The organism is Clostridium cochlearium, from assembly GCF_900187165.1.
Classification (GTDB): domain Bacteria; phylum Bacillota; class Clostridia; order Clostridiales; family Clostridiaceae; genus Clostridium_G; species Clostridium_G cochlearium.
Genome location: NZ_LT906477.1, coordinates 2,306,861 through 2,422,203, shown reverse-complemented (window position 1 = coordinate 2,422,203; position 115,343 = coordinate 2,306,861). Strand labels below are relative to the sequence as shown.

At 29.7% G+C, this 115,343-nt stretch carries 104 protein-coding genes, 17 tRNA genes, 6 rRNA genes, 2 pseudogenes and 1 other annotated feature (2 of these 130 running past the window's edge); of the genes and pseudogenes, 94 read left to right on the top strand and 35 right to left on the bottom strand.

Features of this window, described 5'->3' with window-relative positions:
* The 12 genes from rpsF to CKV72_RS11935 form a co-directional block, all read left to right on the top strand.
* Positions 1-260: the 3' portion of a 30S ribosomal protein S6 gene (gene rpsF / locus CKV72_RS11990; RefSeq protein ID WP_089864639.1), read on the top strand. Its footprint begins 25 nt before the window's first position; only the last 260 of its 285 coding nucleotides appear in the window; the start codon falls outside the window, past its left edge; its stop codon occupies positions 258-260.
* Between the two features lie 15 nt (positions 261-275).
* Positions 276-713: a single-stranded DNA-binding protein gene (locus CKV72_RS11985; RefSeq protein ID WP_089864637.1), complete on the top strand. Its 438-nt coding sequence runs from the start codon at positions 276-278 to the stop codon at positions 711-713.
* Positions 714-731: 18 nt separating this feature from the next.
* The gene (rpsR, locus tag CKV72_RS11980; protein WP_089864633.1) at positions 732-998 is read left to right on the top strand and encodes a 30S ribosomal protein S18; all 267 of its coding nucleotides are present in this window, start codon (positions 732-734) and stop codon (positions 996-998) included.
* Between the two features lie 187 nt (positions 999-1,185).
* Entirely contained in the window at positions 1,186-1,503 is a 318-nt protein-coding gene (locus tag CKV72_RS11975; RefSeq protein ID WP_089864630.1) for a MazG-like family protein, read from the top strand.
* A 13-nt stretch (positions 1,504-1,516) separates the two neighbouring features.
* Positions 1,517-2,506, top strand: a complete 990-nt coding sequence (locus tag CKV72_RS11970) for a YybS family protein (protein WP_095178336.1) — start codon at positions 1,517-1,519, stop codon at positions 2,504-2,506.
* A gap of 13 nt (positions 2,507-2,519) precedes the next feature.
* A complete protein-coding gene (locus tag CKV72_RS11965) occupies positions 2,520-4,514 on the top strand; it encodes a DHH family phosphoesterase (RefSeq protein ID WP_089864624.1) in 1,995 nt (664 codons plus the stop codon).
* Positions 4,511-4,954 (top strand): 50S ribosomal protein L9, encoded by a 444-nt coding sequence (rplI, locus tag CKV72_RS11960; protein ID WP_089864622.1) that lies wholly within the window; start codon positions 4,511-4,513, stop codon positions 4,952-4,954. The genes CKV72_RS11965 and rplI overlap by 4 nt, the downstream gene beginning before the upstream one ends.
* An 18-nt stretch (positions 4,955-4,972) precedes the next feature.
* Entirely contained in the window at positions 4,973-6,859 is a 1,887-nt protein-coding gene (lonC, locus tag CKV72_RS11955) for a Lon family ATP-dependent protease (RefSeq protein WP_089864619.1), read from the top strand.
* 55 nt (positions 6,860-6,914) lie between these two features.
* Positions 6,915-8,249, top strand: coding sequence for a replicative DNA helicase (locus tag CKV72_RS11950; protein ID WP_089864616.1), 1,335 nt, complete (start codon positions 6,915-6,917; stop codon positions 8,247-8,249).
* A gap of 108 nt (positions 8,250-8,357) precedes the next feature.
* Positions 8,358-9,857, top strand: a complete 1,500-nt coding sequence (locus tag CKV72_RS11945) for a L,D-transpeptidase family protein (protein ID WP_095178335.1) — start codon at positions 8,358-8,360, stop codon at positions 9,855-9,857.
* 173 nt (positions 9,858-10,030) lie between these two features.
* Positions 10,031-10,468, top strand: coding sequence for an ACT domain-containing protein (locus CKV72_RS11940; RefSeq protein ID WP_168943681.1), 438 nt, complete (start codon positions 10,031-10,033; stop codon positions 10,466-10,468).
* 25 nt (positions 10,469-10,493) lie between these two features.
* Positions 10,494-10,709, top strand: a complete 216-nt coding sequence (locus tag CKV72_RS11935; protein ID WP_095178334.1) for a DUF3006 domain-containing protein — start codon at positions 10,494-10,496, stop codon at positions 10,707-10,709.
* Between the two features lie 21 nt (positions 10,710-10,730).
* Here CKV72_RS11935 and pgsA read toward each other — a convergent pair whose 3' ends face one another.
* Positions 10,731-11,261: a CDP-diacylglycerol--glycerol-3-phosphate 3-phosphatidyltransferase gene (gene pgsA, locus CKV72_RS11930; protein ID WP_095178333.1), complete on the bottom strand. Its 531-nt coding sequence runs from the start codon at positions 11,259-11,261 to the stop codon at positions 10,731-10,733.
* Between the two features lie 185 nt (positions 11,262-11,446).
* Between pgsA and CKV72_RS11925 the strand changes: the two genes are divergently transcribed.
* Positions 11,447-12,856, top strand: coding sequence for an NAD(P)/FAD-dependent oxidoreductase (locus tag CKV72_RS11925; RefSeq protein WP_095178332.1), 1,410 nt, complete (start codon positions 11,447-11,449; stop codon positions 12,854-12,856).
* 137 nt (positions 12,857-12,993) lie between these two features.
* Positions 12,994-13,176 (top strand): DUF1858 domain-containing protein, encoded by a 183-nt coding sequence (locus tag CKV72_RS11920; RefSeq protein WP_089864599.1) that lies wholly within the window; start codon positions 12,994-12,996, stop codon positions 13,174-13,176.
* 74 nt (positions 13,177-13,250) lie between these two features.
* Here the strand turns inward: CKV72_RS11920 and CKV72_RS11915 are convergent, their stop codons facing one another.
* Positions 13,251-13,838 carry an ECF transporter S component gene (locus CKV72_RS11915; protein ID WP_089864596.1) on the bottom strand — a complete coding sequence of 196 codons (588 nt, stop codon included), beginning with the start codon at positions 13,836-13,838 and terminating at the stop codon, positions 13,251-13,253.
* Positions 13,839-14,153: 315 nt separating this feature from the next.
* On the opposite strand from CKV72_RS11915, the gene CKV72_RS11910 reads away from it, so the two are divergent.
* On the top strand, positions 14,154-14,906 hold the full coding sequence (locus CKV72_RS11910) for an acyl-[acyl-carrier-protein] thioesterase (protein ID WP_089864594.1): 753 nt from the start codon (positions 14,154-14,156) through the stop codon (positions 14,904-14,906).
* 17 nt (positions 14,907-14,923) lie between these two features.
* Here CKV72_RS11910 and CKV72_RS11905 read toward each other — a convergent pair.
* Positions 14,924-16,146: pseudogene (locus CKV72_RS11905) on the bottom strand (BaiN/RdsA family NAD(P)/FAD-dependent oxidoreductase).
* Positions 16,147-16,275: 129 nt separating this feature from the next.
* On the opposite strand from CKV72_RS11905, the gene CKV72_RS11900 reads away from it, so the two are divergent.
* From CKV72_RS11900 to CKV72_RS11860, 9 genes are all read left to right on the top strand, one after another.
* Positions 16,276-16,659: a CoA-binding protein gene (locus CKV72_RS11900; RefSeq protein ID WP_089864587.1), complete on the top strand. Its 384-nt coding sequence runs from the start codon at positions 16,276-16,278 to the stop codon at positions 16,657-16,659.
* A gap of 5 nt (positions 16,660-16,664) precedes the next feature.
* The gene (locus CKV72_RS11895) at positions 16,665-17,480 is read left to right on the top strand and encodes a pyruvate, water dikinase regulatory protein (RefSeq protein ID WP_089864586.1); all 816 of its coding nucleotides are present in this window, start codon (positions 16,665-16,667) and stop codon (positions 17,478-17,480) included.
* Positions 17,481-17,640: 160 nt separating this feature from the next.
* Positions 17,641-17,715: transfer RNA gene (locus tag CKV72_RS11890), tRNA-Glu, on the top strand.
* A gap of 13 nt (positions 17,716-17,728) precedes the next feature.
* Positions 17,729-17,804: transfer RNA gene (locus CKV72_RS11885), tRNA-Val, on the top strand.
* Between the two features lie 9 nt (positions 17,805-17,813).
* Positions 17,814-17,891 (top strand) — tRNA-Asp (locus CKV72_RS11880).
* A 19-nt stretch (positions 17,892-17,910) separates the two neighbouring features.
* Positions 17,911-17,985, top strand: a tRNA-Glu gene (locus CKV72_RS11875).
* A gap of 13 nt (positions 17,986-17,998) precedes the next feature.
* Positions 17,999-18,074: transfer RNA gene (locus tag CKV72_RS11870), tRNA-Val, on the top strand.
* Positions 18,075-18,081: 7 nt separating this feature from the next.
* Positions 18,082-18,159: transfer RNA gene (locus CKV72_RS11865), tRNA-Asp, on the top strand.
* A 3-nt stretch (positions 18,160-18,162) separates the two neighbouring features.
* A tRNA-Thr gene (locus CKV72_RS11860) sits at positions 18,163-18,238 on the top strand.
* A gap of 90 nt (positions 18,239-18,328) precedes the next feature.
* On the opposite strand, the gene CKV72_RS11855 is transcribed toward CKV72_RS11860, so the two are convergent.
* Both CKV72_RS11855 and CKV72_RS11850 read right to left on the bottom strand, forming a co-directional pair.
* A complete protein-coding gene (locus tag CKV72_RS11855) occupies positions 18,329-19,339 on the bottom strand; it encodes an ATP-binding protein (protein ID WP_095178331.1) in 1,011 nt (336 codons plus the stop codon).
* Positions 19,336-20,310: a DnaD domain protein gene (locus CKV72_RS11850; protein ID WP_089864580.1), complete on the bottom strand. Its 975-nt coding sequence runs from the start codon at positions 20,308-20,310 to the stop codon at positions 19,336-19,338. Before CKV72_RS11850 ends, CKV72_RS11855 begins: the two co-directional genes overlap by 4 nt.
* Positions 20,311-20,525: 215 nt before the next feature.
* On the opposite strand from CKV72_RS11850, the gene CKV72_RS11845 reads away from it, so the two are divergent.
* The 13 genes from CKV72_RS11845 (at position 20,526) to CKV72_RS11785 (ending at position 33,088) form a co-directional block, all read left to right on the top strand.
* The gene (locus CKV72_RS11845) at positions 20,526-22,037 is read left to right on the top strand and encodes a transposase (protein WP_095177509.1); all 1,512 of its coding nucleotides are present in this window, start codon (positions 20,526-20,528) and stop codon (positions 22,035-22,037) included.
* A gap of 368 nt (positions 22,038-22,405) precedes the next feature.
* Positions 22,406-23,479: an NAD(P)H-dependent flavin oxidoreductase gene (locus CKV72_RS11840; protein WP_089864577.1), complete on the top strand. Its 1,074-nt coding sequence runs from the start codon at positions 22,406-22,408 to the stop codon at positions 23,477-23,479.
* Entirely contained in the window at positions 23,472-23,927 is a 456-nt protein-coding gene (locus tag CKV72_RS11835; protein ID WP_089864574.1) for a MarR family winged helix-turn-helix transcriptional regulator, read from the top strand. Before CKV72_RS11840 ends, CKV72_RS11835 begins: the two co-directional genes overlap by 8 nt.
* A gap of 14 nt (positions 23,928-23,941) precedes the next feature.
* On the top strand, positions 23,942-24,946 hold the full coding sequence (locus CKV72_RS11830; RefSeq protein WP_089864571.1) for a beta-ketoacyl-ACP synthase III: 1,005 nt from the start codon (positions 23,942-23,944) through the stop codon (positions 24,944-24,946).
* Between the two features lie 19 nt (positions 24,947-24,965).
* Positions 24,966-25,190 (top strand): acyl carrier protein, encoded by a 225-nt coding sequence (locus CKV72_RS11825; protein ID WP_089864568.1) that lies wholly within the window; start codon positions 24,966-24,968, stop codon positions 25,188-25,190.
* A 10-nt stretch (positions 25,191-25,200) separates the two neighbouring features.
* Positions 25,201-26,142 (top strand): enoyl-[acyl-carrier-protein] reductase FabK, encoded by a 942-nt coding sequence (gene fabK / locus CKV72_RS11820; RefSeq protein ID WP_089864566.1) that lies wholly within the window; start codon positions 25,201-25,203, stop codon positions 26,140-26,142.
* The gene (gene fabD, locus CKV72_RS11815; RefSeq protein WP_095178330.1) at positions 26,135-27,073 is read left to right on the top strand and encodes an ACP S-malonyltransferase; all 939 of its coding nucleotides are present in this window, start codon (positions 26,135-26,137) and stop codon (positions 27,071-27,073) included. Before fabK ends, fabD begins: the two co-directional genes overlap by 8 nt.
* 5 nt (positions 27,074-27,078) lie before the next feature.
* On the top strand, positions 27,079-27,834 hold the full coding sequence (gene fabG, locus CKV72_RS11810) for a 3-oxoacyl-[acyl-carrier-protein] reductase (protein ID WP_089864560.1): 756 nt from the start codon (positions 27,079-27,081) through the stop codon (positions 27,832-27,834).
* 20 nt (positions 27,835-27,854) lie between these two features.
* Positions 27,855-29,099, top strand: a complete 1,245-nt coding sequence (gene fabF, locus CKV72_RS11805) for a beta-ketoacyl-ACP synthase II (protein WP_095178329.1) — start codon at positions 27,855-27,857, stop codon at positions 29,097-29,099.
* Between the two features lie 2 nt (positions 29,100-29,101).
* On the top strand, positions 29,102-29,557 hold the full coding sequence (gene accB, locus CKV72_RS11800) for an acetyl-CoA carboxylase biotin carboxyl carrier protein (protein WP_089864553.1): 456 nt from the start codon (positions 29,102-29,104) through the stop codon (positions 29,555-29,557).
* Positions 29,558-29,572: 15 nt separating this feature from the next.
* Positions 29,573-30,001, top strand: coding sequence for a 3-hydroxyacyl-ACP dehydratase FabZ (gene fabZ, locus CKV72_RS11795; RefSeq protein ID WP_089864549.1), 429 nt, complete (start codon positions 29,573-29,575; stop codon positions 29,999-30,001).
* A gap of 7 nt (positions 30,002-30,008) precedes the next feature.
* Complete coding sequence (locus CKV72_RS11790) at positions 30,009-31,349, top strand: acetyl-CoA carboxylase biotin carboxylase subunit (RefSeq protein WP_089864546.1); 1,341 nt, start codon at positions 30,009-30,011, stop codon at positions 31,347-31,349.
* Between the two features lie 11 nt (positions 31,350-31,360).
* Positions 31,361-33,088, top strand: coding sequence for an acetyl-CoA carboxylase carboxyltransferase subunit alpha (locus CKV72_RS11785; RefSeq protein WP_089864544.1), 1,728 nt, complete (start codon positions 31,361-31,363; stop codon positions 33,086-33,088).
* Between the two features lie 29 nt (positions 33,089-33,117).
* Here the strand turns inward: CKV72_RS11785 and CKV72_RS11780 are convergent, their stop codons facing one another.
* The 6 genes and pseudogenes from CKV72_RS11780 to asnS all read right to left on the bottom strand — a co-directional run bounded on the left by CKV72_RS11780 (position 33,118) and on the right by asnS (position 38,622).
* On the bottom strand, positions 33,118-33,627 hold the full coding sequence (locus CKV72_RS11780) for a ferritin (protein ID WP_089864542.1): 510 nt from the start codon (positions 33,625-33,627) through the stop codon (positions 33,118-33,120).
* A gap of 58 nt (positions 33,628-33,685) precedes the next feature.
* Entirely contained in the window at positions 33,686-34,891 is a 1,206-nt protein-coding gene (locus CKV72_RS11775; RefSeq protein WP_095178328.1) for a S8 family peptidase, read from the bottom strand.
* Between the two features lie 76 nt (positions 34,892-34,967).
* Positions 34,968-35,402: a DMT family transporter gene (locus tag CKV72_RS11770; protein ID WP_089864536.1), complete on the bottom strand. Its 435-nt coding sequence runs from the start codon at positions 35,400-35,402 to the stop codon at positions 34,968-34,970.
* A gap of 95 nt (positions 35,403-35,497) precedes the next feature.
* Positions 35,498-35,988 (bottom strand): annotated as a pseudogene (locus tag CKV72_RS11765) (dUTP diphosphatase).
* Positions 35,989-36,205: 217 nt separating this feature from the next.
* Positions 36,206-37,144 carry an AEC family transporter gene (locus CKV72_RS11760; RefSeq protein WP_089864530.1) on the bottom strand — a complete coding sequence of 313 codons (939 nt, stop codon included), beginning with the start codon at positions 37,142-37,144 and terminating at the stop codon, positions 36,206-36,208.
* Between the two features lie 86 nt (positions 37,145-37,230).
* Positions 37,231-38,622: an asparagine--tRNA ligase gene (gene asnS, locus CKV72_RS11755; protein ID WP_089864527.1), complete on the bottom strand. Its 1,392-nt coding sequence runs from the start codon at positions 38,620-38,622 to the stop codon at positions 37,231-37,233.
* A gap of 47 nt (positions 38,623-38,669) precedes the next feature.
* Positions 38,670-38,911: a binding site (T-box leader), on the bottom strand.
* A 217-nt stretch (positions 38,912-39,128) separates the two neighbouring features.
* Between asnS and CKV72_RS11750 the strand changes: the two genes are divergently transcribed.
* Together CKV72_RS11750 and CKV72_RS11745 are read left to right on the top strand one after the other, a co-directional pair.
* Entirely contained in the window at positions 39,129-39,818 is a 690-nt protein-coding gene (locus CKV72_RS11750) for a cytochrome c biogenesis CcdA family protein (RefSeq protein WP_095178327.1), read from the top strand.
* A gap of 15 nt (positions 39,819-39,833) precedes the next feature.
* Positions 39,834-40,382: a TlpA disulfide reductase family protein gene (locus CKV72_RS11745; RefSeq protein ID WP_095178326.1), complete on the top strand. Its 549-nt coding sequence runs from the start codon at positions 39,834-39,836 to the stop codon at positions 40,380-40,382.
* An 84-nt stretch (positions 40,383-40,466) separates the two neighbouring features.
* Here CKV72_RS11745 and surE read toward each other — a convergent pair whose 3' ends face one another.
* Both surE and CKV72_RS11735 read right to left on the bottom strand, forming a co-directional pair.
* A complete protein-coding gene (gene surE / locus CKV72_RS11740; RefSeq protein WP_095178325.1) occupies positions 40,467-41,222 on the bottom strand; it encodes a 5'/3'-nucleotidase SurE in 756 nt (251 codons plus the stop codon).
* A gap of 14 nt (positions 41,223-41,236) precedes the next feature.
* A complete protein-coding gene (locus CKV72_RS11735; RefSeq protein ID WP_169712374.1) occupies positions 41,237-42,151 on the bottom strand; it encodes a DMT family transporter in 915 nt (304 codons plus the stop codon).
* Between the two features lie 121 nt (positions 42,152-42,272).
* On the opposite strand from CKV72_RS11735, the gene CKV72_RS11730 reads away from it, so the two are divergent.
* The gene (locus CKV72_RS11730; protein ID WP_242955726.1) at positions 42,273-43,463 is read left to right on the top strand and encodes a M20 family metallopeptidase; all 1,191 of its coding nucleotides are present in this window, start codon (positions 42,273-42,275) and stop codon (positions 43,461-43,463) included.
* Here the strand turns inward: CKV72_RS11730 and CKV72_RS11725 are convergent, their stop codons facing one another.
* Positions 43,464-44,345: a LysR family transcriptional regulator gene (locus CKV72_RS11725; RefSeq protein ID WP_095178323.1), complete on the bottom strand. Its 882-nt coding sequence runs from the start codon at positions 44,343-44,345 to the stop codon at positions 43,464-43,466. It lies immediately after the preceding gene.
* Positions 44,346-44,466: 121 nt separating this feature from the next.
* Between CKV72_RS11725 and CKV72_RS11720 the strand changes: the two genes are divergently transcribed.
* Positions 44,467-45,657 (top strand): coenzyme F420-0:L-glutamate ligase, encoded by a 1,191-nt coding sequence (locus CKV72_RS11720; protein WP_095178322.1) that lies wholly within the window; start codon positions 44,467-44,469, stop codon positions 45,655-45,657.
* A 62-nt stretch (positions 45,658-45,719) separates the two neighbouring features.
* Here CKV72_RS11720 and CKV72_RS11715 read toward each other — a convergent pair whose 3' ends face one another.
* From CKV72_RS11715 to CKV72_RS11650, 14 genes are all read right to left on the bottom strand, one after another.
* A complete protein-coding gene (locus CKV72_RS11715; RefSeq protein ID WP_095178321.1) occupies positions 45,720-46,424 on the bottom strand; it encodes a pseudouridine synthase in 705 nt (234 codons plus the stop codon).
* Positions 46,425-46,463: 39 nt separating this feature from the next.
* Positions 46,464-47,024 (bottom strand): hypothetical protein, encoded by a 561-nt coding sequence (locus tag CKV72_RS11710; RefSeq protein WP_095178320.1) that lies wholly within the window; start codon positions 47,022-47,024, stop codon positions 46,464-46,466.
* Position 47,025: 1 nt separating this feature from the next.
* Complete coding sequence (locus CKV72_RS11705; RefSeq protein ID WP_095178319.1) at positions 47,026-47,916, bottom strand: hypothetical protein; 891 nt, start codon at positions 47,914-47,916, stop codon at positions 47,026-47,028.
* Between the two features lie 23 nt (positions 47,917-47,939).
* Positions 47,940-48,851, bottom strand: coding sequence for a sensor histidine kinase (locus CKV72_RS11700; protein ID WP_095178318.1), 912 nt, complete (start codon positions 48,849-48,851; stop codon positions 47,940-47,942).
* Between the two features lie 18 nt (positions 48,852-48,869).
* Complete coding sequence (locus tag CKV72_RS11695) at positions 48,870-49,625, bottom strand: ABC transporter permease (RefSeq protein ID WP_095178317.1); 756 nt, start codon at positions 49,623-49,625, stop codon at positions 48,870-48,872.
* Positions 49,618-50,541, bottom strand: coding sequence for an ATP-binding cassette domain-containing protein (locus CKV72_RS11690; RefSeq protein WP_095178316.1), 924 nt, complete (start codon positions 50,539-50,541; stop codon positions 49,618-49,620). Before CKV72_RS11690 ends, CKV72_RS11695 begins: the two co-directional genes overlap by 8 nt.
* A gap of 81 nt (positions 50,542-50,622) precedes the next feature.
* Positions 50,623-51,333 carry a response regulator transcription factor gene (locus CKV72_RS11685; RefSeq protein WP_095178315.1) on the bottom strand — a complete coding sequence of 237 codons (711 nt, stop codon included), beginning with the start codon at positions 51,331-51,333 and terminating at the stop codon, positions 50,623-50,625.
* Positions 51,334-51,373: 40 nt separating this feature from the next.
* Positions 51,374-51,853, bottom strand: a complete 480-nt coding sequence (rlmH, locus tag CKV72_RS11680) for a 23S rRNA (pseudouridine(1915)-N(3))-methyltransferase RlmH (RefSeq protein WP_095178314.1) — start codon at positions 51,851-51,853, stop codon at positions 51,374-51,376.
* A gap of 70 nt (positions 51,854-51,923) precedes the next feature.
* Complete coding sequence (locus tag CKV72_RS11675) at positions 51,924-52,424, bottom strand: SEC-C metal-binding domain-containing protein (RefSeq protein ID WP_095178313.1); 501 nt, start codon at positions 52,422-52,424, stop codon at positions 51,924-51,926.
* A gap of 30 nt (positions 52,425-52,454) precedes the next feature.
* Positions 52,455-52,634, bottom strand: a complete 180-nt coding sequence (locus CKV72_RS11670) for a CxxH/CxxC protein (RefSeq protein WP_099458607.1) — start codon at positions 52,632-52,634, stop codon at positions 52,455-52,457.
* A complete protein-coding gene (locus CKV72_RS11665) occupies positions 52,618-53,184 on the bottom strand; it encodes a GerMN domain-containing protein (RefSeq protein ID WP_168943667.1) in 567 nt (188 codons plus the stop codon). The genes CKV72_RS11670 and CKV72_RS11665 overlap by 17 nt, the downstream gene beginning before the upstream one ends.
* A 16-nt stretch (positions 53,185-53,200) precedes the next feature.
* Positions 53,201-53,986 carry an MBL fold metallo-hydrolase gene (locus CKV72_RS11660; protein WP_095178312.1) on the bottom strand — a complete coding sequence of 262 codons (786 nt, stop codon included), beginning with the start codon at positions 53,984-53,986 and terminating at the stop codon, positions 53,201-53,203.
* 12 nt (positions 53,987-53,998) lie between these two features.
* Positions 53,999-55,255 carry a UDP-N-acetylglucosamine 1-carboxyvinyltransferase gene (locus tag CKV72_RS11655; RefSeq protein WP_095178311.1) on the bottom strand — a complete coding sequence of 419 codons (1,257 nt, stop codon included), beginning with the start codon at positions 55,253-55,255 and terminating at the stop codon, positions 53,999-54,001.
* Positions 55,256-55,484: 229 nt separating this feature from the next.
* Positions 55,485-55,643 carry a DUF1540 domain-containing protein gene (locus CKV72_RS11650; RefSeq protein WP_089864467.1) on the bottom strand — a complete coding sequence of 53 codons (159 nt, stop codon included), beginning with the start codon at positions 55,641-55,643 and terminating at the stop codon, positions 55,485-55,487.
* A gap of 124 nt (positions 55,644-55,767) precedes the next feature.
* Between CKV72_RS11650 and CKV72_RS11645 the strand changes: the two genes are divergently transcribed.
* Positions 55,768-56,319: a 2'-5' RNA ligase family protein gene (locus CKV72_RS11645; protein ID WP_089864464.1), complete on the top strand. Its 552-nt coding sequence runs from the start codon at positions 55,768-55,770 to the stop codon at positions 56,317-56,319.
* Between the two features lie 40 nt (positions 56,320-56,359).
* On the opposite strand, the gene CKV72_RS11640 is transcribed toward CKV72_RS11645, so the two are convergent.
* The gene (locus tag CKV72_RS11640; protein ID WP_089864461.1) at positions 56,360-58,258 is read right to left on the bottom strand and encodes a type I glutamate--ammonia ligase; all 1,899 of its coding nucleotides are present in this window, start codon (positions 58,256-58,258) and stop codon (positions 56,360-56,362) included.
* A gap of 217 nt (positions 58,259-58,475) precedes the next feature.
* Between CKV72_RS11640 and CKV72_RS11635 the strand changes: the two genes are divergently transcribed.
* Genes CKV72_RS11635 through CKV72_RS11625 form a run of 3 tightly spaced genes read left to right on the top strand, consistent with a single transcriptional unit; the run spans position 58,476 to position 61,336 of the window.
* Complete coding sequence (locus CKV72_RS11635) at positions 58,476-58,844, top strand: DUF3783 domain-containing protein (protein WP_089864458.1); 369 nt, start codon at positions 58,476-58,478, stop codon at positions 58,842-58,844.
* On the top strand, positions 58,844-59,503 hold the full coding sequence (locus CKV72_RS11630; protein ID WP_089864456.1) for an XRE family transcriptional regulator: 660 nt from the start codon (positions 58,844-58,846) through the stop codon (positions 59,501-59,503). The genes CKV72_RS11635 and CKV72_RS11630 overlap by 1 nt, the downstream gene beginning before the upstream one ends.
* A 36-nt stretch (positions 59,504-59,539) precedes the next feature.
* Positions 59,540-61,336 carry a heme NO-binding domain-containing protein gene (locus CKV72_RS11625; protein ID WP_089864453.1) on the top strand — a complete coding sequence of 599 codons (1,797 nt, stop codon included), beginning with the start codon at positions 59,540-59,542 and terminating at the stop codon, positions 61,334-61,336.
* A 45-nt stretch (positions 61,337-61,381) separates the two neighbouring features.
* Here CKV72_RS11625 and CKV72_RS11620 read toward each other — a convergent pair whose 3' ends face one another.
* Entirely contained in the window at positions 61,382-62,422 is a 1,041-nt protein-coding gene (locus CKV72_RS11620; RefSeq protein ID WP_089864450.1) for a YkvI family membrane protein, read from the bottom strand.
* Between the two features lie 124 nt (positions 62,423-62,546).
* Here CKV72_RS11620 and CKV72_RS11615 point away from each other — a divergent pair, with 124 nt between their 5' ends.
* From CKV72_RS11615 to CKV72_RS11605, 3 genes are all read left to right on the top strand, one after another.
* Complete coding sequence (locus CKV72_RS11615; RefSeq protein ID WP_089864447.1) at positions 62,547-63,659, top strand: hypothetical protein; 1,113 nt, start codon at positions 62,547-62,549, stop codon at positions 63,657-63,659.
* Between the two features lie 79 nt (positions 63,660-63,738).
* Entirely contained in the window at positions 63,739-64,668 is a 930-nt protein-coding gene (gene mnmL / locus CKV72_RS11610) for a tRNA modification radical SAM protein MnmL/YtqA (RefSeq protein WP_089864445.1), read from the top strand.
* A gap of 85 nt (positions 64,669-64,753) precedes the next feature.
* Positions 64,754-65,455, top strand: coding sequence for a 2-phosphosulfolactate phosphatase family protein (locus CKV72_RS11605; protein WP_089864442.1), 702 nt, complete (start codon positions 64,754-64,756; stop codon positions 65,453-65,455).
* Between the two features lie 31 nt (positions 65,456-65,486).
* Here the strand turns inward: CKV72_RS11605 and CKV72_RS11600 are convergent, their stop codons facing one another.
* The 5 genes from CKV72_RS11600 to murC all read right to left on the bottom strand — a co-directional run bounded on the left by CKV72_RS11600 (position 65,487) and on the right by murC (position 69,867).
* The gene (locus CKV72_RS11600; RefSeq protein WP_089864439.1) at positions 65,487-65,888 is read right to left on the bottom strand and encodes an SH3 domain-containing protein; all 402 of its coding nucleotides are present in this window, start codon (positions 65,886-65,888) and stop codon (positions 65,487-65,489) included.
* A 105-nt stretch (positions 65,889-65,993) separates the two neighbouring features.
* Positions 65,994-66,647, bottom strand: coding sequence for an HAD family hydrolase (locus CKV72_RS11595; protein ID WP_089864437.1), 654 nt, complete (start codon positions 66,645-66,647; stop codon positions 65,994-65,996).
* Between the two features lie 28 nt (positions 66,648-66,675).
* Complete coding sequence (locus CKV72_RS11590) at positions 66,676-68,022, bottom strand: [Fe-Fe] hydrogenase large subunit C-terminal domain-containing protein (protein ID WP_095178310.1); 1,347 nt, start codon at positions 68,020-68,022, stop codon at positions 66,676-66,678.
* A gap of 98 nt (positions 68,023-68,120) precedes the next feature.
* Positions 68,121-68,426: a hypothetical protein gene (locus CKV72_RS11585; protein WP_089864432.1), complete on the bottom strand. Its 306-nt coding sequence runs from the start codon at positions 68,424-68,426 to the stop codon at positions 68,121-68,123.
* A gap of 70 nt (positions 68,427-68,496) precedes the next feature.
* The gene (murC, locus tag CKV72_RS11580) at positions 68,497-69,867 is read right to left on the bottom strand and encodes a UDP-N-acetylmuramate--L-alanine ligase (protein ID WP_095178309.1); all 1,371 of its coding nucleotides are present in this window, start codon (positions 69,865-69,867) and stop codon (positions 68,497-68,499) included.
* 178 nt (positions 69,868-70,045) lie between these two features.
* Between murC and purR the strand changes: the two genes are divergently transcribed.
* The 46 genes from purR to fusA all read left to right on the top strand — a co-directional run.
* Positions 70,046-70,864, top strand: coding sequence for a pur operon repressor (gene purR / locus CKV72_RS11575; RefSeq protein ID WP_089864426.1), 819 nt, complete (start codon positions 70,046-70,048; stop codon positions 70,862-70,864).
* Positions 70,865-70,950: 86 nt separating this feature from the next.
* Complete coding sequence (gene spoVG / locus CKV72_RS11570; RefSeq protein WP_089864424.1) at positions 70,951-71,241, top strand: septation regulator SpoVG; 291 nt, start codon at positions 70,951-70,953, stop codon at positions 71,239-71,241.
* Between the two features lie 155 nt (positions 71,242-71,396).
* Positions 71,397-72,764: a bifunctional UDP-N-acetylglucosamine diphosphorylase/glucosamine-1-phosphate N-acetyltransferase GlmU gene (gene glmU, locus CKV72_RS11565; protein ID WP_095178308.1), complete on the top strand. Its 1,368-nt coding sequence runs from the start codon at positions 71,397-71,399 to the stop codon at positions 72,762-72,764.
* 24 nt (positions 72,765-72,788) lie between these two features.
* Positions 72,789-73,745, top strand: coding sequence for a ribose-phosphate pyrophosphokinase (locus CKV72_RS11560; RefSeq protein WP_089864419.1), 957 nt, complete (start codon positions 72,789-72,791; stop codon positions 73,743-73,745).
* 146 nt (positions 73,746-73,891) lie between these two features.
* Positions 73,892-74,578: a response regulator transcription factor gene (locus CKV72_RS11555; protein ID WP_089864704.1), complete on the top strand. Its 687-nt coding sequence runs from the start codon at positions 73,892-73,894 to the stop codon at positions 74,576-74,578.
* 3 nt (positions 74,579-74,581) lie between these two features.
* Entirely contained in the window at positions 74,582-75,988 is a 1,407-nt protein-coding gene (locus CKV72_RS11550) for a HAMP domain-containing sensor histidine kinase (protein ID WP_089864416.1), read from the top strand.
* A gap of 86 nt (positions 75,989-76,074) precedes the next feature.
* Positions 76,075-77,250 carry a S1C family serine protease gene (locus tag CKV72_RS11545; RefSeq protein ID WP_089864413.1) on the top strand — a complete coding sequence of 392 codons (1,176 nt, stop codon included), beginning with the start codon at positions 76,075-76,077 and terminating at the stop codon, positions 77,248-77,250.
* 108 nt (positions 77,251-77,358) lie between these two features.
* Positions 77,359-77,922, top strand: coding sequence for an aminoacyl-tRNA hydrolase (pth, locus tag CKV72_RS11540; RefSeq protein WP_089864411.1), 564 nt, complete (start codon positions 77,359-77,361; stop codon positions 77,920-77,922).
* Positions 77,923-77,950: 28 nt separating this feature from the next.
* Complete coding sequence (gene mfd / locus CKV72_RS11535; protein WP_095178307.1) at positions 77,951-81,472, top strand: transcription-repair coupling factor; 3,522 nt, start codon at positions 77,951-77,953, stop codon at positions 81,470-81,472.
* Between the two features lie 62 nt (positions 81,473-81,534).
* On the top strand, positions 81,535-82,566 hold the full coding sequence (locus CKV72_RS11530; protein WP_157726569.1) for a peptidylprolyl isomerase: 1,032 nt from the start codon (positions 81,535-81,537) through the stop codon (positions 82,564-82,566).
* Between the two features lie 117 nt (positions 82,567-82,683).
* A complete protein-coding gene (gene spoVT, locus CKV72_RS11525) occupies positions 82,684-83,235 on the top strand; it encodes a stage V sporulation protein T (RefSeq protein WP_089864402.1) in 552 nt (183 codons plus the stop codon).
* Positions 83,236-83,364: 129 nt separating this feature from the next.
* Positions 83,365-84,918: a putative polysaccharide biosynthesis protein gene (locus CKV72_RS11520; protein WP_089864399.1), complete on the top strand. Its 1,554-nt coding sequence runs from the start codon at positions 83,365-83,367 to the stop codon at positions 84,916-84,918.
* Positions 84,915-86,363 carry a bifunctional methyltransferase/pyrophosphohydrolase YabN gene (gene yabN, locus CKV72_RS11515; protein ID WP_095178305.1) on the top strand — a complete coding sequence of 483 codons (1,449 nt, stop codon included), beginning with the start codon at positions 84,915-84,917 and terminating at the stop codon, positions 86,361-86,363. Before CKV72_RS11520 ends, yabN begins: the two co-directional genes overlap by 4 nt.
* Positions 86,364-86,473: 110 nt before the next feature.
* Positions 86,474-86,749: an HU family DNA-binding protein gene (locus CKV72_RS11510; RefSeq protein WP_089864393.1), complete on the top strand. Its 276-nt coding sequence runs from the start codon at positions 86,474-86,476 to the stop codon at positions 86,747-86,749.
* Between the two features lie 72 nt (positions 86,750-86,821).
* Positions 86,822-87,067: an RNA-binding S4 domain-containing protein gene (locus tag CKV72_RS11505; RefSeq protein ID WP_089864389.1), complete on the top strand. Its 246-nt coding sequence runs from the start codon at positions 86,822-86,824 to the stop codon at positions 87,065-87,067.
* A gap of 110 nt (positions 87,068-87,177) precedes the next feature.
* Positions 87,178-87,468: a sporulation protein YabP gene (gene yabP, locus CKV72_RS11500; RefSeq protein ID WP_089864386.1), complete on the top strand. Its 291-nt coding sequence runs from the start codon at positions 87,178-87,180 to the stop codon at positions 87,466-87,468.
* Between the two features lie 8 nt (positions 87,469-87,476).
* A complete protein-coding gene (yabQ, locus tag CKV72_RS11495; protein WP_089864382.1) occupies positions 87,477-87,899 on the top strand; it encodes a spore cortex biosynthesis protein YabQ in 423 nt (140 codons plus the stop codon).
* A gap of 70 nt (positions 87,900-87,969) precedes the next feature.
* A complete protein-coding gene (locus CKV72_RS11490; protein WP_089864379.1) occupies positions 87,970-88,242 on the top strand; it encodes an FtsB family cell division protein in 273 nt (90 codons plus the stop codon).
* A gap of 56 nt (positions 88,243-88,298) precedes the next feature.
* Complete coding sequence (locus CKV72_RS11485) at positions 88,299-88,709, top strand: S1 domain-containing RNA-binding protein (RefSeq protein ID WP_089864376.1); 411 nt, start codon at positions 88,299-88,301, stop codon at positions 88,707-88,709.
* 160 nt (positions 88,710-88,869) lie between these two features.
* Positions 88,870-88,960: transfer RNA gene (locus CKV72_RS11480), tRNA-Leu, on the top strand.
* 13 nt (positions 88,961-88,973) lie between these two features.
* Positions 88,974-89,049 (top strand) — tRNA-Met (locus CKV72_RS11475).
* 20 nt (positions 89,050-89,069) lie between these two features.
* Positions 89,070-89,146: transfer RNA gene (locus tag CKV72_RS11470), tRNA-Met, on the top strand.
* A gap of 5 nt (positions 89,147-89,151) precedes the next feature.
* Positions 89,152-89,242 (top strand) — tRNA-Leu (locus CKV72_RS11465).
* Positions 89,243-89,255: 13 nt separating this feature from the next.
* Positions 89,256-89,331 (top strand) — tRNA-Met (locus tag CKV72_RS11460).
* A gap of 197 nt (positions 89,332-89,528) precedes the next feature.
* Complete coding sequence (gene spoIIE / locus CKV72_RS11455; protein WP_095178304.1) at positions 89,529-91,913, top strand: stage II sporulation protein E; 2,385 nt, start codon at positions 89,529-89,531, stop codon at positions 91,911-91,913.
* A 94-nt stretch (positions 91,914-92,007) separates the two neighbouring features.
* On the top strand, positions 92,008-93,411 hold the full coding sequence (gene tilS / locus CKV72_RS11450) for a tRNA lysidine(34) synthetase TilS (RefSeq protein ID WP_089864371.1): 1,404 nt from the start codon (positions 92,008-92,010) through the stop codon (positions 93,409-93,411).
* Positions 93,398-93,943 (top strand): hypoxanthine phosphoribosyltransferase, encoded by a 546-nt coding sequence (gene hpt, locus CKV72_RS11445; protein WP_089864368.1) that lies wholly within the window; start codon positions 93,398-93,400, stop codon positions 93,941-93,943. Before tilS ends, hpt begins: the two co-directional genes overlap by 14 nt.
* A 98-nt stretch (positions 93,944-94,041) precedes the next feature.
* Positions 94,042-95,853: an ATP-dependent zinc metalloprotease FtsH gene (gene ftsH, locus CKV72_RS11440; protein WP_089864365.1), complete on the top strand. Its 1,812-nt coding sequence runs from the start codon at positions 94,042-94,044 to the stop codon at positions 95,851-95,853.
* A gap of 234 nt (positions 95,854-96,087) precedes the next feature.
* Complete coding sequence (locus tag CKV72_RS11435) at positions 96,088-96,876, top strand: type III pantothenate kinase (RefSeq protein ID WP_089864362.1); 789 nt, start codon at positions 96,088-96,090, stop codon at positions 96,874-96,876.
* Positions 96,876-97,844 carry a tRNA dihydrouridine synthase DusB gene (gene dusB, locus CKV72_RS11430; RefSeq protein WP_089864359.1) on the top strand — a complete coding sequence of 323 codons (969 nt, stop codon included), beginning with the start codon at positions 96,876-96,878 and terminating at the stop codon, positions 97,842-97,844. Before CKV72_RS11435 ends, dusB begins: the two co-directional genes overlap by 1 nt.
* Positions 97,845-98,070: 226 nt before the next feature.
* Positions 98,071-98,553: a transcription elongation factor GreA gene (gene greA / locus CKV72_RS11425; protein ID WP_089864355.1), complete on the top strand. Its 483-nt coding sequence runs from the start codon at positions 98,071-98,073 to the stop codon at positions 98,551-98,553.
* A gap of 16 nt (positions 98,554-98,569) precedes the next feature.
* A complete protein-coding gene (lysS, locus tag CKV72_RS11420; protein ID WP_089864352.1) occupies positions 98,570-100,078 on the top strand; it encodes a lysine--tRNA ligase in 1,509 nt (502 codons plus the stop codon).
* 166 nt (positions 100,079-100,244) lie between these two features.
* Positions 100,245-100,319: transfer RNA gene (locus CKV72_RS11415), tRNA-Asn, on the top strand.
* 280 nt (positions 100,320-100,599) lie between these two features.
* Positions 100,600-101,991: a glycine--tRNA ligase gene (locus CKV72_RS11410; RefSeq protein WP_089864349.1), complete on the top strand. Its 1,392-nt coding sequence runs from the start codon at positions 100,600-100,602 to the stop codon at positions 101,989-101,991.
* 380 nt (positions 101,992-102,371) lie between these two features.
* The gene (gene murD, locus CKV72_RS11405) at positions 102,372-103,748 is read left to right on the top strand and encodes a UDP-N-acetylmuramoyl-L-alanine--D-glutamate ligase (protein ID WP_089864346.1); all 1,377 of its coding nucleotides are present in this window, start codon (positions 102,372-102,374) and stop codon (positions 103,746-103,748) included.
* Positions 103,749-104,194: 446 nt separating this feature from the next.
* A 16S ribosomal RNA gene (locus CKV72_RS11400) occupies positions 104,195-105,707 on the top strand.
* A 267-nt stretch (positions 105,708-105,974) separates the two neighbouring features.
* Positions 105,975-108,871 (top strand): 23S ribosomal RNA (locus CKV72_RS11395).
* Between the two features lie 137 nt (positions 108,872-109,008).
* Positions 109,009-109,125 (top strand): 5S ribosomal RNA (rrf, locus tag CKV72_RS11390).
* A gap of 6 nt (positions 109,126-109,131) precedes the next feature.
* A tRNA-Ile gene (locus CKV72_RS11385) sits at positions 109,132-109,208 on the top strand.
* Between the two features lie 6 nt (positions 109,209-109,214).
* Positions 109,215-109,290 (top strand) — tRNA-Ala (locus tag CKV72_RS11380).
* 154 nt (positions 109,291-109,444) lie between these two features.
* Positions 109,445-110,957 (top strand): 16S ribosomal RNA (locus CKV72_RS11375).
* Positions 110,958-111,023: 66 nt separating this feature from the next.
* A tRNA-Ile gene (locus CKV72_RS11370) sits at positions 111,024-111,100 on the top strand.
* Positions 111,101-111,306: 206 nt separating this feature from the next.
* Positions 111,307-114,203, top strand: a 23S ribosomal RNA gene (locus tag CKV72_RS11365).
* A gap of 31 nt (positions 114,204-114,234) precedes the next feature.
* A 5S ribosomal RNA gene (gene rrf / locus CKV72_RS11360) occupies positions 114,235-114,351 on the top strand.
* The 16S, 23S and 5S rRNA genes sit together here with 4 tRNA genes alongside, the layout of an rRNA operon.
* Before the next feature lie 10 nt (positions 114,352-114,361).
* A tRNA-Asn gene (locus tag CKV72_RS11355) sits at positions 114,362-114,436 on the top strand.
* 185 nt (positions 114,437-114,621) lie between these two features.
* On the top strand, positions 114,622-115,343 hold the 5' end (the start) of the coding sequence (gene fusA / locus CKV72_RS11350; protein WP_089866492.1) for an elongation factor G. The gene runs 1,363 nt beyond the window's last position; only the first 722 of its 2,085 coding nucleotides appear in the window; it begins with the start codon at positions 114,622-114,624; its stop codon lies off the right edge, out of view.

Sequence of the window (115,343 nt, the reverse complement as noted above, 5' to 3'; positions counted from 1 at the left end):
TATTACATCCATCATTAGATGAAGAAGCTGTTAAAGAAAATGTTGAAAAATTTAAAGGTATCATCGAAAATGGTGGAGGAACTATAGAAAACGTTGATTTATGGGGTAAAAGAAAACTTGCTTATGAAATAGAAAAAGTTACTGAAGGATATTACACACTAGTAAATTTCACAGCAGATACAGATTTACCTAAAGAATTAGATAGAATATTTAGAATAAACGATTCAGTAATAAGACATATAATAGTAAAGGAAAACTAATAGGTGGTGTATTAAATGAATCGTGTAGTCTTAATTGGAAGGCTTACTAAAGATCCTGAGTTGAAGTTTACTCCAGGAACAGGAACTGCTGTAACCACTTTTATTTTAGCTGTAGACAGAAGATTTTCTAAAGATGGAAAAAACGAGGCTGACTTTATTCCTATAGTAGTATGGGGAAAGCAAGCAGAATCAACAGCTAATTATATGAGTAAAGGTAAACTTATTGGAGTTGCTGGAAGAATTCAAACTAGAAGCTATGAGGCTAAAGATGGTACTAGAAGATATGTTACAGAAGTTGTAGCAGATGAAGTTCAATTCCTAGAATGGGGAAATAAGCAGTCATCATCTTCTCAAGGCTTTAATGATTTTGAACCAGATCCGTTAAATTATAATAATGAAGATAATTACAATGATGATATAACTCCTGTGGACGAAGGAGAAGTTCCATTTTAAAAGTAAGGAGGGTAAAGAATGAGTAAAGAAGGAGCAAGAGATAATAACTCTAGAAGAAATTCTGGTAGAGTTAGAAGATCTAAGAAAAAAGTTTGTGTTTTCTGTGCAGATAAAGTTGATACAATCGACTATAAAGATATAAATAAATTAAGAAAATATGTAACTGAAAGAGGAAAAATTCTTCCAAGAAGAATTTCTGGTAACTGTGCAAAACATCAAAGAAAGCTTACTATAGCTATTAAAAAAGCTAGAAATATAGCTTTATTACCATATACAACAGAATAATAAGGTTACATAAAAAAGGAAAAGTTTTCAGGAAACTTTTCCTTTTTTATTTTAATAGAAATTTAATATTTATAATTATTATTGTAAAAAAGATTCACTACCCATATAATTAAAGTATATGTTATTATGATATCCTTATTATAATAATTAATTTTCTTAATAAGGGATTTTAAAAGGGGATGTTGTAATGAAAAAAGAAGGATTAAATATAATGAGAAATATTCAAATTATAGAAAATTTAAAAGCTGAACTAATTTGTATAATAGGTGATTTTTATAAGTTATTAACAAAAGGCAGCAATGTTGCACAGGAGGCTTTATTGGATTGTATATCTGGAGCAATAACTATACTCTATATATTAGCAGATAGATTAGGATATTCTCATACTGCAGTAGATGAAAATATTAAGAAAAAATTAAAAATGGGAATAATAGAAAATGATGAAGTAGAAATTGAAGGTAAAGATTTAAGTAGATTATACACTCATTTAAAAGAAAGACAATAGATGGAGGTATAGAATGAGCAACAAATACAATACTAAGTCAATAGTAGAAGCTGGATTATTAACCGCTATAATATTAATCTTGGTTTTGCTAAATATTTATGTACCAATATTTTTTACGGTGGGGAGATTTATTCTTCCTATACCAGTTGTAATTTTATATATAAGACATGATTTAAAGACAACGATTATATCTTTATTTATAAGTGGCATAATTACGGGAGCTGTATATAATCCTGTATATGGGTTAACTACTATTGTTATGTTTGGTTTAACAGGAATAGCTTTAGGATATTCAATAAAAAATAAAAAAAGTTTTCTATTTACAATAGCTGTTTTATCTTTAGCATTTATACTAGGTACCATATTAGATTTTACTGTATATATAAAGATTATAACCAATACTAGTTTAGCTGAATTTGTAAATCAGTCAATTAATGAAATAGAGGTAGCTTTTAATGAAGTAATAACTATATATAAAAATTTAGGAATATCTGAACAACAATTAAAGCCTATTTTAGATTCTTTAGAAGTATTTAAGTCAGGATTATTTTTAAAGATGATACCAGCTATTACAATAATTTCAGCAGTTATATTTTCATATTTGACTTTCATTATATCAAAACCAATACTAAAAAAATTAGGATACAACAATATTGTAGAAGTTACACCAATTAGTAAAATACAGATAAGTATAAAAATAGCTACTGTAGTTGCTATTTTTTTATTAATAGGAGTAATTTTAGCTAGGCAAAATATAAAATACAGTGAATATATTTTAGTTTCAACTCAACTAATACTACAGTATATATTTTTAATAGAGGGAATATCAGTAGCTATATTTTATCTTAAAAATAGATTTAATATGTCAAAAGGATTAATAATAGTTATAATGATATTTACTATATTTTCAAGTTTGGGAATAATATATTTTGCAATAGGATTTATGGATTTAATAATAGATTTTAGGAAACTAGATCCTAATAGAAAGATGAGAATTAAATAAATGGGAGGTTTTTATGGATAGTAAATATAAAAGGTTAATAACTCCCACCAAAGGATATATGATTATAATTGCTGTGCTAGTAATGGTAGTAATGTATCAAAATATATTACTAGGAGGTTTTTTTCTCATAATCTATATATTACTTTTATTTTATAATATTAAAAGTAGTAAAATAAGAAAAGACCAGTGGAAAGAATTTATAGAGAATTTTTCATATAATTTGGATAGTGCAACTAGGAATACATTACTAAATCTTCCTTTACCTATGCTAATATTAAATAATAATGGAAATATAATTTGGTATAATTATAGCTTTTCTAAAATATTAGATGGTAAAGATGTATTGGAAATGAATATAAAAAATATAATAAAAGAATTTGACATTAATAAAATAAATAATAATGAAAAATATAATTTAGAAAATTTAAAAATATTTAATGGATATTATAATATTTTTATTAATACTCTTGATACAAATTCTACATTAGCGGATGAAAGTCAGAAACTTATCCTTCTTTATTTATCAGATGTAACAGAAATTAATACACAATTAGAATATATAAATAAAACTAAGGAAGTTATAATGCTTATAGAAGTGGATAATTTAGACGATGTTATAAAAAGCACTGAAGAAGATAAAAAACCATTACTCATTGCAGAGATAGAAAGAGCCATAAACAGTTATGCTCAAAATTTAAGTGCAATGTTGAAGAAATATGATTACAATAAATATATATTATGTATTGAAAATCAGTATATAGAAAAAGAAATGGAAAAAAAATTTGAGATATTAGATGTAGTAAAGGACATAAATATAGGTAATAAATTAATGGTAACACTAAGTGTTGGAGTGGGTAGGAATGGAGAAAGTCCACTTGAAAATGGTAAATTTGCTACATCAGCAAAAGAATTAGCACTTGGACGTGGTGGAGATCAAGTAGTTGTAAAAAGTGGGAAAAATTTAGATTTTTATGGAGGAAAGACTAAAGAAATAGAAAAAAGAACAAAAGTAAAGGCAAGAGTAGTTTCTTATGTACTCCTAGATTTAATAAAAGAAAGTAATAAAGTATTTATAATGGGACATATAAATCCGGATATAGACTGTATAGGATCAGCGTTAGGATTATATAGTATAATTAATACTTTAAATAAAGAATGCTATATAATATTAGAAGATATAAATACTAGTATAAAAACTTTAATGGATAAAATAAAAGAAGAACAAATATATAATAACGTTTTTATTAATAGTAATAAATCAATAGAAAAAATAGATGAAAATAGTTTACTTATAATAGTAGATGTTCACAATAAAGGGCATGTTCAAAACATTAAAGTCGTTGAAAAGTCTAAAAAATTAGTTATTATAGATCATCATAGAAAATCTACGGATTATATTGAGGAAACATTATTAAGTTATATAGAGCCCTATGCATCATCTACTTCTGAATTAGTTACAGAGCTTATTCAATATATGGTTGAAAAACCTGTATTAAAGACAATTGAGGCAGAAGCATTGTTAGCAGGTATTTGTGTTGATACTAAGAACTTTTATTTTAAAACAGGTGTTAGAACTTTTGAAGCAGCTTCTTTTTTAAAAGGATTAGGAGCAGATACTATTCATGTTAAAAAATTATTTTCAGATGATTTAAATACTCATTTAAAAAAATATGAAATTATTAAAACAGCAAAAGTAAAAGATAATATAGCCATAGCAGTTTGTCCTGAAGATATACGAGATACATTGCTAGCAGCTCAGGCAGCTGATGAATTAATAAACATAATTGGAATTTATACTTCTTTTGTACTTGTAAAAATAGAAAATGATATTTATATAAGTGCTAGATCCTTAGGAGAGGTTAATGTTCAATTAATACTTGAGTCCTTGGGAGGCGGAGGACATATGACTATGGCTGGAGCAAAATTAAAAGATATGACTATGAAAGAAGCTTTAATAGAGCTTCAAAATTCAATAGATAAATACTTAAGTGAAGGTGATGAAGGATGAAGGTTATATTATTAAAAGATGTAAAAAAATTAGGAAAGAAAGATGATGTAGTTAACGTATCTGATGGATATGCTAGAAATTTTTTATTTCCTAGGAAATTAGCTTCAGAAGCTAATGAATCAAGTTTAAATTTATTAAACAATAAAAAGGAAGCAGAAAGAAAACAAAAGTTAGCAGAAATGGAGGAGGCTCAAAAATTAGCAGATGAACTAAAAAATCAAGAACTTATTTTAAAAGTTAAATCAGGAGATAATGGAAAACTGTTTGGATCTATAACTGGAAAAGATATATCTGATGAACTTAAAAATAAATTTAATTTAGATATTGATAGAAGAAAAATAAATGTAGATACTATAAGACAGTTAGGAATATATGATGTAGAAATTAAATTATACCCAGAAATTTCAACAAAAATTAAAGTTAGGATTGAAGGTATATAAGGAGGAACGATTTTAAAATTGAGACAGAATCAACAGTATGATTTAGAACAAAATGCTATATCTTTAGAAGTACAAATTGATGTTCTATTTGATATGGTAAAAAAAATATTAAATGAAAAAGTAATTAGAAAAAGAACTATAAAATATAAATTAGAAGATTATATTAATAGCAATGATATATATAAAAGGCTATATGCTTTAAATAAAATAGTTACAGATGGAAAAGGAGTAGAAATAGTTCCTAATTATAAAAATGTATTTGATGTATTAGAAGATACGAATAAACATATTTCAGAAATACTTGCAAAAAGATATATACAAAATAATATAGAAAAGCAAGTAGAAAAGAATTTAATAGAAAAACAAAATAAATATATAGATGAAATACGTCTTAATATAATAAAAAAACAAAAGGGAACAGAAAATAGTAGCACGTTAAAAAAGTATAGTAGATTAGAGATGTTAGACAAAAAGAAACTTACTAAAAGTATTCAATCATTATTAAGACCAGAATCATTTTCAGAAATTGTAGGACAGGAAACAGCTATTAAATCATTATTATCAAAGATAGCTTCTCCATATCCACAACATATTATTTTATATGGACCACCAGGAGTAGGAAAAACAACTGCTGCTAGGTTAGCTTTAGAAGAAGGAAAAAGACTTAGTAATACACCTTTTGAAGAAGATGCAAAATTTATAGAAGTTGATGGAACTACTTTAAGGTGGGATCCTAGAGAAATAACAAATCCACTGCTTGGATCTGTTCATGATCCTATATATCAAGGAAGTAAAAGGGATTTAGCGGAGATTGGAATACCTGAACCTAAACCAGGACTTGTTACAGAAGCACATGGTGGGGTCTTATTTATAGATGAAATAGGAGAGTTAGATAATATACTTCAAAATAAACTATTAAAGGTATTAGAAGACAAAAGGGTTGAATTCTCATCATCTTATTATGATCCAGATGATGAGAACACACCTAAATATATTAAATACTTATTTGATAAAGGAGCACCAGCAGATTTTATATTAATAGGTGCAACTACTAGAGAACCATCAGAAATAAACCCTGCTTTAAGATCTAGATGTACAGAAGTATATTTTCAACCATTAACACCAACTGATATAGAAAAAATAATTTTAAATGCTGCAGAAAAAATAAATGTAGAATTGGATGAAAAAGTTCCAGAAACTATAAGTAGATACACAATAGAAGGAAGAAAAGCTATTAATATTTTAGCAGATGCATATGGATATGTGCTTTATAATAAAAGTAGTTCAGCAACAGAAAATAATATAAAAATAGGAATTGATGATTTAAAAGAAGTAATATCTATCAATAGATTAATACCTTATGAGGAATTAGAAAAAGAAAATAAATCTGAAGTTGGACATGTATATGGTTTAGGTGTAAGTGGATATATAGGTTCTACTATAGAAATTGAAGCTGTAGTATTTGAAGCCAAAGAAAAAGGTAAAGGACAAGTAAGATTTAATGATACAGCTGGAAGCATGGCAAAAGATTCAGTGTTTAATGCGGCATCTGTTATTAGAAAAATTACCAAAAAAGATTTAAGAGATTATGATATACATGTCAATGTTATAGGGGGAGGAAGGATAGATGGCCCTTCAGCAGGAGCAGCTATAACAGTTTGTATAATCAGTGCACTATTAGATAAGCCTATACAGCAAAATATAGCTATAACAGGCGAAATATCACTAAGAGGTAAAGTAAAGCCTGTAGGTGGTATTTTTGAAAAAATATATGGTGCAAGAAGAAAAAGAATAAAAACCGTTGTTATACCAAAGGAAAATTTAAAAGAAGCTCCACAAGGATTAGATGACATTGAAATAAAAGCTGTAGATGATATAGAAGAATTATTAAATATAGTATTTTAAGTTGTTTAAATAAAATATATTTGTTTAAACTTAATGCTATAAGGAGAGATGAATAATGGATGCACCATTAAGAAGTATGCCTCAAAATATTGATGCAGAACGATCTGTTTTAGGAGCTATGATAATAGACAAGACTTCCATAGCACAAGCTTTAGAAGTTTTAAATAGAGAAGATTTTTATAAAGAAGCTCATCAAATAATATATGAGGCAATTTTGGATTTATATAGAAAAGATATTGCAGTAGATATGGTCACTATAACTGAAAATCTTCAATCGAAAGAAAAATTAGAATTAGCTGGTGGAGTAACTTATATAAGTGAGGTTGGAACTTCTATTATATCTACTGCTAATCTTCAATCTTATATCAATATAGTTAAAGACAAATCTACATTAAGAAAACTTATAAGAGCATCAACAGAAATAATTAATGATAGCTATAATAGACAAGATGATGTAGTTAGTGTAGTAGATTCAGCAGAAAAGAAAATATTTAATATAGGTATTAATAGAAATGCTAGTGATTTTGAGGCTATGAGTACTGTACTGGAAAGAGGATTTTTAGAGATAGAGAAAATATTTAATAATAAGGGTGGAGTAACAGGTGTACCATCAGGTTTTCCAGAATTAGATAGTAAAACATCAGGTTTTCAAAAAGGAGATATGATATTAATAGCAGCAAGACCTTCTATGGGAAAGACAACTTTTGCATTAAATTTAGCACAATATGCAGCATTAAGAGAAGGTAAAAGTATAGCTATATTTTCTTTAGAGATGTCTAAAGAACAGCTAGCTTATAAACTTTTATGCTCGGAAGCAAATGTCGATATGCTAAAGTTGAGAACAGGTAATTTAGAGGATAAAGATTGGGAAAACATAGCTAAGGCATCAGGTCCTTTATCTTTAGCTAAAATTTACATAGATGATACTCCTGGTATAACTGTAATGGAAATGAGATCAAAATGTAGAAGGTTGAAGATGGAAAAAGGGATAGATATGATAGTAATAGATTATCTTCAACTTATGGCTGGAAGTAAGTCAAGTGAAAGTAGACAACAGGAAGTTTCTGAAATATCAAGATCTATTAAAGCCTTAGCAAAAGAAATGGAGTGTCCTGTTATTGCATTATCACAGTTATCTCGTGCACCAGAACAGAGAACAGATCATAGACCTATGTTATCTGATTTAAGAGAATCAGGTTCTATTGAGCAAGATGCAGACTTAGTTATGTTTTTGTACAGGGATGAGTATTATAATAAAGAAACTGAAGAGAAAAATGTAGCTGAATGTATAATATCTAAGCAAAGAAATGGTCCAACTGGAACAGTTAAATTGGCTTGGTTAGGACAATTTAGTAAATTTGCAAGATTAGATATTATACACCAAGAATAACATAAAGTCAGTGGATTAATCCGCTGACTTTATGTTATAATGTTTTTACAATATAATGGTAAAAACATTATAAATATCATGTACTAAATAAAAATAAGAGGTGGATGGATGATTAAATCAATTAATATTAAAAAAGTACTATGTGTTTCTTTAATGTTATTTATTTTTTTATTTGCTGGCAATTATAAAGCAAGTGCAGAAACTACTGAAGATTTGAGTAACATAAATGGAATAAATAATACAGAAAATGCTTCTGATAAAAAGGAAGAAAAACTTCCATTAGATCAAAATACTTTATTAAATAGCGTTAAAATAGAATCTAATTATAGTTCAATATATAGCAATAGAATTATAAAGTTTCAAGTTAATTCAAATTATAATGGTAGATTAAATTATAGGGCATTACTATACACAAAGGACACAAACTCATGGAAGGATGTAACATCAGGATATACTTTAGATAGAAAAGGAAATGAAGTATTTCAAGTAAACTTATTTAATGTTGATTCAGGTAATTACGAATTGTTTATATTTGCTAAAACTCCTGAATCAGAGGGGAAATATAATGCTAAAATAGGTGAATATGAAGTATCTTATGATGACTATAAGTCAAAGGAATTTATATGTTTACAAAATGGTGAACCTAATTTAGATATATCTTTTGATAATAAAACTAAAATGTATGAGGGAGCTTCTAAAGATATTTCAATTAAAACAAACTCATATCATGGATTAGTACAGTATAAGGTATTAATGTATTCTTCAAACAATGGCAGGTGGACAGATTTAAGTAAAGGATATACAGATGAACTAAAATCAGAAAATATTTATAAAATAAATACTGGAAGTTTAAAAGCAGGAAATTATAAAATAAATGTTAGAGTAAAAAAAGCATGGGATACAGGAAGTAAATCTGATGGCTTAGGAGATTATGATAGTTCAAAAATAATAGAATTTAATGTATTAAAAAAACCTGCACCTCCTACTTCTAAATATCCTCAAGCACCAAAGATAGAGCCTTTATATGTAGGTAATGACAGTGAAATTACTAAAATTAGAGTAAGAAAAGGTCCAAGCCTTAATACTGGAATAGCAGGTCATATATATGGAAGTACTCAAGAAATTAAGGTATTAGGTAAAAGTGGAGATTTCTATAAAGTACAAGCTACTGATTATGATAGCTTAAATACCATTAATGGCTATATAAAATCAGATTATGTTAAGAAGGTTATTCCTAATAATAGATATAGTATATTAGTAAGTATAGCTAATCAAAAAGTATATATATATGAAAATAATAAGCTTATAAAATCTTTTATTTGTTCTACAGGAATGAGTGGTACACCTACTATTAAAGGTAGATTTTTAATAGGTGGAAGGGGACCAAGTTTTGGACAAGAACATGGATACATTTGTTATAATTTTATAAGATTTAATTATAATTATTTATTTCATAGTGTGCTCCATAATTTAGATGGAAGTATTATACAAAGTGAGTATAATAAATTAGGAACACAGGCTTCTCATGGATGTATACGTCTCAAAGATGAAGATATAAAATGGATGTATAATAATATCCCGAGAAATACTTTAGTAGTAATTCAATAAGGTTATAAATGAGGCTCTTAGAATTTTATAGAGCCTCTTTTTTATTTATTTGAAAATATAAAAAACAATTTTAAAAAATATATTTAAAAAATCAAATATATATATTATAATCATATATTAGTATAGCATATAAAAACACATGTACTACAATAATGTACATAGGGAGTGATTTTATGAAAGACAAGTATTTAATGATAAATACTAGTGTATTACCAGATGTGTTTGAAAAAGTTATAGAAGCTAAAGAACTTATGAAATCTGGTAAAATAAAAGAAATTACCGAAGCAGTAAAAGTAGTAGGAATTAGTAGAAGTACATACTATAAATACAAGGATTATGTTTTTAATATATCTGAGCTTTCAACTAATCAAAAGGTTATTATTTCAGTAACTTTAAGTCATAGACCAGGAACTTTATCTAAAATCTTAGATAAGATAGCCTTATATAAAGGAAATATATTAACTATCAATCAGGAAATACCAATACATAATACAGCTAATGTAAATATAACTTTTGATATTTCACAGCTAAATATAGAGTTTAATAGGTTATTAAAGGAGATTTCTGAAATGGATAATGTTATAAAACTTGATTTAATAGCGATGGATTAAAGCTTATAATAAAGGGAGGCGTGTCATGTTAAATGGTGTAATAGACAGGTTTGAAGAGGAATATGTAGTGGTAGAATTAGAAGATGGAGTTATGTTAAATTTACCTAAAGTTGAAGTTCCTAAAGATGCTAAAGAAGGAGATGCACTTATTATAAAATTAGATGTATTTATAGATTATAATAAAACTGAAAAATTAAAGAAAGAAATAGAGGAACTTACAAAGGATTTATGGGAAGAGTAATAAAAGAAGAGCATAGTATTATTATATACTGTGCTCTTTAATATTCTTTTTCTTTTTTATGTATATTAATAAATAATTTAAAAAAGTAACTATGGCTATAGCTACAGATAAATTTAGTAAATATCTACTTAAATCTTTATTAAAAATAAGAAAAAATATAGATATATAAAACATAAAGGTGGATAATTTCCCAAATTTATTAGATGGAATTATGAAATCTTTATTGTATAAAATTCCACCTACTATAATCATAACAAATTCTTTTAAAGATACAATTATTAATATCCAAGTGGGAATTATATTAGAGCTACTTAAGCAGAATAAAACAGTTAATAACATAAGTTTATCAGCTAAAGGATCTAGTACAATTCCCCATTTAGTAATTAGATTATACTTTCGGGCTATATATCCATCTAATATATCAGTAATACCAGCTAATAAAAATATACATATAGAATAGAATAGGTTATTTTTGATATTTGAAAAAAATATAATAACAAATATGGGGATTAAAAACATTCTAAATAAGGTTAATATATTAGGTATGTTCATAAATATCTCTCCTATAAAAAATATATATAATTTAATTATAAAGTATTAAATTAAACAAATTTATAATTAATAATATCATAAGTTATATGTAAAGTAAAAGATTTAACACAAATAAAAGTATATATTTTCCAAAGATATTGACTTAGATGTAATCAATAAATAACATATTAATTGGAGGGGATTAAATGAAAAATAAATATGATATAGTCATAATTGGGGCAGGTCCTGCAGGTATTTTTACAGCATTAGAAATTAGTAAATTAAGACCTAGAAGTAGCATTTTAATAGTAGATAAAGGAAGAAATATAGAGAATAGAAATTGTCCTGCAAGAATTACTGGGAAGTGCGTAAATTGTGATCCATGCGGAATAACTTTTGGGTGGTCTGGAGCAGGAGCTTTTTCAGATGGAAAATTATCTTTAAGTCCAGAAGTTGGAGGTAGAATATTAGAATATTATTCAGAAGAAATCTGTAAAGAATTTATTGATTACTGCGACAATATTTATTTGAAATTTGGAGCTAATAAAACTGTTTATGGGTTAAATAATGAAAAAGTTGATAAAATTAAATATGAATCAAGTAAACATAATATAAGATTAATTGAATGTCCAGTAAGGCATTTAGGTACTGAATCAGCATATAGAGTTTTAAAGGATATGTACCATTATTTAATAGATAAGACTAATACAGAATTTAGTGAATTAACAGAAGTAAAAAATATATTAGTTGAAAAAGGAAAAGTAAAAGGTATTAAAATTAAGAAAAATGATGAAGAAGAAAAAATTATAGAGGCGAATTACGTAATAGCAGCACCAGGTAGAGGAGGAGCGGAATGGCTCTCAGAAGAAGCTAAAAATTTAGGATTAAAAACAACAAACAATGCTGTAGATATAGGAGTAAGGGTGGAAGTACCAAATTCTATAATGGATGATTTAACAAAAGATTTATATGAAGCAAAACTAGTTTATTACTCAGATACTTTTGAAAATAAAGTGAGAACATTTTGTATGAATCCAGGAGGAGTTGTGTCAGAAGAACACTATGATGGAGATATAGCAGTTGTAAATGGACATAGTTACTCAGATAAAAATTTAAGAACAGATAATACTAATTTTGCTGTTTTAGTATCTACTACCTTTACAGAACCATTTAATCAACCTATAGAGTATGGAAAATATATAGCGAAATTAGGTAATATGTTAACTGGTGGAGGAATAATGGTACAAAGGCTAGGAGATCTTTTAAATGGTAGAAGAACTGATTATTCAAGATTAAAAAAATCTACTACTATACCTACATTAAAGGCAGCAGTACCAGGGGACTTAAGTTTTGTATTACCAGATAGACATTTAGTTTCTATTATAGAAGCTTTAGAGGCATTTGATAAAATAGCTCCAGGATTATATAGTAAAAATACATTATTATATGGAGTAGAGGTTAAATTTTATTCTAGTAAATTTCATACAAATAATAAATTTGAAACTTCTATAAAAAATCTTTATACAATAGGCGATGGTGCCGGAATTACTAGAGGATTAATGCAAGCATCAGTGACAGGTATAATTGTTGCAAGAGATATAGATAGAAAATTGTAAAGAATATTTATATTTAATATGCATATATTAAATATAAATATATACTTGAAATATAAATATTTATTAATTATAATTAAATTAATAAATTAGACCAAATTAATAAACATTAAAAACTAATAAGAAAGGTAGGATTATATATGATTACTAAAGATATGACTATTGGTGAAATAATAAAGGCTAAACCAGAAGCAGCAGAAATACTTGCAACATTTGGAATGGGATGTGTATTTTGTCCATCAGCTCAGTCAGAAACAGTAGAACAAGCAGCTATGGTTCATGGATTAGATTTGAATAAACTTATGGAAGCTTTAAATAAATAATTTTAAAACCTGTGAAATTTTAATTTCACAGGTTTTTTAAAATTTGTCTATTTATGAAACTGAATTTTAAACGCTTACCTAATAAAAGTTTTTTTTACAGCCATAACTACTGGAACAGATATTACAATAGCAACACTTGCAGATACAAAACCATTTAACATATATGCAAGTATAGTAGTTTTAGCAGCATTTAGTGATATATGAAGTGCATTAGCAAATTTGTCTATATACAAAATATATATCAAACCCATTACACCTATGGTGTTTGTAAAAGAACCTATGGTACAAGCTAAGGATAGATTAAATATATTAGATTTTGTTTTTACAAATTTATATATTAAATAGGGAGTAACACCTATAAGTATTCTTGGAATTAAAGCTATTATTGGATTCATAAATAGAAAAGAAACAGGACTAGGCAAATTCATTGCTCTAAACATGCTAAATATCCCAAATAAAAGACCAGTTAATCCACCAACTACAGGACCTGCAATTAGAGAACCTATTATTACAGGAATATGCATAATAGTAGTATTTATTGGGGGGATGGGTATAAAACCTAATCCAGTAGATCCAAGTACAATTGTTACAGCAAATAAAATCCCAACTGTGGTTATTTGTTGGGTTTTTAACTTAGATTTGTTTAAAGAATTTTCACTCATATTAATACCTCCGATCTTATTCCTTAAAGGATATAAGTCATTTAATTTAATATTGATTTAGTTTTAAATAAAAAATTCAGTTTCATAAAGAATACCGATTGTTAAAATTTTATCATAAATTACCATAAAAGTAAACATATTTTACATAATAAATAATTAATAGTAAACATTGTATTTACTATATAATCTCTATACCTTAATTAAATTTAATTTATTAAAATTATGATAAATAATTTTAAATATATTTGTAGAATTATATATATGTAGGTTACAATGTAAATAAATTATAAGATAGGGAAGGGGTTTGGAATTTAAATGGAAACTGAGAAAGATTATGAGATACATTATTATGAAGTAGATTATAAAAAGAGAGCATTAATAACTAGTATAATAAATTATTTTGGTGATATTGCAACCAAACAATCAGAGGATATGAGTATAGGTTTTAAATATATGGAAGAAAATAAAATAGCTTGGGTAATACATAAGTGGGATATAAATATAAACAGTTTTCCTAAATATGGTGACATTATAAAAGTAAAAACCAGACCAAAATATTTTCAAAAATTTTATGCATATAGAGATTTTGAAATAAGAGATAGAAATGGGGAAAAAATAATTGAGGCTTTATCCCAATGGTTACTTATAGATACAGATAAAAGAAAATTAAAAAAAATACCTGAAGAACTTTGTAAAGCTTATAAAGTAGAAGAAACAGAATGTAAGGCTGTAAAAATGTCTAAAATAAAGAAACTTAAAAATATAAACAATGAAAAAACATTTAATGTAAGATATAGTGATATAGATACAAATGGACATGTAAATAATTCAAAATATGTATCTTGGATAATAGAGACAGTTCCTTTAGAAATAGTATTAAATTATACTTTAAAGAATTTAAAGATGGATTATAAAAAAGAAACAGTTTATGGTGATAAAGTTAAAGCTTTATGTGAAATAGAAAATAAGGATGATATCATAACATGTAAACATAGTATAATAGATAAAGATGGTAATGAACTAAATTTAGCTGAAACTACTTGGCAAAAAAATAAAGAAGCTGACTAATTTTCAGCTTCTTTATTTTATATGTTTTTACCAACAATATATCCACTACTCCAAGCCCATTGTAAGTTAAAGCCACCACAATCGGCATGTACATCTAAAAGTTCTCCAGTAAAATATAGATTAGGAATTAATTTTGATTCTAATGTGGCATCATTAACATTTAATGTATCAATACCACCACAAGTTACTTGAGAATTACAAAAACCATTAGTATCAGAAACCACAAACTCCCAATGCTTTAAAATGTTTAATAAAGCATTTTTTTCATTCCATTGTAATTCAAAAGCAGGTTTATGTATATCTTCTATACCGCATTCTTTTAAAATTATTGGTATTAGCTTTTTATTTAATATACCTATTAGACAATCATGTATACTTCTATAACTAAACATTCCAATATGATTTTCTAAAAATTCTTCAAAAGATTTTTTTTCTATATGGGGGAACATATCTATAACTATAGACACATGTTCCTTATTATATAAACATCTAGAAGCTAAGCTACTTATTTGTAGTATAGGTGGACCAGATATACCATAGTTAGTAAATAAAATTTCACCAAATTCTTTTCTTAGTAATGAATTATTTGAGTATAATTTACAAGTTCCATTAAATTTAATTCCTGATAAAGCTTTAAGACGATGATGCTTTAATTTTAATTGAACTAATCCAGGAGTAGGAGGAATTATATTATGTCCTAAAGATTTAGCTAAGGAAAATCCAGAACCATCAGAGCCAGTGTTAGGAGCAGATTTACCTCCGCAACTTAAGACTAATTTATTACATTTAAAAATATTGTTATTAATATCTTTTAATATAAATTTATTTTTTTTATAAGATATGTTATTTATTTTTTATCTAAATATATGGGTATATTTCTTTCAGATAAAGCTAATCTAAATACATCTAATACAGAAGAAGCCTGCAAAGACATAGGGTATAGTTTTCCATCATCTAACTCTATAAGTGGGATACCTAAGGAGTATATAAATTCTGTAAAATTGTCATAAGAAAATTCATTTAAAATTTTTGAATAAAAATTTTGGTTAGAACTAAAATATCGAGTATTTTTTATATTTTTATTAGTTATATTACATCTACCATTTCCTGTAGATAATATCTTTTTACCTATTCTATTATTTCCTTCTATTATAGCAACATCTAATCCTCTATCTTTAGCGATTATAGAAGTTATAATACCAGAGGCGCCTCCACCAACGATTAATATATCGTGATACAATATAATCTCTCCTTTTTATTTTATATAAAATAAACTATAACTATTATACATTAAAAGTATACAATATATAATATAAAACAAATTAATCAATAATATAACTAAATAAATTTATACGAGGAGGATTTAATTATGGATGCACAAAAATTATTGGAATATAAAAATTGGTTAGTAGCAGGAGATGTGGAAAATAAGTCGAAATATGCATATAGGATAAAAGAAACATTAAAAAAAGAAGGGTTTAATGTTTTTATGTTAAACCCTTATAGTAAGAGTGAAAACATTTATAAATATATATTTGAAATTAAAGAAAGAATAGATGTTATAGATTTATGTATTAATCCAAAGATAGGTATAGAAATAGTTAAAGAAGCATATAAAAATGGGATTAATAAAATTTTAATACAACCTGGAGCTGAAAGTGAGGAAATATTAGAATTTTGTAATGAAAATGATATTTTAGCAATAAGAGCATGTGTCTTAACAGAAATTGCATATATCAAGAGAAAGAGGTAGATAATATGTTAACTATATATGCTGTATCTGATTCAATAGGTGAAACAGCAGAACAAGTTTCTAAAGCAACAGCTAGACAATTTAAAGAAAGAGTAGATGTAAAAAGAGTAACTTATATTAGGAGCTTTGAAGAAGTAGATGATTTTATAAACAGTATAAAAGACCCAGAAAATAGCATGCTTATAAGTACTGTAGTATTAGTTGATATAAGAGAATTTTTAGTAGAAAGATGTATAGAAAGGGGAATAAGAATAGTAAATGTTTTAGGACCTTGTATAAGTACAGCTTCTAGAGTTTTAAAAACCACACCTACTTATGAACCAGGAGCAGTATGGAATATGGATGCTAGGTATTATAAAAAGATAGAAGCCATGGAGTTTGCTATGAGATATGATGATAGTAAAGATCATAATGGTATAAAACATGCAGATGTTATACTTGTAGGGTTATCAAGAACTTCTAAGACACCTTTGTGTATGTACTTAGCAAATAAAGGTATTAAGGCATTAAATGTTCCTATTATGCCAGAAGTCCCTATACCAGAACAACTATTTGAAATAGATAAAACAAAAATAATAGGACTTACTATAGATCCTATAAGACTAATGGAAATAAGAAAGCATAGAATGAATAAATTTAACCAACTTTCTTCTGAAATACAATATGCTAATGGGGAAAGAGTTTTAGAAGAATTAGAATATGCAGATAAAGTAATGAAAAGATTAAGATGTAAAATTATAGATGTAACCAATAGAGCTATTGAAGATACGGCGTTATTAATAATGGAATCTATAGGTTATAATGGATTTAAAGAAAACTAAAATATTTAAAACTGCAAAAACCTTGATTTTACTAGCTTTTTTGCAGTTTTAAATAAAAAATAAAAAAAAGTTTAAAAAAACTGTTGACACTTTATTAAATATCTTGTATTATAGTCTATGTCAGGTTGATACGCCGACAAAAACAACAAGAAAAAAACATGGCCCCTTGGTCAAGTGGTTAAGACACCACCCTTTCACGGTGGTAACATGGGTTCGAATCCCGTAGGGGTCACCACAATAAATATTATGGGCGCATAGCTCAGCTGGGAGAGCACCTGCCTTACAAGCAGGGGGTCACAGGTTCGAGCCCTGTTGTGCCCACCATAATATTATGGCCCAGTGGCTCAGTTGGTTTAGAGTGCCGGCCTGTCACGCCGGAGGTCGAGGGTTCGAGTCCCTTCTGGGTCGCCAATTAAAATTAAAAAAACATGGCCCCTTGGTCAAGTGGTTAAGACACCACCCTTTCACGGTGGTAACATGGGTTCGAATCCCGTAGGGGTCACCACAATAAATATTATGGGCGCATAGCTCAGCTGGGAGAGCACCTGCCTTACAAGCAGGGGGTCACAGGTTCGAGCCCTGTTGTGCCCACCATAATATTGGCCCAGTGGCTCAGTTGGTTTAGAGTGCCGGCCTGTCACGCCGGAGGTCGAGGGTTCGAGTCCCTTCTGGGTCGCCATATGCTGGCATGGCTCAATTGGCAGAGCAGCTGACTTGTAATCAGCAGGTTGTAGGTTCAAGTCCTATTGCCAGCTCCATTAATAAAAACCATACATATATATGTATGGTTTTTACTATGTTTAAAATATAATGTTAATATAAAAAATTCATAGACTGATTTTATTAGTCTATGAATTTTTTATATTAAATTGTTCCTTTTTTTCTAAATTTATTTTAACTCTTATGTCTTCACCAAAAAACTTACATAAAGTAAAGTTCCCTAACAATCTAGAAGAAATTCTTTCTGAATAAGTTTTTAATAATCTTTCTATGGAGAAATTTGTTGAAACAATCATTTTTTTCTGTTTTAATAATTTTCTATTTAACAGATTAAAAAATTCTACTTTAGAGAATTCAGTCAATGGTTCTGCCCCTAGATCATCTATTATAAGAAGATCAGAATTTATAAGTATATCTTCTAGACTTTTATTTTCATTAGGATTAAATCTGATTTCCCTAAGTTCATTTGTTAGATCCACAGCAGTTCTATATACAACCATGTGACCATTATCTATAAGTTCTTTTGCTATACAATGTGCTAAAAAGCTTTTTCCTGTACCAGAATTACCATAGAACAATAAGTTTTCATTTGAGGAATCAAATTTTTCAATAAAGTTCCAAGATATACTCATTATATTTTTAATATTTTCTCTAGGACTTTCTGGTTCATTAGGGCTTTTGCTAGGAGAAAAATATTCAAAGTTAAAGTTACCAAAATTATTTTGTTTTAGTATATGTTTTAGTTCAGAGTTTTCATATAGAACTTTGGTTAAAACTAATTTATAACAAGAACATCTATTAATTCCAATGAAACCCGTATCTTGACATTTAGTACAATTATAATGTAAATCTAAATAATCAATAGTATATCCATTGGCTACTAAAAGTTCAGATTTTTTAATTTTTAAATCTGTAATTTTATTTTTCATATTAGATATATAATTATTTAAATTAATTTGTTTATTTTTTAATATATTTAGTGATAGTTCTAAAGAAAGTTTTGATATTTGATTATCTATTTCTATTATACGAGGAACTTTTTTAGAAATTTCATTTTTCCTTTTAGCTAGGGATTTGACTTCCGCATCTCGCATTTTTTCATAAGTATTCATAACTTGTTCTTGATAGCTTTTTATCATTTATTATCCCATCCTAATAGTTTTTTCTCTAGTGCGTCAAAATCGTAGTCTCTTTGTTCGTAGTTATTAAAATTATCTATTTTAGTTTTAAAATTATTATTCTTTTTCATAGGTTTCTTTTTGTCCTTTATTAGTACATCATTTAGGGTCTTTATGCCATCCTTATGCCAGCTATTTAAAATACCATCGATATATTTAAAGTCTGCTTTATTTATTCTGTGAAAGCATATATCGCAAGCTTTAAAGATAACCTCTAAGGGAAAGTTATATATATTTAACCATTTAGTTAACATTTCTTCTTGAGGTTTCATTACTTCACCATCTTTTATACCGATGTATTTTAAAATTTTTCTTATGTTAATCCATTTATCCTCATGTTGTCTTATAAAATTTTGTGCTTCTTCTATAGTTCTTATATTAGAATCATGCCAAGATATAGCTATGGCCTCTATATATCTATAATCTGTTTTACCTTTAGATATACAATACTGAATGAGAAGCAAAATTATTTCAGGTTCAAAATTAAAATCTTTTATCCAGCTTATGTACATAGTAACTTCTTTAGTAGATAGAGGGCGACCAATAAGTTTTTCTATATCTAGTAGCATATCTTTTGTAGAACTATTATCTAATTCTTTAAGTAAATCAATACCGTCTTCGTTAGAAGATGGTGAATTTGATAAATCTAAAAATTCTATAGAGAAATTTCCCATATTATCTACAGGATTCATTTTTATTATACCTTCATTATTCCAATAGCTCCATGCATTTAAAACATCAGTTTCTAGTAGATGAAGAGCACTAGCCATAATAGACGAACTTACTCCAAGTTCTCCTGAAACACAGTATTTTAATCCCAAAAGGTAAACTTTAACGAATTCTCCACGGGCTTTAGGCATATATTTATCTATGAAAATATTGCTAACGGGAGTATAGTTAGCAGACTTGTTTTTAAATAAAAAAGTACCCAAAAGGTAAACCTCCCTTATGTATTAAAATATATTCGGAAACCCTTAGGCCTCCATTTATCTTAATCCCGAAGGGTGTCAATTTTAACTTCCCCCCAGAATTTTAAACAAAATATCAAAAAAACTTATATTTTTTCCAAAATCACTTGACAAAGTTTGTAAAATTTGTAGCCTCGCACTATAGAAACTATTTACAAAATATTGCGAGGTGATTTTTTATGTTAGGTTATTGGCGTAGCCATTGTGATTACCAAAGTCTTCTTTTGTCAAGCATTAGTGAACTTTATAAAACTGATCCCACTATCGTGGAATACTACTCATCAAGTATTGAAAAACTATATAATTTAAATCTTGATGATATAAAACCATTAATTAGAGAAACATATTCTCTAACTGGTAAACCTTCAAACCAGCAACCGGAACTCTTCAGATCATTTATATTAATGTCTGACTTAGGTTTTCATAGTCTACAAAAATGGATTAAGCACTTACGTGCACATGATATACTTTGCACCATCATTGGTGTTGAAAAATCTAATGTACCAGGATTAGGTACTCATTATGATTTCATATCGAGATTTTGGGGTATGAGCCCTAAGGCTGAAAAATCAGCCAAGGACTCACTTCATTCTTTTACTTCCAAGCCCCACAAAAAACTTGGCAAGAATGAAAAACTACCACCAAAACATCCTGGTGTTATTAAAAATTTAGTTGAACAGGCTCTTAAAGGACGAACTGTCGAAACTCGCCCTGAAAAGCTATTTCAACAAATTTTTGCTAAGTTAGCTATTGAGCCTTCCGCTAAACTCGGTCTCCTTGGTAATACTCAAAAACTTGATATATCAGGAGATGGTACCTGTCTTGAAACTGGCGGTAGCTCATTAGGCATTAAGACCTGTGATTGCATTAAAAAAGGTATTTTTAACTGCAAATGTAATAGAAGATTCTCTGACCCTGACGCTAGACGCGGTTGGGACAGTTACCACGAAAAATGGTATTATGGTCATTGCCTATATTTTCTTAGTGTCTATAATCCTAAACTTAAAAAGGATCTTCCTATATATTTTAGGATGGTACAAGCGCAGCGTTATGATGGTGTTACTGCAATTTTTGCACTTTCAGAAGTTAGAAAGATGTATCCTCAATTTAACTTTGATAAGTTCATCGCAGATGCTGCTCATGATAACTATCCTACGTATAAGCTTCTTAATGAATGGAATATAAAAGCTGTTATATCCCTTAATCCAAAGGGTGAAGGTAAAAATAAATATGAACCACCAATTGGATATACTAAGGACGGTATTCCCATCTGCAAATGCAACCAACCAATGGTATATGATTGGTACGATAAAGGCAGAAGTAGAATTAAATATAGATGTCCTTTAGTAAAAGGTAAAATTAAAGAATGTCCTCATAAGGAAGAATGTTCTCCTAGTGCCTACGGCCGTGTAATATACGTAAAGCCAAGTGATGACTTACGTTTATTTACTGCTATACCTAGAAACTCTGACCTTTGGAAACAAATAATGAAAAAGAGAACTTCTTCAGAGCGAGTAAATAAAAGAATACTTGAAGACTACAACATGGAACAAACCCACTGCCGTGGTAAAAAACGTTGGTCTTGGTGGACATTAATCCATAGCATCAATATTCATTTGGATGCTCAACTATCTGTTTCTAAAACTAACCTATTAGACATTATAAAATTAACTGCAAACAAAGCATGCTAGTCTAGATAATTGTTAAATTTTAAGAAAATTCACCTATCGGTGAGTTAGCTTTGCTATACTCTTTTTTAAAATAAAGTTAAATAAAAACAGTAATATAACAAATGCTCCGCACTAAAATAATATTAAAGCCATTTTGGAGCCAATTGGAAATTAGTTTCCGAATTCACTCTATTATAAATTTTATCATCGTACATATTATATTATAGCATATATGTATAGTTAATAAGCAACAATGGATGACCAGTGATAATGGAGAAAAATTATCCATAGTTGCTTTTAATTTAAAAGTTTATTGACAAAAAAAATTTTTAAGGATATACTTTGATTATCAAAATATTTGATTATCAAAAAATATAGGGAGGAATAATATGGATATATCTCCTTTACAAATAGGAAACTTAAAGTGTAAGATCCCAATTATTCAAGGGGGAATGGGCGTAGGTATATCTTTATCGGGGTTAGCTTCAGCTGTAACAAGAGAAGGTGGCATAGGAGTTATATCTGGCGTTCAAATAGGATTTAAAGAAAGTGATTTTGAATTCAACACAAAAGAAGCTAATTTAAGAGCATTAAAAAAAGAAATAAAAAAAGCAAAAGAAATGAGCAATGGTGGTATTTTAGGAGTTAATTTAATGGTGGCTATGAATGATTATGATGAAATGGTAAAAGTAGCAGTAGAGGAAGGAATAGATTTAATTATTTCTGGAGCTGGATTACCAACTAATTTACCTGAACTTATAAAAGATAAAGCGACTAAAGCAGTACCTATAGTATCTTCAGGTAAAGCAGCCAACGTTATATGTAAGTTATGGGATAAGAGATATTCTTATGTCCCAGATTTAGTAGTAGTAGAAGGACCAGAAGCAGGAGGTCATTTAGGATTTCATATGGATGACTTACAAGAAAATAAAAAAAAATCTTTAGAAGAATTATATGAGGAAGTAAAGAGAGTGTTAAAACAATTTGAAAAAAAGTACAATAAAAAAATATCTTTAGCTGTAGCAGGTGGAATATATTCTGGCTTAGATATTGCAAAATATTTTAAATTAGGTGCAGATGCAGTTCAAATGGGAACAAGATTCATAGCTACTGAAGAATGTGATGCTGACATGAACTACAAGAAAGCTTTTTTAAACTGTAGCAAAGAAGATATTGATATTATTAAAAGCCCTGTAGGATTGCCAGGAAGAGTAATTAAAAATAAGTTTTCTAATAGGGTATCTAAGGTAAAGGAAGAAGTATATAAATGTTTTAATTGCTTAAAAAGATGTAATCCTAAAGATACTCAATATTGTATATCAAAAGCTTTAATAAATTCAGCAAAGGGAAATATAGATGAAGGAATAATATTTTCAGGTAGCAATGGATATAAAATAAATGAAATAAAATCAGTAAAAGAATTGATTAAGGAGTTGATAATGGAGGTGAGAGAATGTGAGTAAATCAATGAATGTTTTAAATGAATTATTAGTAGACCTTTTTAATGACATACTTACAATTGAACAAAATGCTATTCAGTCTGGAGAGTTTAAAGACTTATCTGTTACGGAAATGCATACAATAGAAGCTATTGGGATGTATACACAAAAAACTATGTCAGAGGTGGCAAATGAACTTAATATAACTGTTGGCACATTAACTATAGCTATAAATAATCTTGTGAAAAAAGGATATGTGCAGAGAAGTAAGTCGGAAAAAGATAGAAGAATAGTCCAGATAAGTCTTACTAAAAGAGGTAAGCTTGCATATAGAATTCATAGTAAATTTCATTCAGATATGATAAAAGAAACAATATCTGGATTAACAGATGAAGAAGAGGAAGTACTTATAACTTCTTTAGAAAAGCTAAATAAGTTCTTTAAAGAAAAATATCATCTTAAAAAAGATTAAAAGGAGTACTAATAATGGCAAATAAAGAGGTGAAAATTTTATCTACTGGAAAATACTTACCACCAAAAGTAATATCTAATGATGACCTATCTAAAATAATAGATACAAATGATAATTGGATAAGAACTAGAACGGGCATAGGAGAAAGAAGAATTACGGTAGGAGAAAATACATCAGACTTAGGAACTAAAGCAGCCTTAGATGCCCTAAAAAAGGGAGGAGTATCACCTGAAGAATTGGATTTAATTATAGTAGCTACTATAACACCAGATTATTTTACACCTTCTACTGCTTGTATAATACAAAGAAATATTAAAGCTTATAATGCTTTTGCATTTGATATATCAGCAGCTTGTTCAGGTTTTACTTATGGAATTAGTATAGCATCTCAATTTATAAGAAATGGGGTAGCTAAAAAAGTTTTAGTTATAGGCGTAGAAACATTATCTAAATTAGTAGATTGGAATGATAGAAACACCTGTATATTATTTGGTGATGGAGCTGGGGCAGCTATAATTGCAGAGAGTAGTGAAAAGGGAATATCAAGTGTATACCTAGGTTCTGACGGAAGAGGAGCTAAGCTTTTAAAATGTAAATCTTCTAAATTAGATGTTAATAGTGATAAATTAAGCAAATTATTAAATTCAAAAGAAGAAGATTCAGAAATGGGATTTATAGATATGGATGGTAAGGAAATTTTTAAATTTGCAGTAAAAATAATGGTAAAAGGAATACAGGAAGTTTTAAAAGATAGTAATTTAGAATTAAAAGATATAAAGTATATAATTCCTCATCAAGCTAATTTGAGGATAATTGATCATGTAGCTAAAAAGTTCAACATAGACAAAGATAAATTTTATATAAATATTAATCATTATGGAAATACATCAGCTGCAAGTATTCCCATTGCATTAGCGGAAGTAGATGAACAAGGTCTCTTAAAAAAAGGAGATAATATTATATTAGTTGGCTTTGGCGGAGGATTAACTTGGGCAGCTTCATTAATTAAATGGATATAAATTTTAGGAGGTAATAAAAATGATTATTGATAAAGTGTTAGAAATTATAGGGGAACAATTAGGAATAGATGTACAGGAATTAAACACAGAAACATCTTTTGAAGAATTAGGAGTAGATTCTTTAGATTTATTTCAAATAGTTATAGAAATAGAAGAAGAATTTGATATTCAAATTGAAGATGCTGAATCTATTAAAACAATTGGAGATGCAGTTAAATTTGTAAAAGAAAGAGTTGAAAAATAGGAGGAATAGAATGAAAAAAAATGCATTTTGCAACATGATAGGAGTAAATTATCCTATTATACAAGGAGCTATGGCGTGGATTGCAGATAGTTCCTTAGCTTCAGCTGTTTCTAATGCAGGAGGATTGGGCATAATTGCTTCTGGTAATCAGCCAATAGATATAGTTAAAGAAGAAATAAGAAAAACTAAAGAATTAACTAAGAAACCTTTTGGTTTAAATATAATGCTTTTAAGTGATAATGCAGAAGAATTAGCTAAATTGGTTTGCGAAGAAAATATAAAAGTAGTTACCACTGGTGCAGGAAATCCAGGTAAGTATATAGATATGTGGAAAAAAAACAATGTAAAAGTTATTCCAGTTGTGGCATCTGTGGCTTTAGCAAAAAGAATGGAACGAGCTGGAGCAGATGCTGTAATAGTTGAAGGTTGTGAAGCAGGAGGGCATATAGGTGAACTTACCACTATGGCTCTTCTTCCACAAGTTGTAGATGCTGTAAATATACCTGTAATTGCAGCTGGAGGAATTGGAGATAAAAGAGGAGTCTTAGCAGCATTTATGTTAGGTGCTGTTGGAGTACAAGTAGGAACTAGGTTTTTAGTAGCTAAAGAATGTAATGTACATAAAAATTATAAAGAAAAAGTACTTGGTGCTAAAGACATTGATACTGTTGTTACTGGTAGAAATACAGGTCATCCTGTAAGAGTATTAAGAAATAGATTAACTAGACAATACCAAGTTTTAGAAAAGGAAAATGCTCCTATGGATGAGTTTGAAAAAATAACAAAGGGAGCATTAATAAAGGCGGTAAAAGAAGGAGATATACAAACGGGATCACTAATGGCAGGACAAATAGCTGGGTTAATATGTAAAGAGCAAAGTTGTAAAGAAATAATTGAAGAGATGTTTGATTTTAAAGAAGTGATAAAAGGATTGGAGAATTTGTATGAGTAATAAAATTGCTTTTTTATTTCCCGGGCAAGGATCTCAATATGTAGGTATGGGAAAGGAATTATACAATAATTTTAAAGAATGTAGAGATATTTTTAATAGAGCAGATAAAGTTTTAGATTTAAATGTAACAGATTTGTGTTTTAATGGTTCAGATGAAAAGTTAAACAAAACAGAATTTACTCAACCTGCAATATTAACTGTAAGTATGGCTATACTTGAAATAATCAAAAAAACAGGAATAGAAGCGCAAGTATCAGCTGGTTTAAGCCTTGGAGAGTATTCGGCTCTTATATATAGTGGTATGTTAAGTTTTGAAGATGGAGTTGAATTAGTGAGAAAAAGAGGCAAATTTATGGAGGAAGCTGTTCCAAAAGGTATAGGAGGAATGGCAGCTATAATAGGCTTAGATGAAGATGAAATATATAAAGTATGTAATGAAGTTTCAAATATAGGTGTGGTAGAGCCAGCAAATTTTAATTGTCCAGGTCAAATTGTTATTTCGGGTGAAATAAAGGCTTTAGAAATTGCTTGTAAAATGTGTGAAGAAAAAGGAGCTCTAAAAGCTGTAATGTTAAAAGTAAGTGGTCCTTTTCACAGTTCACTATTAAATAGGGCAGCGGATAATTTAGAAAAAGAGTTAAATAACATTAGTTTTGAAAAAGGATATATACCAGTAATAACTAATGTTACAGCAGATTTTATAGAATTAGATAAAGTAAAAAGTACTTTAAAGCAACAAGTTATGTGTAGTGTAAAATGGGAACAATCTATGAGAAAAATGATAAAAGATGGAGTAGATACTTTTATTGAAATAGGTCCAGGAAAAACATTAACTGCTTTCTTAAAAAAAACAGATAGAAGAATTAATGCATATAACATAGAAGATGTAAAATCACTTGAAAAAACCTTGAAAAAATTAGATATGGAGTGAAGAAAATGATGTCTTATAGACCTTTAGAAAACAAAACAGCTATTGTTACAGGAGGAAGTAGAGGTATTGGGAAAGCTATAGCAATGAAACTAGGTAATTTAGGTGCTTCTATAGTTTTAAATTATAGAAGTGATACTGATACTTTAAGAAATACTGTAAAGGAATTAGAAGAATTAAACATTAACGTAGTTGCAGTGAAAGCAGATATAAGTGATTACAAAGAATGTGAAAAGATGATAAAAGTAGCGTTAGATAAGTTTAGTAAAATAGATATTTTAGTTAATAATGCTGGAATAACAGCGGATAATCTTATGTTAAGAATGAAGGAAGAAGAATTTGATAGGGTAATAAAAACAAATTTAAAAGGAACCTTTAATTGTGTAAAACACTGTACTCCAATAATGATAAAAAAGAGATATGGAAAAATAATAAATATATCATCTGTAGTTGGTATATCAGGAAATATAGGTCAGTGTAATTATGCAGCAGCTAAAGCAGGGGTAATTGGACTTACTAAATCTTTAGCAAGAGAATTAGCATCAAGATCTATAAATGTAAATGCTATAGCACCAGGTTTTATAGAGACAGATATGACCAATGCACTGTCAGATAAAGCAAAGGAAAACATTATAAATAGTATTCCTCTTAAAAGAGTTGGTAAAGCTGAAGATGTGGCAGAATTAGTAGCATTCTTAGCTTCAGATAATTCATCTTATATTACAGGTCAAGTTATAAACGTAGACGGGGGAATGGTTATTTAAATTATTTTAGGAAGGTTGGTATGTTAAAAATGAGAAGAGTAGTAGTTACAGGAATGGGTGCAGTAACACCTATAGGTAATGATGTAAATACTTTTTGGAATAATGTAAAGCTTGGTACTTGCGGTATAGATTTTATAAAAAATTTTAATACAGAAGATTTTAAAGTTAAATTAGCTGCAGAAGTAAAGGATTTTGAACCTTCAAAGGTAATAGAAAAAAGGGAATTAAAAAGAATGGATAAATATTGTCAATTTGCTGTAGTGGCGGCAGAAGAAGCAATAAAAGATTCCAATTTAAATTTAGATAGTATAGATAAAGAAAAGTTTGGGGTAGTAGTAGGTTCAGGTATAGGTGGTATAGAAACCATAGAGAAACAGCATAAGACTTTAATGGAGAAGGGACCTAATAGAGTTCATCCATTATTTATACCTATGATAATAAGTAATATGGCGGCGGGAAATATTGCTATAAGATATGGAGCAAAGGGCATATGTACAACAGTAGTAACAGCTTGTGCTACAGGTACAAATTCCATTGGAGAAGCTTATAGAATGATACAAAACGGAACTTCTGAAGTAATGATTGCAGGGGGAACAGAAGCATCTATAACACCTTTAGCTATGGCTGGTTTTACATCTCTTACTGCATTAAGCAAAAGTGAAGATCCTATGAGAGCATCTATACCTTTTGATAAAGAGAGAAATGGATTTGTAATGGGAGAAGGAGCAGGAATATTAATTTTAGAATCTCTAGAACATGCTCAGAAAAGAGGAGCAAAAATATATGCTGAAATGGTTGGATATGGAGCAACTTGCGATGCTTATCATATAACATCACCAGCACCAGGAGGAGAAGGAGCCTCTAGAGCAATTAGATTGACAATAGATGAAGCTAATATATCTCCTAGTGAAGTATCTTATATAAATGCTCATGGTACAGGGACAGAATATAACGACAAATTTGAAACAGAAGCTATTAAAAATGTATTTAGAGAAGATGCTAAGAATATACCAGTAAGTTCTATAAAATCTATGACAGGACATTTACTAGGAGCAGCAGGGGGAGTTGAAGCTATTGCTTCTGTAAAATCTATATATGAAGATTTTATACCACCAACTATAGGATATAAAGTAAAAGATGAAGAATGTGATTTAGACTATGTACCTAATAAAGGTAGATACCAAGAAGTAAAATATGCTATGTCTAACTCCTTAGGATTTGGAGGACATAATGCAGTTATCCTATTTAAAAAGTGGAGTGATTAATTATGGATTTAAAGAATATTGGTGAATTAATAAAAATAATGAGTGGGTCAACAATAAAACTTTTAGAAATAAAAGAAAAAGATGTATATATAAAATTAGAAAAAGAGGATTGTAAAGTAACAATAAATGATGGGGAATTAGCTAGTAACGCCATAAAAGATGAAAAAATACATGTGCAGAGTACAGATTTAGATGAAGAAAGTTTTGAGGATAAAAACTTTACAAGTGTAGTATCTCCAATTGTAGGAACTTTCTATGAAGCAGCGTCTCCAGATAAAGAACCTTTTGTAAAAGTTGGAGATAAGGTAAAAAAAGGTGATGTTTTATGCATAATAGAAGCTATGAAACTTATGAATGAAATAAAAAGTGATATAGATGGTACTGTAGAAAAAGTATTAGTTAAAGATGGTCAGTTGGTAGAATATGGAATGGACTTATTTAAAATATCTCCAAATTAAGGAAGGTGTTGCTATATGAAAAATTTATATATAAAAGACATATTAGAAATATTGCCTCATAGATATCCTATGCTTTTAGTTGATAAAGTTGAAAGAATTGAACCTGGAAAAAACATTGTAGCTTATAAAAATGTAACATTCAATGAAGAGTTTTTTAGAGGTCATTTCCCAGATGAACCAGTAATGCCTGGAGTATTAATTATAGAGGCATTAGCACAAGCAGGAGCTATAGCAGTATTAACTTTAGATGAATTTAAAGGAAAAATACCGTATTTTGCTGGGATAAATAAAGCTAAATTTAGAAAGAAAGTTATTCCAGGAGATACTCTAAAATTAGAAGTAGAAATGATTAAATTGAGGGGTTCTGCAGGTATAGGAAAAGGAATAGCTATGGTAGATGAAAAAGTAGTAGCTGAAGCGGAAATCATGTTTATGATAGGGTGATGAGTATATGTTTAAAAAGATATTAATAGCTAATAGAGGGGAAATAGCGGTACGAATTATAAGAGCGTGTAGAGAAATGGGAATAGAGACAGTAGCAGTATATTCTGAAATAGATAAGGAAAGTCTTCATGTTGAAATGGCTGATGAAGCTATATGTATAGGACCTCCTTCTCCAAAAGATAGCTATCTTAATATAAAAAATATATTAAGTGCTACAGTTTTAACTGGTGCAGAAGCTATACATCCAGGTTTTGGATTTTTATCTGAAAACAGTAAATTTGCTAGCATGTGTAAAGAATGCAATATAGTTTTTATAGGACCTGATTCTGAATTAATAGATAAAATGGGTAATAAGTCTAATGCTAGGAGGATTATGGAAGAGGCAGGAGTAGCTGTTGTACCAGGGTCTAAAAAGCCAATAGAGAATAGCCAAGAGGCTTTAGATCTAGCAGAAAAAATAGGATATCCCGTTATGATAAAAGCTTCAGCCGGTGGAGGAGGAAGAGGTATAAGAGTAGTTAAACATGAAAAAGAGCTAATAGAGGCTATAAATACTGCAAAAAAAGAAGCACTTTCAGCTTTTGGAGATGATAGTATGTATATGGAAAAATACATTGAATGTCCAAAGCACGTGGAGATACAAATATTAGGAGATAATTATGGAAATATAGTGTACTTAGGAGAAAGGGATTGTTCTATACAAAGAAGAAATCAAAAAATTTTAGAGGAAGCTCCATGTAGTGTAATAACACAGGAACTAAGAAATAAAATGGGAGAAGCTGCGGTGAGAGCAGCTAAGTATGTAGGATATAAAAATGCTGGAACTATTGAATTTTTATTAGATAAGCATAATAATTTTTATTTTATGGAAATGAATACAAGAATTCAAGTAGAACATCCTATAACAGAATTTATTACGGGAGTAGATTTAATAAAAGAGCAAATAAAAATTGCAGCTGGAATGAAACTAAGTTTTTCTCAAGAAGATATAAAAATACAAGGACATTCTATCGAATGTAGAATTAATGCGGAAGATACTTTAAATAATTTCATGCCTTGTCCTGGAAGAATAAGTGGATTGTTTATACCAGGGGGATTAGGAATCAGAGTAGATAGTAATATATATGATGGATATACTATTCCACCTACCTATGATTCTATGATAGCAAAGTTAATAGTTCATGGTAGGGATAGACATGAAGCTATAAACAAAATGAAAAGAGCTCTAGGAGAGTTTTTAATAGATGGTATAAAGACCAATATAGATTATCATATGAGTATATTAAATAATGAGAAATTTATTTCTGGTAATTATGATACAGGTTTTATAGGTAGAGACCATAAGTAGGAGATGATTAAGTGTTTAAAAGATTATTTAAGAAAACTAAATATATAACTGTTAGTTCTCATAATCTTAATGAAAAAGACTCAACACAGGAAAAACCCCTAATACCCGATTATATGTGGAGCAAATGCGAAAAATGTGGTCAAATTATATATAGTAAAGATTTAAAGAAAAATTATAGCATTTGTGGTTTTTGTAAAAATCATTTTAGGATATCTGCCTATGATAGAATACAACAAATAATAGATGAAGATACATGGGAAGAAATAGATAAGTATTTATCCTCTGTTAATCCACTGAACTTTAAAGGGTATGATGAAAAAGTAGAAAAAACACAAGAAAAAACACAGCTAAATGAAGCGGTAGTTACGGGAATAGGCAATATAAATGGACAAAAAGCTGTAGTATGTATTATGGACAGTAGATTTTTTATGGGAAGTATGGGTTCTGTTGTGGGGGAGAAAATTACTAGGGCCATAGAGAAAGCCATAGAAAATAGACTCCCATTAATAATATTTACGGCATCAGGAGGAGCACGTATGCAGGAGGGGATGTTTTCCTTAATGCAAATGGCCAAAGTTAGTGCTGCACTTTCTAAATTATCTCAAGCAGGACTTTTATATGTCACAGTTCTTACAGATCCAACTACAGGTGGAGTAACAGCTAGTTTTGCCATGTTAGGGGATATAATTTTATCGGAGCCTGGAGCATTAATAGGATTTGCAGGAAAAAGAGTAATAGAGCAAACAATAAATAAAAAGCTTCCTCATGGATTTCAAACAGCTGAGTTTTTAATGAAACATGGTTTTATAGATAAAATTGTGAATAGAAAAGATTTAAAAGACACATTATCAATGATTTTAAAATTTCATAAAGAAAATTATGAAATTAAATCTTGTGATGATATTATAATAGATAACTTAAATATATCTAAAAATAAATTAGATGCATGGCAAAAGCTAAAATTGGTTAGAAATGAGAAAAGACCTACGGCTTTAGATTATATAAATAATGTATTTGAAAATTTTATAGAATTTCATGGAGACAGATACTATGGAGATGATCCTTGTATAGTTGGCGGAATAGGATTTTTAAATGGTATGCCAGTAACAGTAATTGCCCAACAAAAGGGAAGAGATTTAAATGAAAATATAGAAAGAAATTTTGGTATGCCTAATCCTGAAGGATACAGAAAAGCCTTGCGTCTTATGAAGCAAGCAGAAAAATTTAATAGACCTATAGTTTGTTTTATAGATACCCCAGGAGCATACTGTGGTGTAGAGGCAGAAGAAAGAGGTCAAGGAGAGGCAATAGCTAAGAATCTAATAAATATGATTTCCTTAGAAGTGCCTATAATTTCTATTGTTATAGGAGAAGGGGGAAGTGGTGGAGCATTAGCCCTTTCTGTAAGTGATAAAATATGGATGTTAGAAAATGCAGTATATTCTCTTTTATCTCCAGAAGGTTTTGCTAGTATACTATGGAAAGATGCTACTAAAGCAGAAGAAGCTGCAAATATTATGAAAATAACATCTGAGGATTTAAAAAATTATAGTCTAATAGATAAAATATTATATGAACCCTATGGTGACGCAAGTAAAGATGTAAAATTTATGTCTGATATAATAAAAAATAATTTAATTAAAGAGATTAATAATTTAGAACAATTAGATACAATAGAACTTCTAAATAAAAGATATAATAAATTTAGAGTAATAGGTGAATATAAAAATAAAACCTAAGCTTTTAATATTAGCTTAGGTTTTTTTAGTTATTCAGTAACAGGAGGAGTGAACACTCTCTGTTGTAATTCTTTATCTAACATATATATAGCTGTTTCATTATCTTTTATTCTATCTAGTTTGGATACTAAAGTAGAAAAAGTATCCTCCTCTTCTACTTGTTCATCTATAAACCATTGTAAAAAGCTTATAGTAGCATGATCTCTTTCTTCCATAGCTAAATCCATAAGACTATATATTTTTTTGGTAACAATTTGCTCATGTGCATAAGCTGTTTTGAACACATCAAGTATGGAATTAAAATTATTATTAGGTCCTTTTATAGCACCAATTTCAACTCTTCCACCTACTTGATTAACATAGTCAAAGAATTTCATAGCATGAAATCTTTCTTCTTTAACTTGAGCATCGAAAAAGTTAGCAAAACCATCTAAATCTATAGAATTACAATAAGCTTGCATAGCTAAATATATATTTTCTGATTCCATTTCAAAATTTATTTGATCGTTTATAGCCTTATTTAATTTTTCACTAATCATAATTAATATACCTCCTCTTTTGTTTTACACTATATCTTCATTTTACCATAAACAATTGCTATTTCAAATAATTAGGCAACAATTTCGATAAATTTAGTATACCATGCCCTTGTATATCTTTAGGAATATCTTGAAGCTCGGAAGACACTTTCAGTAGAGCTTTTATATCTTTTAAGTTTAAACTAGAATTATTTTCATATAACAGGGCACATAATCCAGCAACATAAGCAGCAGCATAGGAGGTGCCTGTAAAATTTGAATAAGGTTCTTCAAGAATTTTAGGATATAATTTTCTTCCATTTCTTTCTGAAATATAATTGACATTTGTATTTGTAGAAACTATATCAACACATCCAGCAGAAACATCTGGTTTATTTAACTTAAAATTTGGACCAGCAGAAGAATTGATATAGGGTTTAATTTCTTTATCTATATTCAAACCTCCTACAGTGATACATGTATCCAAAAGAGCAATACCTTTCATAGAATTAAAGTTATTTCCATTGTGTCCTGAAGGAACAATTATTGTAATATTTTTTGAAACAGCTATTGAAAATAAATTATTAAATAAGGAAATGAGTTTTTTATTGTTATTTAAAACTTCAAATGGCAGACAAATAACTTTTATGTTGAATTTATCACTATCCTCTATTAATATGCTTAGAGCATAAAGTATATCAGATATAAAACCTCTGCCTATATTGTTAAATGCCTTTATACAATATAAGTAACTATCTTGGGCTATACCCTTATAAATTCCCTTTGAAGAGTAGCCATTACTACAAATTATTCCCGACACTGAAGTGCCATGCCCATTATCATCGTATGGATATTTATAATGATTTACTAAATCTACAAATTTAGATATTCTATTTTTAGGCGTTATAAAATCCATATGTGGATAAGTTCCACTATCAATTATTCCTATTCCTATATTTTTTCCAGTGAGTTTATAATTTTTTTCTAAAGGAATTTTATTTGCGCTAAATACACTTTTTCCACATAAAAAAGCGTAAGAATCAAGAAAAATATAATCGATATTTGGATATTCTAAAAGTTTGTTTATTGAGGAAGCTGGAACTATGGCACATATACATTTTATAGAATCGATAGAAAATAAAATTTTGCCTTTATAAAATTTTATTTTATTTTCTATTTTTTGTTGGAGAGTTTTGCAACATATAATTATTCTGATGTTTTTATAAATGTTTTTATCTAAAGTATCTGATAAGTCTGGACATAATTTACTTTTAAAATTGAACAAATTGAAATTCTCCTTTAAACTTATTTCTATATACAATATAGTATATGTGACAGTATATGTGATTAAACTTTTTAAATTATTTAAATTCCCACTTAAAAACAACTATCCCAACTATCATAATTACAATTCCTAGTACTTTACTTATACCAAATTTTATTTGCTCAGAACCAAATAGAGCAAAAGCATCTATTAAAGCTGCAGATAGTAATTGAGCTACTAATATTGTAGAGATTGCATAAGTAGGTCCTAAAGATTTTATACCTTTCATTACAGTAAATATAATTATTACCCCTAATAAACCTCCAGATAAATACAATTTATTTACTTCTTTAATTTTTTTAATATTTCCATCACCTAATAATAGGAGCATTATTAAAGTTAAGACCATGCCTATGCTTTGTACTATGAAATTAGCCTCCCAAAGACCAACTTTATCGCTTAGACGAGTGTTAAAAACACCCTGAAAACTCATTGAAATTCCTGCTATAATTGAAAATATTATACCTAACATAAATACACCACCTTTTGTAGGTATTTTATCCAAGTGGCGTAATAATTATTTAAATAAAATAAAAAATGTAGAGTTTAAACCCTACATTTTAAATATTAGTAACCTATAACTTGTCTTTGATGATTTATATTATTTTTTACGTAATAGGCATTTTCTATTTCTTCTTCTGTAAACCCTAGGCTAAATCCTAGATATAAAAAATCTTCAAACAAAGTTTGATAATGATCCTTTGATGAACAGACTATAAAGTCATTAATATCAATATAAAGATTCAAAAATTGATTAGTTATATTGCTGCTTATTCCTTCATTAGGAGTATTAAAATTTAAATAATTAAAACCTTTATCCAATCCAATTGTTAGTAGAAAGTGAAGACAATCTGCATATTCTTCTAATATTGTATTTTTAGCAGAAGGTCCTTTATTACTCCAGAATTTGAAACATCTAGTTTCATTTGCTAACTCGGCAATTTCCACCTGTAATGCTAAAAGTTTTTCAGAAAGAAGAGATTTCCCACTTAAATTATGTTTTTAGAGATATGGTTATCTAACTTTTCCTGTGTAAGGAAAAGGTTCGTAAAATCCATAAAGTAAGCCGCCTTTCTATATATAATAAAATTTTTAGTACATATCTATTTTATACAAATAATAATAAAATTTAAAGGTACAGCAATCGGTTACAGTAAAAAAACATAAAAAATAATCGAAATATTTAGCAAAAGTTAGATGAAATCGATTAATGATATTAATAAATTACTTACATTAAAAAATATTATAAAATAATAGTTTTTAATGTAAGTAATTTTATTGAAGAATTATTTTGTATATAGGAATTATAAATAGACTTAATATAGTAGTTATAGTAACCATAATAGCTGCATATTTATAATCTGCATCATAAGCTCTAGATATAATAGCAGTATTAGTCATAACTGGCATAGCTGATTGAATAATAAAAACATTTTTCATAAGATGGGGTAAAGGGAAAAATGCACATAATAATACTACTAATAAAGGAGAAATTATAAATCTTCCTAAAAGTACCCCCCAAATGTCTTTGTTAAATTCTATTCCTTTTAAGTCTATATAGTATATTGTATTACCTATAAATAGCATAGATAAAGGTGTAGTTAAATTTCCTAGATATCTACAAGTATCATTTATAAAACTAGGTAAAGGAATGGATAAAATTATTAATAACAAGGCAACTATAAATCCCATTAGTGGAGGTGAGAATATCCTTTTTATAGTAGCTTTAGATAAAAGTTTTTGAGATTCAACTTTTCCATCTTGACCTATTTCAAAAACACCAATGGTCCAAAAAAATGTAGTATTTGCTATATAATACAATAAAACATAAGGAACACTTTCATTACCAAATAGAGCTAAGTTTACAGGTAGTCCAATGAATATGGTATTAGATACAAAAAACATAGATTGAAAAGTTCCGCGTCTATTAGGTGAAATTTTAAGAAGTTTTATAGTTAATTTGCCTATAAAATAAGCAAGAGCAATAGAGATGAAGGGAACTATAAGCCCCTTTCCTAAACTTAAAAGCTTTTCTCTATCAAAGTTATTCATTAAATTATTAATCATGAGAGCAGGAAGGGATACATTTACAACAAGTTTAGAAAATAATTGAGCCCCTTTTTTATCTATCCAACTTATTTTTGTTAAAAGGTACCCTATAGCTATCATTATAATAATACTAAAGATACTTCCAAAAGCATTTAAAAGTTCCATAAAAAGCCCCCTTTAATACAACAATTAAAATTTCAGATGGAACTTAAGTTCCATCTGAATAAGAGTCATCCTTTACTTATATTTAATTAAAATTCAGCTGAACCTGGAGTTCTAGGGAATGGTATTACATCTCTTATATTAGATATTCCTGTCATATACATTAATATTCTTTCAAATCCTAATCCGAAACCAGAGTGTTTAGCAGAACCATATTTTCTTAATTCTAAATACCACCAATAATCTTTTTCATTAAGTTTAAATTCTTTCATACGTTCTTCTAAAACATCTAAACGTTCTTCTCTTTGGCTACCACCTATAATTTCACCAACTCCTGGTACTAATAGGTCAGCTGCTGCAACAGTTTTGTTATCGTCATTTAATCTCATGTAGAATGCTTTTATATCTTTTGGATAATCAGTTACAAAAACAGGTTTTTCAAATATTTTTTCTGTTATATATCTTTCATGCTCTGTTTGAAGGTCTATTCCCCATTCAACAGGATATTGGAACTTTTCTCTTGATTTTTGTAGTAAATCTATAGCTTCTGTATATGTTATTCTCTTAAATTCAGAGTTAACAACATTATCTAATCTTTTAAATAGATTTTTATCAATGAAACTGTTAAAGAAATTCATTTCTTCTGGAGCATTTTCTAATACATAATTTATTATGTATTTTACCATTTCTTCAGCTACATCCATATAATCATTTAAGTCTGCAAAAGCCATTTCAGGTTCTATCATCCAAAATTCAGATGCGTGTCTTGCAGTATTTGAGTTTTCTGCTCTAAAGGTAGGACCAAAAGTATACACATTACCAAAAGCTAATGCATAGGATTCAGCAGATAATTGGCCACTTACTGTAAGTTTTGCATCTTTATCAAAAAAGTCTTGAGAAAAATCTACTTTGCCTTCATCATTTTTGGGTATATTATTTAGATTTAGAGTAGTAACTCTAAACATTTCTCCAGCACCTTCGCAGTCACTAGCAGTTATAATAGGTGTATGAACATATACAAAATTTCTTTCTTGGAAGAACTTATGTACAGCATAAGCTGCAAGGGAACGTATTCTAAAAACTGCTGAGAAAGTATTGCTTCTAGGTCTTAAGTGTGCAATAGTTCTTAAAAATTCAAAAGAATGTCTTTTCTTTTGCAGTGGATAATCTTGAAGAGAAGTTCCTTCTATTGTTATTTTTGATGCTTGAATTTCAAAAGGTTGTTTGGCTGAAGGAGTTTCTACTAATTTCCCTTCTACTATAATAGATGAACTAATAGGTAATTTTGATACCTTATCAAAATTATCTAGACTAGTATCTATAACAATTTGAAGATTCTTGAAAAAGCTTCCGTCATTCAATTCTATAAATCCAAAGTTTTTGGATGTTCTTTCAGTTCTTATCCAACCTGCAACAGTAATTTCTTTGTTTATAAATTTTTCTTTTTCTCTATAAAGTTGCTTTATTAAGATTTTTTTCATGTTAATCCTCCTTATATTAAATTAAAATAAAAAGCCTCTCATCCTTGTAAAGGGACGAAAGACTGACTTCGCGGTACCACCCAATTTGTCTAAATGACCACTCAAATAGGCATGAATTATAAATTCATGCATCAGTTATAAGGTACTGAATACCTCTAAGCCTACTTTCTTATAGATTTCAGTTAGAAACTCAAGGATGTTCTTCAATAAAGATATAACACCAGTCTTACACCATCACTGATTCGCTTTAGTTAATTACTTTACCTACTCTTCCTGTCATAGTTTTTAAAAACATATGATATATTAAAAATAAATATCTATGTTTATTAATTATAATGGTTAAAAAATTTAATGTCAATGACTAGTATCAAAGGCTGTAAAAGTCATTTATAACTGTGTGGAAGAAAAGTTTTTTCTATTCATTAATACTTTTTTTATTTCTTCATAGTATCTTCACATTGATATAATATAATTAAAATTATATAAATAGTTATAGGAGGGTTTCTTTGGAAAATATATCATTGTTTTTAGCTTTTTCGTCAGGAATATTATCTTTTTTATCTCCTTGTGTACTTCCGCTAGTTCCAATATATTTAACTTATCTAACTGGAAGTTCCATTGAAGAAATAAATAATAAAAATAAATTAACAGTAATATATAAAGCAGTAGGCTTTACTTTAGGTTTTACTTTGATCTTTATAATAATGGGAATATCTGTAACGTCTTTGGGACAATTATTTGATAGAAATAAAGATATATTTAGAAAAATAGGTGGAATAATAATCATAGTATTTGGTTTGCATATTATGGGAGTAGTAAAAATAAAAACTTTTTACTATCAAAAGACTATGTTACAACCACAGAAATTTAAGTCAGGACTAAGCTCATTTTTTATAGGAATGGCTTTTGCTATAGGTTGGACTCCTTGTGTGGGGCCTATGTTAGCATCAATTTTAATTTATGCGGGAAATACTAAGACTTTAGCGTCAGGCATTAAACTTTTAATAGCTTATTCTGTAGGTTTAGGAATACCTTTTATAATATCAGGATTCTTAGTAGATTTTATATCAGGGTATATAAAAAGATTTTCTAAGTATTTTAATGTAGTTTCTATAGTTAGTGGAGTAATACTTATATTTATGGGTATTATGACTTTTACTAATAAAATGTATATAATAAATAATATTTTTAGTTAGAGAAAGGTGATAAATTTGAAAAAGAAATTAATAGTATTTTTAGTTTTACTTTTTATAATTTTATCTTCTGCATTTTATAAAAATTATGTAGATAAAGGAAACATTTCAAATAAAGAAGATACAACTATGGAAATAGACGATAGAAAAGGTGAGCCTAGAAAAATACCAGCATTAGATTTTAAACTTAAAGATTTAAATGATAAAGAAATAGCTTTAAGTAAATTTAAAGGAAAAAAAGTTATGCTCAATTTTTGGGCAACCTGGTGTGGATATTGTGTACAAGAAATGCCTTATATGCAAAATATCCACAATGAAACTAGGGATAAAGATGTAATAATATTGGCTGTAAATGTAGGAGAAAGTAAAGATAAAGTAAAAAAGTTTATAGAAAAAAATAATTACAGCTTTCCTGTAGTTTTAGATGAAAATCAAGAAATAGCACAAAATTATGGTATTCAAGGTTTTCCTACAACTTTATTTATAGATGAGGATGGGTTTGTATACAGTGGAATACAGGGACCTATGACTGACGATATAATGAGAAAACAATTAAAGATAAACTAATAAAATGTCCTAATTTAGTATATTACAGTTTTTATAAATGATTATACTAAATTAGGACATTTTTAATTTTAAATATATTCTATATTAATATTTAAACCAATTACATACATCGTTTATAATTTTAAAATTAGTAAGATCATAGTGTAGGGGAGTTATTGTGGCATATCCATTTCTAAGATAATATATATCTGTATTGGATTTATGACCGTTAGTTAATTCTCCTCTTAGAATGTAAGAGATTTCATTTTCTTTTTCTATTTCTTCAAAACAAGAAGTAAACGTTCTTCCACCCATTTGACAAACTTTTATTCCTTTTAAAGACTCTTTATCTAAACAAGGCACGTTAACATTTAATACTAGATTATTTTTTGTAAAGTTTTCTTTTGAAATTTTAATTATATTCTTTGCTACATTTGCTGCGGTGTTAAAATTTATATCTCCTTTTTTAACTTCAGAAGATATAGCTATAGAAGGTACATTATGAATAGCAGCTTCAATTGCAGCAGATACAGTACCGGAATATAATATATCTATACCTAGATTTGTTCCATAATTTATTCCGGAAATAACCATATCTACTGGTTTAGTTAAAATTTTATCCATAGCTACCTTAACACAATCAGCAGGAGTTCCACTGATACTATATGCTGAAGAATGTATCTCATCTAATTCTACTTCTTTTATAAATAATGGGTCAGATATAGTTATAGAATGACTTTTTGCACTCATTTCTATAGATGGAGCAGCAATTATTATTTCATGTTCTTTTTGAAGCTCTTTTGCTAATGTATATATACCTTCTGAATTTACACCATCGTCGTTGGTTAAAAGTAATCGCATTTTATATAATCCTCCTAAAAATTATTATCGAATTTATTCTTATTGAGTTTTATAGTTTTATTAATATCATGTAGAAAGTTCCATTTTGTTTCTGCAGTTATTATTGCTAAAAATATAAGAATACATCCTATAAACATTTTATAAGTAAACTTGTCATCAAGGAGTATACAGGATAATATACTTCCAAATACTGATTCTAAACATAAAATAATAGCAGTATGTGATGGAGAAGTATATTTTTGAGCAACTGTTTGTATTAAAAATGCTATACAAGTACTAAATACTCCTAGGTAAAATACAGGAAAAATTCCTTCTTTGGGAATACTTTTGGGAATTCCATCTACAACTATCATACATAAGAATGATAATATAGCAGTAATCAAAAATTGAGTGAAAGTTAATATTATAGGGTCACATTTTTTTGAAAAATAACCAATGGATACTATGTGGCAAGCGAAAAATACTGCACAGGTTAATGTGAGTAAGTCTCCTATATTTATATATATAGATCCATCTAGTGTAAGGAAAGATATCCCTATTAAACATAGGAAAGTTGCAATTATATTATATGAATTAGGCTTTTCTTTTGAAACAAACCAATATATAAAAGGAACCATTACTACATTTGTTCCAGTTAAAAATGCTTGTTTACTAGCTGTAGTATATATAAGGCCTATTGTCTGTGTTGAGAATGCAAGGAAGAGGAAAGTGCCTACAATAAGTCCAGTTTTTAAATGATTTATATCAATATTTTTTATTTTTTTAAAAAATATTATACCCATAAGCAAAGTACTTATGGAAAAACGTAATGTTGAAATGAAAAAAGGTGATATAGATTCTAATGCATTCTTAGTTGCTACAAAACCGCTACCCCAAATTATTGCAACTATAAGTAAAGAAATATCTGCTAATAAGCTTTTCTTATTCAATTTTTTTGCCCCCTTATAAATGAAATAAAAAACAGTACAAAATATATTATAACATAGTTAATACAAACTTAGTTATAGTATAATTTATATATTAAATCTACAAGTTTTGAGGTGTTTAATAATGGATAAAAAGGTAATTATAACTAACAAAATTGATATTATAAAAAATGAACTTATAGAATTGGGTAATAAAATTCATGAAAATCCAGAACTATCGTTTAATGAATATAATGCAGTAGAAAACATAACTACCATGTTGGAAAAACACGGGTTTAATATAAAAAAGGGAATAGGAGGATTAGAAACTTCATTTAGAGCAGAATATAATACAAAGAGAAATGGTCCAACAATAGCTTTTTTAGCAGAGTACGATGCTTTACCTAAAATAGGTCATGGTTGTGGGCATAATTTAATAGCCACTATGGCGGTGGGAGCTGCCATAGGACTAAAAGAAGTATCCAATTATATAGATGGCAAGATAGTTGTATTAGGAACTCCTGCAGAAGAATGTGGAGGAGGTAAAATTATAATGTTAGAACAAGGAGGCTTTGATGATGTAGATTATGCTCTAATGATGCATCCTTGTACAAGAAATCTAATTTGTAGGGGAGGATTGGCAACTAGGATAGTAGATATAGAATATTATGGGAAATCAGTACATTCTTCTTTTCCTGAAGGTGGTATTAATGCATTACAAGCAGTAATACAAACTTTTAATATGATAGATCAATTTAGAGCATTATTTCCAATAAAATCTAATGTAAATGGTATTATAACAAATGGAGGAAATGTATCTAATATTATTCCAGATTATGCTTCTTGTGAGTTTAGTATAAGGGCAGAAACAGTAAAAGATTTGAAAGTAGTTGTAGATTATATAGAACATATAGTAAATACAATAGAAAAGCTTATAGGCGTTAAAGCAAAAATAGAAAAATCTTTTATGTATGCAGAAAGATATCCTAATAAATGTATAGATGAAAAACTTAAAGAGAATATTTCTAAACTTGGTGTTGAAATGAAGTATCCAGATCCTAATATGAAATATGGATCCTCGGATATAGGAAATGTTAGTCTTAAAGTTCCATCTATTCATTCATACATTAAAATAGCAGATAAATCAGTAAATTCTCATTCAATTAATTTTACAAAAGCAGCTAATAAACCTATAGCATATAAACAAATTATAAAAGCAGCTAAAGCTATGGCATTAACAGCATTTGATATATTTACAGATGAAACTTTAAGAAAAAATATAAATGATGAGTTTAATAAAGTAGTACCTAAATATAATGAAGATGATTTAAAATAATCACTTTTTTAGTATATCAACAAATTTTGTAGAAGAAGGTGAAAGAGAAACACTTTTTAAAGAACAAACACCTATATTTCTCTTAGGTATTACCTCCTTAGTTTGTATCTCATAAAGTTTATTACCTTTTAAATAATCCTGTGAAAATTCTTTAATAACACAAGATATACCTAGGTTTATTTTTGCAAATTCTAATAGTAGATCATGGGATCCAAGTTCAATTTCAGGAGTTATTGTGATACCTTTTGATAACATATATTTTTCCACATATTGTCTTGAATTCGATTTAGATTCAAGTAGTATTAGTGGAAAGTTTGCTAGTTCTTTAAGACTTATTGGATAAGTAATTTTATTCTTATATTTTTTACCACAAACGAAAATATCATGAATATCTATTAATTCCGTTACTTCTAGTGAATAATCATCAATTGGTAAATTACAAATTGCAATATCAATTTCACCAGATTTCAGCATAGTGCAAAGCTCTAAAGTTGTTCGATTGATGATTTTTAATTTAATATTTGGATAGTTACTATGAAATTTTTCTAAATAAGGTAACAAAAAATATCGAGAGATAGTATCTCCAACACCTAATTTTAAATCACCCATTAATAAATTTTTAGATTCTGTAAGTTTTTTTTCAGCTACATTAATTAAATTAATGGCTGAACTTGTATATTCAAATAAAAGTTCACCTTCATTTGTAAGAATTACACCTCTAGGAGTTCGTGTAAAAAGGCGTATTTCTAGTTCATTTTCAAGTTGCATAATTGCTTGACTTACAGCAGGTTGAGTCATGTAAAGAGCTTTTGCAGCTTTAGAAAAACTTTTATGTTTAGCTACTTCAGAGAAAACTTTATATAAATCTAGTTTTATGGACATATAACTCCTCCTTATATCTAGTATTATATCTATTTATTTTACTTATATCATAAAATAGTGTATATTACAAATGTAGGATATGAATTTCATTCAAAATAAAAATAATTAAGGAGAATTTGATATGGAAAGAATAGTAGGAACTGTTGTTAGAGGGCTTCGTGCTCCAATTGTTAAACAAGGTGATAATATATCAGAGATTGTTGTAGACAGTGTATTAAAAGCTTCACAAATAGAGGGATTTTCTATTAAAGATAAAGATGTAGTTGCTATGACTGAATCAGTTGTTGCTCGTGCTCAAGGAAATTACGCAAGTATTGATGCTATTGCAAAAGATATAAATTCAAAATTTGGAGAAGATACTATTGGTGTTATATTTCCAATATTAAGCCGTAACCGTTTTGCTATCTGCCTTCGTGGTATTGCAAAAGGAGCTAAAAAAATCGTTTTAATGCTTGGATATCCATCTGATGAAGTAGGAAACCATTTAGTAGATATAGATGCTTTAGATGAAAAAGGTGTGAATCCTTGGACAGATGTGTTAACAGAAAAACAATTCCGTGATTACTTTGGATATATTAAACATACTTTTACTGGTGTTGATTATATAGATTATTATAAATCCTTAATTAAAGAATATGGTGTTGAATGTGAAATTATTTTTTCAAACAATCCAAAAACTATTCTAGAATATACAAAGAGTGTTATTACTTGTGATACTCATACTAGATTTAGAAATAAGAGAATTTTAAAAGAAAATGGTGCACAAAAAGTTTATGGACTTGATGATATTTTAACTAAATCTATTGATGGCAGTGGATATAACGAAGATTACGGTCTTTTAGGTTCAAATAAAGCTACTGAAAAAAGTGTAAAACTTTTCCCAAGAGATTGTAAAAGTATAGTTAATAACATTCAAGAAATTTTAAAAGAAAAGACTGGAAAAACCGTTGAAGTTATGGTTTACGGAGATGGTGCATTTAAAGATCCAGTTGGTAAGATATGGGAACTTGCAGATCCAGTAGTATCTCCTGGATATACATCAGGACTTGAAGGTACTCCTAATGAAGTTAAGTTAAAATATCTTGCGGATAATAATTTTGCTGACTTAAAAGGAGAAGAGCTTAAAAAGGCTATATCTGAGTATATTAAAAATAAGGAAGCAAATCTTGTAGGCAACATGGAGTCACAAGGTACTACACCAAGAAGACTTACTGATCTTATAGGTTCTCTTTGTGATTTAACTTCAGGAAGTGGAGATAAGGGTACACCTATTATATATATACAAGGCTACTTCGATAATTATACAAAATAATAAACCTTTAAAAAAACTTTCCATGTAAAATGTTTTCCATGGAAAGTTTCTTATATTTTTAGCTATTTTTTGGATCTAAGAATTCTAACTTCTTCATCTGTTAGATATCTCCATTTTCCTACAGGTAAACCTTTTAGAGTAATATTGCTAACTCGAACACGTTTAAGCTTTATAACATTGTATCCAAAACGTGAACACATTCTTCTTATTTGACGATTTAATCCTTGAGATAGGGTTATTTTAAAGGTTGTAGGATTTATTTTAATTACTTTACATTTATTTGTTACTGTGTACTGTTTTTTAACAGGATTATAAATTTTAACTCCTTTAGACATACCATTTATAAAAGAGGGAGTAATAGGTTTATTTACAGTTACAATATAATCTTTTTCATGATTGTTTTCCTCTCTTAAAATCTCATTAACAATGCTTCCGTCATTTGTAAGAAGTATTAGGCCTTCAGAAGGTTTATCTAATCTACCTATTGGAAAGATTCTTTCAGGATAATTTATAAAATCAATTATGTTTCCTTTTATATGTCTTTCTGTTGTACAAGTAATACCTACAGGCTTATTTAAAGCAATATATACATCATTCTTTTTCCTTTCCAATAGTTTACCATTTACTTCAACTTTATCTTTTGGATCTACTATGTATCCTAAAGGTGCAATTTCTCCATTAACTTTTACCTTATTTTGTTTGATTAATTCATCAGCTTCTCTTCTAGAACAAATTCCAGTTGAACTAATAAAATTATTAAGTCTCATAAAAATTTATCCCGTCCTTATAAAAATATTTTTAAGTATTTATTTAGTTTGAAGTTCTTTAACAAACATATTTTTAAATCTATAAATTAACTTCATTAGATAGATGCGTAAAATAATTAATATTATAGGCACTATAATATTTAAAAATGTTATATAAAATACAAGTGTAAAATTTAAAAATATAATATTAATAACTGAAACTATTATATAAAATTTTAGCTTTTTTATAGTTTCATAAGCTAAATCCCATTGATTATTATTATTGAAATATTCAATAGAAGCATCAAATAAATTATAAAACATAAGAAGCTCCATAACACTAGAAAAAACTATGCATATTTCATTAAATAAAAAAAGATTATTTGATTTAATTGATAGAAATTCTATGAATTCTCCTAGAATAGTTATAATACTTATTATAATTGCAAAAGTTTTAGATTTATTAAATGACTCTATATGAGTTATTTTATACAAAGAACTTATTCCACTTAAGATAATTATATAACCTATAAATGCTGGTAATATTTTTACTGGTCCTAATTTTATATTAAATGAGCAAATAAAAATTCCCCAAAATATCTTATTATATTCATTATACATGTTAAATCACACTCCTTGCTTTTAAGTACTTAAAGATTCCTTTTAAATCAAAATTGTAGGGAGTATGATTAATATTATATATGCGAATATAAGACTTATTTCTCTCGCTATCTTCATAATATAGTTTTGGTTGTATGTCATAAAAGCTATATTCTTCAAGTATAGACTTTGGAGTTTTAGATTTAGAATGTATACTTAATATTTTATCTTTTTCATATTTAGTTCCATGAATATCTTTATAATCAATATTTCCTATAGAAAGATCAAAATAATCCTTTAAATCATCTAATAATGGAGATTCAACATTTAATAACTTTATATCTTTTTTAAGTTTTTCATCAGAGGATGAGGTACCATCAGAAGAACCACTAGAACTAATATACTCTGCTATATCTTCATGATTATTTGTATCCCTATATAGTATTATACGACCTATATTTGTATCTAATGTACTTCCATTATCAAAGATTACCTTAGCATTATTAAGTTCAATTTCATTAAGCTTTTTATCTAGGTTGTTAATATTAATATATATGGTATTAACAACATATCTGCCACATATATCTCCAGTTTGTTTATTAGAGTTATTATTATCAAAAAATGAGAAATTTTCATAACCCATAGGATTATGTGAAACAATAATTTCAATATCAGGTTGTTCTTTAAAGTTAATCCCCACAACTTTTCTATTATCTGATATATTAGTTATGTATTTGAGTTCAAGTCCATTTAAGTAAGCTGAATCTTCATTAACATATACATCTTTTTCAACAAACATTTTTAAAAATACAGGGTTTTTTAATTTATAAACTGATGCAAATATTACAGTGAAAATTAATGATATTACAATTAGAATTAATCCAAATTTTAATATTTTTTTATTTAATTCCACTACATCACCACCTATAGTGTATTTTAAGGAGTTTGTTTTAAATTCCATTTTATTATTATACTAAGCTTATCTTTTGATAATTCTGCAAAGATTTCATAACCCATTTGTTCAACTAATTCTTTAGTTATAGCAAGACCAAGACCAGTACTTTTTCCACTTCTGGTTCGATCTGCTGTAAAGAAACGTTGAAATAAATGGCTTACATCGTCTTCGCTTAAATTAAGTGCATCATTTGTAAAGGTCATTACTATGTGATTTTTATTATTTTTTAGAGATATAAAAATGAATTTGTTACTGTATTTAATCATATTCTGTATTAAATTTGAGAGTATACGTCTTACTGCATTTTCGTCAGCGATAATTAGAGAAATTTGTTCATCTATATCAATATTGGGCTCTATTTTTTTACTAAGAAAATCATTATAAGATAAAGCTATTAGGTCACACATTATATCATGCAGATTTACTGATTGAAGTTCAAATTTATACTCTTTTTCTTCAAGTCTTGATAGGTCATAAAAGCTAGATATTAAAACTTGTAAGGATTTTGCTCTCTTTTTTATTATATTTATATACTGATTTTTTTCATTTTCAGATAAACTATTATCCTCCATTAGTTGAATGTACCCTATTATTGATGTTAGTGGTGTTCTTAAGTCATGAGATATATTTGCAATAGCCTGCCTAATTTCTAAATCCATTTTTTTATGTTTAGCATCAGTTTTTAGTTTTTCTTCTAAGGTTTTATTTATTTCTAGAGTTAGATTTTTTATTTGTTTGTTAGAAGAAGATATTAATACTTTTGAATTAGTTTTACTTTTATTAATTGTATTCAATTGATTATTAATATTTCTTATTTCTTTATGTAGTAAAGCATAAAGGGTGACAAATATACTAGCTATAATTATAAGAAAAATAATAATTAATTGTTGCATAAATGTCACCCTTCCTTTCTATTTGATTTCTTTATTTTTAACATATAGCATAGTTAAAACTGTGAATACTATAGTATATACAATACCTATTAAAGCTGCAGAAATTAATGTAGGGTTTGTTAATTCAGGTGCGCTTAATTTATTTATCTGAGTTGAAATAAGTATATCATAAATATACTGAAATTTATCAGATACAAATGATGAAAGTAGTTTAATAATCTTTGAAAATGTAACAAAGATTATTGCATAGATAAAAGCAAAGGTAGTAGTATTTTTGATAATAAGGGCTAAAAAAGTACATATTGCAATGGAACTTATCCACAATAATGTGGATATTAATAGTCTTTTAACAAAGTTAATCACAAGACTTGTAGAAAAACTTTTGCCAATTCCAAATAGTAGTGTACCACTTCCGAAAAATAAAGTTAATATAACAACTGCGGCTATTGTAGAAAGAATTATTGATACAATTATTTTTGATAATACAAATTTATTTCTTGAAAGTCCAAAGGATATTATATTTTTACTAGTAAGATTTTTATTTTCCTCAGCTGTTACCATTTCCACTATAGCTGGTATTAGAAATACTGGTAATGTAAGCATATGAGTTGATATTTCAATTAATTCAGCTAGGCTTATAACAGTCTCCGAAACATTACTAATTTTAAGTAGTATATTAATTAATAAGGTAAAAGCTGCAATGCTAAATGTATATCCCCAAAAATATACTCTATTAAAATTTCTATAAAGTTCAGCTTTTATATAATTAAGCATTATGAACACCTCCAATCAAATTGATAAAATAATTTTCTAAATTTGCACCAATTTGATTCATTGAACATAACATAACTCCATTGCATACAAGTGCTTGTGCAACTATTTCAGGAGTATCTACGTATTCATATAACCTAATTTCATTGTCATTTAAAACCATATAATTTTTACAATTTAGTTCTTTTTCTATTATTACTGTAGCTTTTTCAACATTTTTTATTTTAATTGATAAGCATCGTTTACATTTTTCTTGTAATTCTTTAGATGATATTTGTTCTACAAGTTCACCTTTGTTAATAAATCCATACATAGTTGCCATTTGAGAAAGCTCACCTAATATATGGCTAGATATAATTATTGTAGTATTTCTCTCTCTATTTAGTTTTAATAAAAGTTCTCTAAATTCTACAATACCTGTAGGATCTAGACCATTTATGGGTTCATCTAAAATAATTAAATCAGGATTAGCCATTAAAGCTAGAGCTAAACCTAAACGTTGTTTCATACCAAGAGAAAAATTTTTAAATTTTTTATTACCTGTATCTTTAAGATTTACAGCTTTAAGTATGTCATCTATACATTCTTTTTCTGGAATGCCCTTTTGTATTCTATAATATTCAAGGTTCTTTTTTGCAGATAAATAAGGGAAAAAGCTTGGGGTTTCTATTATACATCCTGTCCTTCTTCGAGCTTTATTTAAACCATTTTCTGATGTTTCATTAAATAAATTTATTTCTCCTTTTAATGGTATGGTAAGTCCACATATCATTCTAAGCAAAGTTGTTTTTCCTGCACCATTTTTACCAACAAGTCCATAAATATCTCCTTGTTTTACTTCCATGTTAACATTATTTACAGCTAAATTATTATGATATTTTTTAGTAAGATTTTTAGTTCTAAGAACTATATTAGACATTTTAATTGACCTCCTTTTCTTGTACAATTATATATTAAAATATAATCCACAAGATACCTTAAAGAAAAGGTTAAGAAAGTCTTAAGTTTTATCACTAATTTTATATCCAATTCCCCATACTGTATGAATATATTCTGTATTAGGATTGATTTTACTTAGTTTTGAACGGATATTGCTTATATGTACATTTACTGTGTTATCGTCACAAAAGAAATCTTCATTCCAAACATGTTCAAATAAATTGGATTTTGTAAAAACCTTATTAGGATTAGACATTAAAAGCTCTAATATAGTAAATTCCCTTGCAGTAAGGGGAACATATTTGTTTTTAACTGTTACTTCTACTGTTTCTCTGTTTAGAATCAAATCCTCATATACTAAAATATTATCTTTATCATTTTTATTACATGAATTAGAGAAAATCGTATATCTTCTTAATTGGGATTCAACTCTTGCTAAAACTTCATTAGTATCGAAAGGTTTGCATATAAAATCATCTGCACCAAGTTTTAACACTTTTATTTTTATATCTTGTCCAGGTTTTGCAGAAATAACTATAATGGGCATAGTTTTAAACTTTCTTATTTCTGAAATAAGATTTTCTCCTGATATAGCTGGTAGCATTAGATCTAGTAAAACTAGTTGAAAGTACTGTCTTTCAAGGCACATTTTAGCCTCAGAACCAGAATAGGCACTGGTTACCCTATATCCTTGTTTATCTAATATTTTATATAGCAGATTATTTATATCTTCATCGTCTTCTACAACTAATATGTTTATATTATTGTTCATAATAAATATCACCACTCCATTTGTTATAGCTTTACCAAAATTATTTATGGTACGGTTCACCTTTTATAATTCTATAACTTCTATATATTTGTTCTAATAACATTACTCTAAATAGTTGATGGGGAAAAGTCATTTTTGAAAAACAGAGTTTGTAGTTTGCTCTATTTAAAACTTCAGAGGACAATCCTAGAGAGCCACCTATAACAAAAGCTAAATTACTTTCACCTTTAACTCCTAAATTATTTAAGAAGTTTGAAAAATCTATAGAGTTGAGTTCCTTTCCATTTAAATCTAAAGCTATTACAAACATATTGTCTTTTATATTTTTTAATATTAATTTTCCTTCTTTTTCTTTTATATATAGTTCTTCTTTTTCAGAAGCATTATCTGGAGTTTTTTCATCAGTTACTTCTATAATATTTAACTTACAGTATCGACTTAGTCGCTTTGCGTATTCTTCTACAGCTAATTTTAAGTATTTTTCTTTTAATTTTCCTACAGAAATTATTGTAATATTCATGTAAATACTCCTATTAATTGTTTATAGTTAAAAGAAAAGCAGGATAATATACCTGCTTTTAAAAAACTGATTAATTTTTTCCACAACATTTTTTATACTTTTTACCGCTACCACAAGGACATGGATCATTTCTACCAACTTTATTTTCATTAACAACAGTTTTAGAATCTCTCCATGAATTGTGAATTTCTTTTCTCTTTTCAATAGAGAATATAGCATCCCATTGAGGTAAATTATATAGATAATCTGCTTTAGCATCAAGCATATTAAAATATAATTTTTCTAGATCTATATTTAAATCAAGTTTACTATCTTCTTCTATGTTTTCTAAATTTAAAGGTTCTACTAAACTATCACTTAGACCATCTAAGAATCCTACAAAAAAGGTTAAGGAAGTATTGTATTCTTTTGCAACGTCTTTTAAAACACCATTTATTTCAGTAGTTTTGTTAGATAATATTTGTGTATAGATATTTTTTTCTACACTACCATATTCATTCCAAAAAGCTTCTTCTCCTCTAGTTCTTACATAGTCTATCACCATGGTTTTCCAATCTTCATACAAACTCATATTATACACTTCTCCTTTAAATGATTAGAATTATTTATTTTCTTTTGGATAGCTTATACTATATTCAGCTTTTAAATTACAGTATAAGCATATTGTATTTTCTAAATTAGAAATACTATTTAAAATTGGAAAGGTTTCAAATAAGTTTACGAAATCATCTATACAAGTATCTAAATGTTTTTCACATACAAAATTATTTGTTTTTTGCATTTTCAAAATCAGCCTTTCCTATAGGTTTAGAAATGTCAAAATTTCCTCCAAGGGATTTAATATCTTTATTTTCAACTAAAAATTTAACTTTTTCTATATTAGGAAGAGAGGTTAAAGACCAAATTATGCTTTTTAAACAAGCCTCTTCTTTTTTAGATGACATTTTAACTAAAATATCTTTACTAAAATTTGCATAAGCTATACCATTTTCTACGGAGAAACTCATAAGTCTTGTTTCTTTAGGAAGTATTGGGTAAAGCTTACTATTAACAGAAGGACCCTTTATAAGTTCATTTAAAGTCAATTCTCCTAACAGTTCATTTATATCTATTAATCTTTCTTCTTGAGCTAATTCAACTTTATCAGGATTATCACTTGTATCAAAATAAAGACTTAAATTTAAATTGTTTTTACTATCTTCTAAAGGTGCTAACTTTTCGATTTTTTCCTTATTTTGTTTACTTAATTTGTCCTTTTTTTCACATCCAATAAAATTAAAAATAGATGTAAATAATATTAAGCAAATAATAGGCTTAATAAATTTCTTCATTTTTTTCACCCTTTTTTTATAGTTTTATATAATTACTAGGTTTATTTCTATTGGCCATATATAGTTTAACATCCTTATTTAGGATTACATTATTTTCATTTAATATATTTACAACAGTTTGATATGCTAGTTCTGGATAATTGTTTGTATTACTTAGATGCCCTAGCATTACTTGTTTAGTTGTGCCATTTAAAATATTTAGTATAGCGTTACCGCAGTCATCATTAGATAAATGTCCTATATTGCTTAGAATTCTTCTTTTTAAATTATAAGGATAAGGACCAAACTTTAACATTTCTATATCGTGATTACTCTCCATTAATATGCCATCAGCATCCTTTAAATTGTCAATTAATTCTTTTGAAAAATATCCTAAATCTGTAGCTAAACAAAATTTTTTATTGTTACTATTAATTGAAAAACCTAATGGGTAAGCTGCATCATGGGATATATTATAACCATGTATATCCATGTCTTTAATATTAATGTAGTTTTTATCTATAAATCTTATATTATGATCTTTTATTTTGCCTATAGAAGGAAGCATAGCTTCCCAGGTTAGAGGATGAGAATAAATAGGCAAATCATATCTCCTAGATAAAACACCAACACCTTTTATGTGGTCAGTATGTTCATGAGTAACTAATATAGCATCTAAAGAATTTGGATTTTCACCTATATCTTTTAAAGAGTTCTCTATGTGTTTACCAGGAACACCAGCATCTATAAGTATTTTCGTATTTTTAGAAGATACAAAAACACTATTTCCACTGCTACCACTAAATAATGAACAAAAAATCATTTAATTCACCTACTATATTGAAATTCGCTTTATATCAGCACCTAATTTTTTAAATTTATTCTCAATATGAGGATATCCTCTATCGATATGTTCTATATCTAATATTTCAGTAGTACCTTCTGCTACTAGGCCAGCTATTACTAAAGCGGCACCTGCACGTAAATCTGTAGCCCTAACTACTGAGCCCTTTAATTTTTCAACACCTTTAATGTAGGCAGTTCTTCCTTTAACTTTTATATTTGCTCCCATTTTCCCTAGTTCATCTACATGTTTAAAACGATTTTCCCAAATACTTTCATTTACTATACTATCTCCTTGAGAAATACATAAAAGTGAACTCATAGGCTGCTGTACATCAGTTGGAAAACCAGGATAAGGTAAAGTTTTTATGTTTACTCCTTTTAATTTCCCATTGGATCTAACTAAAACAGAATCACCATTTTCTTCTACTTCAGCTCCCATTTCTATTAATTTAGCTGAAATAGATTCTAGATGTTTAGGTATTACATTATTTATAATAACTTCTCCGCCACAAGCTGCTGTAGCTATCATATAAGTTCCAGCTTCAATTTGATCAGGAATAACACTATAAGAACAACCAGTTAATTTATTAACACCAGAAATCCTTATTATATCTGTTCCAGCGCCTTTTATATCAGCACCCATAGAATTTAGGAAATTAGCAACATCAACAATATGAGGCTCTTTTGCTACATTTTCTAAAACTGTAGTACCCTCAGCTAAGGTAGCAGCTAACATAACGTTTATTGTAGCACCTACACTGACTACATCAAAAAATATATTAGTGCCAATTAGTTTATCAGCTTCTACATATATTACACCATTTTCTATGGTAACTCTAGCACCTAGAGCTTCAAAACCTTTTATATGTTGATCGATAGGTCTAGCACCTATTGGACAACCACCTGGAAGTTCAACTCTAGCTTTTTTAAACCGTCCTAATAAAGCACCTATTAAATAATAAGATGCTCTCATTTTTCTAACATCTTCGGTATTAGCATTATAGTTATTTAATTTAGTACTATCTATAGTTATTGAATCCTTTGAACAGGAAACAGTACAACCTAAACTTTTAATAATTCTTTCAAGACAATTTACATCTTCTATATCAGATATATTATCTATTACACATATACCTTCACTAGCCATAATAGCAGAAGGTATAATTGCTACAGCGGCATTTTTAGCACCGTTTATATCCACCTTACCATGTAGGGGGTTCCCACCTTTTATAACTAATTTATCCATTACCCGCATCCATCCTATCTATAAGAAATTTATATATTTGAATTACTTTCGTAAAGAGAATTTCTAAATTTATATACTTAATTGTAACTTATAATATTACAAAAATAATTATAGCATAATTCCCTACTATTTTAACATTAAATTTTAAAATGTGAAGTAATTAAAGGTATAAAGATAAAAAAAGTCAAGATATTTTTAAAAACATCTTGACTTTTTAATACTTGTAAAGTTATTCTTTTTTAAAACTACTACAATCTGTACATTGTACTGTAGTAGCTACTGGTTCATGTTTTGATACTTGAATTTGTTCTAAAGTACAGTAATCATCTTCTTTGCAATGAAATTTGCACTCATTAACTGTACATGCTATACTATCATTGTGTTTCATATGGAATCCCTCCTAATAATATTTTATAAGACATTTTTATTTTCCCACATAAATATTTAAATATGCAGAATAAAAGTATATAATAAGACTAGAGTATTTAATTTATAATAATTGGAGGAAAAAGATGAAGTATTATTTAGTTGCCTTATTTGATGATGAATCATACTCTCATATTGAAAAGATACAAAAGTATATTTGTAGAAAATATAGGCTTTATAAAAATATGCCAGTTTTACATATTACATTAGAAGTTATAGAAGAACCAAAAAATTTAGAGGAAGCATGTAGAATAATAAGGGATATATTAAAACCATATAAAAAATTTAAAATATCTATTGATGGCGCAATATGTTTTGATGATCCATATAAATCCGTTAATTTAAATGTTGAAAATAAAGGGTATATAATGAGGTTAACTAGGCAAATAAATGATAGACTAAAGCTTTGTGGATTCAAAGTTAGAGAAGATGTAGAAAATTGGGATTTACATATTTCATTAGCAAATACTAACTATGCAACTAGGCAATGGTCTAATAAAGAGTATGCTAATGCTTGTGAAATTGTAAAAGAGATGGATATACAAAAAAATGTAAAAATTAAAGAGATTCAATTGTGGAAACCAATTAATAATAAAAAAGAAATGGTTGTAGAAAGTTTTCCGTTAAAAGATTATTAAAATACCTAGAAAAGAACTCCAATTCTTTTCTAGGTATTTTTTATATATCTAATAGGTTTTTTCTATATGTTCCATATAACTCATGTAATAGAGCAATTTTATTTTCTAGTTCAAGTTGTAATTTAGAAATTTCTTCGTAATTTTTATTATTAGTTGCTTCTCTTATTCTAGTAAATAGACATTTTTCATTATAACTATCTTTAGCTAAATAGTGTCTTAAAGTATTTATTTCTAACCATCTAGAAATATCAATATCTAAGGCGTTATCTAAAGAATGAAGCATTTTACATTGTTTGATTTCTTCAAAATAGTTGTTAATAAGTCTATTGGTTATTTCTGTTGTCCATCTACTGATAGTGGTAAGGAAAAAACTATTTATTATATCATCTGTGAAAATATTTCCTTGTTGTAAGACCTTTAATTTATTAGAATGATTTTTAAATGCGCATAAATTTTCATATACTGTAGCTGGAGCTTTGCCAAAAAATGAATTACGTTCTTTATCATTGTAATAATCAAAAACATCTTCTTCTGATCTATAAGCTCTTTCTTTTTCTAAATATCCATAGAATTCACCAGGTGATTTAGATAGTTCTTTCAAAAGCTCATCCTCAGATTTATTGTTTACTAAAGAGTACTTTATTCCATCTAACATAGATATATACATGGAGGCTACAGCTAAGTAAGTATTAGTGTGAGGATTAGGAGAACGAAGCTCAAATCTAGTAGCTGACGGTTTTTGGATATCTCTTATTACTCCTACTAATACAGTTCTATTTCTTGATGGAATTTCTATTGAACGACCAATAGAAGTAACTATACAGGTTGGAGCTTCAAAGCCAGGCTTTAATCTTTTAAACGCATCGTTAGTAGACGATACAAAAGGATTTATAATTTCGTAATTTTTAAGCAATCCCATAAGTGAACCGTAGCCTATAGGACTTAAAAAATGATGTTTATTTGAAGAAAATAAATTTATTTTCTTTTTATCTTTTAATTTTAAAGCAATACCCACATGAATATGCTTCCCACTTCCAGCTACACCGTCTACTGGTTTTGCTAGAAATGTTACATCAAGACCATTACTCCTAAAAGTTTCTTTTATTATAGTTCTTGCAAGCAGTTCATTATCACAACATTGAAGAGGAGATGAATACTTCCAATCTATTTCTAGCTGCTCCATTATATGAGTTAACTTCCCAGAATCATCTAATTTAGCTTTAACTCCTCCTACTTCCTTGTGACCCATTTCAGGTTCTAATCCATAATCTTCTAAGGATAATAAGCATTGTTCTAAGGAAGTTCTAACAGCGCCCTTTGTTCTATTCCAATATTGTTCATGAAGTACTTGAGATGTACATAATTCTTCGATTTCAGCTTTGTCATTAGGTGTTTTAACCCAAAATTCTAATTCTGTAGCACAAGTTATGTCAATATCCTCAATATCATTATGAGTTATAGAAAAATAGGAAAGAATATCATCGTTAGATTTCAATAAATCCATTAACTCTTTTTTAAAAAATTCTATTGAGTTTTTAAGCAAATATCTAGAGTCAATAGGTTTATTATTATGGTAAAAATAGCAAGGTATTCTTAAGGTACCTATAGGTTTGCCTGTTTTTTTATCTATATGCTCATAATTATAATCTATGAACCAATTTACGTCTAAATCTGCTATCATTTCAAGTTTAGCATTGTTTAGAGTAGCGATACCAGGGAAGGAAACTGAAGAGCCATCTGTTTGAACTGCACCATTTAAAAAGGTAGATATATCTTCTAAAAAAGCAGATATAGGTATTTTTTCATCAGTATCATTTCCGGATAGATCAATACCGACGAATGAAACAAACTTTATTTCAGTGTGAGATTTAAGAATATTACATAATTCTTCTTTATTATGTTTTTCTTTGGGTATTTTGTATAGAAGATTTGTTAACATGATATTCCTCCTTAAAATAAAAATATAAAAAAATTTTATAGCTATACAGAAGATGTGTCAAGAAAAAATAAAGGATATAAAAGAAAATATTGCTAATAAAGTTTTAAAATTTAGATTATATATTGTATAATTACTTTAACGTATTGTTATTGTATATATAAACTGAAAAAGTTTTTAATTTATATTAGAATATAATTTTTATTAGGAGGAAATAAAAATGAGTTTAAGACCAAAAATTTTATTTTATGGATTTTCTACTACAGATTTGATGAAACTGAATATTAAATATGACATTGTAAATATAGATAAGCAAATGGAAAGTATGACAGTAAAAGATATTTTAGAAGTAAATAAAAGTAAAAATGTAGATAAGGATGAGAAAGAAAAAATAATACTTTTTAATGATTTAAAAGATAAGGAGTTAAATAATATTATTCCAATTATAAGGGAAAATTTAGGCAAGGAACCTATTTTAGCTGTTGTAACTCCAATATCTATAAATTGGGTATTCTCAGATTTGAAAAAAGAATTATTGAAAGAAAGGGAATATTTTAATAGTGTACAATCAAGGAGAGGAGAAAAATAATGAGTAGAATAGGACAAAATATAAAAACTTATAGACTAGAAGCAAAAATGACTCAAAAACAATTAGGTAAAAAAATAGGAGTGTCAGAAAATTTTATAAATGAAGTAGAAACAGGTAAACGAATAATAAATGAAAATTTAATAGATAGAATTAGCAAAATATTTAATAAAGATTTAAATGATATAACCATGTTTTATGAAGACATGAAAGAGGAAAAAGAAAATAAAGTATATGATATAAAAGAAAACAAAGTACAAGAAGTTTGGAAAGAAGCTTTTGGTTCAATTCTAAGAGATGTAAATTTATTTGATTATAGTTTAAATAAGGTTTTAGGCAGTAGAAAATTGCCGCTTATAGATAATAAGATAAATGGACATCCACAAGATAAGGTGTTTTATTTAAAGATAGCAGATAATGATATGAATGGATTTAGAATATATAAAGGAGATATTGTACTATGTCATATTACTGGAGAAGTACAAAATAATTCTATATATCTAATAGAGCATAATGATAAGCGTCAAATAAGGCAAATAAAGAATTTAGATAATAGCAAATTTTTACTTATAAGCAATTCTACAATGGTTACTACGGAAACAGTTGAAAAGAACCAAGTAAAAATTATAGCTAGATTAGATAAAGTGGAAATAAATTTATAATAAATTTTAGTTTGATTATAAAGTGGAGGTAATGATATGAAAGGAACTGTAGTAGCTACTTGGATGAGAACTTGTAGAAAACTTTACAACGATGATGTAGTAAATGAGGCAATGAGTTCAGTAGGTTGGGATAACAATAAAATTTTTAAACCTAGTGAAAATGTAGAGGATGGCGATGTAAAAAAAGTAATTCAACATATTGCTAATTCTCAAAATATAGAAGTAGGAAGCTTATGGAGAGAAATAGGAAAAGACAATATACTTTCTTTTTATAACGATTTTCCAGCGTTTTTTCAACATGAGAATTTATATTCATTTTTTAGTTCACTTTTTGATGTACATGTAGTAATGACTAAAAAATTTCCTGGCGCTAAACCCCCATTAGTAACAATAACGCCTATATCTAGAAAAGATGCTATATTTTATTATGAATCTAAAAGAGGAATGTTTGATTATTTTTTAGGACTTACAGAAGGAAGCATAAAATTTTTCAAAGAAGATATAGAGATAGAGGAATTAGAAAGAACTAGTGAATCCTTAAAAGTAAAATTAAAGTTTAAAGAAGATATATATTTGAAAAAAGAATTTAAGTTTAATAGGTTAATGTCCTTTGGATTTATAAAAAATTTAAGCGCTAAAATATCAGTGATTTCTTTTATAACATCAGTAATATTTAATTTATATTTATCTAAAGTTAGTATACTTAAAGTAGGAATATTCTCTTTAGTACAGTCGTTCATCATTTTTTTAGTTTGTGAATTGCTTTTTAGGCCCAAAGAGTTTATAAAAAAAGAATTGAATAAAATAAATAATCATAATTATGCAGAAGAGAGCAAAATTGTGACTAATGATTTTTTTGAAGAAATATTTGAGATGATAAATCAAAATAAAAATGTTGTTAAAAAGGATTTTGTAAGTTTTAAAGGTGTTACAGATGAAATGAATACTTTTGTAGGAAATATAAATAAAATATCAGAGAATATGAATTATACTTCTGAAGGAATAGCTGGTGTGGTGGAACAAGTGGCAGAAACATCTGTAAGTCAAGCAGAAAATACAGAGAAAACAGTTTTTGTATTAAACGGTAATATAGATAGTTTAAGAAAGTTAGTTGAAAATGAAAATAATAATAAGGTAGAGTTAGAATATGCACTAGATAAGGTTAACAATAGTTATAAAAATGTAGAGAGTACAAGTAATAATATTTTAGATACATTAGATAAATTTGAAGAAGTAAAAGAAAAAGGGCAAGAACTTCAAAATAGAGCTGAAGATATAACAAGTATAGTATCAATTGTGGCACAAATATCAGAACAAACAAATCTTTTAGCTTTAAATGCTTCTATAGAGGCTGCAAGAGCAGGAGAGCAAGGGAAAGGTTTTGCTGTAGTTGCAGAAGAAGTAAGAAAATTGGCAGAACAGACTAAAGCTGCAGTTGAAGAAACAAATAATAGTCTTGTAAATTTTGCACAAGAGATAAAAAGCTTATCTGATAAAATAGATGGACAATATGCAGTTTTAGAAAATGAAACCAAAAACCTAGAAGTTGTAAAAAATATAAGTTATGAGGCAACAACATCTATACAATCTGTTGCTTCATCGATGATAGATACAATAAATGATTTAAATAGAGAAGCAGAAGCTATAAATAATATATTTGGCAATATAGAGTCACTAGCTGCTATAGCTGAGGAAAATTCGGCGTCTTCTGAAGAAGTTAGTGCTAATGTATCTAGTTATATAAATGAGATTAAAAAATTAACAGATAATATCAATGAATTCAAAAAAATTACAGAATCTTTTAAAGAAGATTTATCTCAATATAAAATTTAAAATAAAAGCTGTTCATAAAAAAATTATGAACAGCTTTTATTCTTTTCAATGTTTAAGATGAAATATTATACATTGGATTATAAAGATTAATCCTATAATACCAAATGAAGGGTATAGGAAAGTAATAAGCTTTACAAATCCTAATTGAGATATAGGTATTGCTAAAATTAATATAAGAATACAAGAACTTTTATATGAAATATTGAAACTTTGATTTAAAGTTTTGCTAATACTGTATATATTTGATACTTCTGTTGAAAACATCTCTAGCCATATTATGGATAATAACATTATTTGAATTAGTGTACCAAATCTATTTGCTACATATAATAAGGGCACTTCATATTTAAATATATTAGGTATATTTAGAATAAGTAATAAATTTATTATAATTGATAGAAATGTAAGAATAATAGAACCTAAAAATATACCTTTTAAAAGTAATTTTTTATTTTTAATTTCATTGCTTAAAGGAACTATAACTCCGGAAGATGAAAGTATATTAAAGCTTGAATAAAGAATGCTGGAAATTATCCAAGGTTTTTTATAATATGGAACAGTTTTAATATAATTAAAACTAAGGTTTTCATAAAAAGCTAAATATAAAACAAATATTGTACTTATTACAAATATTAGTGATGGAACTATAAAGGAATTAATTTCAAATAGACCTTTAGTATCCCTTAGAAGAACTACTAATGATAGTAAACACATTATAGATATTCCTATCCATTTGCTTAAATTAAAATATTGATAGATTAGAGCACCGCTGCCTGCAAGAATTATTGCAGAACTGGTGATTAAAAACAATCCAGTTATAATATTAGTAACTTTACCTAGAAATCCTGGACTAACTAATAAAATTAAATCTTTATAAGAATTTAAACCATATTTAATGCTAATACTAACTATTAAATAAGAAGAAACTATATAAAAAATTAAGCAAATAATTAATCCTAAGAAGCCTTTATAGCCATATGTAGCAAAGAATTGTGTTATTTCTTGACCAGAAGCCAGTCCAGCTCCTACAATAGTGCCTGCAAAAACAGCCGCTATTTTAAAGTAGATAATAAAATTTTTAAACATATGAATACTCCTTTTATTTATAAAAATCTATTCTTTATAAATATATATAAAATATACAAAATAATGATTTTATATTTTAAAAATCTTAAATTAACAAAGAATATTAAGAAAGGAGGGATTAAATTTGAATAAAAAAAGATTTTTTATTGTATTTTTAATATTTGTTTTTATATTTTCTAGTTCTTGTAATAAATTAGATAAAAACAACAATAGTGGTGGCCAAAATGCTACAGAAAAAAGTTTTGATATAAATGCGGCAAAGAATGTAGTAGATTTATATGTAAATTATTTAATTAAAGAAGATTATAATAATGCACTTAAATATTATTCCAAAGAAATGGTAGATAAAAAGATAGATGTAAAAAATACCCCTCTAAAGGTTAAAGGATACAATATAGAAGACATAAATCAAGTTGGAAAAGGAGGAGTTTTTAAATTAAAAGTTGCAAGAACAAATTTAAATGAACCATTTGCAACTTTGGATGAATGCATTATAAAAATAAATAAAGAAGATGAAAACTACAAAATAGTAGATATAAAAAGTAATACAGAAGGGGAGATATTTATAGAAAGGGGAAATATAAGAATTAGAAAAAAAAGTGAGGCGGATACTAATCTTTTAATAGATTTATCAGGTATACCTCAATATTCATTCCCTAAGGATGATGAATTGTCAATGAGTAAATTAGCTATACCTAAAAAAAATTATGGTGTAATGGCATTTTCATATTCAGGAAGTTCTGTAGCTATAACTACTTATGATAAAAACACTTTTGCTGGTATAGTAAAATTAGATGAAAGCAAAAGTGTTCAAGGACAGCAAAGTAGTGGTGGTGGAGCAGAAGGTGGAGATCAAAGCCAAAAACAAAATTCAAATGGAGATATGATAAAAGAAAAACCGTTAGGAAAAGAAATAATAGAGCTAGATATATTAACTGATTCTAAAATAGATTATATGACTTTTTCTCAAGATGAGAAGTTTATATTATTGCAATATAGTAAGGATAAAAATAAAAAGTCTATAAGAATATATAATGCAGATAGTGGAGAGATAGTACCTTTTAAATTTGAAGAAAAATTTCCATTAGATAAAGTACAGGTGTTATTTTCATCTTTTGATGATAAATTTGTAAATGTTACTGTTATACCTATTAATGATAAAGATAAGAATATAAAAGAATTTATAGGAAATTGGCAATTAGATTTAAAGAATTATAAATGTAAAAAAGTTCAGTAGAATATTTATTGAAAGTATGAGGCTTCATAGTATATAATTCCTATGGAGATCATACTTTTAATAGATTGGAGTTTTATATATGATAATGAACTGGGGAGATAAGAGATATTATACTTTAAATTATTTTTTAAGAAAAAAGTTTGGAGAGAAGGTATTTAAGATATCTTTGGATGCAGGCTTTTCATGTCCTAATAGAGATGGTACTATAAGCAGTGGAGGGTGTGTATTTTGTAGTAAGAGAGGTTCTGGAGATTTTGCAGGAGACAGAAATTTTTCTATACCATCCCAATTTGAAGAAATTAAATTGATGATGAAGAAAAAGTGGAAGGGAGATAAATATATAGCATATTTTCAAGCATACACTAATACGTATGCACCCGTTAAAATCTTAAGGGAAAAATATGAAGAAGCTCTAAGACAAAAAGGAGTAGTGGGCTTAGCTATTGCTACTAGACCTGACTGTTTAGATGAAGAAATTTTAAATCTTTTATCTGAAATCAACAAAAAAACGTATTTATGGGTTGAATTAGGTTTGCAAACAGCCAATGATAATATAGCTAAAATAATAAATAGAGGATATGAATTGAGTGTTTTTGAAAAAGCGCTAAAGGAATTAAGGAGTAGAGATATAGACGTAGTGGTACATAGTATTTTGGGACTTCCAGGTGAAACAAAAGAAGATATGTTAAATACAATTGAATATTTATCTCATAAAGATATACAGGGTATAAAAATACATTTGCTACATCTTATGAAGGAAACGCCTTTAGTAAATATGTATAAAAAGGGAGAGTTAAAATTTCTTACTCAAGAAGAGTATATAGATATAGTTTGTGAATCTATTGCTATAATTAGAAGCAATATTGTAATTCATAGACTTACAGGAGATGCTCCAAGGAATTTATTAATAGGACCTAAATGGAGTTTAAAGAAATGGGAAGTTTTAAATTCTATAGATAGGGAATTAATTAATAGAAATATATATCAAGGAATAAGATATAAGAAATAAAAGTGAAATTTCATAGTTTCACTTTTATTTTTTGTGTAAATAGTGGTACTATAAAATAAAGATTTTAAATAATGGAGGATATATTATGAAGATTGATATAATTATATCAGCAGATGATATAAAAGAAGAAAAGATAAAAGATAAATCTATAGTTGTTATAGATATATTAAGAGCTACATCTGTTATAATAACAGCACTTAATAATGGATGTAAAGAAGTAGTACCCGTTGTAGAAATAGAAGAAGCTTTAGAGAAAGTTAAAGATAATAGAGAAAATTATATATTAGGAGGAGAGAGAAAGGCCCTAAAAATAGAAGGGTTTGATTGCTCTAATTCACCATTAGAATATAGTGAAGAGTTAGTTGAAAATAAAACCATAGTTATAACCACTAGTAATGGAACAAAAGCTATAAAAAGAGCATTAGCAGCTAAAGATATATTAATAGGTGCATTAATAAATGGAAAGGCTGTTGCAGAAAAATTAATATATCTAAACAATGATGTGGTTATAATTAATGCAGGAACTTGTGGTGAATTTTCTATAGATGATTTTATATGTAGTGGATACATAATAGACTGTATTAGTAAAAGTATAGAAGTTGAATTAAGTGACATATCAAAGGTGGCAAAATATATGTATAATATGAATCCTAATATGGAATTTATGAAAGAAGCAAGACATTTTAATAGAATAATGGAATTAGGTCTTTTTAAGGATTTAGAATATTGCTGCAAAAAAGATATAGTTAATATAGTACCACAATATAGAGATGGTATCATAAAGTAAAAGATAAAAGGGGATATCCCCTTTTAAAAAGTTAAATATTAGTTTCTATATATTCAGATTGAATCCATCCTTTGCAATTTATTTTATCTACGGAATTTATTGAAATTTCATACCATATTTCATTATTTATTTCCGCTGAATCTATTATATTGACATATGTTCCTTTCTTTAGAGTAGATAATAAAGGAGAGTATTTTAATGGACTTATAAAAATATTACAATCATCATTAATAGTTGTAGAGGAAATAGTAGGTGGTATATATTTAACTATTATTTTCTTATTCGTATGTGATAATTTTTCATTTTTTAAATTATTGTATTGTTTTTTTAGAACAAAAATTTGTCTCTTTTGAGTTGCTATTTCATTGTTAAAGTAATAAAACATGTATATAGATGCTAGTATAAGAATAATAATGATAAAAAACAATATCATTTATCAGCCTCCATGTATTTTTATATACTATATACTATATTCTATTCATTTCAATATGGAAACTATGAATAACAAAAAGATGAAGATAAATTTACCTTCATCTTTTTAAACTGCTTTAATTAATTCATTATATTCAAGTATATAAAAATCAGCATTTTTCATAATTTCTTTTTTTTGATTTTTAGCGTAAATATCATGAACTCCAACAACTTTCATTCCAGCAGATTTTGCACCCCTTATAGCGGGCAAAATATCTTCAAATACTATGCAATGTTCAGGAGAAACCTTTAATTTTTTAGCACATAGCAGGTAAACATCTGGAAATTCTTTGCTTTTATTTACTTCATCTGAAGTAGTTATACAATCGAAAATATCATAAATACCATTATTTTTCAATGCTATTTTTAATAACATATCACAATTACTGGTAGCTAAACCTAGTTTTATTCCTTTGTTTTTTAACAATGTTAAAAAATCTAAAGCGCCTTTTTTTAGTTTTACATTATGAGAATATTCATAAATGGCCATTGTATTCCATTCATCCATTATAGTTTCTACGGTATCATTTAAATTAAATGTATTTTTAAAGTACTTAGCACATTCTTCAAATGTCAAATGTGCGATAGATTCATTTAGGTCTTTAGGTATAGGTATATTTCTTTTTTCTAAATACTTAATATCAATTTTTTCCCAAACCCACATGGAATCAATTAAAGTACCGTCCATATCGAAAATTGCTGCTTCTATGTTATCAAACATAAAGATCTAAATCCTTTCTTATATTAAATTATTTAAATTCCCTTTCAAAAATAGAAATTTTGTTTTTATCTTTAAAATCTTCTATTGAATTTATATTTATTTTTCTTAATATGTCGTTCATGCATTTACTATCCACAGAAACCTTTATGGAAGAATTTTTTGCAAAATTATTCACTGCTTCTCTACCTTTAGAAGGATCTAATATAACTTTTGGTCCGCCAACACAACCACCAATACACCCCATGCCCTCTACGAAGTTAGCATTAATATCTTTTTGATTTATTTTATCTAGTAAAGATTTACATCCTTTTACTCCGTCAGCCTGTATAGTTTTTAGAAATTTATATTTCTTAGGAAATAATTTTTCTATAGCTTCACTAACGGCTATGGATACTCCACCAGTTCTAGCATACAATCTACCACCTTTAGAAGCATATTCAGAAGACATATCTTCTTCTAAACTTTCAGGATGCACATCCAATACTTCAAATATATCTTTTACTTCCGTAAAGGTTAATACAAAATCAATATCACCAATTAAGTCTTTTTCCTTTGCTTCAGCTTTTTTTGCTATACAAGGTCCAACGAAAACTACTTTGCAATTAGGATTCAACAATTTTAAAACTCTACCAGCAGCTATCATTGGAGAAACTGAAGGAGAAACATATTTAACTAAATCATTGTATACTTTTTTTAACATTCCTACCCACATAGGACAGCAACAGGAGGTTATCATAAAATCTTGTTCATCTTTTACAAAATGATCATATTCTACTGCTTCTTTTAAAGTAAGCATATCTGCAAAGAAAGCTACTTCTACCATATCTGTAAAACCTAATTTTTTAAAAGCTGTTCTTAGTTGGTTTATAGTTACGTCTTTACCAAACTGACCCATTATGGCAGGAGCTACTGCTGCTATTACTATTGATTGGCCTTTTAGGAGCTGTGCTAAAGGTATAAATTCCTTTTTATCTAATATGCTTCCATTAGGACAATTTTTTACACATAGACCACAATCTAAGCAGAGTTCATCATTTATATATATGTTATTATCCTTAGGATCTCTAAATATAGCATTTACAGGACAAGATTTTTCGCAAATTATATCTCCATCTTTAGAACAATTACCAGAACAAGGTAATTTAGTTACTATTTTTCCTTGGGAAGTTTTATAGTTAATTATAGCATTTTTTAAATCATATATATAGTTATCACTATCATCAATATTAACACCACATAAAATAGAAATTATCTTAGTAAGCTTTTTTCTATCCATACTATAGGATGAAAGTATGCTTTCCACTTCTTCTTCGAAAGTATTATCATAATAGGATTTTAAAAGTCTTTTAAATATTTGGCGGTAATTATCATACATTAAGTACCAACTCCTTAATTATATCATAGGAATTTTTTCAAAGATAAATAAACTTTGATTAATATATAATTATATCAATCAAAGTTTATTTTATTTAATTAGCTTTTATCACCAACTCCCCTAGTAGGAACTGTAGACATTACAAATCCTACTAAAATTGAAACTAAAGCAGGAGCCACTATATTTACATAAGCAATATAACGAGTTCTGTAAAGAGCTATTGCACTTAAACTAGTTATAATTACAGTTATTAAGAAAATATATATTATGAACTTACTAAAAGAACTAAATAGTTTTTCATATATTTTATGCCTAATAGGTCCTTTTAGTATAAATCTAAAGATAAAATAGGATGCAAAAATTATTATTAAATCTAAAACAGCAGAAATAAAAAAATTCTTCAAAAAAACACCTCCTATATGGTTTAAAATTATTATTTCCATATTAGAGGTGTTTTACCCAAAATAAATTAAATTATTTAAGAAATAAATCCCCAGCTTTATAAATGTCTCCAGCACCCATTATTAAAACTAAATCACCAGGTTTAGTTTCTTTTTTTAAGTAGTTAGATATGCTTTCAAAACTGTGTAAATTTATACAATCTATATTTTTTTCTCTTAGTTTATTACCTAGCATATTAGAGCTAACTATGCCAGTATCTTTTTCTCTAGCAGGGTATATATCAGCTAATACAAGAGTATCTACATTATAGAAACTCTCTGTGAAGTCATCAAACAAACTGTAAGTACGTGTATAAGTATGAGGTTGAAAAACACAAAAAATTCTATTATGTGGATAGTTTTTAGCAGCGTTTAGTGTAGCTTTTATTTCTGTTGGATGATGTGCATAATCTTCTATAACAGTAACATCATTTTTAATTCCCTTTAATTCAAATCGTCTATGTGTTCCGTAAAAACTTTCTAAACCTTTTATAATATATTTTTTATCTATGCTAAGAGCAAAAGATACACAAATGCTTGCTAAGGCATTTAATACATTATAATTTCCAGGAACATTTAGTTTTACCGAGAATAAAACAGTAGAATTTTTAACAACGTCAAAATTAGCGCAACCTTTATTGTCAAAAGTTATATTTTTAGCCTGAATATTTCCTTTATTAAAACCATATGTTATTATAGTACAATCAATATTTTTTAAAATATCACTAATATTTTCATCTTCTGCACAAGCTATTAAATATCCATCTTTAGGTATTAAGCTAACAAATTTTGAAAATGCATTTTTAATATGATTTATATCTTTATAGTAATCTAAATGATCTGCATCGATATTTAATATAACTCCAATATAAGGGAAAAATTTAAGAAAAGATTCCTTATATTCACAAGCTTCTGTTAAAAAATATTCACTGTTGCCTGTTCTTACATTTCCATTTATAATATTTAATTCTCCACCTACTAAAATAGTAGGATCTAAATTAGCATTTATGGTTATATGAGACATCATTGAAGTAGTGGTAGTTTTTCCATGGGTACCTGAAACAGCTATATTATATTTGTGTCCGTCCATTAAGTAGCCTAAAAACTCTGCTCTAGTCATAGTTTTAATATTGTCATTTAAGGCTTTTTTTAATTCTGGATTATCTTCTCCTACAGCTACTGTATATACTACCAAATCAACGTTTTTAATATTTTCTTCGCTGTGGCCTATATATATTTCGGCACCCATATTTATTAATTTATCTATTATTGGGGATTTTGTGGAATCAGATCCTGAGACTTCATATCCTTTTTTTAAAAGTATTTCTGCCATCCCGCTCATACTTATTCCGCCAATTCCAATAAAATGAATTTTTTTGATGTATTTTAAAAAATCAAAAGACATACAATATTCAACTCCTTATAAATCTAAATCCATCTATCTATTAATTATATACAAAATATAGTGGAAAAAATACATTTAATTTATTATATCTATTGATAATATTTTTGTTTTAGAATAGAATATGAATAATGGAATGTATTATAATCAAATAATTCGTAAAAAGCAAATGGGTGATATAATGGAAAAGTTCACTAGAAATCAGAGAATTTCAGCTATAACTAAAATTTTAATAGAAAATCCTAATAAAATAGTAAATTTAAATAAATTCACAGAAATGTTTAATGCAGCGAAATCTACTATAAGTGAAGATCTAATTGCTATAAAAGATGTTTTAAATAAATTATCTTTAGGCAAAATCGAAACAGTTTCAGGAGCAGCAGGTGGGGTTAAGTATATTTGTGGAATATCTAAAGAAGAAAGTTCAAAATTTGCGGAAGAATTATGTATTATTTTAAAAGATAGAGAAAGAATAATACCAGGGAACTTTCTTTATGTAACAGATCTTGTGTTTAATCCACAAATAATACAAAAAGCAGGATTAATATTAGCTACAGAATTTAATAACATGGATATAGACTATGTAGTTACAGTGGAAACAAAAGGAGTATCTTTAGCATATGAAGTTGCAAGAATGCTAGGAGTTCAATTAGTTGTTGTACGAAGAGAAAATAAAGTAACAGAAGGATCTACTGTAAGTATAAACTATGTTTCAGGATCAACTAATAGGATACAAAATATGTCTTTACCTAAAAGAGCTATTAAAAGTGGTAGTAAGTGTATATTTATAGATGATTTTATGAAAGCAGGAGGAACTGCATTAGGAATTATAAACTTATTAAAAGAATTTGATAGCGAACTTCTGGGTATGGGTGTATTAGTAGATAATGTGGGTATAGATAAAAAACTAGTTAGCGAATATATTTCTATAATAGAATTTAAAGGATTAGACCAAGATAATAATAGTATAATATATCCTTCTAAAAAATTTAAAATTTAAAAAATTTAAATTTTTAGCAGGAAAAATAATATATATATAGAATAGTATATATAATGTATACATAAGCATCTTGGAGGTGGAATTTAATGGAAATTACTGATGTAAGAGTTAGAAAAATTGCTACTGAAGGAAAGATGAAGGCTATAGTATCAGTAACCTTTGATAATGAATTTGTTGTTCATGATATAAAGGTAATAGAAGGACAGAATGGTCTATTTATAGCTATGCCAAGTAGAAAGACGCCAGATGGTGAGTTTAAGGATATAGCTCATCCAATAAATACCGAAACTAGAGAAAAAATACAAAGCGCTATATTAGAAAAATATGAATTAGCAAAAGATGAAGCAAATGAAGTAGTTGAAACAACTGAAGAATAAAAATAAAGGAGTAACAATACTCCTTTTTTTATTATTCGTTATTTTCTGAAAAAAGCTTATTAGGTTGCATTTGTAAAATATATAAAATATAATGATATAGTGTAAATAAATAAATATGTAAAATATTTAAATTAAGCCTATAATGAGGTGATAGAATGTATAATTGTGCTGTATTATTAGCAGCAGGAGAAGGGAAAAGGATGAAATCTGCTACTCCAAAGGTTTTACATAAAGTATGTGGCAAAGAAATGGTTAATCATGTTATAGATGCATTAAGAGAAGCTAATATAGAAGATGTAAATGTAATCGTTGGCAAAAAAGCTGAAGAAGTAAAATTAAAAACAGAATCTAGAAGAGTATCTTTTTCATTTCAAGAACAACAATTAGGGACAGGACATGCTGTAAAATGCGCAAAAGAATTTTTATTAAATAAAAAAGGTAATGTAGCAATTTTTACAGGAGATGCTCCATTAATTACCTCTAAAACCATAAAAAGACTTATAGAATATCATGATAAGAATGATTTTCATGGTACAATTCTTACATCTATTATAGATAATCCCAGTGGATATGGAAGAGTTTTAAGAAAGAGTAACGGAGAAGTTGATAAAATAATAGAACACAAAGATTGTTCAAAAGAAGAGTTAAAAATACAGGAAATAAACGCAGGAATGTACTGCTTTAATATTCAAACTCTACTAAAAGCCCTTGAGAAATTAGATAATAATAATGCACAAGGAGAATATTATTTAACGGATGTTATTGAAATACTAAAAAAAGACGGAAAAAAAGTAGGAGCATTAGCTGTTGATTTTGAAGAAACTATGGGTGTAAACTCAAGACTTCAATTAGCAGAGGTGGAAACAATCATGAGAAGAAGAATAAATGCTATGCATTTAGAAAATGGTGTTACAATAATAGATCCGAATAATACATATATAGACTGCGATGTAGTCATACATAATGATAGTATAATATATCCAGGAAATGTACTACAAGGGAAGACAATAATAAAAGAAAATTGTGTACTATACCCAAATTCTAGAATAGTTGACAGCATAATAGAGAAAAATGTTGTAATCCAAAATTCGGTTATACTACAAAGTAATATTGGAGAAAATACTACAGTGGGTCCTTTTGCTTATATAAGACCTGATAGTAATATAGGAAGTTCTGTAAGGATTGGAGATTTTGTAGAAATAAAAAAATCCAATATAGGCAATAATACCAAAGTATCTCATCTAACATATATAGGAGATGCAGAAGTTGGAGAAAGATGTAATTTTGGATGTGGAACAGTAATAGTAAATTACGATGGCAAAAAGAAATATAAAACTATCATAGGAGATGACGTTTTTATAGGTTGTAATGCTAATTTAGTTTCACCTGTTGAAGTAAAAGATAATTCATACATAGCGGCTGGTTCAACTATTACAGAAGAAGTTCCTAAAGGAGCTTTAGCTATAGCTAGAAGTAGGCAAATAAACAAGGAAAATTGGGTAGCGAAAAAAGATGAAAAATAGAATACTAAGGAGGTTCTTTTGGTAATGATTCATGAAAAGAAAAGTCTTAAAATTTTTGCTGGAAATTCAAATGACAAACTAGCTAAGGATATAGCGGATATTCTAGAAATACCACTAGGAGATGCACAAGTAGGAAGATTTAGTGATGGAGAAATTACAGTAAATATAAATGAAACAGTTAGAGGAATTGATGCTTTTATAGTTCAATCTACTAGTGCACCTGTAAATGATAATTTAATGGAATTACTTATAATGATTGATGCTTTTAAGAGAGCATCAGCTGGTAGAATAACTGCAGTAATACCGTATTATGGTTATGCAAGACAAGATAGAAAGACAAAGGCAAGAGATCCTATTACAGCTAAACTTGTAGCAGATCTTTTAACTGCAGCGGGGGCAGATAGGGTTTTAACTATGGATTTACATGCATCTCAAATACAAGGATATTTTGATATACCTTTAGATCATCTTTTAGGAGTTCCTATATTAGGAAAATACTTTGCAGAAAGTGGATTTGATCAAAGAGAGGATGTAGTTGTAGTTTCACCAGATTTAGGAAGTGTAACTAGAGCAAGAAAATTTGCAGACAGAATACATGCTCCAATTGCAATTATAGACAAAAGAAGACCTAAGCCAAATGTTTCAGAGGTAATGCATATAATAGGAGAAATTAAAGATAAGACTTGTATACTTGTAGATGATATGATAGATACAGCAGGAACTATTACTAACGGTGCCAATGCATTAGTTGAAAGAGGTGCTAAAGATGTTTATGCATGTTGTACTCATGCAGTTCTTTCTGGACCTGCTATAGAGAGAATAGATAATTCTGTTATAAAAGAACTTATAACTTTAAACACAATAGATATTTCAAAGATTAAATCAAGTGATAAAATTAAAGTTTTATCCGTAGCACCAGTATTTGCAGAAGCTATAAGAAGAATATATGAAGAAATTTCTGTAAGTAAATTATTTGATTAATATAGACAAGGCTATTTCAAATTTTGTTTTTGAAATAGCCTTTAAAATATATATAAATAAATTGTAACTTTTTTTATATTAATCTATTACATTATGTTTATATATGATAAATTAAATATATATGGATTATGGGAGGAATAAAAATGATTAATGGGAAAATAGCTAAAATATTAATAGTAGATGATGATGAAAATATATGTGAAGTAATAAAAATGTACTTGGATAACGCTGGATTTGATACAAAAGTTAGCCATGATGGCAAGAAAGCTCAAGATGCATTTTTAGAATACAATCCAGACTTAGTTTTGTTAGATATAATGTTACCTAGCATGGATGGAATTGATGTCTTAAAGTGGATAAGAAGAGAGAATCAGACACCAGTAATAATGTTAACAGCAAAGGGAGAAACTTTTGATAAGGTTTTAGGATTAGAATTGGGGGCAGATGATTATATTGTTAAACCTTTTGAACCTAAAGAATTATTAGCGAGAGTAAAAGCTGTTTTAAGAAGATTTAATACAGACAATATAAGTAAAGAAACATTGAAATTTGATGGTTTAATTATAGATATAGATTCATATACAGTCACTTATAATGGAAAAGAAATAAAGATGCCTCCAAAGGAATTTGAGTTATTATACTATTTAGCTAGCAACAAAAATAGAGTATTTACTAGAGAACAATTATTATGTGAAGTATGGGGATATGATTATCCAGGAGATTCTAGAACTGTTGATGTGCATATAAAAAGGCTTAGAGAAAAATTAGAAGAAGGTTCAAATTGGCAAATAGAAACTGTATGGGGTGTTGGGTATAAATTTGAGGTGAAATAGTAAATGAAAAAGAGCTTATTTTCCAAACTTATAGCAACATTTACAGCTATTATAACTATTAGTTTTGTAGTAACAGCTGCTTTTTTATCTTATTGGTTTGAAGGATACTATTTTCAGCAAAGGAAGAACCAATTATTAAGTGAATCTCAATTTATAAGCGTAGCAGCTGTTAATTATTTAGAAGGAAATTTTACTAAAGGTAGAGTTACTGAAATTTTGAATAATATAGGAAGTTACTTATCAACAAATATATGGTTAACAGATAACTATGGAATAGTTTATGCAGTTTCTAATGATAAATATGATGATATAATTGGGCGACAGGTTTTAATAGATGAATTGGATGAGTTAAGATTCGGAAATAGTATAGAGAAAAGGGAAGTTACTTCACCTTTTTTGAAGATGCCAGTGCATACATTTGTAATACCTGTATTTTATAGGGATGTGTTCAAAGGATCAATTATAATGCACACATCTGTTGAGGAAATAAAAGAACCTTTAAAAAAAGTATATAATATAATATGGTTATCTGCTGTATTAGCCATAATGTTTTCATTTTTTGTAATATATTATTTTTCACAGAGAATAATAATTAAACCTTTAGAGAAAATTAATTATGTGGCAGATAAAATATCTAAAGGAGAAGTAGATAAAAGGGTATTTGTAAATTCTGAAGATGAAATTGGGGACTTAGCTAATTCCTTCAATGCTATGGCAGAATCTTTAGAAAAAATAGAAGAAAACAGAAGAAGTTTTATATCTAATGTTTCACACGAAATAAGGTCACCAATAACATCCATTAAAGGTTTTATAAGTGGCATTTTAGATGGAGTTATACCACCTGAAAAACAAAATTATTATCTTGCATTGGCTCATGATGAAACTCAAAGACTCACTAGGTTAGTTAATGATTTACTAGATTTATCTGCTATAGAGGCTGGGCAGTTAAAACTTAGAATAGAGGAAGTTAATATAAATGAAATAATAAGATTGACAGTGATAAAATTTAAGCCATTGATAGATAAAAAAAATTTACAAGTAGATGTTTGTTTGCAAGAAGATGATTTATATGTAGTAGGGGATAAAGATAAGTTATTCCAAGTTATTATAAATTTAATTGACAATGCAATAAAGTATACAGTAGAAGGTGGAAAAATAGAGGTGAGAACAAAATTAAGAGGAGATAAGGTATATGTATCTATATATAATTCAGGGGAACATATACCAGAAGAAGATATAAAAAATGTATGGTCTAGATTTTATAAAGGTGATAAATCTAGAACTTCTAAAGTAAGCACAGGATTAGGTCTTTCTATAGTTAGAAGTATATTAACTCAATTAGGAGAAGATATTTGGGTTAAAAATGTAGAGGATGGAGTGCTATTTACTTTTTCGTTAAAAAAAATATAAAAATTAATCCATTATTTAATTACAATTTGTTCATAGAAAAGTTAATTTATGATTATATAATCTAGATATACTAGGAGGTGTAAATAATGGACGATTATAAATTTAACGAGATAAAAGATGTTAGGTGGGAAAGCATAAATCCAGATGAAGGAAATATAAAATTTCGAAATAATAAAAGTCATAGTAGAATAAAAAAATTTTTAAAGTTAGTAGCTTTTATTCTAATAGCCATTATTTCTGGTTCCATATCTGGATATTATGTTGTGGATAAAAAAATAAATAATATAGAAAATAGTGAAACCTATAAAGGAAATCTTATAATTAGTGAAAAAACTCCCGTGAAGAGTACAGATAAAAGTTCTATAACTAGGGTAGCTGAAAGTGTTGGACCAGCAGTGGTAGGCATAAGTAATAAAAGTGAAAATTTTTGGGGAGAAGTTGATAAGGGAAGTGGGTCTGGAATAATTTTTAAGCCAGATGGATATATAGTGACAAACTATCATGTTATAGAAGGTGCAAGCCAAGTTACAGTAAAATTATCTAGTGGTAAGGTTTTTCCTGCTAAAATTGTAGGGTATGATAAAAGATCTGATTTAGCTGTAATAAAAATAGAAGCTAATAATTTACCTACTGCTAAATTTGGAGATTCATCTAAAGTAAATGTAGGAGACTTAGCTATAGTAATAGGCAATCCGTTAGGAGAAGAGTTTGCAGGTTCTGTTACAGCAGGTATAATAAGTGCTTTAAATAGAAGAGTGGAACATGGAGGAGCAATATATAAAGTATTACAAACCGATGCAGCTATAAATCCAGGAAATAGTGGAGGAGCTTTATGTAATGAAAATGGTGAGGTAATAGGTATAAATAGCCTAAAAATAGGGGCAACAGCTAATGTAGAAGGTATGGGATTTGCTATAAGTATAAATGAAGCCAAGGAAATAATAGATTCTCTTATGAATTATGGAAAGGTAAAAAGACCATCATTAGGAGTAATGGGGCAAACAGTGGTTTCTAGAGATGGTGAGATAAGAGGATTTTATGTAAATGAAGTTATATCTGGTTCAGGTGCGGCGAAGTCTGGAATTAAGCCAACAGATGTTATTATAGAATTAAATGGTAAAAAGGTTCAAGAATTTGATGATATAGCACAGATACTAGAACAACATAAAATAGGTGATACTGTTAAGTGTAAGGTCTGGAGAAATGGAACAACTAAGGAAGTTAATATTATATTATCAGAACTGAAGGATTTGAATCAATAATAATATTATTAATATACAAAAAATAATAAAGGGATGTATTCTCTTTATTATTTTTTGTGTTTAGTATAAAATGTTATATATTAAATGTAAAAATGGAGGAAGTATGGTATGTTTTTATTAGTGGGACTAGGAAATCCAGGAAAGGAATATGAAAAAACTAGACACAACATAGGGTTTGAAGCTATAGATAAAATAAGCTATGAGTATAATATTCCTATGAAAAGGGAAAGATTTAAAGGAGTATTTGGAGAAGGACATATATCAAATGAAAAAGTAATGCTTTTAAAACCAACTACATATATGAACCTTAGTGGAGAAAGTTTAAGAGAAATAATAAATTATTATAATATACCAATTGGAAATGTAATAGTAATTTATGATGATGTAGATTTAGAAGTAGGTAGATTAAGAATAAGAACAAAAGGAAGTGCTGGTGGACATAATGGTATTAAAAGTATTATACACAATTTAAATAGCGAAGAATTTATCAGAGTAAGAATTGGAGTGGGAAAACCTGAAAGAGATATGGTATCTCATGTTTTAGGAAAGTTCCCAAAAGAAAAACAAAAAAATATAGAAGAAGTTTTAAATATAATTCCTGAGCTAGCTTATACCATAATTAGCCAAGGACCACAAGAGGCTATGAATAAATACAACAATTTTAAAGCATAGTAATTTTATTAATGAGGTGAATTTTATTATGAGATTAAATGGTATTTTAAAACCATTAAAAGATAGTAAGGAATTTAAGGATATAAAAGATAATATACAAAGTGGAAGGTATCCCTTAAACATAACGGGCTTAGAAGATTCTTCTAAGAGTTATCTAATTAAAGGGGTGTATGATGAAATAGACAAGCCTCTACTAATACTTACTCATAGTGATATAGAAGCAAAAAATATTTATGAAGACTTATTCTTTTATGAACCGAATGTACATTATTTCCCAAGCAGGGAAGTGGTGTTTTATAATATAGATGCCATATCTGGAGATTTAAGATGGGAAAGACTAAAAATAATAAAACGTATATTAGAACCTGGGAAGAAAATTATAGTTACATCAATAGAGTCCATAGCACCAGTATGTATACCATTAAACTTATATAAAGAGTATTTTTTTAAATTTTCTATAGGAGATGTAGTTAACTATAATGATTTAAGTGAAAAACTTTTAAAATCAGGATATGAGAGAGTGGATTTAGTACGCAATAAAGGTCAATTTTCTATAAGAGGGGGTATACTTGATATATTCCCACCAATCTCTTCAGAACCTTATAGAATAGAATTTTTTGATGATGAAATAGATTCTATAAGAAACTTTAATACCGAATCTCAGAGAAGTATAGAAAAAGTGGATTCAATAGAAGTATTTCCAGCCAAAGAGATTATATTGGATAAAGAAAATATAGAGCTGGCTTGTGAAAAAATTATAATGGATTTAGAAAAAGTAAAAAGCAATTTGGAAGCTTTAAATAACAAAGAGGCTTTTAATAAATTACAGAATATAGTTAATAAAAATATAGAATGTTTAAAAGAAACATGGACTTTTGAAACTATAGATAGTTATTTGCCATATTTATATGATACTACGACATCTTTTTTAAATTATTTTAAGGATTGCCTGATTGTAGTAGATGATATACAGAGATGCAAAGGAAAATTAGATAGTGTATATTATGAATATTATGATAGTTATGATAGTTTTCTTAAAAGGGGAGATATATTACCAGCTCAAGGAAATCTGCTAGTACCTAAAGAGGATATATGGGAAGCATTAGAAGCAAGTAAAGTCATAACTTTAAATGTGTTTTCTAAGAAAACAGATATTTTAAAAGAAAGGGAAACTATAAATTTTAAAGAAATTACATCACAGAATTATCAAGGTCAAATTGATTTACTTATAGAAGATATTATAACAAAAAAAGAAAAAAGATATAAAACAGTAATTCTTGCAGGAACTAGAGCTAGAGGGGAAAGACTTGTAGATACTTTAAGAGATAGAGGTATAGAGAGTGTCTACAAGGATTTAGTAGATGAAATTTTACCAGGAGAAGTAGTTGTAACTTTTGGAGGTCAAATAAAAGGATATGAATATCCAGATTTTAAGTTATGTATTATATCAGATAAAGAAGTATTTGGAGAAGCCAAGAGAAGAAAAAATAAAAAAATTAATACTAAAAAGGGTTTTAGTAGAATAAAGAGTTTTACGGATTTAAAGCCAGGAGACTATGTAGTTCATGTAAATCACGGAATAGGTGTATATAAGGGAATTAAGCAATTAGAAGTTGGAGGACATAGAAAAGATTATTTAGAGCTAACATACTATGGGGATGATAAACTTTATGTGCCAGTAGAGCAACTAGATATAGTTCAAAAATATATAGGAGGAGAAGGTAAAACTCCTAAAATAAATAAGTTAGGTAATGCTGAATGGACAAAAACTAAGAATAAAGCTAGAAAATCCATAGAGGAAATAGCTGAAGATTTAGTAAATCTATATGCTGTCAGATCTACTTTAAGAGGATACAAGTTTTCTAAGGATACAGTTTGGCAAAAACAGTTTGAAGAAGAATTTCCTTATGAAGAAACGCCAGATCAAATTACTGCTATAGAAGAGATAAAAAATGATATGGAATCAAATAGAACTATGGATAGGTTACTTTGTGGTGATGTAGGGTACGGCAAAACAGAAGTAGCGCTTAGAGCAGCTTTTAAAGCTGTTATGGATGGCAAACAAGTAGCGTTCTTAGTTCCTACTACAATATTAGCACAACAGCATTATAATAATTTAATAAAAAGGTTTTCAGATTTTCCAGTAAATATAGAAATGGTAAGTAGGTTTAGGACACCAGCACAACAGAAAATCACTATAAAAGCTTTGAAGGAAGGAAATATAGATATTTTAATAGGAACTCATAGAATTTTACAAAAGGATGTTCAGTTTAAGGATTTAGGTCTTTTAATAATAGACGAAGAGCAGCGATTTGGTGTAAAGCATAAAGAAAAAATAAAAGAATTTAAGAAAAATGTAGATGTACTTACACTTAGTGCTACACCTATTCCAAGAACGCTACATATGTCATTAGTAGGAGTTAGAGATATAAGTATTATAGAAACACCTCCAGAAGATAGGTATCCTATACAAACTTACGTAGTTGAATATAATGATCAGCTTATTAAAGATGCCATTTTAAGAGAGTTAAATAGAGGTGGACAGATATATTTTGTATATAACAGAGTAGAAAATATAAAAGAAATTGCAGCACATATTTCTAAATTATTGCCAGAAGCTAAGGTTGGAATAGCGCATGGACAAATGAAGGAAAGAGAGCTAGAAAAGATAGTAATGGATTTTATGAACAAGGAGTATGATATACTAGTTGCTACCACTATAATTGAAACTGGAATGGACATACAAAATGTAAATACTATGATAATATATGATTCTGATAAAATGGGACTATCACAATTGTACCAATTAAGGGGAAGAGTTGGTAGAAGTAATAGAATGGCCTATTGTTATTTAACTTATAAGAAAGATAAAATTTTAACAGAAGTAGCAGAAAAAAGATTGAAAGCAATAAAAGAGTTTACAGAATTGGGATCTGGATTTAAGATAGCTTTAAAAGATTTAGAAATAAGAGGAGCAGGAAATATGATGGGTTCATCTCAACATGGACATATGGCTTCTATTGGATATGATTTATATTGTAAAATGCTAGAAGATACTATAAAAGAGAAAAAGGGAGAAACCAATATAGAACCTATAGAAACTACTGTAGAAATTAAAGTTGATGCTTATATTCCTAATGATTATATAAAAGATGAAAGTCAAAAAATAGAGATATACAAAAAGATTGCTAGCATTAGCTCTTATGATGACTATATGGATGTACAAGAAGAATTAGAAGATAGGTATTCTAATATACCATTATCCGTACAGAATCTTATGGATATAGCATATATAAGAAGTATAGCAAAGGAACTTAGAATAGAGGAAATAAATGAAAAAGGAGAAGAAATACTAATACAATTTCAAAGTATAGATGATTTAAATCAAAAAATGATGATAGATATAAAAACTGAATTTAATAGAATAGTTTCATTTAAATTTGGTAAAAAACCAGCATTAGGATATAGACTTGAGGAAATAAAAAAAGAAGATTTATTAGATAAATTAAAGAAATTTATAGAATATATAAAAAACATAAAGGCTAAATAAAAAATTATACATTAATATAGTATAATATTAATGTAATTTAATTATGAATTGGAGGAATAACCGTGAAACATTTTAAAAATAATATTAAAAAAATTACAGCACTATTTTTTGCACTACTTTTTTCAATGTCAGTAGTAGGATGCAATATGATAGAGAAAACACCAGAGGCCATAAAAAAAAGTCCTATTGCTAAGGTTGGTGAAAAAACAATAACTAGAGGAGAATTAGATACATATTTTACAAATGCCTTAAGATTTACAGGAGAATTAAGCATGTTAGAAGAACAATATGGTAAAGATTTTTTAAATAACTCTGAAATCAAAGACCAATTATCACAGGTTAAAAACCAAGTATTACAACAGATGGTACAGGAAGAAGTAATTTCACAAAAGTCAAAAGAATTAAAAGTTGATAATGCTAAAATTGAAAAAGAAGTTGATAAAAGCTTAAAAGAATTTGTGGAAAAAGCTTTTCAAGGAGATAAAAATAAGTATGAAGAATATCTAAAAAAAATGGGGGTAAAAGAAGAAGTTCTTAAGAATGTTTATAAAAATGAATTTTTGACAAAAGAGGTTATGGAAAAAGTTACGCAAGATATAAAAGTAGATGATAATTCTGCTAAAAAGCATTATGAAGAAAATAAGTACACTTTTGCAGAAAATAATCCTCAGTTTCATGCTCAACATGTATTAGTAGAAAAAGAAGAAGATGCAAAAAAAGTTAAAGAAAGATTAGATAAAGGAGAAGATATAAAGAAGATTGCAAAAGAAATTTCTATAGATCCTAGTGCTAAAGAAAATTCAGGTGATTTAGGTAAGACACCATATTCATCTGTAGTTAAATCTTTTGCAGATGCTATTACAAAACTTGATAAAGGTCAAATATCTCAACCAGTAAAAAGTAGATATGGATATCATGTTATAAAACTTATAGATAAGGATGAAGTTACATTTAAAGATTTTAATACGGTTAAAGAACAAATAAAGAAAGACCTTTTACAATCAGAAAAAGAAAAAGTATTTAACGAAAAAATTAAACAATGGAAAGAAGAGTTAAAGGTAGAAACAAAAAAATATGAAAAGAATATTATGTAATAAAAAGCCCAGAATTTAAAATTCTGGGCTTTTTAAATTACAAATGTGTATAAAATTTCATAAAAAGAAAGATAATATTAGTACATCTTTTAAATATATTGAAAAGGAGGATATTAAATGAAAGCAACTGGAATAGTAAGAAGGATAGACGATCTTGGAAGAGTTGTTATACCTAAAGAAATAAGGAGGACACTAAGAATAAGAGAAGGAGATCCTTTAGAGATATTTACTGATAGGGAAGGAGGAGTAATATTAAAAAAGTATTCACCAATAGGGGAATTAAGCGAATTTTCTAAGGGATATGCTGAATCTTTACAGCAGACTATAGGAAATATAGTTATTATTTGTGATAGAGATATGTTAGTCTCTGTTAGTGGAGTTCAGAAGAAAGAATATATGGACAAAAAGATTAGTTTTGAACTAGAAAAAATTATCGAAGAAAGAAGGACTATACTTATATCAAAAGAAAGAGAAATAATACCTCTTTATGATGATGAAGAGTTCGAAGGAAAATATGCAACGCAAGTTATATCACCAATAATTGCTGAAGGAGATGCAATTGGAGCTGTTATTATAGTGTCAAAAGACAAAGATGAAGAATTTGGAGAAGTAGAACTAAAATTAGCTGAAACTGCATCATCCTTCTTGGGCAAACAAATGGAACAATAAATAATACATATGAATTTATTGTTCATAAATGGATTATTAACACAAGTATAATAAAATATTCAACAAAAGTAATAATATCTCCAAAATTCAAATAAGTATATTTATAAGGATTTTGGAGGTATTTATATTATGAAGAAACATTCTCTTATTAAAGGAACTTTTATTTTAGGAATAGCAGGAGTATTTGCTAAGTTCTTAGGCTTATTTTTTAGATGGCCATTAATAATGTTAATAGGAGATGAAGGGATAGGTTATTATCAGATGGCGTATCCTCTTTATCTATTTTTTATAGCGGTTTCTTCTGGAATACCTGTGGCTATATCAAAAATGGTATCAGAAAGAAATGCTATAGGTGACAATGAAGGTATAATACAAGTATTTAGGAAATCATTAATACTAATGATTTTCATTGGAGGAGGATTTACTGCAATAATATTAATATTATCTAAATTCATAGTTAGAATTTTTAATTGGGATTATAAATCTTATTATTCACTTTTAGGGATTTCCATAGCGCCTGTCTTTATATCAATAATGAGTACATTTAGAGGTTTTTTTCAAGGAATGCAAAATATGACACCTACAGCAGTATCACAAATTATAGAACAATTAGGAAGAGTCATTATAGGGATAGGTTTGGTTATAGTATTACTACCAAAGGGTATAGAATTTGCTGCAGGAGGAGCTAGTTTAGGAGCTACAGCAGGAGCAGTTTTAGGAAATATATATTTATATTCAAAGTATAAAAGTGTTAAATCAGAACTTAATGTTAAAATAGTTAAAGATGATTTAGATATATTAAGTAAACTTATTTATATATCTATACCTATATCTTTAGGAGCTACTGTAAGTAGTATAATGAGTTTAATAGATTCGGCTTTAGTTCCAGGTAAATTAGTACAAGGGGGACTAAGCTATAAAGAGGCCGCTATTTTATATGGACAACTTACAGGGAAGGCATTTGTGTTAATCAATGTACCTCTTACAGTTTCTATGGCGTTATGCACATCAATAGTACCTATAATAGCAGAATATTATATATTAAATAGGAGAAATGATTTGGTACATAAAGTGAATCAAGCTATTAAATTTTCTACAGTTATATCAATACCATCATTTATAGGACTTTTTTTTCTATCAAAACCTATTATGTCTCTTTTATTTATAGGAAATTATGAAGGATTCAAAATTTTAAAATATTTATCCATATCAATACCATTTATAGCATTATGTCAAACATTTACTTCTATATTGCAAGGTATAGGTATATATGTAATACCTGTAATAAATCTACTTATAGGATGTGTAGCAAAATTTTTCATAACTAGATCATTAGTTCCAATAGAAAATATAAACGTATATGGAGCTGTAATAGGAACTATATTAGGATATAGCATATCTACAATACTTAATATAATATGTGTCAAAAGGATGTTAAAAGTAAAAATTGAATACAAGAAAGTAATATTGAAGCCACTTTTAGCCTCAATTATTATGATATTTGGAGTAATTATATCTTACAATATTATTTATAAAATAACTTTAAAGAATTCTATTTCATGCTTAATCTCTATACTTTTTGGTATTATAATATATAGTATATTAGTTATGATGTTAAATATATTTGAATACAGACATGTAAAAAATAAGATATACAGATACAAAAGGAGAGAAAAAGTATGATATACATTGTAGGTTTAGGACCTGGCTCTAAAGATGCACTAACTCTTGGCACATTAAAAATTCTTGAAAACTGTAAAAAAATTTATCTTAGGACAGAAAAACATCCTACTGTAGAATATCTAAAGAAATTAGATATAAAATTTAAAACTTTTGATAATATCTATGATAGCTCAAATAAGTTTGATGATGTTTATAATTATATAGCTATGGACATAATAAAAGTATATAAAGAAAATGAAGACATAGTTTATGCAGTGCCCGGACATCCATTGGTAGCAGAAAAATCTGTAGAAAATTTAATTAAAATGTGTAATAAAAATAATATACCTTTTAAAATTCTGCCGGCAGTTAGTTTTATAGATTCAATATTAGAAAGTATGCAAATTGATCCTATAAATGGAGTGAAGATAGTTGATGCATTTAATATAAAAAATGAAATTCTAGATAAAAGAATAGGAACAATAGTAACCCAGATATATGATAAATTTATTGCATCAGAAGTTAAATTGCAATTAATGGATTATTATGGAGATGAATATGAAATATTCTTTATAAGAGGAGCTGGCATAGAAGAAATAGAAAAAATAAAGAAAATTAAATTATATGAATTAGATAGAGAAGAAGATATAGATTATTTAACATCATTGTACATTCCAAAAGATGAACAAAATACTATAAAAGATTTTTATGATTTATTAGATATAATGGATATATTAAGAGGGGAAGAAGGCTGTCCTTGGGATAGAGAGCAAACCCATGAAACTTTAAAAAGATATTTAATAGAGGAATGTTATGAAGTAATAGAAGCTGTAAATAGTAAAAATGATGATATGATAATAGAGGAATTAGGCGATGTACTATTCCAAATAGTATTTCATTGCCAAATAGGAAAGGAAAAAGGATATTTCAACATTAATGATGTAATAACTACTGTTTGCAACAAAATGATTGATAGACATCCTCATGTGTTTAAAAATAATATAGTTAATTCGTCAAAGCAAGTTTTAGAGAATTGGGAGAAGATAAAAAAGAAGGAAAAAGGATTTAAAACTTATACTGAAGAATTAAAACATATAGCTAAAACTTTGCCGGCACTAATGAGGGCAGAAAAAGTCCAAAAAAAAGCTGCAAAAGTTGGATTTGATTGGAACAGAGTAGAAGATGCGTTAGATAAAGTTTATGAGGAATTAAATGAGGTAAAAGATGTATATAAAAATAAAAATAGGGAAAAAATATTAGAAGAAGTAGGAGATTTAATATTTTCAACAGTAAATGTAGCAAGATTCCTTGACATAGACCCAGAAAATGCTTTAAATTATACTATAGAGAAATTTATTAATCGATTTGAGTATATTGAGAGATGTGCTTCTAAACAAGGAAAGAGTTTAAAAGATATGACTCTTAAAGAAATGGATAAATTTTGGGAAGAAGCAAAAATAAAATAGTATTTTCTTTAAATTATTCCTTTTAAAGAAGGAATTTCAACATTAATAAAGAATATGCTATTCTATGGTTAAAAGTTAATTAACATACTCAAATTAAGGAGGTAACAAAAGTGAACAAATCAGAATTAATCACAAGTATGGCTGAAAAGTCAAAATTAACAAAGAAAGATGCAGAATTAGTATTAAAAGCTTTTATTGAAACTGTAGAAGAAACACTTGAAAATGGAGAAAAAGTACAATTAGTTGGATTTGGAACATTTGAAACTAGAAAAAGAGCAGCTAGAATAGGAAGAAATCCAAAAACTAAAGAAGAAATTCAAATACCTGAATCAACAGTTCCAGTATTTAAACCAGGTAAAGAATTTAAAGAAAGAGTTAATAAATAAGATATGGTAATTTAAAATCTTTTCCAAAAAACCTAGGTAAAAATCTAGGTTTTTTGTGTTTAGGAGGAAAAAATGAGATTAGATAAATATTTAAAGGTTTCTAGAATAATAAAGAGAAGAACTGTAGCTAAAGAGGTTTGTGAAAGTGGCAGAGTATTTATAAATGATAAGGTAGCCAAAGCAGGAAGTGAAGTAAAAGAAGGAGACTTAATAGAAATTAAATATGCAGAAGGTACAATGAAAGCAAAAGTATTGGATACTTCTTCTCATGCATTAAAAAATGAAGCTAAAAACATGTATGAAATAATAAGTGAATAAACAAATTAAAAATTCATCCTAAATAAATTTTAGGATGAATTTTTAATTTCAAAGTAATATAAGAAAAGTATAGAACATATAAATATTATGAGAAAGTAGGGGTGAGTTTTATGGAACAAAAAGATATAAAAAAAACAGACGATAGGAGTACTTTAAAAATAGAAAATAGGAAGAGGATATTTTTGGACGGGGTATTAGATGTAATAAGTTTTAATGAAGAACAAATAATATTAAATACTAATCTAGGAACTTTACATATAAAAGGAGAAGAATTAAAGATGAGTAAATTGGATGTACAAAATGGTGATGTTGTAATTAATGGAACCATAAATTCATGTATATATTTAAATAAAGAAAACAAAAGGAACAAAGAAAAGTTATTATCAAAACTATTTAAATAGGAGGAAATATGATAATATCTATGGATCATCAACTGAATTTGTTAGTATTTAGTTTCCTTTCAGGATTTATTATAGGAATATTGTTTGATTTTTACAGAATAATTAGAGGTAAAAATGAAGGTAATAAAGTAATAACTGTAGTAGAGGATATATTATTTTGGATATTAGTAGCTATTATAGTTTTTATATTTTTATTATATACAAATTACGCATATATAGGATTTTATGTTTATTTATTTATACTATTAGGAATGTTATTTTATATAAAATTTATAAGTAAGAGTATTATTAAATTTTTAATTAATATATTAAGTATTTTGGGAAGATTTTTAAGAGTAACTTTTAACATGCTAATTATGCCTTTTGAGATATTATTTTATAAATTAAAAGAAAAAAATATAAAAAGAGATAAAAATGAAAAAATCACTTGAAGAAAGTTTGAAATAACATTAGAATATAGATACAAGATTAAATTAAAATGTGAAAGGAAAAAATTCAATTATGGGGTTAAAATTTAATAAGAAGAAAATTATTTTTGTACTGTTAACCTTCTATGTTTGTTATATAATTGGGAAACAACAAATAATAATGAATAATATAAACACCCAAATTGCAGAAAAATCTTTAGAATATGAAGAGGTAAAAACAAAAAATCAAAAAATGCTAGAAGAAATAGATATGACTAAAACAAATGATTATATAGAAAAATTAGCTAGAGAAAAACTCGGACTAGTTAAACCAGGAGAAAATACGGTAGTAGATAGTAAAAAGTAGTTTATTAAATTAAATTTTAAAATATAATTAAATTTTTAAGGAGGAATTTTTTTAATATGACCTTAAAATCAGGAAACATACTAGAAGGTACAGTAGTTAACATTACTAATTTTGGAGCCTTTGTCGAAGTAGACGGCAAAACTGGCTTAGTGCATATATCAGAGGTTTCTGATAATTATGTAAAAGATATTAGAGATTACCTAAAAGAAAATGACAAAGTAAAGGTAAAGGTTATATCAGTAGATGAAAAAGGGAAAATAAGTCTTTCTATAAAGCAAGCAGAACCTAAAAAAAAGTCTTGTAGACCTATAGAAATTGATTGGGAAAAGGAAGCTGAACCCAATAAATCAAGAGACTTTGAAGATATCATGAGTAAGTTTTTAAAGGAAAGTGAGGAAAGATTACAAGACATAAGAAAGAATCAAGACACAAGAAATAGAGGATATAGAAAAAGTTCAACCCAATAAAGGATATAAAAGAGGCTTTAAAGCCTCTTTAATTATATAATTTAAAGGACAAATTTATAAATATATAATAATTATATAAAAAAATAAAAAAATATGTTGACATAGATATAATCATGATATATAATAAAACATGTCGTAAGAACATAAAAGTTTTACGCAAGCCGAAGTGGCGGAACTGGCAGACGCACAGGACTTAAAATCCTGCGGTGTTTTGAAGCACCGTACCGGTTCGATTCCGGTCTTCGGCACCAATTTATATAATGACGCGGAGTGGAGCAGCTGGTAGCTCGTCGGGCTCATAACCCGAAGGTCGTAGGTTCAAGTCCTACCTCCGCAACCAATAATAATTAAATATAATGTGGCGGAATAGCTCAGCTGGCTAGAGCATTCGGTTCATACCCGAAGTGTCGTAGGTTCAAGTCCTATTTCCGCTACCACATAAGCCGAAGTGGCGGAACTGGCAGACGCACAGGACTTAAAATCCTGCGGTGTTTTGAAGCACCGTACCGGTTCGATTCCGGTCTTCGGCACCAATTTATATAATGACGCGGAGTGGAGCAGCTGGTAGCTCGTCGGGCTCATAACCCGAAGGTCGTAGGTTCAAGTCCTACCTCCGCAACCAATAATGAAAAATAAAAAGTAGCAGAAAGGTCTGCTACTTTTTTTACATGAAAAATTATACTTAATAAATTAAAACTGAGTATTAAGTTAAATATGATAAATAAATGTCCTAAAAAATATTTTTAGCCTCACAGTAAATGACAAATATTTCCAAAGGGATTTGGTATAATATAGAAAAAGACTGGAGGCGATGATTAAATGCAATATGGTATTGATATACTTCCTTATGAGAGAATAAAAAGAAAAGATGAGGAAGGGAAAAAAAATAAGAATATATTAATTAAAGAATTTACAAAATTAGTAATTTATTTTTTAGCTAGTTTATTAATAAGCAGAGTAATAATGGTAAATCTAATGGCACCTTTTGGTATAGCGTTTTTGATATCAAATTTGATAGAAGAAAAAGGTATAAAGCTTATTTCAGCTTTAGGGACTATTGTAGGATATATATCCATGCGTAATTCGGTGAAGAATATATGGATGTATTTAATTTTAGTATCATTAATAATTTTAAATTCATATATTTTTAGAAGTAAAAATGAAAAAAGTATTATAAAATCTGTATTTATATTATTATTTTTAGGAATATCTGTATATAATAGATTTAAACTTGATATTTCCCCATTTATGTCTATAGTTAATTCACTTTTCCAAACTAGTTGCATATTCTCATTATATTATATTATTAATTATTCAAAAATATGTGTAAAAAGGTTTAAAACAAAACATTTATTTAGCAGTGAAGAAGTAATTAGCATGTGCATAACTTTATCATTAATAGTTGCAGGAACAAGGGGATTAAATATACTTGGATTATCAATAAGAAATATAATAGCATTATTTATAATAGTTATGGTAGGATATATTAAAGGCAGTTCGGTAGGAGCAGCATGTGGTATAGCAATGGGAGTTATTATAGGAATATCAACAAATGATATGACTACTTTTGTTGGGATCTTTGGTATATGTGGATTAATTTCAGGAATATTTAAAGAAAGTGGAAAAATAGTAAGTGGATTATCTTATATTATAGCTTTTGCAATAATAAAATTATATTCTGATGTAGGTGTACAGGTACAATTTAATGAAGTATTGTTAGGAAGCAGTATATTTTTATTAATACCTAATAAATTTTATAAAAAAATAGAAACTGATCTAGATTGGGAAATGAAAAGTGAAAATATAAAAGATGATTATATTTCTAAAGTAAAAGATATGGTTCAAGAAAAATTAACAGAATTCTCAAAATTATTATTATATATGGGAGAAACATTAGAGAATTTATCAGAAAACCATAAGTTACAAATGAAAACAAAGAGTAGTGCATTGGTAGAAAAATTGGCAGATAGAGTTTGTAGTGGATGTAATATGAAACATATGTGTTGGAAAAGAGAAGGATTTTATACTTATTCAGCCTTTTCAGAAATTATAAATAATTTTGAAAACAATAAGAAAATTATACCAAATGAAATCGAAAGAAAATGTATAAAAAGATCACTGCTAGTAAAGAATGCTGAAGATATAATAAAAAACTATATCATAGATGAAATGTGGAAAAAGAGAGTAAATGAGTATAGAAATTTTTTAGCTGAGCAAATAACAAATATATCTTATTCAGTTGAAGAACTGACAGAAAATATAAATTCTGAAATTCATTTTAATAGATATCTTGAAAATGATATAAGAAGAATTTTAAATAAAAATAAAATAAAGTATCAAGATATTTTTGTGTATAATGATAAATCAGGAAAAATAATAGTTAAAATACGTCTCTCTCCTTGTGGAGGGAAGCAAAGATGTATAAAAGAAATACTTCCTTTCATAAATAAAGCTACTGGAAAGATTATGTGTATAAGTGATGATTGCTGTAACATAGATGCAAACAATGAAACATGTGAAATTACTTTAGAAGAAAGTCCTAAATACCATATATCAACTTATGCTAAAGTAGTATGTAAGGATGGTGAAACCTATAGTGGAGATAGCTATACCTATGGTAAATTAAAAGATGGCAATTATATAGCAGTTATAAGTGATGGCATGGGATCAGGTCCAGAAGCAGGACAAGAAAGCAGTGCTGCTGTAAATTTAATAGAGAAATTTGCTAAAATGGGTTTTGATAGGATTAATGCTATAAACATGATTAATTCTTTAATGACTATAAATTTTTCGGAAAGTGAAAAGTTTTCAACGGTAGATCTGAGTGATATAAATTTATATACTGGTGAAGCAGATTTTATGAAAGTTGGAGCTGTACCAAGTTTTATAAAATCAAATGGTAAAGTAGAAGTTATAAGTTCTAAAACTTTGCCAATTGGAGTATTAGATAAGGTAGATGTAGATTTTGTAAAAAAAGATGTAGATAATGGAGACATAATAGTTATGCTTAGTGATGGAGTATTAGATTATGATAATAAGGAAATTGGAAAAGTTGATTGGATAGTGGAATATTTGGAGCAAACTAATATGAATACACCTGAGGATATATGCAAAGATATAATAGAAAAGGCTAAGTTATTAACAAAAGGTAAGGTAAAGGATGATATGACAGTAGTAGTTTCCAAAATATATTCATTATATTAGCACTAAAGTAATAAACCAGAAATCTATAAAAATCATGATTTCTGGTATTTTTTATGATATAATTTTAATTATAAATTTAAGGAAGAGTGATTAAATGATAGACATAGTCCTAGATACAATACATAAATATAATATGATAAATAAAGGGGATAAGATAATAGTAGGAGTGTCAGGAGGTCCTGACTCTATGTGTTTGTTACATATATTGTATAGGTTAAAAGATAATTATGATCTAGATATAATAGCAGCTCATATAAATCATTGCTTAAGGGGAGAAGAGGCAAATAATGATGAAAAATATGTAGAAAGTTTTTGCGAAGAACGTGATATAGAGTTTCATTCTATTAGAATAAATGTACAAGAAATAGCTAAGAAAGAAAATGTATCTTTTGAGGTTGCTGGTAGGAAGTGCAGGTATGATTTCTTTAATAAATTAAAATTAGAGCTTAATGCAGACAAAATTGCATTGGCGCATAATTCCAATGATCAGTGTGAAACAATTCTTATGAGAATTATGAGAGGAACAGGAATTGAAGGACTTGCAGGAATAAAAGCTATAAGAGATAATATATATATTAGACCTATAATAGAAATAAACAGAGAACAAATAGAAAATTATTGTGAAGAAAATCAATTAAATCCTAGAATAGATAAAACTAATTTAGAATCTATATATACTAGGAATAAAATAAGATTAGAACTTATACCTTATATACAAGAAAACTTTAATAAAGATATAATATCTGTAATAAATAGAATGGGTGAAAATATTGATGTAGATAGAGAATATTTAGATCTTGTAAGTCATAATAAGTTTTATGAGTTTTGTACAATTACCAAAGGTAAAGTAATAATAAAGAAAGAAGCTTTTTTAGAACATAAAGCCATAGTTAGTAGAATTATAAGGAAAAGTATAAATGCATTAAAAGGTAGTTTATACAATTTTGAAAGAATTCATGTAGAAGATATATTGAATCTTCAAAAGGGAACAACAGGTAAGGTTATTACTCTTCCACAACAAATAAGGGCATTAAATAATTATGGAGATATACATGTATTTTTTGAAAAAGCTTCAGATAATAGGGAAAATAATAAAGACATAGAATATATATTAAAAATTGGAAGTAATACTATAGGTAATAATGCACAAGTTAAACTTGAATTAATAAATGAAATACAAAAGGATGGTATGGAGAATAATACATATGTAAAGTATTTTGATTTCGATAAAATTAATGGTAATATAATGTTTAGGTACAGAAAAAATGGAGATAGATTTACTCCTTTAGGAATGAAGGGAAGTAAAAAAATAAAAGATTTATTTATAGATTTTAAAATACCTAAACATCTTAGAGATTATGTTCCGTTAATTTGTTTTGGTGATGAAATAGCATGGATTGTAGGGTATAGAATAAGTGAAAAGTTTAAGGTAGACAAAAGTACAAGAAACATATTAAAAATAAAGATAGAAGGAGAGAAAGAAAATGAACTGGTGTGAAAACGACATAAAAGAGATTCTTTATGATGAAGAAGCATTGAGAAAAAAAATTAAAGAAATGGGGAAAAAGATAAGTGAGGACTATAAGGGAAAAGATTTAATTTTAATTGGGGTTTTAAAAGGATCTGTTATATTCATGGCAGATTTAATGAAAGAGATAAATATACCATGTAATATGGATTTTATGGCTGTATCTAGTTATGGGAATTCAAGTGAAACCTCAGGGGTAGTAAGAATCTTAAAGGATTTGGATTTTGAGATTGAAAATAGAGATGTATTAATAGTTGAAGATATAATAGATTCAGGAATAACCTTAAGATATCTTGTAGACTATCTTAAGGGAAGAAAACCAGCTAGTATAGAGATAGTTTGTTTATTAAATAAACAAGAGAGACGTAAAGCGGATATAAATGTTAAATACATAGGATTTGATGTTCCAGATTATTTTATCGTAGGATATGGTTTGGATTATGCAGAAAAATATAGAAATTTGCCGTATATAGCAATATTAAAAGAAGAAGTTTACAGTTAATTTACTAGGATTTTGATACTAATGATGTTGTAAAGGCATAATTCATATGATACAATTTTACAGTGTAATTATTAACTAGTAGAAAGGGGGGCCATCCAATGAATAATAAAAAGTTTTCAAGTGCAACGGCCTGGGTTATTATATTTGTTTTTGTGATTTTTGCATCTTTGTTTTTAGCTAGAAATAATGAAACAGCGACAACTATTACGTTCAATAAATTTCAAAAACATTGGATTAATAATGAGATAAAAAGTTTTGAAGTAAAAGAAGATAAAATGACTGTATCCGGTAATTTAAAAGATGGAACTCAGTATGAAACTATAGTACCTTTTGAGAGATTAAATCAATTTATAAGTGCTCATGATAAAAATGGAGATGTTATAGAAAAATATGCATTACCTGCAAAGACACCTATGTGGTTAAATTGGATACCTACAGCACTAGTCATTTTAATGTTTGTGATATTTTGGTTTATGTTTATGCAACAATCTCAAGGTGGCGGCGGAAATAGAAATGTTATGAATTTCGGAAAAAGCCGAGCCAAGATGGCAACACCAGATAAACGGAAAGTTACTTTTGATGATGTAGCAGGAGCAGAGGAAGAAAAAGAAGAGTTAGCAGAAATTGTAGATTTTCTAAAACAACCTAAAAGATATATTGAGATGGGAGCTAGGATACCTAAGGGAGTTTTATTAGTAGGTCCTCCAGGAACAGGTAAGACTTTACTAGCTAAGGCTATAGCAGGTGAAGCAGGGGTACCATTTTTTAGTATATCAGGTTCAGATTTTGTGGAAATGTTCGTTGGAGTAGGAGCATCGAGGGTTAGAGATTTATTTGATCAAGCTAAGAAAAATTCACCATGCATAATATTTATAGATGAAATTGATGCAGTTGGAAGACAAAGAGGAGCAGGATTAGGTGGAGGACATGATGAAAGAGAGCAAACACTGAATCAGCTTTTAGTAGAAATGGATGGTTTTGGAGCTAATGAAGGAATTATAATGGTGGCAGCAACTAATAGACCAGATATTTTAGATCCAGCTTTATTAAGACCAGGAAGATTTGATAGACAAATACTAGTGGGAGCTCCAGATGTAAAAGGTAGAGAAGAAATACTAAAAGTGCACTCAAGAAACAAACCTTTATCTGAAGAAGTTAAATTAGACATATTGGCTAAGAGAACACCAGGATTTACAGGTGCAGATTTAGAAAATTTAATGAATGAGTCTGCATTATTAGCAGTAAGAAAGAATAAAAAACAAATAGAAATGGAAGAATTGGAAGAGGCAGTAACTAGAGTAATAGCAGGACCTGAAAAGAAAAGTAGGGTTATAGATGAAGAAGATAGAAGATTAACAGCATATCATGAAGCAGGGCATGCTGTAGTCATGAAATTATTACCTCATTCAGATCCAGTACATCAAATAAGTATAGTACCTAGAGGAATGGCAGGAGGATATACTATGCATCTTCCTGAAAAGGATAGAGCATATATGTCAAAATCTAAACTAGAAGATGAAATAGTAGGATTACTTGGAGGAAGAGTTGCAGAAAAATTAATTATAGGAGATATAAGTACTGGTGCTAAAAATGATATAGAAAGATCAACAACCATAGCTAAAAAAATGGTTATGGATTATGGTATGAGTGAAGTACTTGGACCTATAGCTTTTGGAAGTGGTCATGAAGAAGTATTTTTAGGTAGGGATTTAGGTAAGTCTAAAGATTTTAGTGAAGAAATAGCCTCTAAGATAGATAAAGAAGTTAAAAGAATAATAGATACAGGATATGAGAGAGCTCAAAACTTATTAATGGAAAATATAAATAAACTTCATGCAGTTGCTCAAGAACTCTTAGAAAAAGAAAAACTAGAAGCAGAAGAATTTGAAGAAATATTTCAAAATAGTTAAAACAGAGGATTTCCTCTGTTTTAATTATTATAAAATACGTTAATATTTAAAATTCATTATTGATAGTAATAAAAAGATATCTGTACTTTTTAATTTACAGATATCTTTTTTTAAATTATAATGGTTTGTGTGTAATATAAGAAATATGAATAATTATATAAAAATATAACATAATACAAAAGTAAACAATGTTATATATTTTTATAAATATATATCAAAGGAGTGATTAAACTAATGATATTAGTTTTAGATGCAGGTAATACTAATATGGTTTTGGGACTTTATAAAGATAAAAACCTTATAGCTGATTGGAGACTCTCCACAGACCCTTTGAGAACTGCGGATGAATACAGTATACAAGTTATACAACTATTTTTACAAAATAATTTGAAGGTAGAAGATGTAGAAGGAGTTATAGTTTCTTCAGTTGTACCTAATATTATGTATTCTGTAGAGCGGATGGTATCTAAATATTTTAAGAAGAAACCTATTATAGTGGGACCAGGAACAAAAACTGGCATAAATATAAAATATGATAATCCTAAGGAAGTAGGAGCAGACAGAATAGTTAATGCTGTTGCAGCTCATGAACTATATAAAAAACCTTTAGTAATAATAGATTTTGGCACAGCAACTACATTTTGTGCAGTAACTAAATCAGGAGACTATTTAGGTGGCGCTATAGCGCCAGGTATGAAAATATCATCAGAAGCATTATTTGAAAAGGCTGCTAAATTACCTAGAGTGGAACTTATTAAGCCTCCTACTGTGATATGTAAAAATACTGTTGCAAGTATGCAAGCGGGAATGATTTATGGATATGGTGGATTAGTAGATAATATAGTTACAAAAATAAAAGAAGAACTTATAAACTTAGGAGAAGAAGAGCCTTTAGTAGTAGCTACAGGTGGTTTGGCTAAATTAATAAGTGAAGAATCACAGAGTATAGATTTAATACATCCATTCTTAACTCTTGAAGGTTTAAGAATAATATATGAAAAAAATAAGGATTTGGATATTTAATGAATATATCTAGTTTAGAATTAGATGGCAATGTTTTTTTAGCGCCTTTAGCAGGAGTTACAGATTTAGCATTTAGAGGATTATGCAAAAGAATGGGATGTAATCTTGTATATACAGAAATGGTAAGTGCAAAAGCACTTTTTTATGATAGTGAAAAAACTAAAGAAATGTTGAAATTTTCAAAAGAAGAGCTTCCTATAGCGGTACAAATATTTGGGAAAGAACCTGAAATCATGGCCACGGTAGTAGAAAAATACTTTAATGATAATGAGGATGTTTGTTTAATAGATATTAATATGGGATGTCCAGCACCTAAAATTGTAAAAAATGGAGAAGGATCAGCTTTAATGAAAAATCCTAAATTAGCATCACAAATAGTAGAAAGTATAAAAAAAGTATCTAATAAGCCAGTGTCTGTTAAATTTAGAAAAGGATTTGATAATGAAAATATAAATGCTGTAGAATTTTCTAAGATAATGGAAGCATCAGGAGCAGATGCACTTACTATACATGGTAGAACAAGAGAACAAATGTATCAAGGAAATGCAGATTGGAAAATAATAAAAGAAGTAAAGGAAGCTGTTAAGATACCTGTAATAGGAAATGGAGACATTTTTACAGGAGAAGATGCAATTAATATGATGAAATATACTGAGTGTGATGGTGTAATGGTAGCTAGGGGAGCTTTAGGTAATCCATGGATATTCAATGAAATAAAGGCAAAATTACAAGGTCAACCAATATCAAAACCTTCTCCAGATGAAATATTAGATGTATGTATAGAGCATTTTCAAAGAGCTTTATATTATTATGATGAAAAAAAAGCAATAAGGGAAATGAGAAAACATATAGGATGGTATATAAAAGGGTTAAAAAATTGTAGTAGAATAAAAGATATTATAAATAAGGAATTAGATAAAGATAAGGTATTAAATATACTAAAGGAATACAAAAAAGAATTTGTATAATGAAAATATAATTAGCATATACTTTATTGAATCAATTTAGATTAAGAATGTAAAAGAGTATTAAAATATACTGGAATTGAATTAAGAAATATTAAAATTAATGGTAAAAATATAAATTTTACTAAATACTAAGTTGACATTAAAATTATGCTGATTTATAATAACGTCAATGATTTTGACGAAAACTATTATTTTTTATAAAAAAGATCTAAAAGGAGAGAATGACATGAGTGATTCAAAAAAATATGTTATGACATATGAGGGTATAAAAAAACTGGAGGAAGAACTGGAGTATTTAAAAACTGTTAAAAGAAAAGAGATTACACAAAAAATAAAGGTTGCATTATCTTTTGGAGATTTAAGTGAAAACTCAGAATATGATGAGGCCAAAAATGAACAAGCTTTTGTTGAAGGTAGAATAATTCAACTTGAAAATATGCTTAAAAATGCTACTATAGTAGATGAGAATGAAGTACCAGCGGATACTGTAAATGTTGGAAGTATAGTAAAAGTTAAAGATTTTGACTTTAATGAGGAGGATGAATTTACAATAGTAGGTTCAGCTGAAGCAGATCCATTAGAAAACAAAATTTCTAATGAATCACCAGTAGGTAAGGCTCTAATAGGTAAAAAAGCAGGAGACAAAGTGGAAGTAATTGTACCTGATGGTATAAGTAAGTATGAAATAATATCAGTAAGAAGAATTTAATTGGAGGAATGCTAGCATGTCAAATGAACAAAAGAATTTAATGAACGAAGAAGAAGAGTTTAATAAACTTATTCAAGAAAGAAGACAAAAGTTTTTTGATCTTCAAGCGGAGGGGAAAGATCCGTTCGAAGTAACTAAGGTTGAAAGAACTCATACTTCTCAAGAGATAAAAAATAATTTTGAAGAATTAGAAGATAAAGAAGTTACTGTAGCTGGAAGATTGATGTCAAAAAGAGTACATGGTAAGGCTGGATTTTCTGATATCCATGATAGATATGGAAAAATTCAGCTTTATATTAAAATAAATGATGTGGGAGAAGAAAGATTAAAAGAATATAAATCTTTTGATATAGGAGATTTTGTTTCTATTACAGGAACAGTTTTTAAAACAAGAACAGGAGAAGTTTCTATACATATAACAGATTTTAAACTTATAGCAAAATCTTTAAGACCATTACCAGAAAAGTGGCATGGCTTAAAGGATCCAGATTTAAGATATAGACAAAGATATGTAGATTTAATTGTAAATCAAGATGTAAGAGATACTTTTATGAAAAGAACTAAAATAATAAAGCATATGAGAGAATTTTTAGATGCTAGAGATTATATAGAAGTTGAAACACCTGTATTATCACCAATAGCTGGAGGAGCAGCAGCAAGACCTTTTACAACTCATCACAATGCTTTAGATATAGATATGTATTTAAGAATTGCTACTGAGCTTTATTTAAAAAGATTAATAGTTGGTGGATTTGAAAAAGTATATGAAATAGGTAAAAACTTTAGAAACGAAGGCATAGACATAAGACATAATCCTGAATTTACTATGATTGAATTATATGAAGCTTATGCGGATTATAATGATATGATGGAAATAACAGAAAATATGGTAGCTTATATAGCAGAAAAAGTTTGTGGAAGTACAAAAGTAAATTATGAAGGAACAGAAATAGATTTTAAACCGCCTTGGAAGAGAATTACTATGGTAGATGCTGTCAAAGAATTTTCAGGTGTAGATTTTAATGAAATAAAAACAGATGAAGAAGCGAGGGAGCTTCTTAAAGATAAAGAATTTGAATTAAAGAAGAAAATAGAGGATTGTACAAAAGCAGATGTTTTAAATGTTTTCTTTGAGGAATATGTTGAAGATAAATTAATTCAACCTACTTTTGTATGTGACTATCCAGTTGAAATATCTCCTTTAAGTAAAAAGAAAACTGATAATCCTGCTTATACAGAAAGATTCGAAGGTTTTGTATATGGAAGAGAATTATGTAATGCATATACTGAACTAAATGATCCTATAGTACAAAAGGAGAGATTTATTCAACAATTAAAAGAAAGAGAATTAGGCGATGATGAAGCATTTATGATGGACGAGGACTTTATTAATGCTTTAGAAATAGGTATGCCTCCAACAGGAGGACTGGGAATAGGAGTAGACAGACTAGTTATGTTCTTGACAGATTCTCATTCCATAAGAGATGTAATTTTATTCCCAACTATGAAACCAACACATAATTAATAAGCTTTATTAATTAAAACCTTTTGTAAGCAATTCTAAAGAATATTGAATAACTATAGACAGTTTTTCTGCTTTATAGTTATTCAATGTTAATAAAACAAAAAAATATATTAAAAATAGTTGCATTATAAAAAATATATGTTATAATAATTATTGTATTAAATGTTCCGTGGTAGCTCAATGGTGGAGCATTCGGCTGTTAACCGAAGGGTTGAAGGTTCGAATCCTTTCCACGGAGCCATTTTTATTTTTTGACTATTGACAAAATCAATCTATTTGATAGAATATATTATAATTTAATATATCGCGATGATAGAGAAGAGTAACTGTAAAAACTTTAAAGAGAAGTTATGGATGGTGTAAATAACTAAGTTTTTATTGTGAATGGAGCTCTAGAGTGAAAAATGTAGAGTAGGGCTGTTGCCAAAAAGGGTGGAACCGCGGAAGGTTACTTTCGTCCCTTATGGTAGCAGTTTTTTTTATACAAAAAATTAAATTATTAATAATAAGGAGGAAAAATCATGGCAGTTGAAAAGACTATGGATAAAATAGTGGCATTAGCTAAGAATAGAGGATTTATATTTCCAGGGTCTGATATTTACGGAGGCTTAGCAAATTCTTGGGATTATGGTCCTTTAGGAGTAGAGTTTAAAAATAACGTAAAAAAAGCGTGGTGGAAAAAATTTGTTCAGGAATCACCATATAATGTAGGTATAGATGCGGCAATATTAATGAACAGAGAAGTATGGGTAGCATCTGGACACGTTGGAGGATTTTCAGATCCATTAATGGATTGTAAAGAGTGTAAGACAAGGTGCAGAGCAGACAAATTAATAGAAGATTATATGCAAGATAAAGATGAAAATTTTGAAACTGCAGATGGATGGAGTAATGAAGAGTTAAAGAATTTTATTGATGAAAACAATATAGCATGTCCTAAATGTGGAGCACACAATTTTACTGATGTAAGAAAGTTTAATTTAATGTTTAAAACTTTTCAAGGAGTAACAGAAGACGCTCAATCAGAAATATTTTTGAGACCAGAAACAGCACAAGGAATATTTGTTAATTTTAAAAATGCTATTAGAACTACTAGAAGAAAAATGCCTTTTGGAATGGCTCAAATAGGTAAATCTTTCAGAAATGAAATAACTCCTGGAAACTTTACTTTTAGAACTAGAGAGTTTGAACAAATGGAATTAGAGTTTTTCTGCGAACCAGGAACAGATTTAGAATGGTTTGAATATTGGAGAGATTATTCATGGAATTTCCTATTATCACTTGGACTTACAGAAAAAAGTTTGAGGATAAGAGAACATTCTAAAGAAGAATTGGCTTTTTATAGTAAAGCGACAGTAGATATAGAATACCTATTCCCATTTGGATGGGGAGAATTATGGGGTATAGCAGATAGAACAGACTATGACTTAAAACAACATATGAACCATTCAGGAGAAGATTTAACCTATCTAGATCCGAAAACTAATGAGAGATATATTCCTTATTGTGTGGAACCATCATTAGGAGCTGATAGAGTTGCACTTGCATTCTTAGTTGATGCATATAATGAAGAAGAACTTGATGGTGGAGATACTAGAACTGTTTTAAAATTACATCCAGCATTAGCACCATTTAAAGCAGCTGTTCTTCCATTAACTAAAAAGCTTAAAGACAAATCATTTGAAGTTTATAGTATGTTAAGTAAATATTTCAATGTAGATTATGATGAAGCAGGAAGCATAGGAAAAAGATATAGAAGAGAAGATGAAATAGGAACTCCTTATTGTATAACTATAGATTATGATACGTTAGAAGACAATACTGTAACTATTAGAGATAGGGATTCTATGGACCAAATAAGAATAAATATAGATAAACTAGTAGAATATATATCAGAAAAAGTTCAGTTTTAGAATAAATAATAAAGCCAGGAGTTAATATTTTTTAACTCCTGGCTTTATTATTATAAAAATAGTTAAAAAAAAGACCGGATTTTTATCCGGTATAAATAGGGTTTAATCATGGGGATATGTTATATGTTCAATTAAAACTTGGGGAATTATATTAATGTTTCCTTACGGCACGTTTATTAGTATATCATCATGTTTTCTACAATGCAATACAAAGAAACAAAGTCTTTAAATTAAATATTTTCTAATAATTTAGACTTACTCAAGTTCATTTTTAGAAAAGAAAATATATAGGTTTTATAAATTCGATTAGCTTAGAGTATAATTTTAATAAGTAGAAGTGTTATAATTATTTATAATAAAAATATAATATGGAGGGAAAAATGAATAAGGATTTTAATGAATTTAAAAAGTTTATATACAATAAGAAGGTAGCAATAATAGGTTTAGGTATTAGCAATATGCCCTTAATAGAATTTCTTTCTAATCTAGGTGCCAGGGTAACAGGATTTGATAAAAAAAATGAAGATGAGTTAGGAAAGGATATAGAAAAATTAAAAGAAAAGGGAGTTAACTTTGAGTTAGGGAGCAACTATTTAGATAAACTTTCAAATTTTGATGTTGTTTTTAGAACACCGTCCATGAGAGTAGATCATCCTATTTTGACAAAAGCTAAATCTGAAGGAGCATATATAACCTCGGAGATGGAACAGTTTATAAAATATTGTCCAGCAAAATTATTTTGCGTAACAGGTAGTGATGGAAAAACAACTACCACTACTTTAATATACAATATGTTAAAAGCTGAAGGATATACTGTATGGATAGGTGGGAATATAGGGACTCCTTTATTTACTGAAATTGAGAAAATAAAAAAAGAAGATATGGTAGTTTTGGAATTATCAAGTTTCCAGTTGATGTCTATTAAGGAACCTGTAGAAGTTGCACTTATAACAAATGTATCTCCTAACCATTTGGATATTCATAAAGATATGGAAGAATATATTGAAGCTAAAAAGAATATTTTTAAATATCAAAGAAAAGATGATCTTTTAGTAATTAATGAAGACAATAAAGTAACAAAATCCATGGAAAAGGAATGCATAGGAAGAGTACTTAAGTTTAGTATGAAAGAAAAATTAAAAAAAGGTGCCTTTTTTTATGATGAATATTTATATATTAATGAAAAAAAAGTTTGTAATATGAACGAAGTAAAATTAAAAGGAATGCACAACATAGAAAATTTATTAGCAGCCTTTTGTTGTGTTAGTGAAGATATTAGTATAGATAGTATGGGGAAAGTGGCAAAAAATTTTGCAGGGGTAGAACATAGACTAGAATTAGTGAAAGAAATTCAAGGAGTTAAATATTTTAATGATTCTATTGCATCAAGTCCAACTAGAACACTAGCTGGATTAAAGTCTTTTGATAGACCAGTTATTTTGATTGCAGGAGGATATGATAAAAATATATCTTTTGATATTTTAGCTAAAGAGGGAATTTCTCATATAAAGCATTTAATATTATTAGGTGATACTAAATATAAGATAGAAGAAGCTTTTAAAAATATAATGAAAGATAGCAATCAATATATTCCTATTTCTATATGCAATTCTATAGAGGAAGCTGTAAATATAGCTAAAGAAAATGCAAAGTTTGGAGATATAGTAACCTTATCTCCTGCTTGTGCTAGCTTCGATATGTTTAAGAACTTTGAAGAAAGAGGAAATAAATTTAAAAGTATTATAAATAACTTGTAATTATTTTATAATTTAAGGGAATACTACTCCTGAATACATTGGATTCAGGAGTAGTTGTTTTGATTTAACAAAACAACTGAATCAAGTGTATCTTTATATGAATTATAGAGAAAAAGATAAAAATAGAGATTAAATAAAAGATAATTGTATAAAATAAGATATTGATAATATGTATCTAAATCTAAATATGTTAGAATGAAATACGTTGTTGAAACAAAACAACGCGTAACCTTGAAAACAACACATTTATTAAACATAAAATATTTAATAAAAAAGTGTTGACAAGTTTAAAAAAAACTTGTATACTGTAAAAGTCGCTTGATTGCGACAGACGAATAGGTCTTTGAAAATTAAACAGAGAAATAAGCCAGTCGATTCTTATTGAGAATCAAAAAATAGTAATGAGCAAATTTTATCAATTATATAGTTGATAAAGATTAAACTTTTAAATTGAGAGTTTGATCCTGGCTCAGGACGAACGCTGGCGGCGTGCTTAACACATGCAAGTCGAGCGATGAAGCTTCCTTCGGGAAGTGGATTAGCGGCGGACGGGTGAGTAACACGTGGGCAACCTGCCTCAAAGAGGGGAATAGCCCTCCGAAAGGAGGATTAATACCGCATAAAGTTAGAGTTTCGCATGAAACTTTAACCAAAGGAGTAATCTGCTTTGAGATGGGCCCGCGTCCCATTAGCTAGTTGGTAAGGTAATGGCTTACCAAGGCAACGATGGGTAGCCGACCTGAGAGGGTGATCGGCCACATTGGAACTGAGACACGGTCCAGACTCCTACGGGAGGCAGCAGTGGGGAATATTGCGCAATGGGGGAAACCCTGACGCAGCAACGCCGCGTGGGTGATGAAGGTTTTCGGATCGTAAAACCCTGTTTTCTGGGACGATAATGACGGTACCAGATGAGGAAGCCACGGCTAACTACGTGCCAGCAGCCGCGGTAATACGTAGGTGGCAAGCGTTGTCCGGATTTACTGGGCGTAAAGGGTGCGTAGGCGGATGCTTAAGTGAGATGTGAAATACCTAGGCTTAACTTAGGGGCTGCATTTCAAACTGGGCATCTAGAGTACAGGAGAGGGAAACGGAATTCCTAGTGTAGCGGTGAAATGCGTAGAGATTAGGAAGAACACCAGTGGCGAAGGCGGTTTCCTGGACTGTAACTGACGCTGAGGCACGAAAGCGTGGGTAGCAAACAGGATTAGATACCCTGGTAGTCCACGCCGTAAACGATGAATACTAGGTGTAGGAGGGTCCAACCTTCTGTGCCGCAGTTAACACATTAAGTATTCCGCCTGGGGAGTACGGTCGCAAGACTAAAACTCAAAGGAATTGACGGGGGCCCGCACAAGCAGCGGAGCATGTGGTTTAATTCGAAGCAACGCGAAGAACCTTACCTGGACTTGACATCCCCTGAATTACTCGTAACTGAGGAAATCTCTTCGGAGACAGGGAGACAGGTGGTGCATGGTTGTCGTCAGCTCGTGTCGTGAGATGTTGGGTTAAGTCCCGCAACGAGCGCAACCCTTATTATTAGTTGCTACCATTAAGTTGAGCACTCTAATGAGACTGCCCGGGTGAACCGGGAGGAAGGTGGGGATGACGTCAAATCATCATGCCCCTTATGTCCAGGGCTACACACGTGCTACAATGGTGGGTACAGAGAGAAGCAATACCGCGAGGTGGAGCAAATCTCAAAAACCCATCCCAGTTCGGATTGCAGGCTGAAACTCGCCTGCATGAAGCCGGAGTTGCTAGTAATCGCAAATCAGAATGTTGCGGTGAATACGTTCCCGGGCCTTGTACACACCGCCCGTCACACCATGAGAGTTGGCAACACCCGAAGTCCGTGAGGTAACCGTAAGGAGCCAGCGGCCGAAGGTGGGGTTAATGATTGGGGTGAAGTCGTAACAAGGTAGCCGTAGGAGAACCTGCGGCTGGATCACCTCCTTTCTAAGGAGTAAAATATTGGTTTATATTCTCTGTTTAATTTTGAGAGACTTATGTCTTTCTAAATGTTCTTTGAAAATTGCACAGAGTAAACTAAGGTAAATTAAACCTTTAAATTTTAATAACAGAAGTTATTGAAAAATACTAAAAATTACTAGAAACAAGTAGTGCTAGGCATAAAGTGAGTGAGGAACGGAGTTTAGCGGAAGCTAAATGAGTACCAGAGCGAACTTTATAACGACGCAATACGAAGTTTATAGGAATTTTAAAGATCAAGCTACAAAGGGCATATGGTGAATGCCTTGGCACCAGTAGCCGATGAAGGACGTGATAAGCTGCGATAAGCTTCGGGTAGGCGCAAATAGCCTGTGATCCGGAGATTTCCGAATGGGGAAACCTGCATACCTAACGGTATGTACCATAAACTGAATACATAGGTTTATGGGGGTATACCCGGGGAACTGAAACATCTAAGTACCCGGAGGAAGAGAAAGAAAAATCGATTTTCTTAGTAGCGGCGAGCGAAAAGGAAAGAGCCCAAACCAGAAATTTATTTCTGGGGTTGTGGATAGACCATAACGAAGACAGACTTTAATCGAAGAGAGCTGGAACGCTCTACCACAGAAGGTAATAGTCCTGTAGGTAAAAAATCATGTCTTTTAGGTCTAATCCAGAGTACCACGAGACACGTGAAACCTTGTGGGAAGCAGGGAGGACCACCTCCCAAGGCTAAATACTAACTGGTGACCGATAGTGAAGCAGTACCGTGAGGGAAAGGTGAAAAGAACCCCGGAAGGGGAGTGAAATAGAACCTGAAACCGTATGCTTACAAACAGTGGGAGCACGTTAATGTGTGACCGCGTGCTTTTTGTAGAACGAGCCAGCGAGTTACGGTATGTAGCAAGGTTAAGCACTTAAGGTGCGTAGCCGAAGGGAAACCGAGTCTGAATAGGGCGACTAGTTGCATGCTGTAGACCCGAAACCGAGTGACCTATCCATGGGCAGGTTGAAGCGGAAGTAAAATTCCGTGGAGGACCGAACCACGTTGGTGTTGAAAAACCATGGGATGACCTGTGGATAGCGGAGAAATTCCAATCGAACTCGGAGATAGCTGGTTCTCCTCGAAATAGCTTTAGGGCTAGCGTCTGGTTATTGAGTAATGGAGGTAGAGCACTGAATGGGCTAGGGGCTGACAACAGTTACTGAACCCTATCAAACTCCGAATGCCATATACTTTTATCCAGGCAGTCAGGCTGCGAGTGATAAGATCCGTAGTCGAGAGGGAAACAACCCAGACCATCAGCTAAGGTCCCAAAGTGTAAGTTAAGTGGAAAAGGATGTGGGATTTCTAAGACAACTAGGATGTTGGCTTAGAAGCAGCCACTCATTTAAAGAGTGCGTAATAGCTCACTAGTCAAGAGATCCTGCGCCGAAGATGTCCGGGGCTCAAACTTACCACCGAAGCTATGGATTCAATAGAATGGTAGAGGAGCTTCCTGTATGGGTAGAAGTCGTATCGTAAGAAGCGGTGGACTGTACAGGAGTGAGTATGCTGGCATGAGTAGCGAGAAATAAGTGAGAATCTTATTGGTCGAAAACCTAAGGTTTCCTGAGGAAGGTTCGTCCGCTCAGGGTTAGTCGGGACCTAAGCCCAGGCCGAAAGGCGTAGGTGATGGACAATCGGTTGATATTCCGATACCGCCAACTTTCGTTTGACAGATGGGGTGACACAGAAGGATAAGGTATGCACACTATTGGATGTGTGTCTAAGCACTTAGGCGTGCTTGATTGGCAAATCCGTCAAGCTTAGCTGAGGTGTTATGGGGAGCCTATTTTGGCGAAGTACCTGATTCCACACTGTCAAGAAAAGCCTCTATGGAGAATGTTGGTGCCCGTACCGCAAACCGACACAGGTAGGTGAGGAGAGAATCCTAAGACCATCGGAAGAATTGCTGTTAAGGAACTAGGCAAATTGACCCCGTAACTTCGGGAGAAGGGGTGCCTGCTTCACGGCAGGCCGCAGTGAATAGGCCCAAGCAACTGTTTATCAAAAACACAGGTCTCTGCTAAAGCGAAAGCTGATGTATAGGGGCTGACGCCTGCCCGGTGCTGGAAGGTTAAAGGGATCTGTTAGCGTAAGCGAAGCGGTGAACTTAAGCCCCAGTGAACGGCGGCCGTAACTATAACGGTCCTAAGGTAGCGAAATTCCTTGTCGGGTAAGTTCCGACCCGCACGAATGGCGTAATGACTTGGGCACTGTCTCAACAGCAAATCCGGCGAAATTGTAGTGCAAGTGAAGATGCTTGCTACCCGCGATAGGACGGAAAGACCCCGTAGAGCTTTACTGTAGCTTAACATTGAATTTCGGTATTGTCTGTACAGGATAGGTGGGAGACTTGGAAGCAGGAGCGTCAGTTTCTGTGGAGTCACCCTTGGGATACCACCCTGATAGTACTGAAATTCTAACGGAAAGCCTTGAAACAGGTTGCCGGACATTGTTAGGTGGGCAGTTTGACTGGGGCGGTCGCCTCCTAAAAAGTAACGGAGGCGCCCAAAGGTTCCCTCAGCGCGGTCGGAAATCGCGCGTAGAGTGTAAAGGCATAAGGGAGCCTGACTGCGACACATACAGGTGGAGCAGGGACGAAAGTCGGGCTTAGTGATCCGGTGGTTCCTCGTGGGAGGGCCATCGCTCAACGGATAAAAGCTACCTCGGGGATAACAGGCTGATCTCCCCCAAGAGTCCACATCGACGGGGAGGTTTGGCACCTCGATGTCGGCTCGTCGCATCCTGGGGCTGGAGTAGGTCCCAAGGGTTGGGCTGTTCGCCCATTAAAGCGGCACGCGAGCTGGGTTCAGAACGTCGTGAGACAGTTCGGTCCCTATCCGTCGCGGGCGTAGGAAATTTGAAGGGAGCTGTCCTTAGTACGAGAGGACCGGGATGGACTGACCTCTGGTGCACCAGTTGTCACGCCAGTGGCACAGCTGGGTAGCTAAGTCAGGAAGGGATAAACGCTGAAAGCATCTAAGCGTGAAGCCCACCCTAAGATGAGATTTCCCATGACGTAAGTCAATAAGATCCCTTGAAGAACACAAGGTTGATAGGTCAGAGGTGTAAGTGCAGCAATGTATTTAGCTGACTGATACTAATAGATCGAAGGCTTGATCAAAAATATTACTCTGTGCAATTTTGAAAGAATAATGCTTTCAAAAAATAAAATAAAAAAATTTAAAAAAACTATTGACAATATTCTTCATATAAATTATAATTTTAAATTGTAAGATAGAAAAATATTTTGTTGATAAATCTGGTGATTATAGCTAGAAGGTAACACCCGTTTCCATGCCGAACACGATGGTTAAGCTTCTAAGCGCCAATGGTACTGCAAGGGTGACCTTGTGGGAGAGTAGGACATTGCCAGGTAAATGTGGATCTTTAGCTCAGCTGGTTAGAGCAACCGGCTCATAACCGGTAGGTCCGGGGTTCGAGTCCCTGAAGGTCCACCATATTTTGGGGGTATAGCTCAGCTGGGAGAGCACCTGCCTTGCAAGCAGGGGGTCAGGAGTTCGAATCTCCTTATCTCCACCAAAATAATTACATCTGCTAAGACAGATGTTTTATTATCCTTATAATTGATCTTTGAAAATTAAACAGAGAAATAAGCCAGTCGATTCTTATTGAGAATCAAAAAATAGTAATGAGCAAATTTTATCAATTATACAGTTGATAAAGATTAAACTTTTAAATTGAGAGTTTGATCCTGGCTCAGGACGAACGCTGGCGGCGTGCTTAACACATGCAAGTCGAGCGATGAAGCTTCCTTCGGGAAGTGGATTAGCGGCGGACGGGTGAGTAACACGTGGGCAACCTGCCTCAAAGAGGGGAATAGCCCTCCGAAAGGAGGATTAATACCGCATAAAGTTAGAGTTTCGCATGAAACTTTAACCAAAGGAGTAATCTGCTTTGAGATGGGCCCGCGTCCCATTAGCTAGTTGGTAAGGTAATGGCTTACCAAGGCAACGATGGGTAGCCGACCTGAGAGGGTGATCGGCCACATTGGAACTGAGACACGGTCCAGACTCCTACGGGAGGCAGCAGTGGGGAATATTGCGCAATGGGGGAAACCCTGACGCAGCAACGCCGCGTGGGTGATGAAGGTTTTCGGATCGTAAAACCCTGTTTTCTGGGACGATAATGACGGTACCAGATGAGGAAGCCACGGCTAACTACGTGCCAGCAGCCGCGGTAATACGTAGGTGGCAAGCGTTGTCCGGATTTACTGGGCGTAAAGGGTGCGTAGGCGGATGCTTAAGTGAGATGTGAAATACCTAGGCTTAACTTAGGGGCTGCATTTCAAACTGGGCATCTAGAGTACAGGAGAGGGAAACGGAATTCCTAGTGTAGCGGTGAAATGCGTAGAGATTAGGAAGAACACCAGTGGCGAAGGCGGTTTCCTGGACTGTAACTGACGCTGAGGCACGAAAGCGTGGGTAGCAAACAGGATTAGATACCCTGGTAGTCCACGCCGTAAACGATGAATACTAGGTGTAGGAGGGTCCAACCTTCTGTGCCGCAGTTAACACATTAAGTATTCCGCCTGGGGAGTACGGTCGCAAGACTAAAACTCAAAGGAATTGACGGGGGCCCGCACAAGCAGCGGAGCATGTGGTTTAATTCGAAGCAACGCGAAGAACCTTACCTGGACTTGACATCCCCTGAATTACTCGTAACTGAGGAAATCTCTTCGGAGACAGGGAGACAGGTGGTGCATGGTTGTCGTCAGCTCGTGTCGTGAGATGTTGGGTTAAGTCCCGCAACGAGCGCAACCCTTATTATTAGTTGCTACCATTAAGTTGAGCACTCTAATGAGACTGCCCGGGTGAACCGGGAGGAAGGTGGGGATGACGTCAAATCATCATGCCCCTTATGTCCAGGGCTACACACGTGCTACAATGGTGGGTACAGAGAGAAGCGATACCGCGAGGTGGAGCAAATCTCAAAAACCCATCCCAGTTCGGATTGCAGGCTGAAACTCGCCTGCATGAAGCCGGAGTTGCTAGTAATCGCAAATCAGAATGTTGCGGTGAATACGTTCCCGGGCCTTGTACACACCGCCCGTCACACCATGAGAGTTGGCAACACCCGAAGTCCGTGAGGTAACCGTAAGGAGCCAGCGGCCGAAGGTGGGGTTAATGATTGGGGTGAAGTCGTAACAAGGTAGCCGTAGGAGAACCTGCGGCTGGATCACCTCCTTTCTAAGGAGTAAAATATTGGTTTATATTCTCTGTTTAATTTTGAGAGATTAATTTTTAATCTCATAAGGGCTTATAGCTCAGCTGGTTAGAGCGCACGCCTGATAAGCGTGAGGTCGATGGTTCGAGTCCATTTAAGCCCACCAATAGTTCTTTGAAAATTGCACAGAGTAAACTAAGGTAAATTAAACCTTTGAATTTTAATAACAGAAGTTATTGAAAAATACTAAAAGTTACTAGAAACAAGTAGTGCTAGGCATAAAGTGAGTGAGGAACGGAGTTTAGCGGAAGCTAAATGAGTACCAGAGCGAACTTTATAACGACGCAATACGAAGTTTATAGGAATTTTAAAGATCAAGCTACAAAGGGCATATGGTGAATGCCTTGGCACCAGTAGCCGATGAAGGACGTGATAAGCTGCGATAAGCTTCGGGTAGGCGCAAATAGCCTGTGATCCGGAGATTTCCGAATGGGGAAACCTGCATACCTAACGGTATGTACCATAAACTGAATACATAGGTTTATGGGGGTATACCCGGGGAACTGAAACATCTAAGTACCCGGAGGAAGAGAAAGAAAAATCGATTTTCTTAGTAGCGGCGAGCGAAAAGGAAAGAGCCCAAACCAGAAATTTATTTCTGGGGTTGTGGATAGACCATAACGAAGACAGACTTTAATCGAAGAGAGCTGGAACGCTCTACCACAGAAGGTAATAGTCCTGTAGGTAAAAAATTATGTCTTTTAGGTCTAATCCAGAGTACCACGAGACACGTGAAACCTTGTGGGAAGCAGGGAGGACCACCTCCCAAGGCTAAATACTAACTGGTGACCGATAGTGAAGCAGTACCGTGAGGGAAAGGTGAAAAGAACCCCGGAAGGGGAGTGAAATAGAACCTGAAACCGTATGCTTACAAACAGTGGGAGCACGTTAATGTGTGACCGCGTGCTTTTTGTAGAACGAGCCAGCGAGTTACGGTATGTAGCAAGGTTAAGCACTTAAGGTGCGTAGCCGAAGGGAAACCGAGTCTGAATAGGGCGACTAGTTGCATGCTGTAGACCCGAAACCGAGTGACCTATCCATGGGCAGGTTGAAGCGGAAGTAAAATTCCGTGGAGGACCGAACCACGTTGGTGTTGAAAAACCATGGGATGACCTGTGGATAGCGGAGAAATTCCAATCGAACTCGGAGATAGCTGGTTCTCCTCGAAATAGCTTTAGGGCTAGCGTCTGGTTATTGAGTAATGGAGGTAGAGCACTGAATGGGCTAGGGGCTGACAACAGTTACTGAACCCTATCAAACTCCGAATGCCATATACTTTTATCCAGGCAGTCAGGCTGCGAGTGATAAGATCCGTAGTCGAGAGGGAAACAACCCAGACCATCAGCTAAGGTCCCAAAGTGTAAGTTAAGTGGAAAAGGATGTGGGATTTCTAAGACAACTAGGATGTTGGCTTAGAAGCAGCCACTCATTTAAAGAGTGCGTAATAGCTCACTAGTCAAGAGATCCTGCGCCGAAGATGTCCGGGGCTCAAACTTACCACCGAAGCTATGGATTCAATAGAATGGTAGAGGAGCTTCCTGTATGGGTAGAAGTCGTATCGTAAGAAGCGGTGGACTGTACAGGAGTGAGTATGCTGGCATGAGTAGCGAGAAATAAGTGAGAATCTTATTGGTCGAAAACCTAAGGTTTCCTGAGGAAGGTTCGTCCGCTCAGGGTTAGTCGGGACCTAAGCCCAGGCCGAAAGGCGTAGGTGATGGACAATCGGTTGATATTCCGATACCGCCAACTTTCGTTTGACAGATGGGGTGACACAGAAGGATAAGGTATGCACACTATTGGATGTGTGTCTAAGCACTTAGGCGTGCTTGATTGGAAAATCCGTCAAGCTTAGCTGAGGTGTTACGGGGAGCCTATTTTGGCGAAGTACCTGATTCCACACTGTCAAGAAAAGCCTCTATGGAGAATGTTGGTGCCCGTACCGCAAACCGACACAGGTAGGTGAGGAGAGAATCCTAAGACCATCGGAAGAATTGCTGTTAAGGAACTAGGCAAATTGACCCCGTAACTTCGGGAGAAGGGGTGCCTGCTTCACGGCAGGCCGCAGTGAATAGGCCCAAGCAACTGTTTATCAAAAACACAGGTCTCTGCTAAAGCGAAAGCTGATGTATAGGGGCTGACGCCTGCCCGGTGCTGGAAGGTTAAAGGGATCTGTTAGCGTAAGCGAAGCGGTGAACTTAAGCCCCAGTGAACGGCGGCCGTAACTATAACGGTCCTAAGGTAGCGAAATTCCTTGTCGGGTAAGTTCCGACCCGCACGAATGGCGTAATGACTTGGGCACTGTCTCAACAGCAAATCCGGCGAAATTGTAGTGCAAGTGAAGATGCTTGCTACCCGCGATAGGACGGAAAGACCCCGTAGAGCTTTACTGTAGCTTAACATTGAATTTCGGTATTGTCTGTACAGGATAGGTGGGAGACTTGGAAGCAGGAGCGTCAGTTCCTGTGGAGTCACCCTTGGGATACCACCCTGATAGTACTGAAATTCTAACGGAAAGCCTTGAAACAGGTTGCCGGACATTGTTAGGTGGGCAGTTTGACTGGGGCGGTCGCCTCCTAAAAAGTAACGGAGGCGCCCAAAGGTTCCCTCAGCGCGGTCGGAAATCGCGCGTAGAGTGTAAAGGCATAAGGGAGCCTGACTGCGACACATACAGGTGGAGCAGGGACGAAAGTCGGGCTTAGTGATCCGGTGGTTCCTCGTGGGAGGGCCATCGCTCAACGGATAAAAGCTACCTCGGGGATAACAGGCTGATCTCCCCCAAGAGTCCACATCGACGGGGAGGTTTGGCACCTCGATGTCGGCTCGTCGCATCCTGGGGCTGGAGTAGGTCCCAAGGGTTGGGCTGTTCGCCCATTAAAGCGGCACGCGAGCTGGGTTCAGAACGTCGTGAGACAGTTCGGTCCCTATCCGTCGCGGGCGTAGGAAATTTGAAGGGAGCTGTCCTTAGTACGAGAGGACCGGGATGGACTGACCTCTGGTGCACCAGTTGTCACGCCAGTGGCACAGCTGGGTAGCTAAGTCAGGAAGGGATAAACGCTGAAAGCATCTAAGCGTGAAGCCCACCCTAAGATGAGATTTCCCATGACGTAAGTCAATAAGATCCCTTGAAGAACACAAGGTTGATAGGTCAGAGGTGTAAGTGCAGCAATGTATTTAGCTGACTGATACTAATAGATCGAAGGCTTGATCAAAAATATTACTCTGTGCAATTTTGAAAGAATATCTGGTGATTATAGCTAGAAGGTAACACCCGTTCCCATGCCGAACACGATGGTTAAGCTTCTAAGCGCCAATGGTACTGCAAGGGTGACCTTGTGGGAGAGTAGGACATTGCCAGGTTTAATAATGTTCCGTGGTAGCTCAACGGTGGAGCATTCGGCTGTTAACCGAAGGGTTGAAGGTTCGAATCCTTTCCACGGAGCCATTTTTATTTTTTGAGAATAAAATATTAATTAAATACATAAAAAAAGATTACAAATTTTGTAATCTTTTTTTTACTTAATTAAAGTCAAATAATTTTGAAAATTATGTTTTATTTAAGAGGAATTTTAAAATAAAAATAGAATATATTTAAAGAAGGGACAAAAGTATGGTTAGGGGGAATTGCATATGAAGGATTATAAAACAGAGAATATAAGGAATCTAGGAATTATAGGGCACAGTGGTGCGGGAAAGACTACTTTAGCAGATGCTATACTCTATCGTACTAAATCAGTAGATAGATTTGGAAAAGTTGACGAAGAAACGAGTATATTAGATTTTGATATAGAAGAAAAGAAAAGAAAGATTTCGATATCTACTTCCGTTGCACAATGTGAATGGAATAATATTAAAATTAATCTAATAGATATGCCAGGATATTTTGATTTTGTTGGAGAAATTGCAGAAGGATTAAGAGCTATAGATGTTGCTCTTATAGTTCTATCAGGAACATCTGGAGTTCAAGTAGGAACAGAAAATGCATGGGAATACGTTAGTAAATATAAGCTACCTAGAGCTTTTTATATAAATAAATTAGATAGAGACAATAGTAATTTTGAGAAAACTTTGACACAGTTAAAAGATGAATTTGGAATTTCTGTAGTTCCTATTCATTATCCTATTGGAGAGGAATCAGGGTTTCAAGGTGTTGTAAACGTTATTTCAAATACTGCTAGAATATATAATCCTAAAACGGATGATATAGAAGATGCTGAAATTCCAAAAGAACTTAAAGAAAAAGTAGCTGAATGCAAAAATATGGTTATAGAAGCGGTAGCAGAAACAAGTGAAGAACTACTTGAAAAATATTTTTCAGAAGGAACTTTAAGTGAAGATGAAATATATAAAGG

Excerpts from the sequence above, each read along its gene's own strand:
- CKV72_RS11715 (WP_095178321.1), bottom strand. The coding sequence starts at position 46,424 with ATGAGACTTAATAATTTTATTAGTTCAACTGGAATTTGTTCTAGAAGA.
- CKV72_RS11625 (WP_089864453.1), top strand. The coding sequence starts at position 59,540 with ATGAAAGGAACTGTAGTAGCTACTTGGATGAGAACTTGTAGAAAACTT.
- CKV72_RS11645 (WP_089864464.1), top strand. The coding sequence starts at position 55,768 with ATGAAGTATTATTTAGTTGCCTTATTTGATGATGAATCATACTCTCAT.
- CKV72_RS11760 (WP_089864530.1), bottom strand. The coding sequence starts at position 37,144 with ATGGAACTTTTAAATGCTTTTGGAAGTATCTTTAGTATTATTATAATG.
- CKV72_RS11620 (WP_089864450.1), bottom strand. The coding sequence starts at position 62,422 with ATGTTTAAAAATTTTATTATCTACTTTAAAATAGCGGCTGTTTTTGCA.
- fabF (WP_095178329.1), top strand. The coding sequence starts at position 27,855 with ATGTTAAAAATGAGAAGAGTAGTAGTTACAGGAATGGGTGCAGTAACA.
- CKV72_RS11985 (WP_089864637.1), top strand. The coding sequence starts at position 276 with ATGAATCGTGTAGTCTTAATTGGAAGGCTTACTAAAGATCCTGAGTTG.
- hpt (WP_089864368.1), top strand. The coding sequence starts at position 93,398 with ATGAACTGGTGTGAAAACGACATAAAAGAGATTCTTTATGATGAAGAA.
- CKV72_RS11505 (WP_089864389.1), top strand. The coding sequence starts at position 86,822 with ATGAGATTAGATAAATATTTAAAGGTTTCTAGAATAATAAAGAGAAGA.
- CKV72_RS11730 (WP_242955726.1), top strand. The coding sequence starts at position 42,273 with ATGGATAAAAAGGTAATTATAACTAACAAAATTGATATTATAAAAAAT.
- CKV72_RS11660 (WP_095178312.1), bottom strand. The coding sequence starts at position 53,986 with ATGATTTTTTGTTCATTATTTAGTGGTAGCAGTGGAAATAGTGTTTTT.
- lysS (WP_089864352.1), top strand. The coding sequence starts at position 98,570 with ATGTCAAATGAACAAAAGAATTTAATGAACGAAGAAGAAGAGTTTAAT.
- CKV72_RS11635 (WP_089864458.1), top strand. The coding sequence starts at position 58,476 with ATGAGTTTAAGACCAAAAATTTTATTTTATGGATTTTCTACTACAGAT.
- CKV72_RS11600 (WP_089864439.1), bottom strand. The coding sequence starts at position 65,888 with ATGATATTGTTTTTTATCATTATTATTCTTATACTAGCATCTATATAC.
- CKV72_RS11855 (WP_095178331.1), bottom strand. The coding sequence starts at position 19,339 with ATGATAAAAAGCTATCAAGAACAAGTTATGAATACTTATGAAAAAATG.
- pgsA (WP_095178333.1), bottom strand. The coding sequence starts at position 11,261 with ATGAACATACCTAATATATTAACCTTATTTAGAATGTTTTTAATCCCC.
- tilS (WP_089864371.1), top strand. The coding sequence starts at position 92,008 with ATGATAGACATAGTCCTAGATACAATACATAAATATAATATGATAAAT.
- CKV72_RS11550 (WP_089864416.1), top strand. The coding sequence starts at position 74,582 with ATGAAAAAGAGCTTATTTTCCAAACTTATAGCAACATTTACAGCTATT.
- CKV72_RS11560 (WP_089864419.1), top strand. The coding sequence starts at position 72,789 with ATGATTCATGAAAAGAAAAGTCTTAAAATTTTTGCTGGAAATTCAAAT.
- CKV72_RS11665 (WP_168943667.1), bottom strand. The coding sequence starts at position 53,184 with ATGAAGAAATTTATTAAGCCTATTATTTGCTTAATATTATTTACATCT.
- ftsH (WP_089864365.1), top strand. The coding sequence starts at position 94,042 with ATGAATAATAAAAAGTTTTCAAGTGCAACGGCCTGGGTTATTATATTT.
- CKV72_RS11920 (WP_089864599.1), top strand. The coding sequence starts at position 12,994 with ATGATTACTAAAGATATGACTATTGGTGAAATAATAAAGGCTAAACCA.
- CKV72_RS11640 (WP_089864461.1), bottom strand. The coding sequence starts at position 58,258 with ATGTTAACAAATCTTCTATACAAAATACCCAAAGAAAAACATAATAAA.
- CKV72_RS11655 (WP_095178311.1), bottom strand. The coding sequence starts at position 55,255 with ATGGATAAATTAGTTATAAAAGGTGGGAACCCCCTACATGGTAAGGTG.
- dusB (WP_089864359.1), top strand. The coding sequence starts at position 96,876 with ATGAATATATCTAGTTTAGAATTAGATGGCAATGTTTTTTTAGCGCCT.
- CKV72_RS11910 (WP_089864594.1), top strand. The coding sequence starts at position 14,154 with ATGGAAACTGAGAAAGATTATGAGATACATTATTATGAAGTAGATTAT.
- CKV72_RS11725 (WP_095178323.1), bottom strand. The coding sequence starts at position 44,345 with ATGTCCATAAAACTAGATTTATATAAAGTTTTCTCTGAAGTAGCTAAA.
- murC (WP_095178309.1), bottom strand. The coding sequence starts at position 69,867 with ATGTCTTTTGATTTTTTAAAATACATCAAAAAAATTCATTTTATTGGA.
- fabK (WP_089864566.1), top strand. The coding sequence starts at position 25,201 with ATGAAAAAAAATGCATTTTGCAACATGATAGGAGTAAATTATCCTATT.
- rlmH (WP_095178314.1), bottom strand. The coding sequence starts at position 51,853 with ATGAATATTACAATAATTTCTGTAGGAAAATTAAAAGAAAAATACTTA.
- spoVG (WP_089864424.1), top strand. The coding sequence starts at position 70,951 with ATGGAAATTACTGATGTAAGAGTTAGAAAAATTGCTACTGAAGGAAAG.
- CKV72_RS11520 (WP_089864399.1), top strand. The coding sequence starts at position 83,365 with ATGAAGAAACATTCTCTTATTAAAGGAACTTTTATTTTAGGAATAGCA.
- CKV72_RS11595 (WP_089864437.1), bottom strand. The coding sequence starts at position 66,647 with ATGTTTGATAACATAGAAGCAGCAATTTTCGATATGGACGGTACTTTA.
- CKV72_RS11845 (WP_095177509.1), top strand. The coding sequence starts at position 20,526 with ATGTTAGGTTATTGGCGTAGCCATTGTGATTACCAAAGTCTTCTTTTG.
- mfd (WP_095178307.1), top strand. The coding sequence starts at position 77,951 with ATGAGATTAAATGGTATTTTAAAACCATTAAAAGATAGTAAGGAATTT.
- CKV72_RS11710 (WP_095178320.1), bottom strand. The coding sequence starts at position 47,024 with ATGTATAATGAATATAATAAGATATTTTGGGGAATTTTTATTTGCTCA.
- fabD (WP_095178330.1), top strand. The coding sequence starts at position 26,135 with ATGAGTAATAAAATTGCTTTTTTATTTCCCGGGCAAGGATCTCAATAT.
- CKV72_RS11935 (WP_095178334.1), top strand. The coding sequence starts at position 10,494 with ATGTTAAATGGTGTAATAGACAGGTTTGAAGAGGAATATGTAGTGGTA.
- CKV72_RS11490 (WP_089864379.1), top strand. The coding sequence starts at position 87,970 with ATGGGGTTAAAATTTAATAAGAAGAAAATTATTTTTGTACTGTTAACC.
- CKV72_RS11485 (WP_089864376.1), top strand. The coding sequence starts at position 88,299 with ATGACCTTAAAATCAGGAAACATACTAGAAGGTACAGTAGTTAACATT.
- CKV72_RS11950 (WP_089864616.1), top strand. The coding sequence starts at position 6,915 with ATGGATGCACCATTAAGAAGTATGCCTCAAAATATTGATGCAGAACGA.
- glmU (WP_095178308.1), top strand. The coding sequence starts at position 71,397 with ATGTATAATTGTGCTGTATTATTAGCAGCAGGAGAAGGGAAAAGGATG.
- yabN (WP_095178305.1), top strand. The coding sequence starts at position 84,915 with ATGATATACATTGTAGGTTTAGGACCTGGCTCTAAAGATGCACTAACT.
- CKV72_RS11780 (WP_089864542.1), bottom strand. The coding sequence starts at position 33,627 with ATGATTAGTGAAAAATTAAATAAGGCTATAAACGATCAAATAAATTTT.
- yabQ (WP_089864382.1), top strand. The coding sequence starts at position 87,477 with ATGATAATATCTATGGATCATCAACTGAATTTGTTAGTATTTAGTTTC.
- CKV72_RS11915 (WP_089864596.1), bottom strand. The coding sequence starts at position 13,838 with ATGAGTGAAAATTCTTTAAACAAATCTAAGTTAAAAACCCAACAAATA.
- pth (WP_089864411.1), top strand. The coding sequence starts at position 77,359 with ATGTTTTTATTAGTGGGACTAGGAAATCCAGGAAAGGAATATGAAAAA.
- CKV72_RS11690 (WP_095178316.1), bottom strand. The coding sequence starts at position 50,541 with ATGTCTAATATAGTTCTTAGAACTAAAAATCTTACTAAAAAATATCAT.
- murD (WP_089864346.1), top strand. The coding sequence starts at position 102,372 with ATGAATAAGGATTTTAATGAATTTAAAAAGTTTATATACAATAAGAAG.
- CKV72_RS11630 (WP_089864456.1), top strand. The coding sequence starts at position 58,844 with ATGAGTAGAATAGGACAAAATATAAAAACTTATAGACTAGAAGCAAAA.
- CKV72_RS11970 (WP_095178336.1), top strand. The coding sequence starts at position 1,517 with ATGAGCAACAAATACAATACTAAGTCAATAGTAGAAGCTGGATTATTA.
- CKV72_RS11720 (WP_095178322.1), top strand. The coding sequence starts at position 44,467 with ATGGAAAGAATAGTAGGAACTGTTGTTAGAGGGCTTCGTGCTCCAATT.
- spoIIE (WP_095178304.1), top strand. The coding sequence starts at position 89,529 with ATGCAATATGGTATTGATATACTTCCTTATGAGAGAATAAAAAGAAAA.
- CKV72_RS11590 (WP_095178310.1), bottom strand. The coding sequence starts at position 68,022 with ATGTATGATAATTACCGCCAAATATTTAAAAGACTTTTAAAATCCTAT.
- CKV72_RS11790 (WP_089864546.1), top strand. The coding sequence starts at position 30,009 with ATGTTTAAAAAGATATTAATAGCTAATAGAGGGGAAATAGCGGTACGA.
- CKV72_RS11900 (WP_089864587.1), top strand. The coding sequence starts at position 16,276 with ATGGATGCACAAAAATTATTGGAATATAAAAATTGGTTAGTAGCAGGA.
- yabP (WP_089864386.1), top strand. The coding sequence starts at position 87,178 with ATGGAACAAAAAGATATAAAAAAAACAGACGATAGGAGTACTTTAAAA.
- fabZ (WP_089864549.1), top strand. The coding sequence starts at position 29,573 with ATGAAAAATTTATATATAAAAGACATATTAGAAATATTGCCTCATAGA.
- CKV72_RS11410 (WP_089864349.1), top strand. The coding sequence starts at position 100,600 with ATGGCAGTTGAAAAGACTATGGATAAAATAGTGGCATTAGCTAAGAAT.
- greA (WP_089864355.1), top strand. The coding sequence starts at position 98,071 with ATGAGTGATTCAAAAAAATATGTTATGACATATGAGGGTATAAAAAAA.
- CKV72_RS11945 (WP_095178335.1), top strand. The coding sequence starts at position 8,358 with ATGATTAAATCAATTAATATTAAAAAAGTACTATGTGTTTCTTTAATG.
- CKV72_RS11825 (WP_089864568.1), top strand. The coding sequence starts at position 24,966 with ATGATTATTGATAAAGTGTTAGAAATTATAGGGGAACAATTAGGAATA.
- rplI (WP_089864622.1), top strand. The coding sequence starts at position 4,511 with ATGAAGGTTATATTATTAAAAGATGTAAAAAAATTAGGAAAGAAAGAT.
- CKV72_RS11895 (WP_089864586.1), top strand. The coding sequence starts at position 16,665 with ATGTTAACTATATATGCTGTATCTGATTCAATAGGTGAAACAGCAGAA.
- CKV72_RS11975 (WP_089864630.1), top strand. The coding sequence starts at position 1,186 with ATGAAAAAAGAAGGATTAAATATAATGAGAAATATTCAAATTATAGAA.
- CKV72_RS11695 (WP_095178317.1), bottom strand. The coding sequence starts at position 49,625 with ATGCTTAATTATATAAAAGCTGAACTTTATAGAAATTTTAATAGAGTA.
- CKV72_RS11840 (WP_089864577.1), top strand. The coding sequence starts at position 22,406 with ATGGATATATCTCCTTTACAAATAGGAAACTTAAAGTGTAAGATCCCA.
- CKV72_RS11770 (WP_089864536.1), bottom strand. The coding sequence starts at position 35,402 with ATGTTAGGTATAATATTTTCAATTATAGCAGGAATTTCAATGAGTTTT.
- fabG (WP_089864560.1), top strand. The coding sequence starts at position 27,079 with ATGATGTCTTATAGACCTTTAGAAAACAAAACAGCTATTGTTACAGGA.
- CKV72_RS11650 (WP_089864467.1), bottom strand. The coding sequence starts at position 55,643 with ATGAAACACAATGATAGTATAGCATGTACAGTTAATGAGTGCAAATTT.
- CKV72_RS11675 (WP_095178313.1), bottom strand. The coding sequence starts at position 52,424 with ATGAGTTTGTATGAAGATTGGAAAACCATGGTGATAGACTATGTAAGA.
- surE (WP_095178325.1), bottom strand. The coding sequence starts at position 41,222 with ATGCGATTACTTTTAACCAACGACGATGGTGTAAATTCAGAAGGTATA.
- CKV72_RS11965 (WP_089864624.1), top strand. The coding sequence starts at position 2,520 with ATGGATAGTAAATATAAAAGGTTAATAACTCCCACCAAAGGATATATG.
- CKV72_RS11685 (WP_095178315.1), bottom strand. The coding sequence starts at position 51,333 with ATGAACAATAATATAAACATATTAGTTGTAGAAGACGATGAAGATATA.
- asnS (WP_089864527.1), bottom strand. The coding sequence starts at position 38,622 with ATGAAAAAAATCTTAATAAAGCAACTTTATAGAGAAAAAGAAAAATTT.
- CKV72_RS11670 (WP_099458607.1), bottom strand. The coding sequence starts at position 52,634 with ATGCAAAAAACAAATAATTTTGTATGTGAAAAACATTTAGATACTTGT.
- spoVT (WP_089864402.1), top strand. The coding sequence starts at position 82,684 with ATGAAAGCAACTGGAATAGTAAGAAGGATAGACGATCTTGGAAGAGTT.
- CKV72_RS11545 (WP_089864413.1), top strand. The coding sequence starts at position 76,075 with ATGGACGATTATAAATTTAACGAGATAAAAGATGTTAGGTGGGAAAGC.
- accB (WP_089864553.1), top strand. The coding sequence starts at position 29,102 with ATGGATTTAAAGAATATTGGTGAATTAATAAAAATAATGAGTGGGTCA.
- CKV72_RS11700 (WP_095178318.1), bottom strand. The coding sequence starts at position 48,851 with ATGCAACAATTAATTATTATTTTTCTTATAATTATAGCTAGTATATTT.
- CKV72_RS11830 (WP_089864571.1), top strand. The coding sequence starts at position 23,942 with ATGGCAAATAAAGAGGTGAAAATTTTATCTACTGGAAAATACTTACCA.
- CKV72_RS11605 (WP_089864442.1), top strand. The coding sequence starts at position 64,754 with ATGAAGATTGATATAATTATATCAGCAGATGATATAAAAGAAGAAAAG.
- purR (WP_089864426.1), top strand. The coding sequence starts at position 70,046 with ATGGAAAAGTTCACTAGAAATCAGAGAATTTCAGCTATAACTAAAATT.
- CKV72_RS11925 (WP_095178332.1), top strand. The coding sequence starts at position 11,447 with ATGAAAAATAAATATGATATAGTCATAATTGGGGCAGGTCCTGCAGGT.
- CKV72_RS11435 (WP_089864362.1), top strand. The coding sequence starts at position 96,088 with ATGATATTAGTTTTAGATGCAGGTAATACTAATATGGTTTTGGGACTT.
- rpsR (WP_089864633.1), top strand. The coding sequence starts at position 732 with ATGAGTAAAGAAGGAGCAAGAGATAATAACTCTAGAAGAAATTCTGGT.
- mnmL (WP_089864445.1), top strand. The coding sequence starts at position 63,739 with ATGATAATGAACTGGGGAGATAAGAGATATTATACTTTAAATTATTTT.
- CKV72_RS11940 (WP_168943681.1), top strand. The coding sequence starts at position 10,031 with ATGAAAGACAAGTATTTAATGATAAATACTAGTGTATTACCAGATGTG.